The organism is Tahibacter harae, assembly GCF_024437735.1.
Taxonomy (GTDB): Bacteria; Pseudomonadota; Gammaproteobacteria; order Xanthomonadales; family Rhodanobacteraceae; genus Tahibacter; species Tahibacter harae.
On the sequence record NZ_JANFQO010000005.1, the window covers coordinates 56,077 to 170,688 of the forward strand.

Consider the following 114,612-nt stretch of genomic DNA (forward strand, 5'->3'; position numbering starts at 1 on the left):
CTGCACGGCCGCGGCGGCGAGGACGGCATGCTGCAGGGCGCGCTGCAGGCGCTGGGCGTGCCCTTCACCGGATCGGGCGTGCTCGGCTCGGCCCTGTCCATGGACAAGGTGCGCACCAAGGAAGTGTGGATCGCCAAGGGCCTGCCCACGCCGCGCTTCCGCGCCTATGCCAAGGGCGGCGACATCGCCGCGATCATTGCCGAACTGGGCTATCCGGTCATCGTCAAACCGTCGCACGAAGGTTCCAGCGTCGGCATCACCCGCGTCTACGGCGCGGCCGATCTGCCGGCGGCGCTGGAGCTGGCCTCGCGCTACGACGGCGAGCTGGTGATAGAGCAACTGATCGAAGGCGGCGAATTCACGGTCGGCATTCTCGACGGTGCGGCGCTGCCCAGCATCCATATCGTGCCCAAGGGCGAGTTCTACGATTACCACGCCAAGTACGTCGCCGAGGACACGCAATATCTCTGTCCCGGCCTGCAGGGCGCCGAGGAAGAAGCCCTGCGCGCGCTCGCGCTGCGCGCGTTCAACGCCGCCGGCGCCTCGGGCTGGGGCCGCGTCGATGTGATGCGCGACCGCGCCGGCAACAACTGGCTGCTGGAGGTCAATACCACGCCCGGCATGACCAGCCACTCGCTGGTGCCCAAGGCGGCGCGCGCGGTCGGCATCGAATTTCCGCAGCTGTGCTGGCGCATCCTGGAAACCAGCCTGGGGGACGAGACGCCGTGAGCGCGACCGCGATCCAGCGCCTGCTCGCCTGGGCCATTGCGCTGACCCTGGTCGCGCTGCCCGTGGTCGGCCTGCTCAACGGCTGGTACGCGGCCGACCGCTGGCCGGTGCGCCAGCTGGAGCTGCAGGCGGAGTTCGCCAATGTCAGCGCCGAGCAGATCCGCGCCGCGGCCGCGCCGGCCATAGGCATCGGCTTTTTCGCGGTGGATCTTGCGGGAGTGCAGAAGAGCGTGGCGCAGCTGCCCTGGGTGGAAAAGGTCGAGGCGCGCAAGCGCTGGCCCGACACCCTGGTGCTGCGCATCTACGAGCAGCGGCCGTATGCGCACTGGGGCCGCGAGCGCCTGCTCAACCGCGACGGCCAGCTGTTCCAGGTGCCCGGCGCGCCGGAGATCCAGGGCCTGCCGCGCCTGGACGGGCCGGACGAGCGCATAGCCGAAGTGATTAATTTCCACAATGAAATCCTGGCCGAGTCCGCCGGCAGCGGCCTGAAGATCGCCGGCGTCAGCCTCAGCGCGCGCGGCAGCTGGACCGTGCACCTGGACAGCGGCGCCGACATCTTCGTCGGCAACGATCATGCGCGCGAGCGCCTGCGCCGCTTCCTGCAGCTGTACCCGCGCGTGGCCGCCAGCGGCCAGGGCGCGTTTGAATACGTGGATCTGCGCTACAGCAACGGTTTCGCGATGAAGTGGCCGGGACAGGATCCCGTGCCGCTGACCCCGCCGGCGCCGCCCGCCACTCCTGAGCACGTGCCGGTGGAAGACGCATGAATCGCAAGACGGAAAAATCCCTCATCGTCGGCCTGGACATAGGCACGTCCAAGACCGTCGCCATCGTCGGCGAATTCCAGCCGGGCGACCCGGTGGAAATCATCGGCGTGGGCTCGCACGCCTCGCGCGGGCTCAAGCGCGGCGTGGTGGTGGACATCGAATCCACGGTGCAGTCGATCCAGCGCGCGGTGGAAGAGGCCGAGCTGATGGCCGGCTGCGAGATCCGCTCGGTCTATGCCTCGATCTCCGGCAGCCACATCAAGGACGAGAACTCCCACGGCACCGCGCCCATCCGCGACAAGGAGGTCACTCAGGCCGACCTCGACGCCGTACTCAACGCGGCCAGCGCCCTGGCCATCCCGGGCGACCGCTGGGTGCTCTACAAGGAGCCGCAGGAATACCTGATCGACGGCCAGGAAGGCATACGCCATCCGGTCGGCATGTCCGGCGTGCGCCTGGAAGCCAACGTGCACCTGGTCACCGGCGCGGCCAGCGCGGCGCAGAACATCATGAAGTGCATACAGCGCTGCGGCCTCAGTGTGGACGAACTGGTGCCCTCGGCGGTGGCCTCGGCCCGTGCCGTGCTGACCCAGGACGAGCGCGAGCTGGGCGTGTGCCTGGTCGACATCGGTGCCGGCACCACCGACCTGTCCATCTATACCCAGGGCGCGATCCGCCACACTGCGGCGCTGCCGATCGGCGGCGACCAGGTCACCAACGATATCGCCCAGTTCGTGCGCACGCCGACGGCGAACGCGGAGGAAATCAAGATCCGCTACGCCTGCGCCCTGGCCCAGCTGGCCACGGCCGAGGAAACCATACAGGTGCCCAGCGTCGGCGACCGCCCGCCGCGGCGCCTGGCGCGGCAGACCCTGGCCGAGGCGGTGCAGCCGCGCTACGAGGAAATCTTCGAGATGGTGCAGGCCGAACTGCGCCGTTCCGGCCTGGAGGAACTCACCCGCGCCGGCATCGTGCTGACCGGCGGCGGCGCCAAGATGGAAGGTGTGGTGGAACTGGCCGAGGAGCTGTTCCACATGCCGGTGCGCCTGGGCGTGCCGCAGCACGTCAGCGGGCTTTCCGACGTGGTCTCCAACCAGATCCATGCCAGTGGCGTGGGCCTGCTGCTGTACGGCGCCGGCCGCGAAGCCGTGCGCCGCCCGGCCGCGGCCGGCGTGGCCCGGGTCGGTGGGCTGTGGGACAAGGTCATGCACTGGTTCAAGGGGAATTTCTGAGATTTCCACGCCGGCGTCCGCGCCGGTGCGCGATACCCGCGGCAGGACGCCGCGGTGCGGGGCGAAAGGCCCCGCGAGCGGAGAACGCGCCTGTTCTCCGCGCGGCCGGCGGATCAGGCGGATGCGCGCGGTCTACACATAGCAATTCATAAAACGGAGGATGGGAGTCATGTTCGAATTCGTGGAGAAGATGGCACCGAATGCGGTGATCAAGGTCATCGGTGTGGGCGGCGGCGGCGGCAACGCGGTGGCCCACATGGTGCAACAGCATGTGGAAGGCGTGGACTTCGTCTGCGCCAATACCGACGCCCAGGCGATCAAGAACTCGGGCGCCAAGTTCAGCCTGCAGCTGGGCAGCAATGTCACCAAGGGGCTGGGCGCGGGCGCCAACCCCGAGGTCGGCCGCCAGGCCGCGCTGGAAGACCGCGAGCGCATCGTCGAGATGCTGCAGGGTGCCGACATGGTGTTCATCACCGCCGGCATGGGCGGCGGCACCGGCACCGGCGCAGCGCCGGTGGTGGCGCAGCTGGCCAAGGAGCTGGGCATCCTGACCGTCGCCGTGGTGACCAAGCCTTTCCCCTTCGAGGGCCGCCGCCGCATGCAGGTCGCGCTCAAGGGCATCGAGGACCTGGGCCAGCACGTGGATTCGCTGATCACGGTGCCGAATGAAAAGCTGCTCACCGTGCTGGGCCGCGACGTGACCCTGCTGAGCGCGTTCAAGCAGGCCAATGACGTGCTGCTGGGCGCGGTGCAGGGCATCGCCGACCTGATCACCCGTCCGGGCCTGATCAACGTCGACTTCGCCGATGTGCGCACAGTGATGTCCGAAATGGGCATGGCCATGATGGGCACGGGTTCGGCCAAGGGCGACGACCGCGCCGTGGCCGCGGCGGAAGCCGCGATCAACAATCCACTGCTGGAAGACGTCAACCTGGCCGGCGCCTGCGGCATCCTGGTCAACGTCACCGCCGGTCCCAACCTGACCATGCGCGAGTTCGACGAGATCGGACAGGTCATCCACGGCTTTGCCAGCGAGGATGCGACCGTCGTGATCGGCACGGCGCTGGATACCGAGCTGCAGGACGAGGTGCGCGTAACCGTGGTCGCCACCGGCCTCAATCGCATGGCCGCGCGCCAGCCGGGCACCTCGCGCCGCGACGAACCGCGTCCGCGCCTGGTTCTGCGCACCGGCACCGGCAACGAAGTGGTGGACTACGCCCAGCCGGCGGTGCGCGTGGCCGGCCCGGCCGCGCGCCAGGTTGCCATGAGCGAGGCGGCCAGCGCGGCGGAGCCGGCCATGGACTACCTGGACATCCCCGCGTTCCTGCGGCGCCAGGCGGACTGAGCACGCGCGGGCCCCGCGCCCGCGCCGCATTCCCATCGCCCCGCGGCGCAAGCCGCGGCCGATGGCGTGCCGCCGCGTAGGGGATTTGCGCAATCCAGCGTCAAAGACAGGTGACGACAGGCGCCGTCATCCGTCATGCTACGTCCTCCAGAAGGCGGTATGCCGACGGCATGCCGCCTTTTTTTCGCCCGATTCCAGCGTTATTGTTGTATTAACACAACAGAATGTGGGCCGGGCGCGTCGTTTTGCTTTTCTGTCATAAAGCCCTGTGCTAGCATCCGGACCGTTTTGTTGGCTCCTGCCCCAGGGGACAAAAAAAGAAATGATCAAACAACGCACGCTGAAGAACGTCATTCGGGCGACAGGCGTCGGCATCCACACCGGCGAAAAGGTCTACATGACCCTGCGTCCGGCGGCGGTGGACACCGGCATCGTCTTCCGCCGGGTGGATCTGAATCCGCCGGTGGAGATCCATGCCCGCGCGGAAAATGTCGGCGATACCAGTCTTTCCAGCACGCTTACCAAGGGAACGATCCGCGTATCGACAGTCGAACATCTGCTGTCGGCGATGGCGGGTCTGGGCATAGACAACGCCTATGTCGATCTGTCGGCCTCGGAAGTGCCGATCATGGACGGCAGCGCCGGTCCCTTCGTGTTTCTGCTGCAGTCCGCGGGCATAGAAGAACAGCCCAAGGCCAAGCGCTTCATCCGCATCAAGAAGCCCCTGACCATCCAGGAAGGCGACAAATGGGCCCGTTTCGAGCCCTTCGACGGCTTCAAGGTCGGCTTCTCCATCGATTTCAACCACCCCATCTTCACCGCGCAGACCTCGCGGGCGGAGATCGACTTCTCCACCACGTCCTTCGTGAAGGAAGTCTCGCGCGCGCGCACCTTCGGTTTCATGCGTGATATCGAAATGCTGCGCGAGCGCAATCTCGTGCTGGGTGGATCCATGGACAACGCGATCGTCCTCGACGACTATCGCGTCCTCAACGAAGATGGTCTGCGCTACGAGGACGAATTCGTCAAACACAAGATCCTCGACGCAATCGGCGACCTGTACCTGCTGGGACACAGCCTCATCGGCGCGTTCTACGGGCACAAGTCCGGCCATCAGTTGAACAATCAGCTGTTGCGCAACCTGCTGGCGGATACCAGCGCGTGGGAAGAGGTCTGCTTCGACGACCCGGCCACGGCACCGATTTCCTACGCCCACCCTGCCCAGGCGATGTAGGAAAGCTTTACTCTGCGGCCCTCAGCCAGCCGCAGTGCGGCGCGGAACAGAGTCCGCGCGTTTCAGGAATCAGCGTTTTCGGCGAGGGACGCCAACCGTAGGAAAAGGGCCCTGAGTTCGGGGTCTGCCAGTGTGACCGCGGCCTTGCTCAGATGCTCGGCGGCGGTGTTGGAAAGCGGCTTCCGCCTTGCAGGCTCCGGGGGAACGGACGGCAAGGGTGCCACTTTGACGGCGAACGACTTGAAGGGCTGGCCCAGCGCTTTTTGCGCCTCGGCCAGGATCGGGGTCTGGTGAAGCCTCAGCTTCGCCGCCCAGGTCGAGGAGTCCGCCAGAAAGACAACGCGACCCTGTCGCGCATCGGCCAGGCAGCAATGCGGCCGCAGCGCGGGAGGCAGCGTCAGGCGTAAACGAAGATCCAATGCTTCCAGCGCTCGCGCCCGCTTGATCAGGGACGCGACGGGGGAGGTCTCGCCAACCGGTTTGGGGCCGGACGTCGGGCGCCGCGTTTTCGCGGTTGGTGGGGTTTTTGTTTGCATCGCGGAAACCCAGGCAGAAAACGAATCGGGCATGAACATTATTATCGTCGCAAAGCCGCACGCCTTGCCGCAGACCATCGACCTCGGCTGCTGGCGTACCCGACTCAAATGCGGTGCCATACTCGGTTGTGCTGCCCTGGCCTGCGCCCTGCTGGGCGTCAGCGTGGCCTACAGCGTAGCCGGGCCGAAGACGCGCACCCTGGCTGAAGTGCGGGAACTGCGGGAACAGAGTGACGCGCGACTGCGCGAACTTGAGCAAGTCAAGGCCGATACCCAGCGCGACCTCGATGCGCTGGCCGTCAAGCTCGGTGCGCTGCAGGCGCACGCCACCCGCCTCAATGCGCTCGGCGAGCGCCTGACCCGGGCCGGCAAGCTGGACGACGGCGAATTCAGCTTCTCCGAGGCGCCCGCGGTCGGCGGCCCGGAAACCGTCGATTCCCCGGTTGTGCATGCGGCGGCGCCGCAGCTGACCAGCTCCATCGAAGAACTGCATGCCCGCTTCGTGCGCCAGCAGGCCCAGCTGGAAGTGCTGGAAAACCTGCTGCTGGACCGCAAGATCGAATCCGACCTGCTGCCCAGCGGCATGCCGGTCAAGACGGGCTATATCTCCTCCTATTTCGGCGGCCGCCCCGATCCGTTCAACGGCTCCTCCGATTACCACACCGGCATCGACTTCGACGCCAATACCGGCGCCGACATCCTTTCGGTCGCCGAAGGCGTCGTCACCTGGTCCGGCACGCGTCCCGGCTACGGCAACGTGGTCGAGGTCGACCACGGCAACGGCTACATGACCCGCTATGCACACAACTCCCAGAACCTCGCCACTGTCGGCCAGCGTGTCCGCGTCGGCGAAGTCATTGCCAAGGTCGGTTCCACCGGCCGCTCCACCGGCTCCCACGTGCATTTCGAAGTCTGGCTCAACGGCAAGGCCGTCAATCCCATCGCCTACGTGCGCAGCCAGCGCAAGGCCTGAGCCGCCGTACCGTCCGCGCCGCCCCTTGAATCCGGGGGCGGGCAACCCACCATCTTTGTCCCACCCGGGCTGCCGGCTTATCATCGGCGGTCCGGTCGTGCCTGCGTCCAGCGCGGGCCGGGCGCGTTTTCCCCTTTCCAGCTGAGCGACTGACCCCATGTTCAACCGTCTGATGACGAGCCTTTTCGGCAGCCGCAATGACCGCGTGCTGCGCCAGCTCAACAAGGTCGTGGCGCAGATAGCCGCGCTGGAGCCGGCGATGCAGGCCCTCTCCGACGCGGACCTGCGTGCCCGTACCGAGCAGTTCAAGCAGCGCCTGAAGGACGGCCAGAGCCTGGACCAGATCCTGCCCGAAGCCTTCGCCACCGTGCGCGAAGCCTCGGTCCGCGTGCTGGGCCTGCGCCACTACGACGTGCAGATGATCGGCGGCATGGTGCTGAACATGGGCCGCATCGCCGAAATGCGCACCGGCGAGGGTAAGACCCTGGTCGGCACGCTGGCGGTGTACCTGAACGCGCTGGAAGGCAAGGGCGTCCACGTGGTCACGGTCAACGACTACCTGGCCAAGCGCGACGCGGCCCAGATGGGCAAGCTGTACAACTTCCTGGGCCTGTCCGTGGGCGTGGTCTACCCCGGCATGAACCACGCCGACAAGGCCGACGCCTACAACGCCGATATCACCTACGGCACCAACAACGAATTCGGCTTCGACTACCTGCGCGACAACATGGCCCTGTCCAAGGAGCAGCGCTACCAGCGCGGCCTGCACTACGCCATCGTCGACGAGGTCGACTCCATCCTGATCGACGAGGCGCGCACGCCGCTGATCATCTCCGGCCCGTCGGAGGAGTCGCCGCAGCTCTACGTCAAGATCAACCGCATCGTGCCCAAGCTGGTGCGGCAGGAAAAGGAAGATTCCACCACCGGCGACTACTGGGTCGACGAAAAGCAGAAGCAGGTGCACCTGTCCGAAGAGGGCATGGAACACGCCGAGCAGCTGCTGCGCCGCGAGGGCGTGATCGGCAACGAGGAAGGCCTGTACGACGCCAAGCACCTGGTCGTCGTGCACCACCTCAACGCCGCCCTGCGCGCCAACGCGCTGTACCAGCGCGACGTCGACTACATCGTGCGCGACGGCGAAGTCATCATCGTGGACGAGTTCACCGGCCGCACCCTGGCCGGCCGGCGCTGGTCCGACGGCCTGCACCAGGCAGTCGAGGCCAAGGAAGGCGTGCCGATCCAGCGCGAGAACCAGACGCTGGCCACGATCACCTTCCAGAACTACTTCCGCATGTACAAGAAGCTGGCCGGCATGACCGGCACGGCCGACACGGAAGCCTACGAATTCCAGCAGGTCTACGGCCTGGAAGTGGTGGTCATCCCGACCCATCGCCCGATGATCCGCAAGGATGCGCCGGACCTGGTCTTCCTCAAGCACACGCCGAAGTGGAACGCCATCGTCGAGGACATCCGCGACTGCCAGAAGCGCAAGCAGCCGGTACTGGTCGGCACGGCCTCCATCGACGCCTCCGAGTTCCTCTCCAAGATGCTGCAGAAGCAGGGCGTGGCGCACGAAGTGCTCAACGCCAAGCAGCACGAGCGCGAAGCCCATATCGTGGCCCAGGCCGGCCGTCCCGGCGCGGTCACCATCGCCACCAACATGGCCGGCCGCGGCACCGACATCGTGCTCGGCGGCAGCCTGGAGGCGGAACTGGCCCAGCTGCCGGAAGACGCGACCGACGCCGAGCGCAACCGCATCAAGGCCGAGTGGAAGAAGCGCCACAACGAAGTGATCGCCGCCGGCGGCCTGCACATCGTGGGCACCGAGCGCCATGAATCCCGCCGCATCGACAACCAGCTGCGCGGCCGCTCCGGCCGTCAGGGCGACCCGGGCTCCAGCCGCTTCTACCTGTCGCTGGAAGACAACCTCATGCGCATCTTCTCGCCCGACTGGGTGACCAAGTGGATGCAGATTTTCGGCATGAAGGAAGACGACGCGCTGGAAGACCGCATGGTCAGCCGCCAGATCGAGAAGGTGCAGCGCAAGGTCGAGCAGCATAACTTCGACATCCGCAAGAACCTGCTGGAGTTCGACGACGTCGCCAACGACCAGCGCAAGGTCATCTACGAACAGCGCAACGAACTGCTGGAGCAGGACGATTTCGCCGAGACCGCCGCGGCCATCCGCAGCGACGTCTTCACCGACCTGGTGCGCAGCCATGTGCCGCAGCACTCCATCGACGAGCAGTGGGATATCCCCGGCCTGCAGAAGAAGCTGGACGACGATTTCGGCATCCAGATCGACATCAAGCGCTGGCTGGAAACCCAGGGCGAGGCGGATTCGGAGCACGTGCTGGAGTTCGTCCAGTCCGGCGTGGACCGCTACTTCCGCGAGCGCGAGGCCATGCTCGGCTCGGAAGTCATGCGCGCGCTGGAACGCCACGTCATGCTCAACACGCTGGACAATTGCTGGAAGGAACACCTGGCCAGCATGGACTACCTGCGCCAGGGCATCTATCTGCGCTCCTATGCACAGAAGCAGCCCAAGCAGGAGTTCAAGCGCGAATCCTTCGAGCTGTTCCAGTCCATGCTGGAGCGGATCAAGCTGGAAACCACGACCCTGCTGGCGCGCGTGCGCATCCGCAGCGAGAACGAGGTGGCCGAGCTGGAGGAACAGCAGCGCCGCCAGCAGTCGCAGGCGCCGCTGAACTTCGCCCATGCCGAAGCCAGCGGCTTCGCCAGCGAAGGCGAAGTGCTCGCGGCGACCGCGGCCTCGGCCGCGCCGGCCGTGGCCCAGTTCAACGAAGGGCCCAAGGTCGGCCGCAACGATCCCTGCCCCTGCGGCTCGGGCAAGAAGTACAAGCAGTGCCACGGCCGCCTGGCCTGACCGCCCTAGTGCGAAGACCGGGAGCCGTAAACCCATGAGCACCGCCGCGGCCGAAGCCGCAGCGGCGCCCATACACGTAGTGGCCGCCGCACTGATCGATGCGGACGGCCGCGTGCTGCTGGCGCAGCGGCCGGAAGGCAAGCACCTGGCGGGCTACTGGGAGTTTCCCGGCGGCAAGGTCGAATCCGGCGAAAGCGCGGAACAGGCCCTGCGCCGCGAGATCCTCGAGGAGATCGGCGTGCGCGTGGGCGCGGTCGAATCGCTGATCCGCATCCCGTGGAACTACGCCAGCAAGCGCATCCTGCTCGACGTCTACCGCGTCGACAGCTTCGACGGCGTGCCGCATTCCTGCGAGGGCCAGCCGCTGAAGTGGGTGCCGGCCGCGGCGCTGGACCCGGCCGAGATGCCCGAGGCCGATCATCCGGTGATCCACGCCCTGGCCCTGCCGCGCGAATACCTGATTACGCCTGAACCCGGCGCCGATACGGACGAGTTCCTGGCCCGGCTCGATGCCGCGCTGGCCCGCGGCGTGCGCCTGGTACAGCTGCGCGCGCACCGGCTGGACGACGCCGCGCTGCGCAGTCTGGCCACGGCCTGCCTGGCGCGGGTGCGCACGGCCGGCGGCCAGCTGCTGATCAGCCGGCGTTTCGATCTGGTGGAAGAGCTGGACCTGGACGGCGTCCACGTCAGCGCGGCCCAGCTGGCCGAGCTGGGCGAACGTCCGGTCACGGCCCGGCGCTGGTTCGCCGCGTCCTGCCACACGGCGGCGGAACTGCATATGGCGCACCGCCTGCGCGCCGATTTCGCCGTGCTCGGCACGGTGGCGGCGACGGCCAGCCATCCCGGCCAGCCGCCGCTGGGTTGGCAGGCGTTCGGCGCGCTGTGCGAACAGTCCTCGCTGCCGGTATTTGCCCTGGGCGGGCTCGCCCCCGGCGACCTGGGCCGGGCGCTGCAATGCGGCGCGCAGGGTGTGGCCGGGATTTCCGCGTTCTGGTGAACCGAGGGCGCAAGGCTTCGTCCCTGCCGGCGTGTGTTGAAAATTCCCGGGTGGTTTCAGGCTTGCGCGTCGTGTACAGCGCGGACGTCCGCAGCGCGGAATCGCCTTCCGCCGGGCGAGCACTGGACTTTCCTTGCGGACGCGGAACCGGCTTTGCCTGCGTATCGCCACTCAGCCCGAAAGGCGTGCCGGCGCCACCTCATCCGTTTCCGCACACAGCGCCGCGCGACGCACGCCGCGCTCGTCAGCGCCGCGCCGACTGCTGCGCCAATTCCAGAAAGCGCCGGTGCAATACCTCCACCGCCGCATCGAGCTGCTGCAAGGTGCCGGAGTTGTCGATCACGTCGCTAGCTATGGCCAGGCGCTGCTCACGGCTGGCCTGGGCGGCGATCATCTTCAGCGCCAGCTCGCGTTCTATCGCATCGCGCTGCTGCAGCCGCGCCAGCTGCACGGCCGGATCCACGTCGACGATGAGCACCCGGTCCACCCAGGCATAGGCCGGCCAGGTTTCCGCCAGCAGCGGAATTGCCAGCAGGCAGTAGCTGCCGCGGTCGGCGGCGACACGTTCGCGCAGCCAGCGGCGCACGCGAGGGTGCACGATGGCTTCCAGCGCCGCGCGCGCCGCGGGTTCGGCGAAAATGTGCCGGCGCATCGCGGCGCGGTCCAGGCTGCCGTCGGCTTGCAGCATGTCGCGGCCGAAGCGCGCGACGATCTCGGCCAGGCCGTCCTCGCCGGGTGCGACCACGGCGCGGGCCGCAACATCGGCGTCGTAGCAGGCGACGCCGCGACGGCCGAAGGCGTCGGTGACCGCGGTCTTGCCCGAGGCAACGCCGCCGCTGACCGCGACCACGAAGCGATCCGCGACGCGGACTGCGTCCATCAGCCCAGCAGCAGCCGTTCGTACAGCCGCAGCAGCTCGGCCCCCCAGACGTACTGGATCCAGCCGGCTGCGGCAATGAACGGGCCGAACGGGATGGGCGTGGAGCTGTCCTTGTCGCGCAGGAACAGTACCAGGCTGCCGATCACGGCGCCGACCAGGGACGAGAGCAGGATGATGGGCAGCAGCGACATAGGCCCCATCCAGGCGCCCAGCGCGGCCAGCAGCTTGAAGTCGCCGTAGCCCATGCCTTCCTTGCCGGTGGCGAGCTTGAACACCCAGTACACCGACCACAGGCTCAGATAGCCGATCGCCGCGCCGAGAATGGCCTGCGCCGGCGTCACCGACACCGGCAGCAGCGCCAGCAGCAATCCGGCCCAGAGCAGGGGCAGGGTGATCTGATCGGGCAGCAGCTGGGTGCGGAAATCGATGCCGGCCAGCGCGATCAGGCTGAAACTCAGCGCCAGCCCGGCGGCGGACTGCAGGCTGAAGCCGTACTGCCATACCACCGCCAGGGCGGCCAGTGCGGCCAGTGCCTCGATCAGCGGGTACTGCACCGAGATCGGCGTGCGGCAGTAGCGGCAGCGGCCGCCCAGGGCGAGCCAGCTCAGCAGCGGAATATTATCCAGCGGCGCCAGCGCATGCTTGCAATGCATGCAGTGCGAAGGCTTGAACACCAGATCGGGCGGCGCTTCCGGTTCCGCGGCCGGAGGCAGGTCCTCGTCGAACGGGATTGCGCCGGGCTCGGCCACGTTCTGCATCAGGGCCGGCTCCGGACCCAGGCCCAGCAGCTCGCGGCTCTGCCCGCGCCAGTCGTGCAGCAGCCGCTGCGGCAGACGCAGGATCACGACGTTGAGAAAGCTGCCGACCAGCAGCCCAAACAAACTGGCCACTGCGAGCAGTGGCCAGCCTTCCCCCAGGGTTTCGATCATCGCCGGCGTATCGATCAGCCCACCACGGCCGCGAGTTTGAAGATGGGCAGGTACATGCCGATCACCATGCCGCCGACCATGGTGCCGATGATCACCATGATGAACGGCTCCAGCAGGCTGGCCAGGGCGTCGACGGCGTTGTTGACCTCTTCCTCGTAGAACTCGGCGATCTTGAACAGCATCTTGTCCAGTGCGCCGGATTCCTCGCCGATGGCGACCATCTGCACCACCATGTTCGGGAACAGCTGCGCCTGGCGCATGGCCAGCTGCAGCTGATGGCCGATGGCGACGTCTTCGCGGATGCGCTTGACCGCGGCGTTGTAGATCGGGCTGCCGGTGGCGCCGGCGACCGAGTCCAGTGCCTCGACCAGCGGCACGCCGGCGCGGAAGGTCACACCCAGGGTGCGGGCGAAGCGGGCGATGGCCGACTGGTGCAGGATCTGGCCGATCACGGGCAGCTTGAGCACGGCTCGTGCGCAGAAATGAGCGAAGGCCGGCGAGCGTTTGTAGGCGAATATGAAGGCGGCGAAGAAAGCTATCGTGCCGAGCAGCACGATGTACCAGTACGCGGTGGTGAAGCGCGAGGCGGACACGATCATCTGCGTGAACGCCGGCAGGTCGGCGCCGAAGTTCTTGAACACGCTCTCGAACTGCGGCACCACGAAGATCAGCAGGATGGCCGAGACCAGCAGGGCGACCGCGAACACGATGGCCGGATAGAACATGGCCTTGCGGATCTTGCCCTTGAGGGATTCGATGTTTTCCTTGTAGGTGGCGACGGTGTCGAGCACGGTATCGAGCACACCGGCCGCCTCGCCGGCCTTCACCAGATTGACGAACAGTTCGTCGAACTGCACCGGGAACTTGCCCAGGGCCTCGTACAAGGTGGAGCCGCCCTCGATGTCGGTCTTGATCGCGGTGAGCATGTTCTTCATGCGCACGTTGGCCTGGCCGCCGGCGATGATGTCCAGGCCCTGCACCAGCGGCACGCCGGCCTGCATCATGACCGAGATCTGGCGGCTGAACACGGCGATTTCGCGCGGCGTGATCTTCTTGCCGGCGGCGCCGAACAGAGGCTTGGGCTTGGCCTTGACCGAGGTCGGGCTGATGCCCTGCCGGCGCAGCTCGGCCTTGACCAGGCTGATGTTCTTGGCGGCGTATTCGCCCTTCATCGACTGGCCGCGCTTGTCCTTGCCGGACCAGACGAAGGTTTCCATCTGGCTGACTTCGGCGCGGGCCTGGCCGCGCCGGGTATTGGCGGCCTGTGCCTTTCTGACGGGAACCGTGGCAGTGGTGGCCATGACTAGTCCTTGGTGACGCGGTTGATTTCGGTGAGGCTGGTGACGCCCTGCTTGACCTTGAGCACGGCCGAGGCGCGCAGGTCGCGGATGCCGGCGCTACGCGCGGCATCGGCGATCTGCAGCGCATTTCCGCCGGCGAGGATGATCTTGGCGATCTCCTCGGCCAGCGGCATCACCTGATAGACACCTACGCGGCCTTTATACCCTTCGTTGCAGCCGGAACAGCCGACTCCGTCAAACATCTGCAGGTCGGCGATCTCGTCCTCGCGGAAGCCCTCGGCCAGCAGCGCCGCCGGCGGCAGCAGCAGCGGTTTCTTGCAGTCGTGCAGGCGGCGCGCCAGGCGCTGGGCGATGACCAGGGTCACCGACGAGGTGATATTGAACGGCGCGATGCCCATGTTCATCAGGCGCGAGATGGTCTGCGGCGCATCGTTGGTATGCAGGGTGGACAGCACCATGTGGCCGGTCTGGGCGGCCTTGACCGCGATCTCCGCGGTTTCCAGGTCGCGGATCTCGCCCACCATGATGACGTCCGGGTCCTGGCGCAGGAACGAGCGCAGCGCGGCGGCGAAGGTCATGCCGCGCTTCTGGTTCTGCTGCACCTGATTGATGCCGGGAACGCGGATTTCGACCGGGTCTTCCACGGTGGAAATGTTGCGTCCCTCGGTATTGAGAATATTGAGTGCCGTATACAAAGATACGGTCTTGCCCGAGCCGGTGGGGCCGGTCACCAGCACCATGCCGTAGGGTTTTTCGATCGCATCGAGGAACAGCTTCTTCTGGTCGTCCTCGTAGCCCAGCTTCTCGATGCCGAGCTTGGCGGCCGAGCCGTCCAGTACGCGCAGCACCACCTTCTCGCCGAACAGGGTGGGGCAGGTGCTGACGCGGAAGTCGATGGACTTGCCCTTGGACAGGTTGAGCTTGATGCGGCCGTCCTGCGGTACGCGGCGCTCGGCGATGTCCAGGCCGGACATCACCTTCAGGCGCGAGGAGATGCGCGGCGCCAGCTTGGTCGGCGGCGCGGCGACCTTGCGCAGCATGCCGTCCATGCGCAGGCGCACGCGGTATTCGGTCTCGAACGGTTCAAAATGGATGTCGGAGGCGCCGCGCTTGATGGCGTCGACCAGCACCTTGTTGACGAAGCGCACGATGGGCGTGTCGTCGTTGCCGGCTTCGGCGGAATTGCCGCCGGCTTCCTCGTCGCCGCCGCCGGCGTCCATGTCCAGGCTTTCAAGGCCTTCGTCGCCTTCCAGCTCCGTCGTCGTGCCGCTCTGACTCAGGGCCTGCTCGATGGTGCGGATCAGCGATTGCTCGTCGATCAGAATGGGTTCGACGATGTGGTTGGACTGGAACTTGATCTCGTCCAGGCCGCGCAGGTTGGTCGGGTCGGAGACGCCGACGAACAGGCGGTTGCCGCGCTTGAACAGCGGCAGGGCGCGGTGCTTGGAGATCAGTTCCTCGCTGACCAGCTTGAGCGGCAGCTGGCCGAAGTCGATCGCCGCCACGTCATAGATCGGCACGCCGAATTCCAGCGACGCAGCCAGGGCGACGGCACGGCTTTCCACAATGCCGTGGTCGATGAGGTACGTGCCCAGCGGGATCTTCTGCTTGGTCGACGCTTCCACTGCCTTGCGTGCGTCGACGTCGGACAGGGCGCCTTCCATGACCAGACGCCGGGCTACCCCGGTCAGCCCTGCCAGCATTGCCGGATTTATCTGTGTCGCCATAGGAATGCCGTGTAAGCCCCTGCAACTACGGCAGAATGTACCGCAATTCCCGGGCCGAGAGTACCGTTGCCGGCGGCCCGGGCGGGGGCGCCGGCCCGCACTGCGGAACGGGTCACGGAAAACGAATGCGATCAACCATCTGGCGCCGCCCCGGCCGGGGCGGCCGGCGGCACGGATGCGCCGCCGCCGCCGCCGCGGGGCTGACGGTGCGCGGACGGATTGCTTAAGATGCGGCGCGACGCCGGGGAGCCCACGTGATCAGCATAGTCCTGCCAGCCAAGAACGAAGCCGCGGCGCTGCAGGGCGTGCTGCCGCGCCTGCGCGCCGCCCGGCCGGACGACGAGATCATCGTCGTCGACGACGGTTCCAGCGACGACACCGCGGCGGTGGCCCGCGCCGCCGGCGCCCGGGTCGTGTCCTCGCCGTATTCCATGGGCAATGGCGCGGCGATCAAGCGCGGCGCCCGCGCCGCCCGCGGCGAGGTCATCGTTTTCATGGACGCCGACGGCCAGCACGACCCGGCCCACATCGAGCGCCTGCTGGCGCGCCTGGACCAGGGCTACGACATGGTCGTGGGTGCGCGCGACTGGTCCGGCCAGGCCGGCGTCGGCCGCGGCCTGGCCAATGCGCTGTACAACCGCCTGGCCAGCTGGATGACGGGCCTGCGCATCCAGGACCTTACCTCGGGCTTCCGCGCCGTGCGCGCCGAGCGCTTCCGCGAATTCCTGCACCTGCTGCCGAACGGGTTCTCCTATCCGACCACCAGCACCATGGCCTTCTGCCGCAGCGCCTATCCGATCGCGTTCGAGCCCATCGCCGTGGCAAAGCGCATAGGCAAGAGCCATCTGCGGCCGCTGCGCGACGGCGTGCGCTTCCTGCTGATCATCTTCAAGATCGCCACGCTGTACTCGCCGCTGAAGCTGTTCCTGCCGGCCAGCCTGGGCTTCTTCCTGCTCGGCGTGGGCTATTACGGCTATACCTTCGCCACCCAGCACCGTTTCACGAACATGAGCGCGCTGCTGTTCAGCGCCAGCGTCATCATCTTCCTGATCGGGCTGGTGTCCGAGCAGATCACTGCGCTGACCTACCGGCGCGACGGCTGAGCGGCGCGCATGAAGGCAGTGATACTCGCAGGCGGACTGGGCACGCGCATCGCCGAAGAGACGCATCTGCGGCCCAAGCCCATGATCGAGATTGGCGGCAAGCCGATTCTCTGGCACATACTCAAGATCTACTCCAGCCACGGCATCAACGACTTCATCGTCTGCCTGGGCTACAAGGGCTACCTGATCAAGGAGTATTTCGCCAACTACTTCCTGCACATGTCGGACGTGACCATAGACCTGCGCAGCAACAGCATGGACGTGCACCACAAGCACGCCGAGCCCTGGCGCATCACCCTGGTCGATACCGGCGAGCACACCCAGACCGGCGGCCGCCTGCGCCGCGTCGCCGAATACCTCGACGGCGGCACCTTCTGCTTTACCTACGGCGACGGCGTGTCCGACGTGGACATCGGCGCGGAACTCGCCTTCCACCGCAGCCAGGGCGGCCTGGCCACGGTCTGCGCGGTGCAGCCGCCGGGCCGCTTCGGCGCGCTGGACATCGACGGCACCCGCATCACCCGCTTCGCCGAGAAACCCCAGGGCGACGGCACCTGGATCAACGGCGGCTATTTCGTGCTCGAACCCGGCGTGCTGGACTACATCGCCGGCGACGACACGGTATGGGAACGCGGCCCGCTGGAGGCGCTGGCCCGCGATGGCCAGCTTTCCGCCTATACCCACGGCGGCTTCTGGCAGCCCATGGACACAGTGCGCGACAAGGCACGGCTGGAAGAGCTGTGGCAGAGCGGCGCGGCGCCGTGGAAGCGCTGGACGTGAAATCCCTGTTCGGCGGCGTCTACGCCGGCCGCCGCGTGCTGGTGACCGGGCATACCGGCTTCAAGGGCTCCTGGCTGTGTCTGTGGCTGCGCCGGCTCGGCGCGCAGGTGGCCGGCTTCGCGCTGGATCCGGATACGGCGCCGTCGCATTGGAATCTGCTGCAATTGGCCGATGTGGACGACGGCCGCGCCGATCTGCGCGACGCCGCCGCGGTCGCCCGCGCCGTGGCCGGGTTCCGGCCCGAAGTGGTGTTCCATCTCGCGGCGCAGCCGCTGGTGCGGCGCAGCTACGCCGCGCCGGTGGAGACCTACGCCACCAACGTGCTCGGTCTGGTGCATCTGCTGGAAGCCGTGCGCGGCTGCGCCGACGTGCGGGCCGTGGTGAATGCGACGACCGACAAGGTCTATGAGGAGCGCGCTGACGGCCGCGCTTGCCGCGAGGACGATGCGCTGGGCGGGCATGATCCGTACAGCACGTCCAAGGCCTGCGCCGAGCTGGTCACGGCCAGCTACCGCAAGAGCTATTTCAGCGGCACTGGCCGCCAATGGCCGCGCCTGGCCACGGCGCGGGCCGGCAACGTGATCGGCGGCGGCGACTGGTCGCAGGACCGCCTGGTGCCCGATCTGGTGCGCGCGCTGGAATCCGGCCAGGCCCTGCAGCTGCGCAATCCGCAGGCGGTGCGGCCCTGGCAGCACGTGCTGGAACCGCTGGCGGGCTATCTGTGCCTGGGCCAGGCGCTGCTCGCCGGCGAGGGCGAAGGGGAATGGAATTTCGGCCCGGACGCCGCGGCGACCTTGCCCGTCGCCGCGCTGGTGGCGCAGATGGCGCAGCACTGGCCCGGCTTGCAACTGGCCCCGGCGCCGCCGGACCAGCCGCACGAGGCCGCGCTGCTGCGCCTGGATTGCGCCAAGGCGCAGCAGGGCCTGGGCTGGCGCCCGGTCTGGGATGCGGCCGCGACCATCGCGCGTACCATGCACTGGTATCGCGGCTTCCACGCGGAGGGCGCGCTGCGCAGCAGTGCCGATCTGGAGGCCTACGTCGCCGACGCGCGCGCGGCCGGGCTGTCCTGGGCGCAGGCCGCATGAATCCCGTGCGCCTGCATGCCACGCCGCTGGCCGGCCTGACCCTGATCGAAGCCGGCAGCGTCAGCGACGCGCGCGGACGCTTCACCCGCGTGTTCTGCGAGGACGAACTGCACGCGCTGCAACCCGGCCTGCATTTCCCGCAAATCAACCTCTCCGCCACGCGCACGCGCGGCAGCGTGCGCGGCCTGCATTTCCAGCATCCGCCCGCCAGCGAGGCCAAGCTGATCCGCTGCCTGCGCGGGCGCGTGTTCGATGTGGCGGTGGATCTGCGCGCCGGTTCGCCCACCTTCCTGCGCTGGCATGCGGTGGAACTGGACGCCGAAGGGCCGCTGCAGGTGTTCATCCCGGCCGGCTTCGCCCATGGCTTCCAGGCCCTCAGCGACGAGGTGGAGCTGCTTTACCTGCACACCGCGCGCTGGAGCCGCGCCCACGAAGGCGGGCTGCATCCGGCCGATCCGCGCCTGGGCATAGCCTGGCCGCTGCCGCTGTCGAACCTTTCCGCCAGGGACGCGGGCGCCGCGCCGCTGGGCGCCGATTTCGCCGGAATCACGCCATGAACTGCCGCTTCTGCGCCGCCCGTCTGGAACACGTCTTCCTGGACCTGGGCAGTGCGCCGCCGTCCAATGCCTTCCTCAATGCAGCGGCGCTGGAGGCGCCGGAGCGCTGGTTTCCGCTCAAGCTGCATACCTGCACGCAGTGCTGGCTGGTCCAGGTCGACGAGGTGCAGTCCCACTCGGACCTGTTCGCGCCGGACTATGTGTACTTTTCCTCGTATTCCCGCTCCTGGCTGGAACACGCGCACCGCTATGTGGATGAGGCGGTGGCGCGGCTGGCGCTGGATGCGCGCAGCCTGGTGCTGGAGATCGCCTCCAACGACGGCTACCTGCTGCAATACGTGGCCGCCCGCGGCATTCCCTGCGTCGGCGTGGAGCCCACCCGCGGCACCGCCGAGGCGGCGCGCGCCCGCGGCATCGAAACGATAGAGGCATTCTTCGGCCGCGATTTCGCCGCCGGCTTCGCCGCCGCGCGCGGCCGCGCCGACCTGATCGTGGCCAACAACGTGCTCGCCCATGTGCCCGACCTCAACGATTTCGTTGCCGGGCTGGCGGCGGCGCTGGCGCCGGACGGCAGCGTCACGCTGGAATTCCCGCACTTGGTGCAGCTGGTGGCGCAGCGCCAGTTCGATACGGTCTATCACGAGCATTTTTCCTATTTCTCGCTGTATACCGTCGAGCGTGTGTTCGCCGCGCACGGCCTGCGCATCTGGGATGTGCAGCGGCTGCCTACCCATGGCGGCTCGCTGCGCATCTGGGCGGCGCCGCAGGCGAGCCGGCGCGCCGAGCAGCCGGCCGTGGCCGGCCTGCGCGCGGCCGAGGCAGCGCTGGGCATCGCCCAGCTGGATTTCTACCGCGGTTTTCAACAGCAGGCCGATGCGGTCAAGCACGGCCTGCTGGAATTCCTGCTGCAGCAACGCCGCGCCGGCCTGCGCGTGGCCGCCTACGGTGCCGCCGCCAAGGGCAATACCCTGCTCAACTACGCCGGCGTGCGCCCCGACCTGCTGCCCTACGTGGTGGACGCCTCGCCGCACAAGCAGGGCCGCTTCCTGCCGGGTTCGCGCATACCGGTAGTGGACGAGGCGCGCCTGCGCGCGGACCGTCCCGACTGCATCCTGATCCTGCCCTGGAATCTGCGCGAGGAAATCACCGCGCAGCTGGCCTATGCCCGCGACTGGGGCGCCCGCTTCGCCACCGCCGTACCGGAAATGACGTTCTCATGAGCGCCACGCCTTCGCGCATCCACTACACCCGGCCGTCCATCACGCAGCGGGAAACCGACTATGCCGCCGATGCCGCGGCCAACGGCTGGGGCGAGCGCTGTTACGACTACATCCACCGCTTCGAGAAGCTGTTCTGCGAACACCTGGGCTCGCGCCACGCGATCGCGACTGCCAGCGGCACCGGGGCGCTGCACCTGGGCATGGCGGCGCTGGGCATAGGCGCCGGGGACGAGGTGATCCTGGCCGACATCAACTGGATCGCCTCGGCCGCGCCCATCGTCCACCTCGGCGCCACGCCGGTGCTGGTCGATGTGGACGCGAACAGCTGGTGCCTGGACCCGGCCGCGGTCGAGGCCGCGATCACGCCGCGCACGCGCGCCATCCTCGCCGTGCACCTGTACGGCAACCTGTGCGAACTCGATGCGCTGCGCGCGATCGCGGCGCGCTACGGCCTGCATCTGATCGAGGACGCGGCCGAGGCGCTGGGCTCGGTCTGGCACGGCCGCCGCGCCGGTACGCTGGGCGTGTTCGGCGCCTTCTCCTTCCACGGCACCAAGACCTTCACCACCGGCGAGGGCGGCATCTTCGTCACCGACGACGACGCGCTGTACGAGCGCGTGCTGACCCTGTCCAACCACGGCCGCGCCCGCGGCGAGACGCGCCAGTTCTGGCCCGAGCGCATTGGCTACAAGTACAAGATGTCCAACCTGCAGGCGGCGATAGGCTGCGCCCAGGTGGAACGCGCCGAGGAGCTGATCGCGGGCAAGCGGCGCATCTTTGAAGCCTACGCGCGGCATCTGGCCGGCCTGCCGCTGCAGTTGAACCCGGAGCCGCCGGGCACGCGCAACGGCTACTGGATGCCGACCCTCGTCGTTGACGAAGGCGTGCCCTTCGAGCGCGAGGCGCTGCTGGCGCGGTTCAAGGCGGACAATATCGACGGCCGCGTGTTTTTCTGGCCGCTGTCCAGCCTGTCCATGTTCGAGCCGCGGCCGCAGCACCGGATCAGCCATTCGCTGGCGCGGCGCGCGCTGAACCTGCCCAGCTACCACGACATGAGCAGTGCCGACATCGCCCGCGTCGCCGCCCATGTGACGGCGCAGCTCGCCGCATGAAGATCGTCTTCTGGGGCGGTACCGGCCAGGCGAAGGTGCTGCGCGAGGCGCTGGCCGGCCGGGCCGAGCTGCTGGCGGTGTTCGACCGGCGCGCGCTGGCCTCGCCTTTCGCCGACGTGCCGCTGTACGTGGGCGAGGCCGGACTGGAGCAGTGGCTGCGGGAACGCGGCGGCAGCCGCGGCCTGCACGCCGCCGTGGCCATAGGCGGCGCGCGCGGCCGCGACCGGCTGGCGCGCATGGACCAACTGGGCGCACGCGGCTTTGCCCTGCCGGAAATCGTCCACCCGCGCGCTTTCGTCGCCGCCGATGTGCGCCGCGGCGAAGGCTGCCAGATCCTTGCCCTGGCCGCGGTCTGCACCTGCGCCGTGCTGGGGCGCGGCGTGATCGTCAACACGCGCGCCTCGGTCGATCACGACTGTGTGATTGGCGACGGCGCGCACATAGGCCCCGGTGCCGTGCTCGCCGGCGAGGTGCAGGTCGAGGCCGGCGCGTTCATCGGCTCAGGCGCGGTGGTGCTGCCCGGCCGCCGCATAGGCGCCGATGCCGTGGTCGGCGCCGGCGCCGTGGTCACCCGCGATGTCGCGGCCGCCGGCGTGGTCGCCGGCAATCCCGCCCGTCCGCATTCCAAGGCATGATGGCTCCATGACTACCGACAAAGATCCCGCCGCCGCCTTCGAGCAGGAAGTGGCGCAGAACATCCGCAGCCTGCGCGAAGACCGCGAACTCAAGGCGCGTTCCGGCGAATGGCTGCGCAGCACGCTGCCGCACCGCTATTCCTACAATTTCCGCTGGATGGGCCGGCCCATCATCCAGTACCCGCAGGACATGATCGCGATGCAGGAGATCCTGTGGCAGGTGCGGCCGGACCTGATCGTGGAGACCGGCATCGCCCACGGCGGCTCGCTGATCTACTACGCCTCGCTGTGCGAACTGATCGGCCACGGCGAAGTGCTGGGCATAGACATCGACATACGCGCGCACAACCGCGCCGCGATCGAAGCCCATCCGATGTTCCGCCGCATCGCGCTGCTGCAGGGCTCCAGTACCGACCCGCGCATCGTGGAACAGGTGCGCGAACGCGCGCGCGGCAAGACCGTGCTGGTGGTGCTGGATTCCAACCATACCCACGAACACGTATTGGCCGAGCTGGAGGCCTATGCGCCGCTGGTGACTCCGGGCAGTTATTGCGTGGTGTTCGACACCGTCATCGAGGATCTGCCGGCCGGGCTCTATCCGGAGCGGCCCTGGGACGTGGGCAACAACCCCAAGACGGCCGTGGCCGAATTCCTCGCCGCACATCCGGAGTTCGAAGTGGACGCGGACACGGAGGCCAAGATTTCCATTACCGTCGCCCCCGGCGGCTACCTGCGCCGGCGCTAGCGGCCTGCCGCGGAGGCGGCGGGCGAAAAATCGCGTGCAATCCGCCGCAAGCCGCGCCTACCGGCGACGGAGGCGGAGCAGTGCGTACAGCGCGTAGCTGAGCAGGTCGGCGGCCAGGCCCAGGGCGCGGAAGCCGGCGGCGAGCACCAGCAGTCCGGCGAACGGCGTGGCATCGTCCAGCAGCAGGGCGATCGCGGTCTCGAATACGCCCAGGCCCTGCGGTGCGAAAAGCGCGGCAAAACCCAGCGCCCAGGCGAGCAGATAGGCGCCGGCCAGTTGCAGCGGCGGGTGCGCGGGTGTGTCGAAGGCCTGCCAGTAGATTGCGAACGCCGCTGCGGCCAGGCACCAGAACAGGCTGCTGACCGCGAGCAGGCGCGCATACACGCCCAGGCCCAGGCGCTGGCTGCGCAGCGCGGGCAGCCGGCGCAGGGCCAGCGGCGGCAACAGCACGAGGGCCAGCCCCAGCGCGAGGCCGATCTGCACCGGCAGCGCGGTGCCCGCGGCCAGCAGCGCAGCCGAGCCCAGGGTCAGCGCCAGTGCAAACGGGACGGCGTTCTCCAGAAATACCAACAGCGGCAATTGCGCCTTGTCCACGCCCAGCGCGTGGAAGTCCGCCGCCTTGGTCACGGTATGCCAGATGCCGCCGGGCAGGTAGCGCGCCGGCAGCCGCGCGACGTGAATGCGCAGCGCGTCGGCGTAGGCGAGCGGCGCGCCGCCGCGGCGCAGGATCAGGTGCGCGTACAGCGGCGTCAGCAGATGCAGGCTGGCCCACAGCGGCAGCGCCAGCAGCAGCGGCGCCAGCTGCGCCTGCCGCAGCGCTGCGGCCACCGCGTCGCGCGCGCTCCAGGCGGCGGCGGCGAGGAACAGCAGGGCCAGCGGCGTCGCCGCTGCGCGCAGCCAGTGCAGCAGTCGCCGGGCGGCGGGCGCCGGCATCAGGCTTCCGGCTTGCGCTGGCGGCCGACGCGGTAGCGGGCGAGGAAGGCGCCGGGCAGGGCGAACAGGGCGACGGCCTTGTCCAGCGCGGAAAGCTCGGCGCCGAGAATCGTCCGGGTCAGCGCCAGCGGCAGCGCCAGCAGCGGAAAGCGCCGCGCCAGCGGCGTGCCTGCGATGCGCGTTTCGGCCGAGGCGTAGCGGCGCAGCTTGTCGGCATGATCCTGTTCGACGCGGAATTCGCGCCGGTACCAGGTGGCGCCTTCCGCATGCAGGAACTCGCTGCGCAGGGCCATGCGCGCGAGCAGCACCAGATCGCCGCCGACCATGTTGGGCAGGCTGCCGCAGGCGTGGATGGCCTGGCGCCGCATCAGGCCCATGACCGGATGCATGTTGCCCCAGAAGATGGTGAAGAAGCGCGCCAGCGGCGCCAGGCCGCGCGTATCGGCATAGCCGGATTCGCGCGCCAGCGGCTGGCCCTCGCCGTCTATCCAGCGCGAACCGGCGTAGGCCAGATCCGCCTGCGGATGCGCCTGCAGCCGCGCGGCGCAGGCCGAGACCAGGTTGGGTGTCCACAGGTCATGGCCGCCGGCCCACATGAAATAGTCGCCCTGCGCCAACTGCAGCACGTGCAGGAAATTCTCGGTCGCGCCGCGGTTGCTCCCGGCGCGCTCCAGGCGGATGCGCGCATCTTCGCGCGCGTGGCGTTCGCAGATCGCCAGCGTGCCGTCGCTGGAGGCGTTGTCGGAGACGATGATCTCCAGCCGCGGATAGTCCTGCGCGCGCAGGGAGGCCAGTGTCGCGTCGATGTAGCGCGCCTCGTTGTAGACGGGCAGGCCTATGCTGACCAGCGGCAGGGTTTCGGCGTGGGACAAGCGCAAGGTTTCCGTTGGACGGCCAGTTTCAAGCTTACGTGCTGGGCGCTGCCGGCGCGACGGGCAGATGCTGTTCCAGCAGTGCGCGCAGCTCCGCCAGCTCGCGGTCCAGGCTGCCGCGTACGTTGAGGCGCGCGAGTTCGGCGATGCCGGCTTCGGCCTGCGCGCGCCGGCCGTAGGAAATCTGTATGCGTATCAGGGTGACGCGATAGCTCGGTTCGCCCGGCGCGGCGGCAACCGCCGCGGCGGCGCTGCGTTCGGCCAGATCCCATTCCTGGCTGACGTTCCAGGCAAAGTCGGCATGGATCATCAGCAGATCGCCCGAATGCGTGGGATGGGCCAGGGCTGCGTCGAACACGGCCTTGAGCCGGTCGAACGGCAGCACGCAGGCGCCGCCGCGCACGCAGCGTTCCAGCGCGCCGAGCGCGGCGATGTCCTGTACGTCGGGCGGGTAGGCGCGCAGCTTGGCTTCCATGCTTTGCCACCAGGCGTCGGCGACGGGTTCGTGATTGACCGCGCTGGTCACGATCAGACTCTGCTCGGGCAGTACCGAGGCGCGCGGCAGCGCGGCAGCCTGTTGCAGCACCGCGTAGGCCTCGCGGGTCAGCGGATGGCCGGGCGCGTAGTTGGCGCGGAGCAGCAGCTGGCGGCCCAGTTCAAACCGGGCCCGGGCCGAGTCCTGCGCGCGGGCGTCGATCTCACGCGCCTGGCGCAGCGGATCTCCCCAGGCGTGGGCCGTCAGCGCGGTCAGTGCAGTCCACCAGGCCGCAAGCAGTCCCAGCGCGATCCAGCGCGCGCCGTGGGCGGGCAGCCGCTGCGGCGCGGCGGCCAGCGGCGGTATCACGGCCAGCAGCAGGCCGAAGCTGGGGAAGTAGTTGCGGTGCTCGTAGATCAGCTCCAGCGGCAGCACCGTGCCGGTAAGGAGGTGGCCGGCGAAGTACAGCGCGATGCCCAGCGCTGCCAGCGCGGCGCGGCGCCGCAGCCACACCGCGAGCGCCAGCAGGGCCGCGATGGCGCAGAGGCTGGCGAACGTCGTCCAGGGGCTGAAAAGACCGGCGGAAATCTGGAAATTGTCGTGATAGAACGACAGCGCCCGCGGCGTCGGCAGCAGGGTCCAGCCGATGTAGTCGAGCAGGATGCGCGCTTCGCTGAGCAGCCGCGTGGCGAGGGTGAAATCGCGGGCGGCCCAGGTCGCGGGACGCAGCACCCAGGGCAGCAGCCACAGGCTGGCCGCGATCAGTGCCGGAATCAGCAGCAGGGCGAATAGTGCGACCAGGCGCCGGTCGCGTGCCGCCGCGCCGGCGCGGCGGAAGCGGAACACGCACAGTTCCAGCAGGAAGGCGAACAGCGGCAGCGGCGCGGCAGATTCCTTGGCCAGCACGCCCAGCAGCGGAAACACAGTCAGCGCGATCAGGCAGTACAGCAGGCCGCGGCGGTCGCTTCCCTGCAGCTGCGATTGGCGGCCCAGCGTGTACAGCAGCAGCCCGCCCAGCACGAACAGGTTGGCCAGGCTCTCCATGCGCTGGACCACGTACAGCACCGCGGTCAGGTTGATCGGCAGCAGCAGCCAGGCGCCGGCGATCAGCGCCGCGGTGCGGCGCGTGGATTCCTCATCGGCTGCGCTGTCCGTTGCGGCCAGCAGGCGCCGCGCCAGCAGCCAGACCAGCCAGCCGTTGAGCAGATGGACGAGCAGGTTGACCGCCTTCCAGCCGAACGGCGCCAGCCCGCCGGCGAGATAATTGGCAACGAAACTCAGCGAGGCGAGCGGGCGCTTGAGCTGGCTCGCCGGCGACGACAGCGCGGCGCGGGCGATGGATTCGGCGTCAAGCCGCGCGGGCTGCACATCGGTGTTGTCGACGATGTTGGCGTAGTCGTCGAAGAACCAGCCGCCCTGCAGGCCCGGAAGATATACGGCGATGCAGAGCAGCAACGCTCCGAGAAGCCACAAGGTCGAGGGCCGCGGCCACTGGATGTCGGAACGCATGCGGACAGCCTAGGGGCAGGGCGCGCAAACCGCAATGCGCGCCCCTGCGCAGGGCGCCGGGTCAGTGCGGATCCGATGCGTGAAAAAGGACCTGTCGCCTCAGCGGCATTCCGTCGGCACGAAGCGTGACGGCATATCGCCGCCGCCCACGGTGAGCATGTTGCGGCCGGTCGCGGTAACGCTGGTTTCCGAGGTGCAGGCCCAGTCCACCGAGCCGTACTGATTCGACGACAGCAGGGCATAGCCGCCGGAAGTGAGCACCTGCGGCGTGTAGACGATGGTCTTGAGATTCAGCGGGGGCGGAATGCCGTTGGTCGCATCAGCCGCATAGGCGATGCGCACCGCACCGGTGGCCGGGTCGATGGAGACGTTGTCGACGTACTTGGACTTGGTCAGTCCGGAGTTGAAGGACGCTGCGGCAGAGCTCATGCTCAGCACGCCGCCGCTCAGATAGCCTACTGTCACGGTTTCGCGTGCCGTGGCGGCGGCAATGGTGCCTTCGGCCAGCTTGGCGCGAATCGCGTAAAGCTGGTATTGCGGCAATGCAATGGCGGCGAGTATCGCAACAATAGCGACCACCACCATCAATTCGATGAGGGTGAAGCCTTGCGTGGTCTTCATAGCTGCTCCGAGAGTTCGGAGAGTTGGCTTGCACGTGCCATCGCTGGCTTCGTCAAAAACGGGTCCTGCGTTGCGCAGGACCCGTAGAATCTACCTAGACAGCGAGGCGATTAACGGCACTCGGCCGGAGCGTACTTCGGCGGCAGGTCGCCGGCGGTGATCGCACCGAACAGACGGCCCGAAGCGGTCACGGTGGTGGCCGAACCGCAAGCCCAGTCGATCGGACCGACCGAGGTGGCAGCCAGACCGACCTTGTTGATGTTCGGGGTCAGGATGATGGTCTTGTCGTTCAGCGGGGGCGGGATACCGTTGTCGGCGTTGCCGCGGACCTTGTAAGTCACCGCGCCGGTGACCTTGTTCACGTTGATTTCGTTGACGTACTTGGACTTGGTGGAAGCATTGCCCGGAGCGTATTCAGCAGCAGCGCTCTCGACGCCCAGCATGCCGCCGGACTGGAAGCCTTCCGACACGGAGGTCTTGGCGGCGGTGGCGCCGACCATGCCTTCCGAGATCTTCGAGCGGATCGCGTAGTCCTGATAGGCCGGCAGCGCGATGGCGGCCAGGATGGCGATGATCGCGACGACGATCATCAGCTCGATCAGGGTGAAGCCCTTCATCTTATTGATTTTCATGTGAATCCTCATTTGGTCAGCTAACCAGTGTTGCCCCTGAAGCTTCGGTGGGTCCCCGATGGGACTGTCCGTTCCCCAGACGGGGGCCGAAACCTCAGAGCGTTCAGAGCATATTCCATGCCATGGCCATTTGCGGCCGCCGAGTCCCGGCAGGCCGTTCAGGTTGCGACATAGATCTCGTTTCGGGAGGCAGAGCTGGCGAGGCGCGTCAGAATCTGACATTCCTGCGCCGTTCCTGGCCGAAAACTTGTCCGCTACCTGTTCGATCCGGCCATCGCAAGTTCAATGCCAGGCCAGCGGAGCGCCAGCTGAAACAAATCGGCACAGGGACAAAGAAAAAGCCCCGCTCGGGGCGGGGCCTGAATGCAGATGGCAGAGTGCCCGGCTTCTACCCTTTGCGGGCGTTTTCCAGGGTTGCGTGGACGCGCAGGTAGCGCAGGTAGTTCAAGGTGTCCGGGAAAGTGGGTACATCCTTGCCGATCTTGTCGTCGATTTCGATGGCGCCGCTGAAATCCTTGTTTCCGATGGCCGCGAGCATCGCCGTGCGCAGCAGCCAATCCTGCACCCGCGGCAGCAACTGCTTGCGATCGCCGGAAAGCAGGGCCGATGCCTGCTGCTGCAGTTGCGGCCAGTCGTCGCGGGCCAGGGCGGCGGCCAGGTCCAGCGCCGCTTTCACGTCCGGAGCCTGGTTGTCGCAGGTGATCCAGGCCGGCTTGTCCCACAACCTGCGCCGGTGTTCGGCCTCAAGATAGGGAATGGTGGCGATGGCGGTGGAAAAGATCTGCAGATAAGCGCTCTGGAGATCGCCCGGCGTCGCGCAGCGGCCCGCGATTTCCCGCACGTAGACCAGCAGTGCGGTATCGCCCGCGTCGACCTTGCCGCTGAGGAGCTGGTCGTTGATCAGCGCGTCGGCCATGGCCGACGCGCGGTGCACGCGGGCGGTGTAATGGTAGGTTGGGTTGAGTTCGATCTGGTCCGCGCGCGGGGCCGGCAGGCCGCCTATGACTTCGCGGTAAGGCAGGTCCGCTCCCGGGAGGTTGTAGATCGTCGACGCCATCTGGTTGATGAAGCGCGCCCGCGGTGCGTCCAGCGACAGCACCGGATAGAAGTCCGAATTGACCCTTCGCGAGAGCGAGTCGAACAGCGCGCCCAGGGATTTGCGGTCGCCCAGCTGGTGCGCCTGCAGGTCGGCCAGGGTGCCTACGCCTACGCGCTTCATGATGGCCTGCAGCTCCGGATACTTGAGCGCTTCCTCGTTCACATTGCCGAAGCTGCCTTCGACGCGAGCCAGAATCAGCATGTCCGAGGCATTGGCGAGGTAGACGCGATAGTCGCTGAAGCTGCCCGACAGGCTGCGCATGATGGTGCCGACGAGTTCGTCGTTGGTCTCGTAGATCTGCACCCACTGTACGAACAGGCCGTCCTTGTTGAGATGGCGCGGGACGAACTTGTAGAACTCCTCGCTGAACAGGCTGGATACGCCGGAGATCCACGGGTTCGACGGCTCCGACAGGATGATGTCGTAATGCAGCTGGTTGGCGGCGAAGTAGGTCTTGGCGTCCTCGATGTGGATGTGCGAGCGCGGATCCTCGTAGGCGCGCCTGACGTGCGAGCCGAACAGTTTCGCGCCTTCGACCATGGCCGGTTCGATCTCGATGGTGTCCACCCGTTCCAGGCGCGGATCACCGAGCAGGGCGTGAGTGGACAGGCCCGAGCCGAAGCCGATCACGGCCGCCGTCTTGGGCTGCGGGTGATACAGCAGCGGCAGGGCGCCGGCCAGCACCATGGTGATCTCGTCAGCCGAAGGCTTGCCGCTGTCGTCCATGCGGATGCCCGCGTCCACCTTGCCGTTGGTGGCGATGGAGCGCGTGCTCATTGCCTTGGAGGAGAACACCGCGATGCTGGCGGTCTTGCCATCGCGGTAATAGTCGATGTTCTGGTCCGCCTTGACGATGCTGGCATTGCCGTGGCGGTAGACGCCCGATGCCATGGACGCGGGATCGAAGCGCGCCGCGACCAGGGTGATGACGACGGCGACGAGGCTGATTGCCGCCGAGGCGGCATAGGAGCGGCTGCTGTACGGCGTGCCGCGCGGACGCAGCAGTACGACGCCCAGCACCAAGTCGCCTGCGGCGGCAATGATCATCGCCAACTTGAGGCCGAGCAGCGGAATCAGCAGATGCACGGCGCAGAACACACCGACGATGGCGCCGATGGTGTTGGTGGCGTAGATGCGGCCCACGCTGGCCTCGCCGCCGCCGGCGCGCAGCAGTGCCAGGGTGAACAGCGGCAGGGTCATGCCGGCGAAGAAGGCCGCCGGCGCCATGATCAGCATGGCGATTACGGCGGTCACGGTGTTGTACATGTCGTAGGACGCCGAGGAGCGTCCCAGCGCGTTGAGGAACCACGCGACCCACTCGAAGGAATGGTCGTAGAGGATCAGGCTGGCCAGCGCGGCCAGGCCCATCAGCACCTGCACCCAGCCGCCGGCGCGCGCCGCGTCGGCGTAGCCATCGGCGCGCTTGCGGATGTACAGGCCGCCGAAGGCCAGGCCGCCGATGAAGGCGGTGAGCATCAGCTCGAACGCATGCACCGTGGCGCCGAAGGCCATGCTGAGCATGCGGATCCAGCCGATCTCGTAGACGAAGGAGGTGGCGCCGGTGATGAAGGCGGCGAGCAGCAGCAGGCGCTCGACCGGCGGGCGGCGCGTGCTGGCGCCGGATGCCGCGGTGGCGGGGACGGTCTCGGCCTCGCGCGACATCAGGAACGCGATCAGCGCGACGACGACGTTGAGGATGGCGCCGAAGCGCATCGCGCCGGGCATGCCGATGGCGGGCAGCAGCACGAAGGTGGCGAACAGCGCACCGAAGGCCGCGCCTATGCTGTTGGTGAAATACAGGCCGCCGAGGACCGAACCGTTGCCCACGTCCAGGCGCCGCATCAGGCCGTTGCTCATCAGCGGGAAGGTGGTGCCCAGCAGGATGGCCTGGGGCAGGATCAGCAGCGCGCCGCTGGTCCACTTGAAGCTTTGCACGGCCCAGCCGCCGGGCATGGCGGGGAAGGCCGAGTCATAGGCGAAGGCGGTGACGCCGAGGAATATCGGATGGAACAGGGCGCCGGCGATGCCGATGACCAGTTCGACCAGGGCGTAGGCGCGCAGCAGGTTGCCCCATTTCAGGCTGTAGCGGCTGGCCCACCAGGCGCCGATGGCCATGCCGCCCATGAAGATCGCCAGCACCAGACTCTGGGCATAGGCCGCATGGCCGAGATAGAGCCCGAGGTACTGCGACCATATCGACTGGTAGATCAGGCCGGAGCAGCCCGACAGCGCAAAGATGATGAGCAAACCCGTGCCGAACCAGCGCCGCGTACCGCCTGCGTCCCCTTCCGCCATGTCGAATCCTCCGTTAAGTCCGGTGAGGATACGCGAAGCCGCTTGCACCCGTCAGGCGAACAGGCCCGCAGTTGCGCAATGCAGGCGACGCTTGTCCGGCGGCCGATACCGTACGGCGGAAGCCGTCGCGGCTTACCAGGGATCGATGTCGAGGGCGCCCAGCGGCTGGCCGCTGCGTTTGTCCATCAGCATGGTCAGGCTGGCGTTACGCGCCATGACGGGCAGCCAGACGACGTCGTCCCTGCTGCGGCCGTTGCGCGCCAGCCAGGCGTTCACTTCGGCATCGACGTCGGCATCCTTGGGGCGCAGCTTGTCCAACGGCTGCGCGCGTTCCAGCAGCGACTGGACCCCCTCTTCGTAAGGAACGTAGTATTTGGGCAGGCGTTCCAGATCCTTGCCCTCCAGGCCGGAGAACAGCAGCTTGGTGCGTTCGGCCGGATCGTCGGGACGTTTGGTTGCGACCAGCAGCGCGCCGGTCCAGGAGAGGCGGCGGAACTGCGCATGGCGCGCCTCGGCCAGATCGGCCGCTTCGATGTCCTTGGCGCTGACCAGGTTGAAACGGTCGATGGCGCCGACCAGGAACACCGGCCGGGTACCGGTGATCACATGCAGGCCATAGACCAGGGCCGCGGCCTGCAGAACGGCGATCACGGTGAGATCGAATTTCAGCCCGCGCTTGCCGGACTTGAAGATGATGAGCGTGAGCAGCGGCCCCAGGGTCAGGTCTATGCCGAACAGCAGTAGCACCAGCTTGTCCGCGCCGGCGGCGTGGAAATACGGCGGCGGAAACCACAGGCCGAACAACAGGCCGAATACGAGCCCGCCGGCCAGCAGGCTGAGAAGGGAGTGAATGGCGGCGGCTTTCCAGCGCGACATCGGGGCATTCCGGTCAAGAATTCAGTGCGCAGCGCAGAGCAAACAACGCGCCAACACCCGCGTCCCTATTCGATGCCCAGACGCTCCAGCCGGTAGCGCAGCTGGCGCAGGGTCAGGCCCAGCTGCTTGGCCGCGGCGGTGCGGTTCCAGCGCGTGGATTCCAGCGCCTTCATGATCGCGGCGCGCTCGGTCTCGGCCACGGCGGCGGCCAGGTCGGCCGGTATCGCCATCTCGCCGGTGGCGTTGAATGCCGCGGGCGCGGTGTTGCCGGGCGGGGCATGGGCAGGGAATTCGGCGGCGCCGGCGGTGCGTTCGGCCATGGCGCTGCGGTCGTAGGTTTCCGCCGGCGCGGCCGGCAGCAGGCGCAGGTCGTCGATGTCGATGCTGCGGTTCTCGCACAGGGCCACGGCGCGCTCCAGCACATTTTCCAGTTCGCGCACATTGCCGGGGAAGTTGTAGCTGAGCAGGGCCTTGAGCGCCTCCGGGCGCAGCTTGGCCGGCGGCTCGCCGCTGTCGCGGGCCAGCCGTTCCAGCACGCGGCCGACCAGCTTGGGTATGTCTTCCTTGCGTTCGCGCAGCGGCGGCACGCGCAGCTCGATGACGTTGACGCGGTAGAACAGGTCCTGGCGGAACTGGCCCAGCTCGACCAGACGGGCGAGATTCTTGTGCGTGGCCGAGAGGATGCGCACGTCCACCGCGATCTCGCCGCGGCCGCCGATCGGACGCACGGATTTTTCCTGGATCACGCGCAGCAGCTTGACCTGCATGTGCAGCGGCAGCTCGGCCACTTCGTCCAGGAACAGGGTGCCGCCCTGGGCTACCTGGAACAGGCCGTCCTTGTCCGCATGGGCGCCGGTGAAGCTGCCTTTCTTGTGGCCGAAGAACTCGCTTTCCATCAGCTCCGACGGAATCGCGCCGCAGTTGACCGGCACGAAGGCGCCGCCGGCGCGCGGGCCCAGTTCGTGGATCTGGCGCGCGACCAGTTCCTTGCCCACGCCGGATTCGCCGCTGATGTAGACCGGCGCCTGACTGCGCGCGAGCTTGGCGATGGTGGCGCGCACCTGTTCCATGGCCGGCGAATCGCCGATGAGCTTGCTTTCGACCAGGCTGGTGCCGCTGCGGCGTTCCTCGCCCAGTTTCAGCGCGGTCTGCACCAGGCGGCGCAGCATCGCCAGATCGACCGGCTTGGACACGAAATCGAAGGCGCCGGCCTTGAGCGCGACCACGGCGGCGTCGACATTGCCGTAGGCGGTGATCATGGCGATCGGGGTTTCGGGATACTGGCGCGAGACCAGCTCGATGATTTCCTGGCCGGAGCCGTCGGGCAGGCGCATGTCGGTGAAGCACAGGTCGAACTTGCGCTCGGCCAGCCGCAGGCGCGCCTCGGCCACGCTGCCGGCGGTGGTCACATCCAGGTTCATGCGACCCAGGGTGATGGTCAACAACTCGCGGATATCGCGTTCGTCGTCGATCACCAGAGCGGTCTGTCTACTCATCGCCTATGCAATCCTGCCTGCCGTCCGCCCCCGAGGCGGCAGGGTAATGCGCAGGGCCTAGCGGGTAAAGACATGGCCCTCAAGCGCGCCCCGCCGGAGCTGCGATCTGCGTCACAAGCGTGATGCGGAAACAGCTGCCGCCGCCGGCCACCGGCACGTATTCCAGCGCGGCCTGGTTGGCCTCGCACAGCTGGCGCGCCAGGTAAAGGCCGAGCCCGGTGCCGTATTCGTGCGTGGTGAAGAAGGGTTCGAAGATCTGCGCGGCGACCTTGGGCGGTATGCCCGGGCCGCGGTCCACCACTTCGACCACCGGCGGCCCCTTTTCGCCGATCATGCGCGCCACCACCGCGACCCGGGCCGGTTCGCCGGGCAGGCGGCCGTAGCGGATCGCGTTCTGCACCAGGTTCCAGACCACCTGCTGCAGCTGCTGTGGATCGAACAGGCCGTCGATCAGGCGCGGCTGGGTCACCGCGCGCAGCAGGTCCATGCCGAGGTCGTTGCTGGCCTTGTATTCCTCGACGAAATTGTTGACCCAGGCGTTCACGTCCACGAGTTCGGGCCGCGAACGCTCGCGCCGCGACAGCTGCAGGATGTTCTCGACCACGTCGTTGGCGCGGGCACAGTGGTTGTTGATGATCTCGACCATGCGCTTGTCGGCGTCGACCAGGTCTTCGGATTCGGCCAGCAGCTGGGCCGAATAGCTGATCGCCGCCAGCGGGTTGCGGATCTCGTGCGCAATCGAGGCCGATAGCCGGCCCAGCGAACTCAAGGTCAGTTCCTCGGCCCGGCGCGACACCAGCGAGGTGTCGTCCAGGAAGATGAGCACATTGGTGGTTTCGTTCGGGCTCAGGCGGGTGAAGCGCGGCAGCACTTCGGGCACATCCTCGGCCAGGGCTACGGCGCGGTTCTCGGTCTTGCCCGTGGTGCGCCAGTGGTACAGGCGGCGCGAGAGTTCGGGCGCGACGGTGCCCAGGTCGCGCAGGTCGGGCTTGGGGCTGCCTATCAGCATCCAGGCCGATTCGTTGATCTGGTGGATGCGGTTGGCGTCGTCGACCACGAGCACGCCGGTCTTCATGCGCCGGATGATCATGTCATTGACCTGGGACAGGTTGGCCAGGTCGGTGCCGCGCTGCTCGGCCAGGGCCTCGGTGGCGCGCATCTGGCGGCCCAGCACGGTGAACATGCCGTAGGAGGCGAGATAGGCGGTGCCGAACAGCAGCGATTCCAGCGGACCTATCTCATAGTGCGCATCGTAATAACGCACGATGTTCACACCCAGCACCAGCGCCGCGGCGCCGAACACGGCCAGCATGCCGGCAATGCGCGGCGGCAGCAGCAGCGCGCCGGCGCCGATGTTGAACATCAGCAGGATGGCGATGCCCGACTGCGGCTCGTTGATGCTGGCGATGGCCAGCACCGTGGCGACGATGTCGCAGACCAGGGCCAGCGAGACCATGCCGGTCACGTGCCGCAGCATCTGGCTGGTGCGCAGGAACAGGATGGTGGCGAAGGCCAGGAACAGCAGGGCGTTGACCTGGCCCAGCAGCGGGAAGCGCAGGTCTATCCAGGTCACCGCCAGCGGGCTGAAGGCCAGGCCGGTGTAGATGCAGGCCTGCAGCACCCGGAACAGGTTGAAGAAATAGAGTTCGCGCCGGGTCGCCTCCCCGGTCTTGGCCGAACCCACCGAAATGATGCTGCGCGGCCTTGCGACGGTTGCCATGGGGCGGCAGGGTCGCCAGTTTTGCCCGGATTGGCAAGGGCGCGCGGCCCGCGCGGGCGCCCGTCCGGCGCCGGCCTAGCCCAAGGTCGGGTACGCCAGACTTTCCTTTGACCCGCCCTTTGCCCAGAATACGCGCCCATTCTGCCGGGGCGCGGTCGCGCCCTGGTCGCGCAGCAACCGGGAAGCCAGCTCGCGTCGGCGCGCCGCGCCGGCATCGGCTTCCTCGCCCAGCAATCCGTTTCATTTCCCGCAAGGTGTTCGCATGAACTTCCACGAGTACCAGGCCAAAGAACTGTTTGCCGAGTACGGCATCGCCGTGCCCGCCGGCAAGGTCGCCGCCACGCCGGAGGCCGCCGTCGAGGCAGCCAAGGCGCTGGGTGGCGAACAGTGGATGGTCAAGGCCCAGATCCACGCCGGTGGCCGCGGCAAGGCCGGCGGCGTCAAGTTCTGCAAGTCGCTGGACGAGGTCAAGGCCGCCGCCGCCGGCATGCTCGGCCGCAACATGGAAACCTACCAGTCCGCCGGCCGCGCCCTGCCGGTGAACCTGGTGCTGGTCTCCGAGGCCAACGACATCGTCAAGGAGCTGTACCTGTCGGTGCTGGTGGACCGCTCGACCAAGGCCGTCACCTTCATCGCCTCCTCCGAAGGCGGCGTGGAGATCGAGAAGGTCGCCGAGGAAACCCCGGACGCGATCCAGACCCTCGACGTGAACTACGTGCAGGGCCTGCAGCCCTACCAGTGCCGCAAGCTGGGCTTCGCCCTGGGCCTGTCGGCCAAGCACGTCAACCAGCTGACCAAGATGATGCTGGGCCTGTACAAGCTGTTCAACGATCAGGACCTGGCCCTGGTCGAACTCAACCCGCTCGCCATCGTCGGCAGCGGCGACCTGATGGCGCTGGACGGCAAGGTCAATTCCGACGACAACGCCGAATTCCGCCATCCCAGGCTCGCCGCCATGCGCGACGAGTCGCAGGAAGACGCGGCCGAGGCCATCGCGGTCAAGCACAACCTCAACTACGTCACCATGGACGGCAACATCGGCTGCATGGTGAACGGCGCCGGCCTGGCCATGGCGACCATGGACGTGATCAAGCTCGCCGGCGGCGAGCCCGCCAACTTCCTCGACGTGGGCGGCGGCGCCACCAAGGAGCGCGTGTCCGAAGCGTTCAAGCTGATCCTCTCCTCCGACAAGGTGCAGGCCATCCTGGTCAACATCTTCGGCGGCATCGTGCGTTGCGACATGATCGCCGAGGGCATCATCGCCGCGGTCAAGGAAGTCGGCGTCAAGATCCCGGTGGTGGTGCGCCTGGAAGGCACCAATGTGGAAAAAGGCCGGGAGCTGCTGGCCAACAGCGGCCTGAAGATCACCCCGGCGACCGATCTCAACGATGCGGCCCAGAAAGCCGTCGCGGCCGTAGCGTAAGGAAATCGACCCATGAGCGTTTTGATCAACAAGAACACCAAGGTCATCTGCCAGGGCTTCACCGGCCAGCAGGGCACCTTCCACTCCGAACAGGCCGTGGACTATGGCACCCGCCTGGTCGGCGGCGTGACACCGGGCAAGGGCGGCACCCAGCACATCGGCCTGCCGGTGTTCAACACCGTGCAGGACGCGGTCGATGAAACCGGCGCCGATGCGTCGATGATCTTCGTGCCGCCGCCGTTCGCGGCCGACGCCATCCTCGAAGCGGCCGATGCCGGCATCAAGGTCATCGTGGCCATCACCGAAGGCATTCCGGTGCTGGACATGCTGCGCGTCAAGAACGCGCTCAAGGGCTATCCGGACGCCGTGCTGATCGGCCCGAACTGCCCTGGCGTCATCACCCCGGGCGAATGCAAGATCGGCATCATGCCGGGCCACATCCACAAGCCGGGCAAGGTCGGCATCGTGTCGCGCTCGGGCACGCTGACCTATGAAGCCGTGTTCCAGACCACCAACGCCGGCCTGGGCCAGTCCACCTGCATCGGCATCGGCGGCGATCCGATCAACGGCCTGAACTTCATCGACTGCCTCAAGCTGTTCCAGGACGACGCGCAGACCGAAGGCATCATCATGGTCGGCGAGATCGGCGGCAGCGCCGAGGAAGAAGCGGCCGATTTCATCGCCGAATACGTGACCAAGCCCGTCGTCGCCTTCATCGCCGGCGCTTCCGCTCCGGCGGGCAAGCGCATGGGCCATGCGGGCGCCATCATCTCCGGCGGCAAGGGTACGGCGGCGGCCAAGTTCGCCGCGCTGGAAAAGGCCGGCGTGACCACGGTCAAGTCGCCGGCCGACCTGGGCAAGGCGATAACCGCGCGTCTGGGCGGCTGATTCCAACGCAATTGCTGTAAACGGAAAGGCCGCGGAGCGATCCGCGGCCTTTCTGCGTTTTGCGTCTGCGGCGTTGCGCGCCGGGGTTCAGCCCGCGGCCGGATCGTCGGCGAAATCGTCGGCAAACAGCTGGTCGTTCTCGAACGCGCCGGCGTCGCAGGTGCCGAACCGGTTGGGCTTGGCCTCGTCGCGGCAGCGCGGGCGCAGGTCGCGATCGCGGTAGCGGGCGGCATAGGCCGAGCTGTCGCAGAAGTCGGTCAGCGGCGAGTTGAAGCGCGGGCGCCAGCCGTTGGCCGCGCCCGGGCGCAGGAACAGGTTGTTGTTCACGATTTCGGGCACGGTGTAGCTGCGCGTATGCGTGCCGGTGCCGGGCAGGCCGCCGCCGTCGCGCACCACGGCGCAGTCGCTGGTGTGGGCGCTGTACATGGTCCAGCCGTAGGGCGAATCGAGAAAGGCCGAGCTGTACACCGCCAGGGTGGTGCCGCTCTGGCCGATCAGGTCGATGGCGGCGCGTTCGATGCTGTCGGTGCCGCGGCGCAGGTTGTCGACAAAAGTGGTGTAGGCCAGGCTCAGGTCCGGCGGCGCCGACGGCAGCTGATAGCTGGCACGGATCAGCGCGCCGGCCTGGCCGCTGATGTCGACGGCGCGGTTGCCGGTGAACAGCACGCCCTCGGTGCGCAGCACCGAGGCACCGTCGACCAGTACGGCCGCGGCGTCCTGGGCCCGGTTGTCGCGCACGATGGCCTGCGACAGCTCAGCCACGGCGCCGCTATACAAGGCCAGCGCGCCGCCGCGCGTGCCCGTGCTGACGCCGTCGCCGGCGCGGTTGTTGCTGAGGCGGGTACATTCCTTCGCCGGCGGGCAATACCAGGCGCGGTCGGCCGGCGCGTCGCGCAGCAGGGACAGGCGCGCCCCGTTGGTGGCGGCGATGCCGCCGCCGGCCGGTGCGTTGTTGCCGTCGACGATGAGTTCGCGCGCCTCCATCAGCGCAGAACTGCCGATCAGCAGGATGCCCCCGCCCAGCGTACCGGCGCTGTTGCCTTCGACCCACGCGCCGTTCACGTCGTTGCGCGGCGGGATGGCGACGGGATTGCCCACCAGCAGTGTGCCGTTGCTGAGGTAGATGCCGCCGCCGGCGCCGCCGGCGGTGTTGTTGGCTATGCGCACGTTGTCGGACTCGATATGCAGCGCGCTGTCGTTGATGTTCAGCCCGCCGCCGCTGCCGGCCGCGGTATTGCCGAGGATGCGCGTGCCGTTGCGCAGCAGCACCCGGTAGTCGCCGTCGGGCGCCGGACCGCGCCGCGCGTAAATGCCGCCGCCGCGGTTGGCGCGGTTGCCGCTCAGCTCGGTCTGAATCAGTTCCAGCGTCACGTAGGTCAGCGTGCCCGGGCTGAGCTGGATCGCGCCGCCGTCCACGGAAGGGCTGCCGCCGCCGCTCAGGCGCAGATCAATCAGGGTTACTTCGTATTCGCCGGCCGTGGCCGGTTCGATGCGCAGCAGCGGATCGGTGCCATTGCCGTTGATGAGCGCATACGGCTGGAATTCGTCCGCGCCCAGGCCGCAGGTGGAGAAACCGCCGCGGATCTCCACCGACTGGCTGGCAATGCGCAAGGCCTGGCCGGTATAGGCGGCGCCGTTGGTGACGATGATGATGTCCAGCCCCGGGCCGTTGAGCTGGGCCGACTGCAGCGCGGCGGCGATGCTGGTATGGGTGCAGCCGTACTGATCGTCGGCTGCGCCGACGGTGAACAGTTCGGCGTGGCCGGCACCCGCGGCGAGCAGGCCGGCCAGTGCGCAGAGCCGCGCGATCGGGTTGGCGAAAGACATCAGGAACACCTGCGGATGGCTGCGCAAGATTGCGTCGGCCTTCTGTTACGCAGTGGCGCGGCGCGGACCCGAACGTGGCGGCGGGGCGGCTGGGCTATGATGCGGCCCTCCTGTCCGTACGCCGCGATGCCATGGCCGCCCTACGTCTTGCTCTCGCCCAGTTCGATTTTCCGGTAGGCGCGGTACTGCAGAACGAAAAACGCATACTCGAACTGATCGCCGAGGCGCGCGACGTACACGGCGCCGGGCTGGTGCTGTTTCCCGAACTGGCCCTCAGCGGCTATCCGCCGGAGGACTTGCTCTACCGTCCCGGTTTCCTGGCCGAATGCCAGGCGGCGATACAGCGCATCGCCGCCCAGGTCAGCGGCATCGTCGCCGTGGTCGGCTGGCCCGAATCGGCCGGTGCGGTGGTCTACAACGCGGCCAGCGTGCTGCGCGACGGCGCGGTGGAACGCACCTACCGCAAGCGCGAGCTGCCCAACTACGCGGTGTTCGACGAGCGCCGCTATTTCGAGACCGATCCCGACGGCGAGCCCTGCGTGGTCGCGGTCGACGGCGTGCAGGTCGGCCTCATCATCTGCGAGGACCTGTGGTTCAGCGAGCCGCTGGCGGCCAGCGTACAGGCCGGCGCCGAGCTGGTGCTGGTGCCCAATGCCTCGCCGTTCGAGCGCGACAAGCACGCCCAGCGCGACGCCCTGCTGGCCGCGCGCGTCGCCGAGGCGCGCGTAGGCCTGGCCTATCTCAACGTGGTCGGCGGCCAGGACGCGCTGGTGTTCGACGGCGCCTCGGTGCTGGCCGACGGCGACGGCCATATCCATGCCGCCGCGGTCGCGTTCGAGGATCACTGGCTGCTGGCCGACTACGACAGCGCCACGCGCCGCTTCGCCCCGCGCCGCTGGCCGGCCGAGGCCGACGAAAGCCGCGATTCGCTGGCCTGGCGCGCGATCGTGCGCGGCACCCGCGACTACTGCCGCAAGAACGGTTTCAGCAGGGTCTGGCTGGGCCTGTCCGGCGGCATCGACTCGGCCCTGGTGCTGTGCATCGCGGTGGATGCGCTGGGCGCGCAGAACGTCACCGGCGTGCGCATGCCCTCGCGCTACACATCCGGCCTGAGCAACGACCTGGCCGACGAACAGGCGCGCGTGCTGGGCGTGAAGATCATCGAAGTGCCGATAGAGGCCCCGTTCCGCGGCTTCCTCGACGCGCTGGCGCCGCATTTCGCCGGCTCGGCCGTGGACACGACCGAGGAAAACCTGCAATCGCGCAGCCGCGGCGCCATCCTGATGGCGCTGGCGAACAAGTTCGGCGGCCTGGTGCTGACCACCGGCAACAAGAGCGAATACGCCGTCGGCTACGCCACCATCTACGGCGACATGTGCGGCGGCTACGCGCCGATCAAGGATCTGTACAAGACCGAAGTTTTTGCGCTGGCGCGCTGGCGCAACGCTATCGCCGGTGCGCCGGTGATTCCCAACGAGGTGATTACGCGGCCGCCTTCGGCGGAGCTGCGCGAGAACCAGACCGACCAGGATTCGCTGCCGCCCTACGACGTGCTCGACGCCATCCTGCTGCGCCACGTCGACCAGGAGCAGTCGCGCGACGAGATCGTCCGCGCCGGCTTCGACGCGGCCACGGTGGACCGCGTACTGCGCCTGGTGCGCATCAGCGAGTGGAAGCGGCACCAGTCCGCGCCGGGGCCGAAGGTGTCGCGCCGGGCGTTCGGGCGCGAGCGGCGCTATCCGATCACGTCGGGCTGGCGCTGAGGCGCGGTCTCAACCGCCGTCGCGCTGGTCCAGGGCGATGCCGGCGGCGCCGAGCAGGCCCGGATTGGGATGGCGCACGGCGACGGTGGGAATCTGTTTCATGGTCGGCGTGAAGCGGCCCTTGGCGTCAAAGCGCGGGCGGAAGCCGCCGCGGCGCAGGGTGGGCAGCAGCGGATCGAGCAGGCCGCCGGCGAGGAATACGCCGTCCCAGGCGCCGTAGGCCAGCACCAGGTCGCCGGCGATGGCGCCGAGGATTTCGCCGAACAGGTCCACCGCGCGCACGGCCTGGGCGTCGCTGGCATCGGTCGCGGCCTGCATCACCCGCTCGGGCGTATCCGCGCGCCGCGGGGCGCCGGCCAGGGCGCAGATCGCGCCGTAGAGATTGACCAGGCCGCTGCCGCAGATCACGCGCTCATTGGAGACGCGGCCGTAGTCGCGGCGCAGCTCGTTGAAGATGGCGATTTCCTCGTCCGTGCCCGGGGCGAAGCTGAGATGGCCGCCTTCGGTCTCCAGCACGATGGCGCGGCCGCCGCGCAGCAGCAGCGCGCCCACGCCCAGGCCGGTGCCGGGCCCGACCACAGCGACGCAGCGGTCGCGGCGGCCGTCGAGTTCCGGCGCAGGCGGCGTGCCCAGGATTTCCAGATCCTCGCCGCGCAGCAGCGGCAGGCTGCGGCTCTGCGCGGCGAAATCGTTGACCACGCGCACCGAGTCCATGCCCAGCTGTGAGGCCACCGTCGCGGCCGAAACGCTCCAGGGCAGGTTGGTCAGCCGCACCTCGCCTGCATCGACCCGGCCGGCAATCGCAAACACCGCCTGCGGCGGGCGGGCGCCGACCTCATCCAGATACTTCGCCGCGGCTTCCCCCAGCGACGAGTGCTCGGCCGCGCGATAGCGGCGGACGCTGCCGGCACGCAGCGGCACCTCGGCCGATTCGCACAGGGCGAAGCGCAGGTTGGTGCCGCCTATGTCGGCGAGCAGGATGAGGTTGGCATCGGACATTGCCGGTTTCCTACAGGCGGACCCGCAAGCATAGCTGCGCCCGCGACCCCGCGCAGCCGCCGTTCCTGCATCCCATCCCCAATCCCCCGTCCCCACTCCCGGCCCTTTGGCGGGATTCGCCGCGAAACCGTGTTCTTAGCGACTGGGGAGTGCCATCCGGGGAGCGGGGGCGTCCTGCGTGCGGCAGCTGCCGGGCTTCGGCCCGCGGCCGGCCGCGTCCATCCAGTGCAACGTAGGAGTGAACATGAAAAGCAGATTTCTGATTCCGGCAGGGCTGGCCCTGCTGGCCGGCATGGCCTGCACCGCCCAGGCGGCGGTACCGCTGGCCGAGGCGGATTTCGCCGCCCCCGCGGCGCGCGTGGAAACCCCGGCGCGCAGCAGCGCGGCCGCCGCGCTGCGCCAGTTCGCGGCGCAGTTCCGCGGCGAGGCCGGCAGCCTGCCGCCGGGCTTCCCGCTGCAGGTCGGCGATGTGGCCGAGCTGGCCGATGCCAGCCTGGGCTACGGTTTTCAGGTCTACGACGTGGACGCCAACAGCCTGGCCGCCGGCAGCGGCCTCAGCGCCGCGGCGCGGGCCACCGGCACCTGGCGCTTCGCGGTGCTGCGCGGGGGCCGTCCCATCGGCCTGGTCACCCTGGTGCAGGAGGGTGACCAGTGGCAGGCGGTGTCCTTCGGCGGCGCCGGGCTGGTGCAGGAAATGGATGCGATCGTGCAATCCCAGGCGCGCGGGACCCAGCTGCGCTATCTGCGCCTGCCCCAGGCCACGGCGGATTTCATCGAAGTGCGCAGCGGCGACAAGGCCGCGCGCTTCGCACCGCTGCGGGCGGCGCGCGAAGCGCTGCTGCTCAAGGCACGGGTGGGCGATGGCCTGATGGCCGAAGCCGAACTGCTGCCTGAACTGCGCGATGCCGTCGCGCGCAACGTCGAACGCTGAAGCCGGGAGCCTCCATGAAAGCCATTCTCCGTCATGCCGTGCTCGCCGCCCTGCTCGCCGCCAGCGCCAGCAGCTCCGCCGGGTACCGTTATCTCAACGTGAACCTTGTCACCCAGGAACACAGCAACTGGTGCTGGGCCGCAGTCGCGGTCGACGTGCTGCGCTGGTACGGCTCCAATCCCAGCCAGTGCGGGGTGGTCAACTGGGCCTACGGCCGCAACGACGCCTGCGGCAACAGCGTATTCAACTGGAACTCCGGCGCGAACACGCCCAACGGAATGTACGGCCAGCGCGGCAGCATCCAGGCCATCCTGTCGAACTGGGGACTGTCCAGTTCCGGCTACGGCTACGCGCTGAGCTGGAACGCCGTGGTCAACGACGTCAACGCCAACCGGCCTTTCGTGATGCGCTTCGGCTGGTACAGCGGCGGCGGCCACTTCATCGTCGGCTACGGCTACGACGACCGCAGCGGCACCCAGCGCGTGGCCTATATGAACCCCTGGCCGGGCGAGGGCTATACCTGGTCCAACTACAACTGGACCGTGTCGGCCGCCTACGACCACAGCTGGACCCACACCTTGCGCATGAACCGCTGAGGCCGGGCAACGGGTGCGCCGGCCGGATAGAGGGAGGGGTCCCTTGGGAATCCGGCCGGCGTCATCCTGGATTTGTCGCTTTTGTGATTTGTCCGGAAATTGCCGTCACGGCGCGCCGGCCAGCAGCCGGCGCGCCTGCTCGATCTGGTTGGCGCGGCAGTCCGGGCTGTCGCCGAGGCGGTCCAGGGCGGCGGCGAGCAGGGCCTGTCCCTGGGTACGGCCGGCCAGGCTCAGGGCCAGGCCGCGGCCCAGCTGCAATATGGTCAGGCGCTGGTGCTGCGGCGCGTACAGCGGCTCGGCCGCGGCGATCGCGGCGTCGAACAGCTCGATCGCGGCGGCGTAGCGCTGCTGCGCCAGGGCCAGGTCGGCGCGGTTTTCCAGCACGATGGCCTGTACGAACGGCGTCGCCGCGCCGGGCGCCTGCAGGATGGCGTCGGCCCGGTCCAGCGCCTGCGCGGCGCCAGCCGTATCGCCCTGGCGCAGCAGGGCCATGCCGAGCACGGCCAGGCTCATCGCATGCCAGGGATGTTCCTCGCCCATTATCTGCGCCCGGCTCGCCGCGGCCAGGCGCAGCCATTCCACGCCTTCGGCGCGGCCGGCGCAGCTCAGCGCAAAGCCCAGATCGTGAGTCACCGTCAGCGTGGTCGGATGATGGGCGCCGTAGCGCAGGCTGAGCTGCTGCTGCAATTCGCGCAGCAGGGTCACGGCCTCGTCGTAGCGGCCCAGGCCGACCAGGGCGGTCTCGATGGCGATATGCGTTTCCAGCGTGAACGGATGATCCGCGCCGCGCCCGGCGATGTAGATGTCGCGCGCCTGCTGCGCGTGCTCCAGCGCCGGCGCGAAATGGCCCAGGCGCGATTCGCACAGGCTTAGGCCCATGTAGGTGTCGGCGCGGGAATCCGGCGGCATCTGCGCGGTGCGCGGCAGCAGGGCGAGGAAGCGCTGCTCGCACAGGATGAATTCCTCGCGCAGGAAGGCAGCGCGGGCGATCTGGTTGTCGATATCGGCGACCAGCACGGCCGTCTCGCCCAGCGAGGCGGCGGCGTCGGCGCGCAGCGCGCGCAGGTCGTTCTCGTTGTGCGCCAGGTTCTGCGCGCCTATGCGCACCTGGCTCTGGATCAGGCGCGCCTGCAGCACGCTGGCATGGCCGCTGCCGCGCGCTTCGCCCAGGCGCGCGATGGCGCGGCCCAGGGCGATCTCGGCCAGTTCGTAGCGGCCCAGGCCGGCCAGGGAGCGGCCCAGGCTGAGGTCGATCTCGCCGGCGACCTCGGGCATGCCGGACAGGCGCTGCTCGACCTTTTCCAGCGCGCCGGCCATCAGCTCGGCCACGCGGATGTCGCCGCTGCCGTGCTGCAGCGGGTCGGCGCCGGGCAGGAAATCCTCGTTGATGAAGCGGTTCACCGCCTGGGCCACTTCGCGCGCCTGCTCGGCCGCGTCGCGCTGGCGCGCGAGCTTGAGCATGAAGCCGGCGATCACGGCGAAGAACGCCGTCAGCGCCAGGCCGGCGGCGAGCGATCCCAGCGGATAGGCCTGCAGCAGCAGATGCGCGCGATGCAGCAGGCTGGGCGGCCGCGCGCCCACCGGCTGGTAGGCCAGCAGCCGGCGCAGGTCGGCCTGCAATGCCGAGGCGGTGGCGTAGCGCCGGGCCGGGTCGTCGGCCATGGCCTTGGCCACGATCGCGCCCAGATCGCGCGGCGCCGGCCCGCGTCCCGCCGCCAGAACTTCGTGCAGCAGCCGGCCCAGCTGCCAGACGTCGGACGCCACCTGGGGCACGGCGCCGGCCAGTTGTTCCGGGCTGGCATAGCCCGGCGTGAAGGCGCGCCGGGCGTCGGTATCCGACAGCAGCGTGGCGATGCCGAAATCCAGCAGCTTGGCGCGGCCGTCGGCGTCCACGCGCACATTGTCCGGCTTGATGTCCCGGTGCAGCAGCAGGCGGCCGTGGGCGAACTGCACCGCATCGACCACCGGCAGCAGCAGCTGCACGCATTCGCGCCAGCCCAGGCCGTGCGCGGCCGCGTGGCGATCCACGGCTTCGCCTTCCACATGCTCCATCGCGAACCAGAGATGGCCGTCCTCGCCGTGGCCGCCGTCGAGCAGGCGCGCGATATGCGGATGGCGCAGGCCGGCGAGGATCTGGCGCTCGTGCCGGAACAGCTGCAGCGCGGCCGTGTCCAGACGGCCCTGGGGCAGCCATTTGATGGCGACGTCCTGCTCGTACTCGCCGTCGGCGCGGCAGGCCAGATAGACGATGCCCATGCCGCCGCGGGCGATCTCGCGCACGATGCGGAACGGCCCCAGCGTGGCGCCGGGCTGCAGTTCGGCCAGGCCGGCCGAATGCAGCAGGCTGCGCACCAGCGCACCCTGCAGCAGCCGGCCTGGTTCGAACATGCGCTCGATCAGGCCGGACATGGCGGCGTCACGCCACCAGCAGGTTCTGCAGACGCTCCCGCGCCTGGGCCCACAGCCGCTGTACCGAGCGCAGCGGGATGCGCAGGGCTTCGGCGGTCTCCACTTCGGTCAGGCCGCCGAAGATGCGGCAGTCGACCACGCGCACCAGGCGCTCGTCCTCCTTGCCCAATTGTTCCAGCACGGATTCCACGCCCAGCAGTTCCTCGGCCTCGCGGTCGGCGGCGAGGTCGTGCTGGTCCAGCGTGGTGTGTTCGGCGCCGCCGCCGCGCTTGGCCGCCATGCGGTCGCGGGCGTGGTTGACCAGGATCTGGCGCATGGCGCGCCCGGCCAGGGCGAGGAAGTGCGAGCGGTTGCCGATGCCGTTCTCGCCGCCGCTGCCGGCGATGCGCAGGTAGCACTCGTGCACCAGCGCGGTGGCGTTGAGGGTATTGGCCTTGCCCGAGGTATTGGCGCAGCGCGCCAGGCGCAGCAGGTCGTCGTAGAGCAGGGCGACGACCTGTTGCCAGGCGGCTTCGTCGCCGCCGTGAGCCTGCTCCAGCAACAGCGTGATCTGACTCATGCCTATTCCCCGTCAGCGGCGGCCAGGCGGGGAAGCCTGCATCCCCGGAACACTACGCAGGCGGAGTTTATCGCCTGCGCCGGGCTTCCGGGGCGCTTCGCGTGCGGATCAGCCGCGGTCGGTGAACGGCACCAGGCGCTTCCAGGTGCTGCGCTTGGGCGGGTACTCGCCCTTGAGATAGGGGTGTTCGGGGTAGTTCAGTTCCAGCACGCGGCGCGCGTCGCTGCTGAGCTTTTCCTGGCCCAGGCGGGCATAGGCTTCGGTCATCACCGCCAGGGCGTCGCCGGCCTGGGGCGTGCGCTGGTAGTTCTCGACCACTTTCTCGGCGCGGTTGGCCGCGGCCACGTAGGCCTTGTGGCGCAGGTAGAACAGGGCAACGCCGATCTCGGCCTGGGCCATGTTGTTGCGCAGGTAGATCATGCGCTGGCGCGCGTCGTTGACGTAGCGGCTTTCCGGGTAGCGCTTGACCAGCTCGCCGAAGTCCTCGAACGACTGCAGGGCGTAGGCCTGGTCGCGCTTGGTCTCGTCGCGGCTCAAATAGCGTTCGAGCAGGCCGTCGGAGCGGCCGAAGTTGATCAGGCCGCGCAGGTAGAAGGCGTAGTCGATGTGCTTGTGGGTGGGGTAGGTCTTGATGAAGCGGTTGACCGAGGAATAGGCCTCTTCCTGCTTGTGGTCCTTGTACTGGGCATAGGCCAGTTCCAGCTGGGCCTGCTCGGTATAGGGGCCGAACGGGAAGCGCGCGATCAGGCGCTCGTAGGTCTTGGTGGCGCGGGCCAGGTTGTTGCGCTGCAGGGCCTCCTTGCCGATGGCATAGACCTGATCCACCGGAAGGGTCTCGACCGGATTGTTCTTCTTGCCCCCGCGGGTACAGGCGCCCAGGGCCAGCAGGGCGGCAAGGAAAATCAGGCGGATCAGCAGGGAAACTCGCATGGTACGGCCACGCTCTGCGAAAATGCGGGCCGCGATCATAGCCCAAAGAATCCAGCCTCGCCCCGGCCAGGCCAAATCCCGCATGAATGAAGCCAGCTCAACCCTGACCGTGGAAATCCCCTTCCAGTATGCCGGCCGACGTTTCGACCAGGTGCTGGCCGAACTGTTTCCGGACTATTCCCGCTCCCGCCTGACCGGCTGGATCAAGTCCGGCGACGCCCTGCTCGACGGCGCCCAGGTCGCGCCGCGGCAGCTGGTCAAGGGCGGCGAACAGGTCAGCCTGGTCGCCGTGGCGGCGCAGGAAGTGCCCATGGCGCCCGAGGCCATCGCCCTGGACATCCGCTACGAGGACGCCGACGTCCTGGTCATCAACAAGCCGGTGGGCCTGGTCGTCCACCCCGGCGCCGGCAACCCGGCCGGCACCTTGCAGAACGCCCTGCTGCACTACGATCCGGGCCTGGTGGAGATCCCCCGCGCCGGCATCGTGCATCGCCTGGACAAGGACACCTCCGGCCTGATGGTGGTCGCGCGCAGCCTGCGCGCGCATACCTCGCTGGTGGAACAGCTGTCCGAGCGCGCCATGCACCGCCAGTACGAGGCCCTGGTGATGGGGCCGATGATCTCCGGCGGCTCGGTGGACGCGCCCATAGGCCGCCATCCCAAGGACCGGGTCAAGCAGGCCATCGTCGACGAACCCGCCGGCCGCCCGGCGGTGACTCACTACCGGGTGCGCGAACGCTTCCGCGCCCATACCCTGGTGCAGTGCAACCTGGAAACCGGCCGCACCCACCAGATTCGCGTGCATATGGCGCATATCCGCCACCCGCTGGTCGGCGACACCCTGTACGGCGGCGGCCTGCGCCTGCCCAAGGCGGCGACGCCGGAACTCACCGAGGTGCTGCGCGCCTTCAAGCGCCAGGCCCTGCACGCGGAGCGGCTGGAATTCGCCCATCCGGTCGGCGGCAAGACCGTCGCCGTCGAAGCCGAGCGGCCGGCCGACCTGGCCGGCCTTGTGCTGGCGCTGCGCGCCGATACCAAGGTCAATGGCGAAGCCGACAACGCGAGGCGGCGCTAGGCCATGCCGGCGGGCCGGGACAGCAGCACGGCGGTGCCCGGCGTCGTGATCCCGGACTGGGAACTGCCGCCCGGCGTGCGCGCCGCGGTCAGCACGCGCTGGCTGCCCGGGGTATCGCCTTCGCCCTTCGAGGCCGGCAATCTGGGCGCCCGCTGCGGCGATGAACTGGAAAACGTCGCCGCCAACCGCGCCGTGCTGCGGCGCGGGCTGGATCTCCCGTCCGAGCCCGTCTGGCTGCGCCAGGTCCATGGCGTGGACGTGTTCGACGCCGCCGCGCCCGGCGTGGCCGGCCGCGACCCGCATGCCGACCCGGTCGCCGATGCGTCCTACAGCCGCGACTCCGGCATCGTCTGCGCGGTGCAGACCGCCGACTGCCTGCCGCTGCTGATCTGCAGCGGCGACGGCACTGAGATCGCCGCCGTGCATGCGGGCTGGCGCGGCCTGGCGGCCGGCGTGATCGAGGCCACCCTGGCGCGCTTCAGCGCGCCGCCGGCACAGCTGCGGGTCTGGCTGGGCCCGGCCATCGCCGCGGCCAGCTACGAGGTCGGCGAGGACGTGCGCGCGGCCTTCCTCAGCGCGCATCCGCATGCGGCGGCCGCCTTCACCGAAACCCGTCCCGGCCATTGGCTGTGCGACCTGTACGAGCTGGCGCGGCAGCGTCTGCGGGCGGCCGGCGTGCATTCGGTCAGCGGCGGCGGTTTCGATACCTTTACCGATGAGCGCTTCTACTCGCACCGGCGTGCGCGGCCGACCGGGCGTTTCGTCAGCCTGATCTGGCGCGAATCGCGCGACATTGATTACGCCGGCAACGGCACCGCGGACCGCGCACTGGCGGCACGGGTGCGCGCGTCGCGGCTGACGTTCCCGCGGCTGCTGGGCCGGGAGTTCTCCCGCCTGCCGCTGACCGTGCAGACCCTGCACCTGGCCGGCGGCACGCACCGCTACCAGGGCGAAGTGGATATCCGGCGCAACCGCAATCCGCTGGCGCGCCTGTGCGGCTTCGCCACCAACCTGCCGCCGGCCATGAGCGCGGCGCCGCTGGCGGTGGAAATCGCCGCCGCACCCGAGGGCGAGCGCTGGCGCCGCGATTTCGGCGGCTATCCCATGCAGTCGCGCCTGTGGCGCAAGGCCGGCCGCCTGTGCGAGCGGCTGGGCCTGGTCACCTTCGCCTTTGCCCTGAGCGTGGAGGAGGGCGCCCTGTGCTGGCGCGTGCAGAAGGTCAGCGCGCTGGGCCTGCCGCTGCCGGCGCGCTGGTTCCGCGGCGTCTATGCGCGCGAGTACGAAAACGCCGGCCGCTACTGCTTCGAGGTGGCTGCCGCGCTGCCGCTGGCGGGCGAACTGGTGCACTACCGCGGCTGGCTGGCGGTGGATACGTCGTCGGGCGCCGGCGATGCCTTGCCCCGGGTGGACCAGCGCCATGAGCCCGACCTCGAAGGCGCCGATTCCGGCCGCCGCGACGGCGATTACGACACTGACGGCGGCAGTGACGGCGACTGAGGCGCCGGTGGCGTCGCCGCGTCAGCCGTAGCGCGTGCGGATCGCAAAGCCGCCCAGCGATGCCAGGCATTCCTCCAGGGTGAACAGATCCACGCAGGCCCGCGCGCCGCGCCGGGCGATTTCGCCGCGCGCCAGCTTGCCGGCGATCACCACCGCCGGGGTGGCCGGAATCTGCGGCCCGTCGCCGTCCGCGGCGGCGATCTCCCAACAGCGCTGCAGCGGCCGGCCCTGCGCATCCAGGCCGTGCAGTTCCACATGCATGGCGCCGCAGTCGCTGCCGGCGCGCAGGAACCATTCGCTCGCGCGCTTGAGCGTGCCGGCGTGGGCGGCCAGGTCGCGCACCAGCCCGGCGCGCACCAGCCAGGACAGCAGCCACAGGCCGAAATGCAGGCGCCGCAATTCCAGCCCGGCACGGAAGCTGAGTTCGGCCAGGCCGTAGCGGACCGGGAAAAGGTCCAGGTCGGGCACGTCGCAGGCGGCCAGCCAGCGCAGGCCGGCGCCGGCGTAGCGCCGCCGCTGCAACTGCTGCCAGCCATGGACGGCGTACTCTGCGCCGCCGCGGCGCCAGGGCAGCGGCCGGCCGACATAGCTCAGGATCGCCGCGACCGTGGCCAGCCCGCGCTCGGTGCGGTTGCCGGGGCTGATGCCCATGTGCACGCCGTGCAGTGCGGCGAAATCCCCGCGGTAGCGGTCGACCACGGCGGCGCTGAGTCCCGGCACGCTGCTCGCGCCGCAGACCGCCAGGAGATGGTGCTCGTGCGCCAGCGCGTCCAGCGCCGGGCCGAAGTCGCGCACATAGTCGCGGCCGTCGGCCAGATCGACGTAGTGCGCACCGGCAAGCAGGCATTCGCGCGGCACGGCGTGATCGCGGCCCTGGAACGGGCCGGCGCAATTGATGACGAGGTCGGGTCGCTCCGCGCGCAGCAGGGCGGCCAGTCCGGCGGATTGCGCATCGACTGCGACGGCCGTCAGTTCGGCGCGGCAGTCCGCCGCTGCACGCAGCGTATCGGCCAGCCGCTGCGCCTGCCGCGCGTCGCGTCCGGCCAGCAGCACGCGCCAGCCGGCCTCGCGCGCCAGGCGGGCGGCGATGCGCGCGCCGAACAGGCCGTAGGCGCCCAGCAGCAGTACGCTCCAGCGCATAAGCGCTCCCGTTGTGGAAAGCGCCGATGCTAGTGCGGCGGCGCGCGCTTGGCAGCGGGCGCACGCCAGGACGCACCAGGCGGATGACCGCGTTGCGGCCGCCGTTCGCGCCGAAAACAGCGCCGCGCCCGGGTTGAATCGCCGCGGCCGCGGCCACATTGATCCGCCATCGCCGGCTGCGCCGGCCCTCTCTTTTTCCCGGGTGATCCATGCGTCTGGACAAGTTCACTTCCCGTTTGCAGCAAGCACTGGCCGATGCGCAAAGCCTGGCCGTCGGGCGCGACCACAACATGCTGGAACCGCTGCACCTGATGGCCGCGCTGCTGGACCAGCAAGGCGGTTCCACCGTGCCGCTGCTGGCCCAGGCGCAGATCAACGCGCCGCTGCTGCGCCAGCGCGTGGCCGAGGCGCTGCAGCGCCTGCCGCAGATCAAGGGCCAGGAAGGCCATGTGAATGTGTCGGGCGATCTCAACCGCCTGCTCAACCTCAGCGACAAGCTGGCCCAGCAGCGCGGCGACCAGTTCATCGCCAGCGAGCTGTTCGTGCTCGCGGCACTGGAAGACAAGGGTGAACTCGGCAGCGCGCTCAAGGCCGCCGGCGCGAACAAGGCGGCGCTGGAAGCCGCCATCGACAAGATGCGCGGCGGCGAGAAAGTGCAGTCCGAAGGCGCCGAGGAACAGCGCCAGGCGCTGGAGAAATACTGCGTAGACCTCACCGCCCGCGCCGAGAGCGGCAAACTCGATCCGGTGGTCGGCCGCGACGAGGAAATCCGCCGCACCATCCAGGTGCTGCAGCGGCGCACCAAGAACAACCCGGTGCTGATCGGCGAACCCGGCGTGGGCAAGACCGCCATCGTCGAGGGGCTGGCCCAGCGCATCGTCAACAACGAAGTGCCGGAAAACCTGCGCGACCGCCGCGTGCTCAGCCTCGACATGGGCGCGCTGATCGCCGGCGCCAAGTTCCGCGGCGAATTCGAGGAACGCCTCAAGGCCGTGCTCAACGACCTGGCCAAGCAGGAAGGGCGGGTGATCCTGTTCATCGACGAGCTGCACACCATGGTCGGCGCCGGCAAGGCCGAGGGCGCCATGGATGCCGGCAACATGCTCAAGCCCGCGCTGGCCCGCGGCGAGCTGCATTGCATAGGCGCGACCACGCTGGATGAATACCGCAAATACGTGGAAAAGGATGCCGCGCTGGAGCGCCGCTTCCAGAAAGTGTTCGTGGGCGAGCCCTCGGTGGAGGACACCATCGCCATCCTGCGCGGCCTGAAGGAGCGCTACGCCGTGCACCACGGCGTGGAGATCACCGATCCGGCCGTGGTCGCCGCGGCCACCCTGTCGCACCGCTACATCGCCGACCGCCAGCTGCCGGACAAGGCCATAGACCTCATGGACGAGGCGGCCTCGCGCATCCGCATGGAGATCGATTCCAAGCCCGAGGAAATGGACCGGCGCGAGCGCCGCCTGATCCAGCTCAAGATCCAGCGCGAGGCGCTGAAGAAAGAGAAGGATCCGGAATCCATCCAGCGCCTGGCCGATCTGGAAAAAGACATCGCCGTGCTGGAGCGCGAGTTCTCCGACCTGGAAGAAGTGTGGAAATCGGAAAAGGCGACTTTGCAGGGCGCAACCAGGATCAAGGAGCAGATCGAGCAGGCGCGCCTGGAACTGGAAGCCGCCCAGCGCCACCAGGATTTCGCGCGCATGAGCGAGATCCAGTACGGCCGCCTGCCGGAACTGGAAAAACAGCTCAAGGCGGCGCAGGAAGCCGAGAAGGTTGGCTTCACTCTGCTGCAGGACAAGGTCACCGCGGAGGAGATCGCCGAGGTGGTCGCGCGCTGGACCGGCATCCCGGTCAGCAAGATGCTCGAAGGCGAGCGCGAGAAACTGCTGCGCATGGAGGACGAACTGCACAAGCGCGTGATCGGCCAGGGCGAGGCCGTGCGCGCGGTCAGCGATGCGATACGCCGCGCGCGCGCCGGGCTGTCGGATCCTAACCGGCCTTCCGGCTCGTTCCTGTTCCTCGGTCCCACCGGCGTGGGCAAGACCGAACTGTGCAAGGCGCTGGCGGATTTCCTGTTCGATTCCACCGACGCGCTGGTGCGCGTGGACATGTCCGAGTTCATGGAAAAGCACTCGGTTGCGCGTCTGATCGGCGCGCCGCCGGGTTATGTCGGCTATGAGGAAGGCGGCTATCTCACCGAGGCCGTGCGCCGCCGGCCCTACAGCGTGATCCTGCTGGACGAGGTGGAGAAAGCCCATCCGGACGTGTTCAACGTGCTGCTGCAGGTGCTCGACGATGGCCGCCTGACCGACGGCCAGGGCCGCACGGTGGATTTTCGCAACTGCGTGATCGTGCTGACCTCGAACCTGGGCTCGCAGCTGATCCAGGAAGCGGCCGGCATCGGCGGCGAGGAAGGCTATACCCAGATCAAGGCTGCGGTGATGGGCGTGGTGCAGGCGCAGTTCCGGCCGGAGTTCATCAACCGTCTGGACGAGATTGTCGTGTTCCGCCCGCTGGAAGCGGCGCAGATCCGCGCCATCGCGCGCATCCAGACCGCCAGCCTGGCCAAGCGCCTGGCCGAGCGCCAGCTGCGCCTGGAGATCAGCGACGCGGCGCTGGACCTGCTCGGCCAGGCCGGCTTCGACCCGGTCTACGGCGCGCGGCCGCTGAAGCGGGCGATCCAGCAGCAGCTGGAAAACCCGCTGGCGCGGCAGATCCTCGAAGGCCGCTTCGCGGCCGGGGAGACGGTCACGGTCGATGCCCAGGGCGGCCATCTGGTGTTCGGCAGCGCTGCGCCGGCGGCGCTGGCCTGAGCTGTTCCCGCCGCGGCGGCATGAAAAGCCGGCCGCCGCGGTGAGGCCGGGACCGGCGGCGCGGCCTCCGCACCGCCGCCGGTTCGCCGGGGTTGCGGCCGTGCGGCCTGGAAAGGCGCGTATTGCGGCGGTCGCAAGCGGTTCCGACGCCCGCAACGCTTGAAAACCCGCCGCTGGCACGCACAATGCGGGCCGCTTTCCCGCGGCTGGCGGGAGAATTCCGTCATCCAGGTGCTGCAATGCCCATCTACGAATTCGAATGTACCGACTGCGGCAAGCGTTTCGACCGCCTGCAGAAACTGTCCGACCCCGATCCCACCGACTGCCCGGCCTGCAGCCGCGCCAGCGTGCGCCGGCGCGTTACCGCCCCGGCCTTCCGCCTGGCCGGCTCGGGCTGGTACGAGACCGACTTCAAGAAGGACGGCGACAAGAAGCGCAATCTGGCCGAAGGCGGCGAGTCCAAGGCCGAGCCAGCCAAAAGCGAACCCGCCAAGAGCGACGCCGGCGCCAGCGCCGCGCCGGCATCCAGCGATAAGCCGGCAGGCTGAGAGCCGGCTGGCGCCAGGCTGAATACCGACCGGGACCGGGCACCGTCGTTCACGTTCAGGTTGACGTCGCACGCCGTACACTAGCGCCGCGTTCAGCCATAAGGAGAAGGTGATGATTACGCGAGTGCTTGGTTTTGCAGCCGTGGTACTGGGCGCGCTGTCCGCGCCTTCGGTCGTGCAGGCGCAGCCCGGCTACGGCGGCGGCCGCGACACGGTCGAATGCCGCAGCCAGGACTATCGCTACAACCGCTGCGACGTGGGCTGGCGCGATGCCCGTCTGGTGCGCCAGCTGTCCGGAGCCCACTGCGTGCGCGGCCAGACCTGGGGCATAGACCGCAACGGCAGTATCTGGGTCGACCGCGGCTGCGGCGCCGTTTTCGCCGAAGCCGGCCGCGGTGGCGGCGGTGGCTGGGGCGGTGGCGGTGGCGGTGGTGGCGGCGGCTGGCGTCCCGGTCCGGACTGGGACCGCGACATCCGCTTCGTCTGCCAGAGCCGCGACTTCCGCTACAACATGTGCCAGGTCGACGTCGGCCGCGGCGGCGATGTACGCATCGTGCGGCAGATCTCCGACACGCGCTGCGTCCTGGGTCGCACCTGGGGCTACAACCGCGCCGGCGTGTGGGTGGACGGCGGCTGTGCTGCGGAGTTCGAGGTCGAGCGCCGCTGGCGCTGAGCCTGCGGTTTCGAGTCTTTGCTCCATTTCCGGCCGTCTTCCCGCTGCGGGGAAGGCGGCCGGCTTAGTTCCTGCGCTTGTTTGCAGCGCACCAAATTCCTCCGTAGGATTCCGGCCTTTCCGCCTGTATCGGGCGGGCACCCCATTCCGGAGCCCTGAAGCGTATGCGCAGCCATTACTGCGGTCTCGTCGACGAGACCCTGATCGGTCAGACCGTCACCCTGTGCGGATGGGCCGATACCCGGCGTGACCATGGCGGCGTGATCTTCATTGATCTGCGCGATCACGAAGGCATTGTCCAGGCGGTGATCGAGCCGGACAACGCCGCAGCGTTCAAGCAGGCCGAAGGCGTGCGCTACGAATTCTGCCTGCGCATCGTCGGCACGGTGCGCGCGCGTCCGGCCAGCCAGGTCAACGACCGCCTGCGCACCGGCAAGATCGAAGTCGTCGCCGACAGCGTCGAAGTGCTCAACAGCGCCGCGCCGCTGCCGTTCATGCTGGATGACAACGTCGGCGAAGATGCACGCCTGCGCTACCGCTACCTCGATATCCGCCGCCCGGACATGCAGCGCAAGCTGCGCATGCGCACGCGCCTGGTCTCGGCGCTGCGGCACCACCTGGACGCCAAGGGTTTCCAGGACATCGAAACCCCGATCCTGACCAAGGCCACGCCGGAAGGCGCGCGCGACTACCTCGTGCCCAGCCGCGTGCATCCGGGCGAATTCTTCGCCCTGCCGCAGTCGCCCCAGCTGTTCAAGCAACTGCTGATGATGGCCGGCATGGACCGCTACTACCAGATCGCGCGCTGCTTCCGCGACGAGGACCTGCGCGCCGACCGCCAGCCCGAATTCACCCAGCTCGACATGGAGTTCGCCTTCGTCGGCGAGCGCGACGTGCAGGATTTCGTCGAGAACATGATCCGCAGCATCTTCAAGCAGGTGGTCGATGTCGATCTCGACGCCGAATTCCCGCGCATGACCTATGCCGAGGCCATGCGCCGCTACGGCTCGGACAAGCCCGACCTGCGCATCGACCTGGAACTGGTCGATGTCGCCGACGCGGTCAAGGATTGCGACTTCAAGGTGTTCTCCGGCCCGGCGAATGATGCCGGCGGCCGCGTCGCCGCGCTGCGCGTGCCCGGCGGTGCCGAACTCACCCGCAAGCAGCTCGACGACTACGGCGTCTATGTGCAGAAGTACGGCGCCAAGGGCCTGGCCTGGATCCGCATTGACGATCTGGACAAGGGCCGCGAAGGCCTGACCTCGCCCATCGTCAAGTTCCTCGGCGACGACGCGGTCAAGGCCATCTTCGCCGCGGTCGGCGCACGCACCGGCGACGTGATCTTCTTCGGCGCCGGCCCGTACAAGACCGTCAGCGATTTCCTCGGCGCGCTGCGTCTGAAGGTCGGCCGCGATCTGGGGCTGGTCGCCGAAGGCTGGCGTCCGCTGTGGGTGGTCGACTTCCCCATGTTCGAATACGACTTCGACGCCAAGCGCTACGTCGCCCTGCATCATCCGTTCACCGCACCCAAGGTCGACGATGTGGCCGACCTGCGCGCCAATGCGGAGAACGCGGTCGCCCGCGCCTACGACATGGTGCTCAACGGCAACGAGATCGGCGGCGGCTCCATCCGTATCCACCGCCCGGACATGCAGAGCACGGTGTTCGACCTGCTCGGCATCGGTGCGGAAGAGGCCGAGGCCAAGTTCGGCTTCCTGCTCGACGCGCTCAAGTACGGCGCGCCGCCGCACGGCGGCATCGCCTTCGGCATCGACCGCATCGCCGCGCTGATGGCCGGCACCGAGTCCATCCGCGATGTGATCGCCTTCCCCAAGACCGCCAGCGCGCAGTGCCTGCTCACCTCGGCGCCTTCGGCCGTGGCCGAGGCGCAGTTGCAGGAATTGCACGTGCGCGTGGTCAAGCCGGTGAAGGGCTGAGACTGACCGGCGGCGGCTTGCCTGGCAGGCCGCTGCACGCGCAGGATGCAGGCATGAATGACGAGGCGGTCATCCTGGTACACGGTGTCTGGATGCGCGCATTCAGCCTGTTGCTGTTGCGCCGGCGCCTGCGCGAAGCCGGCTTCCACACCGAATTGTTCGACTATGCCAGCGTGCTGGGCGGCGGCGAACGCAGCCGCGCGCGGCTGGAGCGGCGCATCCGCGCGCAGAACGCGGCCAAGGTGCACCTGGTCGGCCACAGCATGGGCGGGCTGCTCGCGCTGCAGACGGTGCAGCACCTGCCCGGCGGTCTCAGCGGCCGCATCGTCTGTCTCGGTTCGCCGCTCAACGGCAGCGCGGTCGCGCGCCGCATCGCCGGACTGGGCGGCGGCCGCCTGCTTGGCGGCAGCCGCCAGCCTTTGTGCGAAGGTCTGCCGGCGCGGGCGCCGGCCGGTGGCGTCGGCGTGCTTGCCGGCACGCGCGCACTGGGCCTGGGCCAGCTGGCCGGCATTTTCGACGAACCCAACGACGGTACCGTGGCCGTGGCCGAGACGCGCTGGGCCGGCGCCGACGCGCACCGCGAAGTCGCCACCTCGCATACCGGCCTCACGGTGTCGCGCGAAGCGGCGCAGCTGACGGTGAATTTCCTGCGTTCGGGCCGCTTCGACGCGGGAGCGGCCGCGGCATGATCGGCCTGCGCCAGTTGAACGCCGCCGCCGCGGCGCTGCCGCCCGCGCGCATACTCGGCATCGATCCGGGTTCCCAGCGCACTGGCATAGGCATCATCGAGGTCGATGCCGCAGGCGCGGCCCGGCACATCTTCCACGGCGCGATCAAGCTCACCGACAACGAAAGCTTCGCCCTGCGCCTGAAGCAGATCTTCGAGGACATCGGCGCGATCATCGAGGCGCACCAGCCGACCGAGGTCGCGATCGAGCGCGTTTTCATGGCCAAGAACGCCGATTCGGCGCTCAAGCTGGGCCAGGCCCGTGGCGCGGCGATCTGCGCCGTGGTCAGCCGCGATCTCAGCGTGGCCGAATACGCGCCCAAGGAGATCAAGCAGGCCGTGGTCGGCGGCGGCGGCGCGGACAAGACCCAGATCCAGCACATGGTCGGCGTGCTGCTGCAATTGCCGGGTAAACTCCAGGCCGACGCGGCCGACGCGCTGGCCATCGCCCTGACCCACGCCCATACCCGGGCCACGATGCAGCGCATAGGCATACCGCGTACCGCATGGAGGCGCAGGCGATGATCGGACGTTTGAAAGGCATCCTCGTTTCCAAGCAGCCGCCGTGGCTGATGGTCGACGTCAACGGCGTCGGCTACGAACTGGAAGCGCCCATGTCCACCTTCTACGACCTGCCCGAGGCCGGGCGCGAAGTCGTGCTGTGCACGCACTACGCCGTCAAGGAGGATTCCGTCGCCCTGTACGGCTTTCTGCGCGAGGCCGAGCGCAGCCTGTTCCGCAGCGTGCAGAAGGTCAGCGGCATAGGCGCCAAGATCGCGCTGGCAATTCTTTCCGGCGCGTCGGTCGAGGAATTCTCGCGCCTGGTGCAGGCCGGCGACATCGCTGCGCTGACGCGCATCCCGGGTATAGGCAAGAAGACCGCCGAGCGCATCATCGTGGAGCTGCGCGACCGCGTGGACGGGCTGGGCGGCGGCGTCGCCGGCATCGTTCCCGGCGGCGCGGTGCCGCATGACCCGGTGGCCGAAGCCGGCATCGCCCTGCAGCAGCTGGGCTACAAGCCGGCCGAGGTCACCCGCCTGGTCAAGGATGCCGCTGCGCCTGGCGACACCGCCGAAGCCATCATCCGCAAAGCCCTGCGCGCCGCCCTGCGCTGATGCGCGTTTCCCTCACTTCCTGATTCTCCGACCATGAGCAGCCACGATCACGGCAACAAGAACCTGTATGCCCTGGCCCTCGGCGCCATCGGCGTGGTGTACGGCGACATCGGCACCAGCCCGCTGTACACGCTGAAGGAAGCCTTCGGCCCACACGGTGTGGCCGTATCGCCGGACAACGTGCTCGGCGTGCTCTCGCTGGTGTTCTGGTCGCTGATCGTGGTGGTGTCGATCAAGTACGCCACCTTCATCATGTCGGCCGACAACAAGGGCGAGGGCGGCATCATGGCCCTGACCACGCTGGCGCATCGCGGCGTGCGTTCCAGCGCCCGGGCACGCTGGGTCATCATGGTGCTGGGCCTGTTCGGTGCGGCGCTGTTCTTCGGCGACAGTGTGATTACGCCGGCCATGTCGGTGCTCTCGGCGGTGGAAGGCATAGAAGTGGCCGCGCCGGCGCTGCACCGCTACGTCGTGCCCATCGCGGTGATCGTGCTGTTCGTGCTGTTCGCGATCCAGCGCAGCGGCACGGCCAAGGTGGCGCGGCTGTTCGCGCCGGTAATGGTGATCTGGTTCCTCTCGCTGGCGGTGCTGGGCGTCATCAAGATCATCGACGCGCCGCAGGTGCTGCGCGCGCTGCATCCCTACTACGCAGTCGAATTTTTCCTGGAGAACGGACGGGTCGGCTTCTTCGCCCTGGCTTCGGTCATCCTTGCCCTGACCGGCGCCGAGGCGCTGTACGCCGACATGGGCCATTTCGGCAAGCGGCCGATACGCCGCGCCTGGTTCGCCTTCGTGCTGCCGGCGCTGATGCTCAATTACCTGGGGCAGGGCGCGCTGCTGCTGGAGAATCCCGCCGCGGCGCAGAACCCGTTCTACCTGCTGGTGCCGCCGGTGCTGCTGTATCCGATGATCGGCCTGGCCACGCTGGCGGCGGTGATCGCTTCGCAGGCGGTGATCTCCGGCGCGTTCTCGGTCACGCGCCAAGCAATACAGCTGGGCTATCTGCCGCGCATGGAAGTGATCCACACTTCGCGCGAGACCATAGGCCAGATCTACCTGCCCTGGCTCAACCGCGCGCTGCTGGTGCTGACCGTGGCCGTGGTGATCGGCTTCCGCAGTTCGACCAACCTGGCCGCGGCCTACGGCATCGCGGTGATCGGCACCATGACCATCGATTCCATCCTGGTCATGATCGTGGCGCGGCGCATCTGGCACTGGAAGCGCTGGCATGTGGCGGCGCTGGGCGGCTTGTTCCTGGTGGTGGATCTGGCCTTCCTCGGCGCCAATCTGGAGAAGGTCGAGCACGGCGGCTGGTTCCCGCTGGTGCTGGGCCTGGTGGTGTTCTCGGTGATGACGACCTGGCGCCGCGGCCGCGAGCTGGTCATACGCGAACTCAAGAACGCCGGCCTCGCATTGCGGCCCTTCATCGAATCCATCGCCGAGCATCCGCCGCTGCGCGTGCCCGGCCAGGCCGTGTTCCTGACCGCCCAGCCCGACGCCGTGCCGCATGCGCTGCTGCACAACCTCAAGCACAACAAGGTGCTGCACGAGCAGAACGTGGTGCTCACGGTGGAATGGCTGGAGACGCCGACGGCCGAGCCCGAGGAGCGCATCGAACTGGTCGCGCTGGGGCATGACTTCCACCAGCTCACCCTGCGCTACGGCTTCGCCGAAGATCCCGACGTGCCCGATATGCTGGCCAAGTGCGAAAAGGTCGGCCTGGTGTTCGACATGATGGACACCACCTTCTTCCTCAGCCGCGAGAGCATCGTCGCCACCGACAACCGCGGCATGCCCAAGTGGCGCGACAAGCTGTTCGCCTTCATGCAGCGCAACGCGCTGCCGGCCACGGCGTTCTTCCAGATACCCGGCAACCGCCTGATCGAGCTGGGTACACAGGTGGAGATATGAACGACCGGATCACTTCCAGCGCGTCCACGCGCGAGGACGAGCTGCTCGAAGCCTCGATCCGGCCGCAGCGCCTGGCCGAATACCTGGGCCAGCAGGCGGCGCGCGAGCAGCTGGGCATCTATATCGAAGCCGCGCGCCGGCGCAACGAGGCGCTGGACCATGTGCTGATCTTCGGTCCGCCCGGCCTGGGCAAGACCACGCTGTCGCATGTGATCGCCAATGAGCTGGGCGTGAACCTGCGCACTACCTCGGGCCCGGTGATCGAGCGCGCCGGCGATCTGGCCGCGCTGCTGACCAACCTGCAGCCGCGCGATGTCCTGTTTGTCGACGAGATCCACCGCCTCTCGCCCGTGGTCGAGGAAGTACTGTACCCGGCGATGGAAGATTTCCAGATCGACATCATGATCGGCGAAGGCCCGGCCGCGCGCTCGATCAAGCTGGACCTGCCGCCCTTCACCCTGATCGGCGCGACCACCCGCGCGGGGCTGCTCACCAGTCCGCTGCGCGACCGCTTCGGCATCGTGCAGCGGCTGGAGTTCTACACGCCGGAAGAACTCGGCGCGATCGTGCGCCGCTCCGCCCGCATTCTCGGTATCGCCTGCGACCCGCTGGGCGCGGCCGAGATCGCGCGCCGTTCGCGCGGCACGCCGCGCATCGCCAACCGCCTGCTGCGCCGCGCGCGCGACTATGCCGAGGTGCGCGCCGGCGGCGTCATCACGCTGGAAGCGGCCCAGGCGGCGATGGACATGCTGAAAGTGGACCCGGAAGGCTTCGACGCGCTGGACCGGCGCCTGCTCAAGACCATCATGGAAAGTTTCGACGGCGGTCCGGTCGGGGCCGAGTCCCTGGCTGCAGCCCTGTCCGAGGAACGCGGCACTATCGAGGACGTGCTGGAGCCCTATCTGATCCAGCAGGGCTATCTGGTACGCACCGCCCGCGGCCGTATGGTGACCTCGCGCGCCTACCAGCATTTCGGCCTGCGCCCGCCGCGGCGGGCCGATCAGCCGCCCGACCTGTTCGACCCCGGCTGAGGCCGGGTGCGCGCCTGTTCAGGCGGCAGCGGCTATGCTGCCGCATCGTTTTGCTTGCAGCAGCCCCTTGCTGCAGCTCCCCACCCGCACCCAAGGAGCGACATGGCGACCGATCCATTCCGCTGGCCTGCCCGGGTCTACTGGGAAGATACCGATGCGGGCGGAGTGGTCTACCACGCCAGCTACCTGCGCTTCCTGGAACGCGCCCGCACCGAGTACCTGCGTCATCTCGGTATTGAGCAGGAGGCGCTGCGCAAGGACAATAACGCCGTCTTCGTCGTGCGCGACATCGCGATCGGCTTTCTCAAGCCGGCGCGGCTCGATGATTTGCTGGACGTCACCGTGGCCTTGGTCGGGCGGCGCCCGGCCAGCCTCATGTTCCAGCAACAGATCCTGCGCAAGTCCGACGGCTTGCTGCTGGTCGAGGCAAGCGTGCGGGCGGCCTGCGTCGATGCCGCCGGTTTCCGTCCACGTCCCATTCCCGACGGCCTGTTTGTGGAGATTTCCAAGGCATGAACGCTGGTGACCTGAATCTGTGGCAGCTGATCGTGCACGCGAGCCTGTTCGTCAAGTTCGTGATGTTCGTGCTGCTGGTGTTCTCCTTCCTCTCCTGGGGCATCATCTTCCGCAAGCACAGCATGCTGAAGACGGCGCTGGGCAGTGCCAACGAATTCGAGGAACGTTTCTGGTCCGGCGCCGACCTGGCCGCGCTGTTCCGCGAAGTCACCGGCCGCGGCGGCCAGATCAGCGGCATCGAAAGCATCTTTGAAGCCGGCTTCCGCGAATTCGCGCGCCAGCGCCAGCGCCGCGGCGTGGATCCGCGCACCCTGCTCGAAGGCGCCCAGCGCGCCATGCGCGTGGCGCAGACGCGCGAAATCGACCGCCTCGAAGGCAATCTGGAATTCCTCGCCAACGTCGGCTCCATCAGCCCCTACGTCGGCCTGCTCGGCACGGTCTACGGCATCATGATCTCGTTCCAGGGCCTGGCCAACGTCAAGGAAGCCACCATCGCCAGCGTCGCGCCGGGCATTTCCGAGGCCCTGGTCGCCACCGCCATGGGTCTGATCGCGGCGATCCCGGCCTCCTGGGCCTACAACCGCTATTCCAACAAGGTCGACCGCGTCGCCACGCGCTACGACACCTTCACCGAGGAGTTCTCCTCCATCCTGCAGCGCCAGGCACATATCGAGGATTGAGCGCCACCCCGCGCCCATTCCCCGTCCGTTGGAGCCGCCGATGCAAAGCCACCGCCGCAAGCGCAAGAAACTCAAGTCCGACATCAACGTCGTGCCGTACATCGACGTGATGCTGGTGCTGCTCATCATCTTCATGGTGACGGCGCCGCTGTTGAACCTGGGCGTGGACATCGACCTGCCCGAGTCGTCCATCGCGCGCAGCCTCAACGTGGACAAGAACCCGGTCGTGGTCAGCGTGGATCAGGCCGGCAAGATCTACCTGACCCTGCCCGACGCCCAGCGCGAGGAAGTCGACACGGCCAAGCTGACCGCGCTGGTCTCGGCCTACGTCAAGACCAATCCCAAATCCCCGGTCTACGTCGCCGGCGACAGCAAGACCGAATACGGCAAGGTCTACGACGCCATGGCGCTGCTGCAGAGTGCCGGCGTGGCCAAGGTCGGCCTGATGGGCCAGCCGCCGCAGGAAAAGGCGAACTGAGCGCCCGCTGATGGCTAGCAATGAAGACAGCCTGCGGCCGTGGATCTACTCGCTGCTGGTACATCTCACCATCGTCGCCCTGATCGCCGGCAGCCTGTTCTGGACCAGCGACAGGGTGGCCGTGAGCATTGCCGGGCCCATCATCGAGGCGACCCTGGTCGGCCCCGCGCAGGCGCCCCAGCCCAAGGCGGTCAAGCCCAAACCCAAGCCCAAGCCGGTGGAGCCCAAGCCTGAGCCGGCCCAGCCCAAGGTCGAGGAACCCGCGCCCGAGCCGCCCAAGAAAGATCTGAAGGACCAGGAAAAGGTCACCGACCAGATCACCCAGCTCAAGGCCGAGCAGGACAAGGTCCAGGAAGAGCTGCGCAAGAAGGAACAGATCGAGTTGGCCGAGAAGCAGGCCGAGGCCGAGCGCCAGGAAAAGCTCAAGGAAGAAAAGCTCAAGCAGCAGCGCGACAAGGCCGCGCGCGAACAGGCGGAAAAGGACAAAAAGGCCGAGGCCGCGCGCCTGGCAGCGATGATCGCCGAGGAGGCCAAGACCGGCCAGGACGGCATCGACACCAGCCTGGAAGCGCAGTACTACGCCGCGATCCAGAGCGTGGTCACCGCCGCCTGGCTGCGGCCGGAGACCACGCCGCCCGGCGTGCGCTGCACGCTGGAGATCACCCAGATCGTCGGCGGCGAAGTGATCAATGCGGTGGTGGTCAATCCATGCAATGCCGACGAGGTCACGCGCGACTCGCTGCAGCAGGCGCCGCTGCGCGCCTCGCCGCTGCCGTATACCGGTTACGAAAGCGTGTTCAAGCGCAAGATCCGTTTCGAGTTCAAGTATGACGGCTAGCCTGCGCCGCGCCCTGCCGCTGCTGGCCGCTGTCTTGCCGCTGGGCGCGCCCGCCGCCGGCGACATCACCGAACAGAAGCTGGCTTATATGCGTGCCCTGCAGCAGGCCGTGACCGCCAACTGGCTGCGGCCGGAATCGGCCACCGATCTCAGCTGTGTGGTGGAGATCGTCCTGCGTCCCGGCGGCGAGGTCGTTCAGGTCAGCTTAGGCCAGCCCTGCAATGCTGATGCGCAGGCGCGCGCGTCGATCAACCGCGCCGTGCTCGGTGCTTCACCCTTACCTTATGCCGGCTTTGAGAAAGTCTTTCAGAGCCGGGTCAACCTGATTTTCCAGACAGACGGCCATTGAGGCGGAACCGATATGCGAGCAAACCCCATCATCCGATTCGCCACCTTGCTGTTGTGCCTGTGCGGCGCCGCAGCCCACGCCCAGGGCACCAGCCCGCCGGCGGGAGGGCAGGGGCTGAGCAGTGACGTGCCCACCATCGTGATCAACACCGGCACGGCCAGCGCCGTGAACATCACCGTGGTGCCGTTCGCGTTCGAAGCCGCCGGCGCGCCGGCCGAGACCGACGTTTCCGACATCGTGCGCATGGACCTGGCCCGTTCGGGCCTGTTCAACGCCCTGGACAAGAAGGACGTGGTCGAATTCCCGTCCCGCGGCAGCGACATCAAGTTCCCGACCTGGAACCTGCTCAAGCAGCAGTTCATCACCGTCGGCCGCGTACTGGACGCCGACGGCGGCGCGATGCGGGTGGAGTTCGAGCTGTTCAACGTCGCCAAACAGGAAAAGCTGCTGGCCCTGGCCATCACCGGCCAGCGCAGCGACCTGCGTGGCGTCGGCCACCAGATTGCCGACCTGGTCTATGAAAAGATCATCGGCGAGCGCGGCGCATTCTGGACCCGCATCGCCTACGTCACCGCGGCCGGCGTCAGCCCCAACATCAACTACGCCCTGATGGTGGCCGATTCGGACGGCTACAACCCGCAGGTGCTGGTGCGCTCGCGCGAGCCGCTGCTGTCGCCGTCCTGGTCGCCGGACGGCAAGAAGCTGGCCTATGTCTCCTTCGAGCGCGGCGACTCGGCCATCTATATCCAGGAAATCGCCACCGGCGCGCGCCAGGTCATCTCCAACCGCAAGGGCATCAACGGCGCCCCGGCGTTCTCCCCGGACGGTAGCCGCCTGGCCCTGACCCTGTCCTACCTCGGCAACCCGGACATTTTCATCATGGACCTGGCCAGCCGCGAGACCAAGCGCATCACCAACCACTTCTCCATCGACACCGAGGCCCAGTGGATGCCGGACGGCCAGAGCCTGGTGTTCACCTCCGACCGCTCGGGCAAGCCCCAGCTGTACCAGGTCTCGACCGCGGGCGGAGACGCCACCCGTCTGACGTTCCAGGGCGAATACAACGCCAAGCCGTCGATTTCCCACGACGGCAAGAAGTTCGCTATGGCGCAAGGCACTGGAAATGTGTATCGTATTGCGGTTTTGGACCGGAGCAAGGGCGCGGGGACGATGAATGTCCTTTCGCCCGGCAGCGTGGACGAGTCGCCTAGCTTCGCACCGAATGGAAGCATGCTGCTTTATGCCGCTACCGACGGACCGCGCGGCGTACTGTACGCAGTGTCGGCCAACGGCCGCGTTCGCCAGAGGCTGGTTCTGGCCGATGGCGACGTGCGCGAGCCGGCATGGGGACCTTTCCGACAGCGATAATTTAAAGACGCCGGGTAACCGGCGCTGGCTACTGACCTTTGTACTGTGTACTGACCTGACCTCCTAAGGACTACAACAATGAACACTTCGCTTCGCCTCGCCATTGCCGCCCTGTTGTGCGTGACCGCGGTCGGTTGCGCCAAGAAGACCAAGCCCGGTGGCGGTGACACCTCCGGCGGTAGCAATGTCCAGACCCCGGACACCGGCCGCCCGGACAACGGCGGTGAATACACCCGCGAATCCCTCAACACCGACTCCTGCCTGCGCCAGCGCGTGATCTACTTCGATCTGGACAAGACCGAGATCAAGGGCGAGTTCCAGGCCCAGATCGCCTGCCACGCCAAGTTCATCCGCCAGTTCCCGGACTACAACGTGACCCTCGAAGGCAATGCCGACGAGCGCGGTTCGCGCGAATACAACCTGGGCCTGGGTGAGCGCCGCGGCAACGCCGTGCAGAGCGCCCTGTCCTCGGCCGGCGCCCCGTCGAACCAGCTGAACGTGGTCTCCTACGGTGAAGAGCGTCCGACCTGCAAGGACCACAGCGAATCGTGCTGGGCCAAGAACCGCCGCGTCGAACTGGTCTACACCACGAAGTAAGCAGTAAATAAAGGAATCCGATGCGAGTGTTCACGAACACCCTCGGTGCCCGCATCACGGTCGCGGCGGCTTTGGCCGCCGCGACTGTTTCCATGCCGGCCGCCGCTGAACGCCTCAGTCTCGCCGAGCGCGTCGCCGCTCTCGAAGCCCAGGCACAGGCCGGCCAGGGCACGGTCGATCTGGTCAACCAGATCCAGGCGCTGCAGACCGAAGTCCAGCAGCTCAACGGCCTGGTCGAGCAGCTGCGCCATCAGCTCGACGAGCAGAAAGAGCGCAACAAGCAGCAGTACATAGACCTCGACTCCCGCGTCGGCCGCCTCGAAGGCGGTGGCGGTGCAGCCGCGCCGGCCAGCAGCCCGGCCAACAATGGTCAACTCCAGGATATCCAGCTGGGCGCGCCCAACGGCGCGACCGGCAATGTCCCGCCGCCGTCCACCGACCCGGCGCTGGACCTGGGCAGCGCGGCCCCTGCGGCCCCTGCGGCCGCCGCGCCCGCCGCTGCGGCGGCTGCCGCGGCAACCCCGCCTGCTGCTGCGGCGGCGCCGTCCGCCACGCGTTTCGACCCGGCGGCGGAAAAAGCCAGCTACGACGAAGCCTTCGCTGCGCTGCGCGACGGCCGCTATGCCGAATCCGCGCGCCGCTTCCAGGCCTTCATCGACGCCTATCCGTCCAGCGAACTGGCCGGCAACGCCTACTACTGGCTGGGCGAGTCCTACTACGTGACGCAGAACTACCGCGTCTCGCTGGAAACCTTCCAGACCCTGCTGAAGAACTATCCGGACAGCACCAAGGCCCCGGACGCCATGCTCAAGACCGGTTACTGCCAGTACGAACTGAAGCAGTGGGAACCGGCCAAGGCCACCCTGACCCGGGTGGTGCAGAAGTATCCGGATACCGTGGTCGCGCGCCTGGCCCAGGGCCGGCTGCGCGCACTGCAGTCCGAAGGCGCGCACTGAGCGCCAGGACCCGGACCGGCGGCTGCGGCCATGTCGGCTGAAGCTGCCCCTCCCGCCACCGTCAGCAACGCGCCCGTTCCGGCTCCGGAGCGGGCGACTGCGCCGGCCGCCGTGCCCGAGCGTCTGCGCATCACCGAGATCTTCCACTCCATCCAGGGCGAAGCCGACGCGGTGGGCTGGCCTACCGTATTCGTGCGCCTGACCGGCTGCCCGCTGCGCTGCACCTGGTGCGACACGACGTATTCCTTCCACGGCGGCGAGTGGCGCTCCATCGATGCCATCCTGGCCGAGGTCGCCAGCCACGGTGCACGACATGTCTGCGTCACCGGCGGCGAGCCGCTGTCGCAGAAACGCTGCCTGATCCTGCTGCGCCGGCTCTGCGATGCCGGCTACGAAGTGTCGCTGGAAACCTCCGGCGCATTGGACGTGGCCGCGGTCGATCCGCGCGTGCGCAAGGTGATGGACCTCAAGGCGCCCGATTCGGGCGAGGCCGGACGCAACCGCTGGTCCAACCTTGAACATCTGCGCGCCCACGACCAGATCAAATTCGTCCTGGCCGGCCGCGCCGACTACGACTGGGCCTGCGGCGTGCTGCGCGAACACGCGCTGGCGGCGCGCTGCCAAGTGCTGTTCTCGCCGGTGCACGCCAGCCTCAAGCCGCGCGAACTGGCCGAATGGATACTTGCCGACCGCCTGCCGGTGCGCATGCAATTGCAGCTGCACAAGCTGCTGTGGGGCGATGAGCCCGGACATTAGTTTCCTGCCGGGCCGGCCCGTGGGAAATCCGCAGAGTCCCCCATCGCGCCGCGCGACCCCGTAGCAACCAAGGCACTACCGAATGAGCAAACCCGCAGTCGTACTCGTCTCCGGCGGCATGGACTCCGCCGTCGTCCTCGCCATCGCCCGCGAACAGGGCTTCGCCTGCCACGCGCTCAGCGTTGCCTACGGCCAGCGCCATGTGTCGGAACTCGATGCCTCCGACCGCGTCTGCGCCATGCTCGGCGCCGCCGCGCACAAGACTGTCACGGTGGACCTGCGCAGCATCGGCGGCTCGGCCCTCACCGACGAGATCGACGTCCCCGAACAGGGCGGCGCCGGCATCCCCGTCACCTACGTGCCCGCGCGCAACACCATCATGCTGTCCATCGCCCTGGGCTGGGCCGAAGTGCTGGGTGCCGCCGACATCTTCTGCGGCGTCAACGCCGTGGATTACTCCGGCTACCCCGACTGCCGTCCCGCCTTCATCGACAGCTTCCAGCAACTTGCCAACGTCGCCACCAAGGCCGGCGTCGAAGGTGCCGGCATCCGCATCCATGCCCCGCTGATGCGCCTGAGCAAGGCCGACATCGCCCGCGAGGGCCAGCGCCTCGGCGTCGACTTCGCCGCCACCGTCTCCTGCTACCAGGCCGACGAAAAAGGCCGCGCCTGCGCCCACTGCGACGCCTGCCGCCTGCGCGCGGAAGGGTTTCGCGAGGCGGGGCTGGTGGATCCGACGCGGTATCGGTGAGAGGTGGGCCGTATCGGGGAGGCGGCCCGTATCAGTGAGAGGCAGGCAGGCCGTATCTGTGAGAGGCTGCTTGCATCAATGAGAGCCAGACCCGGTCGATGAGCGGCGACATGTATCAATGGGAGACAGGCCGCATCGGTGAGAGACAGGCCTTTACTCAGCGTCCGCCGCCCGCAAGCAGAAGCTCCCGCGCGAGCAGGCCCGCCTGAATCCGGCATTTCCATCCGGCGCAGCGACATTGGACGCACGGTACTCCTTGCTTGTCGTCCTGCTGCCGCCCGCTCCACCGGCCATCGTCTTCGGAGGGGGATCCCGCTCCCTCGACCTTCCTCGCATTTGCCTCGAGGCCGCGCGCCGCCAGCACTCCACCCCGCCAGAATCGACATACGGCCCGTACAGGCCAGCAGCGCCTCGGCCGTCGGCGCAAGTGGTTGTCCATCCAGGCTTGTTTAGCCCACGCCCAGGCCCTAAACTTCGCCTCCCTCGCGCGCCGGCCCCAAGCCGACGCCACGCAGCACCTCCTGTGGGCCGTTAGCTCAGTTGGTAGAGCAGCGGACTTTTAATCCGTTGGTCGATGGTTCGAGTCCATCACGGCCCACCACATACTAGTCCGGCAACGTCCGCCGAAATCCAGAAACTTCAGTTAAAACCGGCTCGTAGCGCCAAAGTTACTCCGGCAATGTCCAATCTTGTCCATTGACATCCGGGGGCAACTGGGGGCAGCTTTGGGGGCAACTCCACTTGTCGCCAAAGCAGTTGCCCCCAATGGCGCTTACCGACTCCGCAATCCGCGCTGCCAAACCGGCTGGCAAGCCGATCCGCTTGTTCGACGAAGGCGGCCTGTACCTTGAAGTTGCCCCCAGCGGGGGTAAGTGGTGGCGCCTGAAGTATCGGCTTCTGGGAAAGGAAAAACGGCTTTCCCTTGGGGTCTACCCGGAGGTAGGGCTAAAGGATGCGCGAGCGCGGCGCGATGAGGCGCGCAAGTTGGTCGCAGCTGGCACCGACCCAAGCGACGCGCGCAAAGCTGCTCGGTTGGCTGGGGCTGATGAGGCGGCAAACACGTTTGAAGCGTTGGCGCGCGAATGGCTTACGCTGAAGGCCAAAGAATGGGTGCCGTCCCACCTAGAAAAGATGACCTCGCGCCTGGAGCTGTACGCATTTCCCGCCATTGGCAAGCGACCGATTGCCACCATCACCGCGTCCGAGGTCTTGGCCGTTTCGCAGAAGCTTCAGGGCAGGGGCGTAATCTCGACTGCCCATCGGGTGCAGCAGGCCTGCGGACAAGTTTTCCGATACGCCGTGGCTACGGCGCGGGCGAATCGAGATCCGGTGAGCGACCTTCGCGGCGCGCTGCCCTCCGTGCGCCAAAAGCACTTCGCTGCTGTCACCGACCCTAACGCGCTACCGGCGCTGCTGACGGCTCTACACGGCTACGCTGGCGGCCCGGTCGTTCGGGCCGCCCTCAAGCTTGCACCTTTGCTATTCGTGCGTCCTGGCGAGTTACGAACCATGGAGTGGGCGCACGTGGACCTATGCGCGGCTGAATGGCGCTTTACGACTAGCAAGACCAATTCCGCCCATATCGTGCCTCTAGCAACCCAGGCTGTAGAGGTGCTTCGCGAGCTACAAGGCCTGACGGGGCGAGGCAAGTATGTCTTCGCGACTGCGCGCGGCGGCAGCCGGCCAATGTCCGAGAATGGCGTGTTGATGGCAATGCGCAGTCTGGGAATAGGATCCGACGAAATGACGGGTCACGGCTTCCGTGCGACGGCGCGCACAATCCTTGATGAAGTCTTGGGGTTCCGGGTTGATTGGATTGAGCACCAGCTCGCTCATGCTGTGAAAGACGCAAACGGCAGAGCTTACAACCGTACCGCGCATCTATCGGGGCGACGGAAGATGATGCAAGCCTGGGCAGACTATCTCGACGGGCTGCGAAACCGCACCGCGCGCTAGGCCGAAGAACTATGTCCGAGGATCAGAAGCGGCCTCCGAAATACCCCCTCGGTACCACAGCGCCGTCGTTAGTCGATCAAGTCCGAAGGCTTGTGGACTGGCATGAATTCCTCATCGCGCCTGAATCCGGCAATTATCCGGTGCCAGCTTCACTAGCATGCGCATGGGAAAAGCTGGAAGAATGCTATCAGTATGACGGTCGAACCAGTATTCAGCGCGGTTCAGAGCTACAGCGGCTATCAGAAACCCCATTGTCCACGCTCTTCTACTTCATTGAGGGTGGGTTCTATCCGCCACCGGAACTGTTGATTGTGCTTAGCGACTGCTGGCATGCCTATGTAGCGGCAGCCGGGAGCTTGACGCTGGAGGAAGCCTTTCTAGGAAAGCCGAAAAAGCGTGCCGGAAATTTCGCCAGCCGAAAGAAGTCCGCATTTCGTCTATTCCGCATTCAGATCACCTATGACCAGCTAGTCCGTGCAGGGCAAACGCCAATTGGGGCCGCGGAGGCTGTGAGCGCGCAACTGGGCGGCAAGCCGGACGCTGACAGCATCCTGAGAATGATGCGCAAGGCTCGTCGGCGACCGCCAAGCGCGGACGAATAACCCGCATATCAATCCTCGCGGAAACGCGGGCACCTCGTTAGGGTGGCGTCGTTCAACGAGGAGCTACGCAATGCACAGCAGTCCGACTTTGCCCGAAACCGGGTTTCTTCGTCTTTCTCAGATCATTGGCCGGCGAGCATCCCCGTCCAGCCCGGCAATTCCGCCAATCATTCCCGTCAGCAAATCGACTTGGTGGCTGGGAGTGCGCTCCGGAAAATTTCCGAAACCGACTCACGCACTCGGTCCCCGCATAACCGCGTGGCGGGTGGAGGACATTCGGGCACTAGTTTCAGCTGCTCAGCCAGGAGCATACCCGTGACTTCCGCAGCAGTCCGGCCCGCCCAACGGGCGACCAAGTTGCGGAATGCAGCGCCAATGTCCGGAATAGTCAGCGACAGTGCGACCGCTGAAGTTGCTGAGACGCTTTTGGGGCTAATCACTCCCACATTGGCCCTCATCGATATCATGGCAAACGATTGCGGGAACCCCTCGCCGGAATTGATCGCCGCTTGCGATTGCTTGGCGGATGCCGAAACTTTGCTGCTGCGCGCCGCCACGCGGGGCTTAGATTGAAATCCCGAAGTTTTCAAAGGTCGCGCGGGCGCCGAGAGGGATTCACTTTTACGCGCTTGCTTCACGTCGTCCAAGATTCTGAAAACTGGCGGAATTGCAGCGGTACTGCAATTAAGCTGCTGATGGATATTGCTCGACAGTATAACGGTCGGAACAACGGCGACTTGACTGCTGCGCTGGGGGTACTACGACATCGGGGTTGGAACTCGCCCGAGACCGTTACTTGGGCTGTGCGGGAGCTGCGTCACTACGGCTTGTTGCTGCTCACTCGCCAAGGATATTTCCCAGCGCCAAACCTGTACGCGCTCAGCTGGCTTCCAATCGACGAGAGTAGCAAGAGCCTGGATTTACCGCCGTCCAGTGTAGCTAGCCACGACTGGAAGGTGGCAGTGCCCGAATTCAAAAGGCCGCGACGAAAACAATCGTCCACTACGTATTCCGTCTAGCGCCAGTACGTATCTCGTACTGCTGGCGGATGTCGAAGCCTCAAATCAGTACGGATGTCGAATGGACAGGGACGCTAATTGCCGCTATCTCCAGTACGCATTCCGTAGCCCTTCTTACAATCTACCAAGCCGCTATCAGGGAGATGCAATTGAGCATTGGGTCTACAAACGCTCAAACCACCACCACCCCCAGCGCGCGGATGCGCGAATGACTTCGGAGGGCGAGTGATGCAGAGAAGATCCAGCCGGCCGCCTTGTGGCGCACATACGCGACGGGGCACTCCTTGCCAAGGAGGGAAGATTCCAGGGCGCAAGCGGTGCAAGTGGCATGGCGGCCTCAGTACGGGACCGCGGACCGAAGCGGGCAAGCGGAAGTCGTTGCAAAACTTGGTTCAATTTCGGACGGCGAATCCAGGCGCTGCTGCGCGTGGTGACCAGCCTGAAGAAGGATGTTGTTAGTCTGACCGAGGTCCTCAGGCTCGTGGCCGACGTCGAGGACATAGCGGTGCTGGAAAACCTACCGCTTGCCGGCGCCCGCGTTGCGCGCCTACGCCGCGCCGCGGAGCTTGTCCAGGAACAGCTAGTCGCCGCGGGCTGCGGTTCTTCGCCCGCACTTGCGCAGCTTGCGCATGAGTATGCACCGGCACAGCCGGCTGGCCCGAAGCTCAGCGTGGTGGGTGGCACCGACAGTGCGCTCAGCCGCGATGGCGCTGCGCTGTGAGCGCTTGGCCGCAATCGGTGCGTTCAGCCTCAGCTCGCGCTGCTGATGCGCAGGGGGGGGGGCAGCTGATGAGTCACAGGTGGGCGCCGGAACATCTGGGCAGCTCTGCTCCGATGTTCCGCCAGTACGAAACACCCAAATTCTGTGTGCTTCCGTTGCGAATCAGCGGGCGCGAAATTGAGCCGGCCGCTGACTGCGCGTCAGGTCGAGTGCAGCGTTACCTGGTCGCCGAGACTGACCATATCCTCGGCGAGGCTGCGGGCGAACTGCAGGGCCGCTTCGTGGTCGGCTAGGTCGCACACGCGCTCAAGCACAGCCGCAGCAGCGTCCAGCACCGACACGCGCCAGCGGCCGGCAACCGGGGTCACGAACACGTCATAGCGCCAGGGCATGCGGCCTCCGAAGGGTGCAGCTACAGCCTAGCGCAGGGCGCGGGAATCCGTCTGTACGCTGGCGTGCGTTGGTCCTTCTTAGGCGCTGAGCGAGTGAAGTCAAGGCTTGAGTTTGGACAAGACATCGGAAACCGTGGCGGTTGGCGAGTCGTCTGCTGCTGTGATCGCTGACGGCCGAAATAGCGCAGTTAGCACAAGCAGGCGGTCAGCGTCTGTCACAAGCTTGTCGCCATGCTCACTCCCAGAAAAAGCCAAGAAAGTCGTAACCATGGTTACCCGTTCCTCTGCATCTTCCATCAGAGCCAGATGCGTGCCGAGCAGTCGGCCGAGGATGCGAAGCAGCCATATGAAAATGAACGTTGGCGCTAGAATCGCCGACAATTTCAGATAAGCGAAAGGCGCAGACTTGTCACTTGTAGTTGCAGTCGACGCTGCAGCAGCAATAGTTGTGTGATCAGAGCCGGCGCCCAATTTCATAAGTTCTGGGATTCCAAAGAAGAGCAGCAAATACAGTCCCACGCCGGCCAGAATCAAGAACCCTAACGCAGATAGGGACGCGATGCGCAGATGCCTGGTTTTCTTCTTTTTCCAGTAGGAAGCTGGCGCACTTAAAGCCAAACTATTTGAATAGTGCCTTCGGAATCCATCCAAATCATTCTTGCAACGTAGTTGTTCGGCAGCGAATTCTTCCTTTAGTTTTTCGAGAGAGCCGATATTGCCGTCGAAAACAGCTCTTTGTTGATCGTGAAGCAGCTCGTTTCTAACTTCAGTGATCCGGAGTTGCTCATCCGCTTCAATTCGCGCGCTCCGGAGCAGGGCTTTCAAATTCTCGACATCTACGTCAGCACTGGCTGGGACTGCACAAATAATTGCGTCGAGAAGGACGTCAGGAAATACGTTGCCAAGCGAGGCAGGGTTTAGGTCATTTCTAGCCCCCCGCATGTTCAGTGCTGCGAACAGCATTGCTGCAGATGGGTCGGTGCGAGCAATCTGAAGGACGCGACTGGACTGCGGACTCTGTAGACAGAGTTGGTCGCCGTTCTCGATATCTCGAAACATCTTAGTGATTCGAGCAATTCCCGCGTTAAGTGTCGGCTCGTCGTTGTTCCATTTTTTGTTCTCTTCAACGACAAGCTTCATGCGTTCAAGGAACTCACTAGCATTCAAGGGCTGGGCTAGCATTCGACGAGCTTCAGAGTAGTGGCGCCTGGTATCCTTCGTGTTCTCAAGGATTGGTGACCATGCATCTACTTCCTTCTTTAGCCAACGACTAAGCTCGCTATAGCGAAAGAACTCTAGTCTATGTTCCGAGTCGGGAACATCGGCTCTAATTGCTTGCGGAAACATGAAGTCGTCCATACCGCCCCCCGCGGTAGCTTTGGTGGTGCAATGTATACCACGCGGCCGTCCAGGCTGCGCGCCGTCCAGTAGCACTGTTTCCTGCGTGATCTTCCCCTGATCCCTTCCCCCGCCACTCTGGCGGAGGGGTTCGGCCGTGCCGCGGCAGAGCTTGTGCACCCTCCCCCGAGGAATGCATGGTCATCACCTGCCCGCATTGCGGCGTCATTTTCACCAGGGCGGCCATTCAGCAGCTGCTGCAGCGTCAGGCGGAAACCGTCCGTTAGGTCAATGTCCGTTTGGCGGACCAACCAATGCGCCCCTCACGCGCAAATGACTTCGGGAGGCGCATATGCGAAGACCAGCCAGCCGAGTTCCTTGCGGAGCGCGTACGCAGCTAGGAACGCCCTGCCAGGGGGAAAGATCCCGGGCCGGAAACGCTGTAAATGGCATGAGGGTTTAAGTACCGGCCCAAAAACCGCCCGGGGGGGGCGATCGGCCCTGCTCAACTTGATCCAGTTTAGGGAAGCGTAACCGGATGCGCTCGGAAGTCCTCGAATGGTTGCGGCCGGCTAGTCGCACTTGCCGCGGAGCTATTGTTGCTAATTTGGAAACAAATGCCCTCTTGTGGCGGCATTGTTTTCGTTCTCTGATCATGCTACGCAAGCGCGTGCTGAGTACAGAGTCCCTACGGTTAAGGGCACTTGCACGGATTCTCGGCCGCTGTAGGCGGCGCGGTGTCCGCAAACTTATCCAGTTTTGGGATACGCTATATCAATGAGCTCATTCCCTAGCCATTATCCCAACACTTGCCCACCATCGACTGCAGCTGACGGTGGAGGGACGGTTTTCAGGATCTTACACACCGAGAATGTTGCCGCGACGGATTTCGTGAGCCACTTTGATTTGGGAACTGCGAAGACCGCAAATGAATGCAACCGGCGTGGATTGTCAGTTTACAGCTCAATTGAAGGAGCTCGGCATCGAATGGCTTTGAGCCCTCATTTGGGAAAGTTTGTTGCGCGGGCCACGCTAGATGTGAGTTCGGGCAAGATAACCGCACCCAACAACGCGGGGCACCAGACTTGGTGGGTGTATAGCGGTTTCGATCCGGTTCCACTGTTTTCGGTCGTGTCGTGAACCTCGATATTTTCAAACGTCCGCGCATTCCCGCAGGTATTCTGCCGGATCGGTTGACTATACGACATGTCCTATACGAAGCAGAGGCGCCTATCATTTTCTCCACCGAGACGGAGCAAGGTCAGCTTCTGCTCGCGCTTGTGGTTTTTGAGGATCGAGATTCGACGCTCACGCTCTTATCTCCCACAACTCACGGGATCCTCAGTTCGCTAGAGCTCGGCAATGTGTACGTACGCGACGCTTTGACCGCATCGTGGCTGATGTTGCATCGAGAATCTTCAGATGGCGGAGCCTGGCCGGTTTCGGTCAGCGATGTGGAGCAATACCTACCGATCTCGGGCACACCACTTCGCCATGACATGGTTCCTGTTCTGAGTACAAGAGCCGTTGGGACGAACGTGATACCCGGGCAAATGCCTGCTAGCGTCGTCGCATTCGTTGCTGACGCTACGCGCCGCGCGGTAAAGGCCGTACTCGATTACCAGCTGGCAATGCCAACCGGCGGACGTCCGACCGAAGGTCACAGGTCGCGATACGATTTGCCGGTCCGATCATTTCAATTCGCTAGTTTTGAAGTCAGCTTCGGCGCTCCCGTCGGCGATGGGTTAAGCGACGGGGATGTGAGGCTTGCGATAGCAAAGCTTGAGAGTGGGTTGCTTTGGGCGAGCGAGGGCGACGGAGACTTTAAGTCAGGCGACAATTCAGAGCGAGAGGCCGTATTGCGAGCCGTCTTGCTGTTGACCCCCCCGGCCGGCGGTGCAATCGACGAGGTGCAGGTTTCGGGTGCTTGGATGTCGAACCGTCGCTTTGTCCTTGATCGAAACTCGGGGCGCCGGGTTCGTCGAGAACTCAAGTCTGTGGATTCAGAACAAGTTGTGAGATACGTCGGTCGCGTAGGCGAAGTCGATAGAGACAATCTGACCTTCATACTTCGCGAAACGGAGAATGCTACTGACTTGAAAGCTACGTTCGACGAAGAGTTGCTAGATGAAATGCTGGAACTGTTAACTGAAGGCGTTCGCATCGCGGTGACCGGCACTGAACGCAACGGCCGTGTGCTTATATCTGCTGTTTCGCGATTGCAAAGCGCTGTCGCTCAAGAATCGGATGGCTCAACGCGGTGATGTTCAGTATAGCGCTGGCATTGAAGACTCTCTCGTCAAAGAATGTACTTGCTTAGCCAAGGCAAGCCGGAGCTTGTATGGACGGCTTGCGAGTTGAAAACGAAGCGGGAGTGTCATTGTAGCTGTGCGGATTTTCTGTACATGCCGTCAGCTACGCCAGCCGTGCAAGCAGGAAATGGAATTCGACCCGTAGGGAATGGAGGACGTGATTGCTGCCCGCATCTGGTCGCACTGGAGGGGTGGGATGGCGAGGTGTTGGATTCGTTCGCACTCTTCACTGACGAGCCTCCGCTGGAGGTGGCCGCGGCAGGTCACAACAGGCGCATTGTTCCGATCCGATGTGCGAACCTAGACACGTGGCTGAATCCGCAGCCCGACAACTACGCAGCGACGCAAGCCGTCCTTGAGGATTGCGAGTGGTCGTACTACCAGCTTCGGCTCGCTGCGTGATTGAGTGACAGTCGGCGATTACTCAGTCGATTTGGCGCTGTCGACGTGGGGGCGCTGGCTCGTGGATGACGCTGGGAAGAATCCGCGCCAAACCCAGGTCGCGAGGAAGCGGACGACAAAGATTAGCCAAAGGATGGTCCCGAACACGGCGGCTACGTCAGACGAGTCCCTTTCGTCTACCAAGACGGCGCCAATAGCGAAAACTACGAGAGCCCCGAGTAGTATCGCGTACAGGCGCGCGTACCCGCTGGGAGGCGCTTTGATTGCACGGCGGTAGCTGCATTGCAGGACTATGCAAACGAGCGCGGTTGCGAATACGGAGCGATACAACACGCTCATGTCGTTGTAAGACGACATGCCGGCGAGGGCAAGCGCGCCAACCATGCCTATCGCATGTGGAATGAGTGGGGTGCGGCTGTTTCTTCCGACAAGCACCGCCAGAAGCGCGCCGGCCAAGCAAACGGCGAAACAGCCGAGAATCTCGCCAACGATCACCGGGCCCATAAGTCTCCCTTTTGAACTCGCGGCAAGACTCTAGCTTCGGACGATGTGATTGTCACTCATAGAGCGTCGAACGATAGTGGCCCCCTTCCTAGCATCGGCCGATGCAGGAAGACCCTCGAAAACTGTTCGGGCGAAGGCTGGCTTCGCTTCGAAAAGAGCGAGGCTGGTCTCAAGAGCGCCTTGCGCTGGAAAGCGGTATCGCGCGAAGCTATCTCGGCGGCATTGAGCGCGGGCAGCGCAACGTTGCCTTGCTGAACATCTGCAAGATTGCGGACACCCTAGAAGTTGACCCCGCAGAGCTGTTCCGCTTCTAGCGGCCGGTCTTCCGCTACCCAGGCGAGTCGTTTTGGGGGCAGCTTTGGGGGCAACTTTACTGGGGCATGTCAGAAATATTCTTATAGAACAGATAGTTGGTGCGTTGATTCGGTAGCATCACGGCCACGAAGTAGTCCGGCGAAGTTCGCCAGCATCCGCCAAGCCCCTTGGAAACCGCGCCACAACAGCGTTTTGCGTTCGTTGGTGTCCGATCCTGTCCGTTGACAGTCGCAAAACTGGGGGCATCTCAGCTTCCCCGAAGGCCGATGCTCCCAATGGCACTGACCGATACTGCGATCGAGCCACGAAGCCCGGCGATAAGCTCTTCCGCCTCTTCGACGGTGGTGGCCTGTACCTCGAAGTCGCCCCGAGTGGCGGCAAGCTCTGGCGCCTCAAGTATCGCCGCTTAGGCCGGTAGAAGCTTCTCGCCATCGGGGTCAACACTGCGCCTGGATCTGAGCAAACCGGCAACGTTGCCGGTCTGCTACCTGGCTTGCGCAGCGATACAACCTGCGACCCGAACGAAGGGCCTGCTGCGTCAGACGGCTCCGAAGACATTCGGAAGATTCGCAGCAGCAACGCAAAGCGCCACCACCAGCCAGCTCGGCGCATTTCCCGCAAGCAGCAGCGCGAGTCCCAGTGTGGCGATCAGGGCGTCCACCGGAGTGTGAATGGCACTGGTCATCACCGGATCGTAGAAGGCCGCAGCCAGCAGACCGACTACAGCAGCGTTGATGCCGCACAGAGCTGCGCGCGCGCCGACGGATCGGCGCAGACGGTCCCAAAACGGCAAGGCACCTATCAGCAGCAGAAAGGACGGCAGGAACAGGCCCAGCAACGCAATGAGCGCTCCCGTCCAGCCATTCGGCGCCGGTGTCATCGAGTAGCCGAGGAACGCGGCAAAAGTGAACAACGGCCCCGGGATCGCCTGGGCAATGCCGTAGCCGGCCAGAAACGTATCGGCATCCAGCCAGCCGCGGCCGACCGTTTGGGCGTCAAGCAGCGGCAGCACCACATGTCCGCCCCCGAAAACCAGCGCGCCGCTGCGATAGAACCCGTCGAAAACGGCGACGCCGTGGCTGCCGCTCCAGGCGGCGAGGGGCGACAAACCTGCCAGGCCCAGCATAAAGAGACCCAGCGCACCTAGCGCCCAGCGTCGTCGATACGGAGCCCGCTCATGCATGGCTTCGCCCGCCGTTGTTCCATCCAGCAGGCGCCAGCCGAGCAAGCCTCCGGCCGCGATCGCGCCGAGCTGCGCCCAGGCGGACGGATAAACAATGCAGATACACGCTGCGCCTGCGGCAATCGCGAAGCGCAACCCGTCGATGCAGAGTTGCCGGCCCATCGACCACACGGCATGGGCGACGATGGCCACCGCAGCCAGCTTGAGGCCATGCAGCCACGGCGCATGCGCCAGACCGCTCAGACGGGCTACGCCATAGGCGGCCGCGATCATCAGAAGCGCGGAAGGAAGGGTGAAACCCAACCACGCGGCCAGCGCGCCGGGAATACCGGCACGGCGTAGGCCCAAGGCCATTCCGACCTGACTGCTCGATGGGCCAGGCAGGAACTGACACAGCGCGACCAGTTCGGCATACGCCTGCTCGCTCAGCCAACGCCGCCGTTCCACGAACTCGCGCCTGAAGTAGGCCAGGTGGGCAATCGGTCCGCCGAAAGACGTCAGGCCTAGCATCAGGAAAGCTGGAAATACCTCCTTTGCAGCGAGTGCCCAGCGCCGTTGCATGCTTACCTTTACTTTGGCCGTGTCAGGCGGCTACCGGGCTGTAGCCGGCCGCAGCCTCGAGAATGCAAGAAATGAATGGCGGCTGCACGAGATTTTCCTGGATGAGGCGGGCAGATTCCAGGGCGAACCGGCGCGGACGCCAGGGTTTCCGGGATCGTTATTTCCATAGGGTTCGAGGATTTGCGCCCGAGTCTGTGGTTCCGTTTCCGCGTCGGCGGCGCCAGGCGCCGGCAGCCTTCGCTCCGCCAGTCTGGCGCGGCTATTGCGGGAACAAACCGGCGCTCAGCGAGGCCGGCGCAGAGCTGATGGCAGTCTGACGTCATTGGCCCTTGGCCCGCACGCCTCTGAAGCAGTTCCTCGTATGAACCCCAGCAACTGGTTGCGGAGTTGCGGATGCGGGTGCAAAACGCGGCGCTCAGGCAGGAATACCCCGATCATGTATTCCGCCCGGAACCACGGAACATTGCGGCGATCCCGCGGCCGCAAGCTAGAATCCGCCCGCGAAGCAGGCCGCGTTCCATTGCGCCGGAGCTTAGCTGGCATGCCGCATGCCGGACCTAATGCTCGCGCAGGGCCGTTTTCGCGGGAGCCGGACGGCAGTGTGTGGAAGCTTTTGCGGGACTCGCCGGCCGGCGGCTGCAGCCATTGTGCGCGGCGGCGTGGAACTGGGGCGCCTGTGCTGTCCATCCGGCGAGTTCCTCGGCTGGTTTCGCCGCTGCGGCGACACCAGCGCGTATGCTCGCGCCTGCCGCACTGGGCCAACTTGCCGGAGATCCCGCGTGACCGCTTGTGATGTATGGATGCTGGGCGACGTGGTGGTCGATCTGGCCACGCAGCGCGTGCGGCATGCCGGCGGCGGCGAGGTGCGGCTGACGCCGCGGGCGGTGGCGGTGCTGCGCGCGCTGATCGGCATGGGCGACAGGCCGCTGTCGCGCGATGTGCTGCTGTCCACGATATGGGCGCAGGCGGAAACCGGCGACGAAGTTGTCAGCAAGGCGATCAACGAGCTGCGCCTGGCGCTGGGCGATCACGATACGCGGCGGCGGCGCTTTATCGAGACGATTCCCAAATTGGGCTACCGGCTGATCTGTACATGCCGGCCGCTGGAGCCGGCCGCGACGGCGGATGCGGCTGCCGGCGAAACGGATGCGGCGGCTGCGGAAGGCGTTTCCGGCGCGGACGGGCGTTGCGCGGCGCAGTCCGATCATGTTCTGCCGCCCGGCACAGGCGACGCTGCCGCAACAGGGCAGCCGTCCGTTTCTGCATCTTTATCCAATCCTGATAATGTTAACGATTCCGTAATTCCAGTATCGGAAAAATCGGCGTCGAGGCCGCGCAGGTCCTGGCGCTACGCCGCCGTCTTGCTGCTGGCCGCGGGCGCGATCCTGGCTTGGCTGCTGATTCCTTCGAGGCCGGCTTCCGGTCTTTATTCCGCCCCCGCCCTGCGCGCGAGTCTGGCGCAGCCGCCGCGGGTGGTCGCGACGGGTCGCGAATACCTGGGCTATGTCGACATCCTGCCGGATGCCAGTGCCGCGCTGTACGCCTCGCCGCTGGAGGCGACGGTGCGCGTGGTCACGCGGCCTTTCGGCAGCGGCACGCCGCGGCGCGTCAGCGCGCTAGCCGGCGGTGCCGAGTTCGCGCCGGCGGTGTCGCACGACGGCCGCATCATCGCCTACCAGCATTTCGCCGATGGTGCCTGCCGCATCCGCCTGCACGAGGTGGCCAGCGGCAGCGAACGCGAACTGGCCGGATGCAGCTCGCGTTTCGCCGAATGGCTGGAGTTCTCGCCGGACGGGCGCTTCCTGCTGACGCCGCGCATGCGTCCGGGCGAGAACGTGATGAGCCTGCACCGCATCGACCTGGCCGACGGCAGCGCGCGCGCCTACGACTACCCGCGCGTGGCCGGCATGAACGACGTGCAGGCGCGCTACGCGCCGGACGGCCGCCGCCTCGCGATACGCCGCGGCGCGCAGCCGCACAGCGGGCTTTCCGTGGTCGATCTGCGCAGCGGCGAGCGGCGCGAACTGGTCGATGATGCCTTCGGCCTGGACGGCTATACCTGGCTGCCGGATGGCAGCGCGCTGCTGATCGGCGTGCACGACGGCGAACGCGCCGGGCTGTGGCGCGTCGATGCGGAGACGGGCGAGAAGACCTACCTCGGCCTGCGCGGCGCAACCTGTCCGGTCGCCGCGCGCGATGCGCTGTTGTACACCCACAGTCTGCGCCGCTATGCGCTGGTCAGCGTCGCGATCGGCGCGGCGCCGGCGGCTGCGCCGGTGCAGGCTTTCGCTGCGCCGCGCGGCGCAGAATGGTTTCCGCGCCTGTCCGAGGATGGCCTGGCGCTGGCCTTTCTGTCCGACCGCGACGGACCTACGGCGGTACATGTCGGCCGCGAGGACGGCCGCCTGCTGCGCCTGCCGGACTTGCCGGGCGCCGAACCCTCGGCGACGCCGGCACTGAGCGCCGACGCGCGGCGCGTATTCGTGCCCATGCGCCAGGCCGATGGCCACAGCGGCCTGTACGAAAGCGCGACCGACGCGCCGGCCTGGCGCCGCGTCGACAGCGCCAACGGCGATGTGGAGCAGGTTGCGCTGTCGCCGGATGAGCACTGGATCTATTACGTCGTGCGCGGCGGTGCCGAGATGCGCGTGCTGTGGCGGCGGTCGCGCGAGACCGGCGCGGAGCAGCGCATCGCCGAAGGCCTGGCCGCCGGCCCCATTGCCTGCGACCGCCGCGGCGGCGTGTTCTATATCGACGCGGCGCGGCAGGCGCTGGTGCGCCGCACGCCCGACGACGGCCGCAGCGAGACCTGGCTGGACGACATGGGCTATTGGACCACCTACGCCTGGACGCTCGGCAACGACGCTGTCTACGCCTTGCGCGAGCCCGGCGGGCGCGACTTCGGCCTGTACCGCGTCGGCGTCGCAGGCGCCACGCCTGTGCTGGTGCAGCCCACCGACGGCATCGCCGCACTGGGTATCGCAGTCACGCCCGGTGAAAAACGCTTGCTGATTTCGCAGCCGCCGCCGGGCGCGCAGGAGCTGCGGCGGGCGAGCCTGCCGCGGCTGTCCTCCACGCGCTGAGGGCGGCTCGCGCGGGTTGCGATTTCGAAAGGCGAGGCGTGCGGTGCTGCCGGCAGCCCGGCAGCCCGGCTGTCGCCTTTTTGCGGCAGTGCGGAGTGTGAGGCAGGCGGCTTCGATGCCGCCTTGTCCGCAGTCAGCTGCGCCGCAGGCAATGAACCGATCCGCGGCCGGGCGTGGCACGCGCTGAATGATGTCCTTATCGCTGCGACGGGCGCGCTCCACAGCGTCCGCGCCGGTATCCGTCGACGATCCAGGCAATTGATCGGAAACGGTATTTTTTCGTTCGCTTTCGGTCAGGACCAGCCCCGTCCAGATCCCGATAGTGCGGCCCCGCTGCATTCCGGCAGCGTGCTCACGAGCTGTCATGTCTTATCGCCTGGGACGGCGCCTGCTGCCGTGCATACTGCTGTTGCTGACCGCGGCGCCGGTGTCGGCCGCGGCGCCGTTTGAACTGATCGGTGTCCACCAGCTGCCCACACCGCCGGATGACGATGCCGGTCCGGTCAGCCTGCTGGCGGGCGATTTCACCCGCGATGGGCGCGCCGACATCGTCGTGTCCTTCGGCGGTGTGCCGGTGGTCGTGTTCGCCGCCGCCGCGCCCGGCTACGGCGGCTTCCAGCCGAAACCGCAGTCGGCGCTGTCGCGCTACGACTCGGGCTATATCGACCGCCTGCTGCTCGCCTCGGCGGCGGCGCCGGCTGGTGCCCCGCGCGAGATCGTCTATGCCGACACCACGCACAGCGCGCGGCGCCTGCAGTGGCTGGGCGGTACGGCAAATTACGCGCCGACGGCGGACCGCTTCGAACTGCTGCCCTACCAGGGCGCGGTCGGCGTCCTCGCCGCGCTGGCGGCCGGCGATTTCAACGGCGACGGGCGCAACGACATCGCCCTGGTCGATGTGCCCGCGCAGGGGGGCGCGGACGGCCGCAGCAACGGTGTGATCGCCTGGGGCCGTGTCGGTACCGCCCAGAGCGAACGCAGTCTGCCTGCCGTGGCCAACCCCTATTTCGTCGCCAGCGCCGATTTCACCGGCGATGCGGCCCATCTGCCCGACCTGCTTATCGCCAGCCGCCAGCGCGATGTGGGCCTGACCAGCTGGGACGCGGCAGCGCAACAGCTGGTACTGAAGCAGACCTTGAGCCTGGACGCGACCGCCATCGACGGCATCGCCGCCGGCGATCTGAACGGCGACGGCCGTCCCGATGCGCTGGTCCAGTTGCGCAAGGCCGGCCAGACGAGCTGGGTGGTGATCGAGAACCGCGGCGGGCAGGGACTGGCCCTGGGCGCCACGGCGCCGCTGGCGGCCGCACTGACGCAGTGCATAGGCGACTTCGACGCCGACGGTGTCGCCGATGTACTGCTGGACGGTGACCTCCTGTATTTCGGCGAAAGCGGCTACCGCTACACGGCCTCGCCGCGCGTCATCAACGCCCTGACCTACGGCCTGGCCTGCGCGGATTTCGACGGCGACGGCCGCCTGGATTTCGCGACCGCGACCTATGCCGCCGCGGACAGCACGCTGGAGCTGCGCATCTACCGCTACCGCGACGGCTGGGACCGGATCTTCGCGAACGGCTTCAACTGACAGGGACGGCCGCATCATGAAAAAAGCTGCAATATCCATCGCTGCCGTCGCCGCCGTGCTGCTGCAGAGTGCCGCCGCGGCGCCGGTCTTCTCCGCGCAGAGCTATCCGCTGGCCCCGCGCGAACATCCGGCGCGCCTGCTCGGCGGCGCCGATCTCACCAGCGACGGCCTGGCCGATCTGGTCGTGCTGACCGACAGCGGCGGCGTGTTCGTGTTCGCGCGCACGGCCGGCGGCACGTTCTCCGGCGGCAGCAGCGTCGCCCACGACGCCGTGTTCCCGTACACGATGGCACTGGCCGATTTCAACGGCGACGGCCGCACCGACCTGGTCTACGCGGTCGCGACCGGGCTGCGCGTACTGCTGCAGGGCAGCGGTGGCTTCGAGCCGGGCGTGCGCATCGATCTGGGCACGGCAGCGGTGCCGCGCTTGGTCGAAGCCCTGCTCGCCGGCGATTTCAACAACGATGGCAAGCCCGATATCGCTGCGGCCGACAACGACGAAGCCAACAGCGGCACGCCCGCCAACAGCGTGTTCTTCGCCGCGGGCCTGGGCGGCGGCGCTTTCGACACGGCGCGGCCGCGCCTGCCGGCGCCGCTGTGGCCGCGGCGTCTGCTCGGCCTGGATGCGAACGGCGACGGCCGCGGCGATATCCTGATCGGCGCGGCCTCGGGGGCGCCGGCCATCACGCGCTATGACACGGCGAGCGCGGTCTTCGTCCAGCATGCCTTCCCGTCGATCGGGCTGGAATCGCTTGCGGAGGCCGCGCCCGGCGATATCGACGGCGACGGCAAGCTCGATCTGGCCCTGCTGATCGACGGCCGCAACGGCTCCTACCTGCGGCTGGACCGCGGCAACGGCAGCTATGCCTTCACCACCCAGACCACACGGCTGCCGCCGTCGGCGGTCAGCGGGCTGCGCCTGGGCGATTTCGACAACGATGGCAAGGCCGACCTGCTGCTGGCGCTCCAGGGCGGCAATGCCGCCGCGGCGATACTGCGCGGGCGCGGCGATTTCACCTTCGATGCGCCGCAGAACCTGGGCGCGGGCTTCGATGCCGCCGGTCTCGCGCGCGGCGACTACAACAGTGACGGCAGGCTCGATTTCGCGCTGATCGACGCGGCAGCGGGAAGGCTGGTGGTGTTTCTCCAGCAGTAGCGGAGTTGGTCCGCGGGCGCGGCGGTGGATTGCCGGGGCTGCCTGCGCGGCGACGAGCCGGCGGTGGAACCTGCGAATCCGACCACCCATTTTCCGAGCTGCCTGTGCGGCGGTGGATCTTCCTGGTGCAGCGCCGCGCCATCATCAGCTATTACGAACTGCCCATGCGGCAGCCACATCGTGTCTCAGGCTCCGTGCCGTCCGCAGGCGGGTGTGAATTGTCGTCGCCGGCATCCATGACCCGATCGCGAACGCATCGCGCTGGTTGCCGCCGGCCCCGCGCCGCAGGCTAGAATCCGCCGGCGGAGCAAGCCGCACCCAGGTCCGCGGGCAGGGTCGAACCCACTTGCTGCACACTCAATCCGAAAACCTTTATGCAGCCGGAAATGCGGACCGTCGGCGATCATTGCATGGAGGTTTTGCATGAATCCGCTACCTGGGCGGCCGAATCTCGAACACCTGCGCCGGCAGGCCAAGGATCTGCTGCGGCAGTTCCGCGCCGGCGAGGCGGCGGCCCTTGAACGTCTGCGCCAGTCGCTGCCGCTGGCACGCGGCAAGAGCGATGCGGAAATCGCGGCCCTGCCGCTGCGCCTGCACGATGCGCAGTCCTGCATCGCGCGCGAGTACGGCTTCGCCGCCTGGCATCAGCTTAAGCATCAGGTCGAATTGCAGCGTCTACGCAGCGGGGATATGGCCGCGCAGCGCAGGCAGCTGGCCCAGCTGATCTATGCGGGCGATCTGTCCGGCGACTATTTCGGCGCGCGGCCGCGGCTGGCGGCGCGTCTGCTGGCCGAACAGCCGGAATTGCTGCAGGGCGATGCCTGGTTCGCCTGTGCGGTGGGCGATGTGGACGCCGTGCGTGCCGCAATCGCCGCCGATCCGGCCTGGGTGCAGCGCAGCGGCGGACCGCTGGACCTGCCGCCGCTGGTCGCGGCGACGCATTCCTCGCTGCTGCGCCTGGAATCGTTCGCCGCGGGCATACGGGGCTGCGTCGAATTGCTGCTGCGCTCCGGCGCCAGCCCGGATCAGTCCGTAGGCAACCGCTGGCCGCCGCACTCGCTGGAGCAGCCCGGCGCAGAACAGCTCAGCGCCCTGTACGGCGCCGCAGGCCAGGCCCACGACGACATCCTGACCGGGCTGCTGCTGCAGGCCGGCGCGAATCCGGACGACGGCGAATCGCTGTATCACGCCGCCGGTCACCCCGCCTGCCTGCGCCTGCTGCTGCAGCACGGGGCACATACCGAAGGCACCAACGCGCTGGCGCATGCGATTGCGCTGTCCAATGCGGATTCGGTAAGACTGCTGCTGCAACACGGCGCCGACGTCAACGCGGCCACAGCGCAGGAACTGTCGCCGCTGCTCGCGGCGATACGCGCGCGCTGCCCGCTAGCGCTGGTGCGGCTTCTGCTCGATGCCGGTGCCGATGTACAGGCGCGCACGCCCGAAGGCGAAAGCGCTTACCGCTATGCCCTGGGGCAGGGCCTGACCGATGTGGCGCAGACATTGGAAGCGCTGGGGGCCGGCGAAGCACTGGCGGACGAGGATGTGTTCGCCGCCGCCTGCGCGCGCGGCGATGAAGCTGCGGCACGCAAGCTGCTCGCGCACCAGCCGGACGTGCTGCAACGCCTGGGCGAAGCGCGCCTGGCACGGCTGCCGGAGCTGGCCATGAACGGCTGCGCCGATGCGGTGCGCCTGATGGTGAGCCTGGGCTGGCCCATTGCCGTGCGCGGCGGCGACGCGCCGTTCCGCGGCTCGGCGCTGAACTGGAGCGTATTCCGCGGCGACGCGGCACTGGCCGAATTTCTGCTCGCCCACGGCGCCAGCTGGCGCGAAACTCACGGTTACGGCAGCGATGTGCTGGGCACGCTGTCCTGGGCTTCCTGCAACGAACCGGCGGGACCGGGCGACTGGGCCGGCTGCGCCCGTGCCCTGCGTGCACACGGCTTGCCGCAGGCGGTGCGCCTGCCGGGAAGCGAGGCGGAAGAACTGCCGGCCCGCGTCCTGCTGCGCGGCGAGGAGATGGAGTTTTCGGAAGCCGTGATGGCGGTGCTGCTGGCGGATGCGGCTGGCGGCTCCGGGGTCCGCGGGAGCGGAGAAGAACGTGGTTCCGAATGATCTTTCGGTTTTGAATTTGTCAGAACATTTTCATCGCGTTGCAAAGGACTGCAATCAAGCCCTCGATTGAACGTCCTCTCCTTCAAGCGTGTTCACGCGCTTGAAGGAGAGGGAGTGCTACGGCGTCGAGGCGGGTTCCAGCGGCACACCCTATACGCACAGCGGACCCGCTTGCGGCAGCCACAACGGATTGGCCTGCGCCGCAATGCGCTCCAGCGGCAGTTTCTCTGCGCTCCGGCGCGCCGGTACCGTGGTTGCCGCGGCGCGAGGTCGGCGGGATATAGCCGCAATGCAGCGGCGTCAGGCAGAACCAGGCGGCCTTGCGGTCCGGCCAGTCCAGCTGGCGCGAGGCGGCCGGGTTCAGCGCGGTGCCGATCAGCGGAAAGAGTGGACGGGTACTTTGTGGCGTTCGTCTGCGGCGATGTCGCCCAGCCTGATGTCGTCGCGCGGATCGAAATTGGTGATCGTCTCGGCCTGGCGCAGGCTGTTGCTGGTGCCGAGATAGCAGCGCATCAGGCGGTTGCGGTAGAACTCGTTCACGTTGACGAAGACGCTGAACAGCAGCCAGACGAACAGCGCCAGCGCGACGACCAGGCCGACCGTGCCGTTGAGCGTCGCGGCGTTGTCGCCGAGGTAAGCCAGGCAGGGATCGAACGAGCGCTGGCAGCGCGTGGCGAAAGCTGGCCGCGGCGGCCAGTGGCTGCCGTCCGGCAGCGAGTCCGCATGCAGCAGCAGGTGCTGCGCGCCCAGGCTGGCCGCGACCAGCAGGCCCAGTACGAATACCGCCGGCGCCAGGCGCACCAGCCGCTCCAGTGTGCCGGACTTGCTGCGCCCGCCGCTGCGCGCGCTGTAGGCCGCGAACGGCTGTGGACAGGCCGACCGTGGGATGGGCCTGGGCCGGCGTGGCGCGACAGGCGGCAGTCGTCGTTGACGCGCAGCGGTTCCATGATTAACCTCTGAAAACGCTTTTAAAGGTTAATTCCATGCAAACGGAGCCGCATGCTTTCCGCGCCGCCGACCTGGTCGCCGGCGAATTCGCCCTGGATCTGGTCAACACCGTGACCGCACGCGACAGCCGGCCGCGCGACTGGCTGGCCGACTATGCGGCGCTGCTGGACTGGGCAGGTCACAGCGGCGTGTTCGCAGCCGCGGAGCTGCGCCAGCTGGATGCACTGGCCCGGCGCCAGCCGCTCAAGGCGCGCGCGGCGCTGGTGCGGATCAAGCGGCTGCGCGAGGCGCTATGCGTGCTGGCGTATGCGCTGGGCGGACAGCCCGCCGGCGCCGCGGCCGAACGCGCGGCGCTGGCCCAGCTGGATGCTGCCCGCCGCGCCGCGGCCCAGGCGGCGCGCCTGGTGCGCCAGCCGCAGGGGCTGGCACAGGAATGGACGGCGCAGCGCAGCGGACTGGACCTGATTGCCCACGTCGCCGCTGCGCGGGCCGTGGTCAGCCTGCAGCAGCTGGAGCTGGCGCGTTTGCGCATCTGCGCCGGTCACGACTGCGGCTGGGTATTCCTGGATACCTCCAAGAGCGGCCGGCGCCGCTGGTGCGACATGGCGACCTGCGGCAACAGCGCCAAGGCGCAGCGTTTCCAGCAGGCGCAGCGGGCGCGGCGCGGGAAGGCGGCATGAAGAGCGTTCTGCGGCAGCACCGCCAGGATGCGGCGTTTTCCACAGGTGCAGTGGGCGTGGCGTGGAACGGGCGCGAAGAACGTTCTGCGGCATCGCTGCGGTTCGGCATTTTCAGCGCGGGCGGTGCGGGAATGAGGCGTAAAGCCCGTTTCGCGGCAGCAGCGGCAGGGCGCAGCGTTTGCGGCAGCGCAGCGGACGCAGCATGGGGTGGGATATGAAGATCGTTGCTTGGTCCGTGGCCGCGATTGTGACGGGATGTTTGCTGCCAGCGTCGCAGACAGCGGCGCAGGTGAAGCCGTCTTTGCGGACAGCGCAGCCCGTGCAAACGGAGTCATCTGCACGGCTATCGCGAGCGGAGCCGCCATCGCAGCCGGAGCGCGCAGCGCAGCCGCCGCGAGCGGAACAGCCGCTGCCGATTGCGCGGCCGCCGCAACGCTGGGCGCCGCCCGGTCTGGCCAGCGATCAGTACGAATCCTCGCCAGCCTTCTCGCCGGATGGGCGCGAGCTGTACTTCATGCGCAGCGATACGCAATTCCGCAACTGGCGCATCCTGTTCTCGCGCTGCGCCGACGGCGCCTGGAGCGCACCGCAACCGGCGGCCTTCGCCGCGGCGCCGCCGGCGCTGGACGCGGATCCCTACGTCTCGGCCGACGGCAGGCGCGTCTATTTCGTCTCCACCCGGCAGAACCGCGACGGCGGCGATCAGCTCGATATCTGGCGCGCCCGGCGCGGCGAGGACGGCCGCTGGCAGCCGCCGCAGCGGCTGCCCGAGCCGGTGAACTCGCCAGGCTCGGAACTGCTGCCGCGGGAAACCGCAGACGGCCGCCTGTATTTCGGCTCGGACCGGCCCGGCGGCCACGGCCAGGGCGATATCTACGTCGCCACGCCGCAAGCCGACGGCGGCTGGCAGGTCGCCAACCTGGGTGCGCCCGTCAACAGCGCGGCCAATGAATACGAGGCGGATATTTCAATGGACGGCCAAAGCCTGGTCACGGTCGCCGACCGCGGCTCGCGCTCGCATCTGTATCACTACCGGCGCGTCGGCGGCGCATGGCGCGAGCAGGGACGCATCGCCGCCTCCGATACGGAGTTCCAGGTGGGGCCGCTGCATTCGCCGCGCGGCGACAGGCTGCTGTTTGCGCAGCGCGATGGGGGGCGGTCGGGCGAGTTTTTTCTGGCGGAGCTGGAGGTCGAGGTGGATCGGTCCTGGCCGCCGGGGTGTGGTTGGTGAGAGGTGAGGGGGCGGCGCTTCAGTCGCGAGGAATTCCAGTTTTCGCCGGCTCTTCGCGTGTTGAAGATTTTTGCGAAAACCCAACGGCGAGGCGCGTTGATCGTCGCCCCCTCACCCCAGCCCTCTCCCCCAAGCAAGCTTGGGGGAGAGGGAGCCTTCCGCTTTTTCTCGAAGAAATCGGGCAATTGTCACTTGCCAAAAACCTCGGATTCCGCCGCGCACTCCCTGCGAATCCCGAATCCCGAATCCCGAATCCCGAATCCCGAATCCCGAATCCCGAATCCCGCCCCTCACACGTCCTCGTCGTACTCGATCGCCGCACCGCGCTCGCGGGCAAGCGCCTCGGCGACGCCGCGTACCCGTTCCAGGGCCAGGGCGTTGGGGACGCGCACTTCGATCTGGTGGAAGCCGGGTGCGGCGTCGTCGGGCAGGCCGGCGGAGCTGGAGTCGACGTCGTCCATGTGCGGCATCAGGTCGCCGACTTCCTCGACGTGCTCAATGCCTTCGATCGCCGAGAGCAGGTTGATCAGCTCGTTCGCGGCGTCGTCGCTGCCGGTGATCTGCAGGCGGATCATGGGCATGGCTCAGGCTCCGCAGGAAAGGCGCAGGAAGCCGGCGAACACGTCGGCGGCGCGGGCGCGGACCGGCGGTGGTTCGGCCGGAGGCAGGGGCTGCGGCGATGGTGTGGGCTGCGGTGTCGGCTGGCCCGGCGGCTGTGGCGTGGGGTCGCCCGGGGTGACGGGGCGGTGATAGTGCACGGTGGGATCGAAGATCAGGACCATGGGGCTGAACTCCTTGCGGACTGCAAGATGGGGCGCAAGGGGCGTGCCAGGGGCGGGACGGTGTGGTTGTGCGGTTTCCGGCCGCGTCGGCTTGCAGCTCGCGCGGAATGCCCGAGGCCGGCTTGCGAAACGCACGGCGCGGGGGCGTTTGCCGGGCGCCGGAGGGCAGTGGCCGGCAGGGCTGATCCGGATTCAGGCGTGAGGAACGTGGACGGCGCCTGTCGGCGATGGCCAGGGACTAGGCGCGGGATGCAGGCGGGCAAGGCGGGATTGCGGCCGGCAACCCACTGTCCGCGAACAACTCCAGTTCGAGCCCGGTTCAACCGCTGCCGGAACTGCCAGATCCCAGATCCCCGATTCCGGATTGCCGCCTCGCCTCAGCGCTCGCAGGCGAAGACCGTGATTTCCTCGCGGTCGTGATACAGCTGCTTGGCGCGGATCTCGATTTCGCGGCCGCGGCGCGCGACTACGGCCTGCATCAGCTCGAAGGCCTGCTGCACTTCGGCGTAGCGCTTTTTCATCGGCAGCTTGAGATTGAACACGGCATGCTTGCACCAGCCCTCGGCCAGCCATTCGGCCATGCGCTCGGCCACGCGGCGCGGCTGCTCGACCATGTCGCAGACCATCCAGTCCACGCGCTGGCGCGGCTGGAAGCGGAAGCCGTCCTCGCGCTTGTGCGTGACCAGGCCCGAGGCCATGAGGTTTTCATCCATGGGGCCGTTGTCGACCGCGGTCACGTGCAGGCCGCGGCGCACCAGCTGCCAGGTCCAGCCACCGGGGGCGGCGCCCAGGTCGACCGCGCTCATGCCGGGCTTGAACCAGCGCTCGCGCTCCTGCGGGCTGAGCAGGATCTGCAGCGCCTCGTCCAGCTTCAGGGTGGAACGGCTCGGCGCCTCGCGCGGGAATTTCAGGCGCGGAATGCCCTGCGGCCAGGGCGCGGCGTGGTCGATCAGGGCCAGGCCGAGCAGGCAGCGTTCGCCGCTGGGAAACAGCGCGTGCAGACGCCAGGGGCTGGCCGGATCCAGGCCGCCGCGCCGGCGCAGCGCCTGCACGAAGGCATTGTTGAAACTGCGGCAAAATGCAGAAAGCGGTTTTGCCGCATCGCTGTCGGGCGCCTCCACCCATACGTCGCGCACGCCGAAGCCTTCGGGCAAGGCGGCCAGCAGCGGCGTGAGGCGGTCTTCCTTGGGCAGGCTCTTGAACTGGCCTATCACCGCCAGCGACTGGCGCGCGAAGATCAGGCGCGACCAGCCCAGCAGGCGCAGCAGCGCATCGGGCGCGCCCTGCTGGGTCAGCACGAATTCGGCGAAGCCGGCGCTGCGCTCGGTGCGGGCGAAACCGGCGACACCGGCGTGGGCGGCGGTCGCATCCAGTTCCTGCGCGGCTTCGGATTCGAAACCGGCGCGGCAGTACACCACCACGCCGCTGGCGAACGGGGCGCTGGTGATGGCCGTGGCCATCAGTACATCAGCCCGCCGCGGGCGCTGTAGGCGGCCAGCACGGAACGCGCTTCCTCGCGCAGGATGTCGCGCCGCACCTGTACGCCGCGGCGCTGCAGCTCGCCCACCCAGTCGGCCGGCAGCGGGCCTTCATCGAATTCGGTGAGTTCTTCCACGTCCTCGCTGCGCGCGCCGATCAGCAGTTCGTCGATGCCGGCCCAGACGCTGGCGCCGTAGCACTGGCAGCAGGGCTGGGCGCTGGTGGCGAGGCTGTAGCGCTGGCCGTCGTCGTTGAGGCGGAAGCGCTGGGTGCGGGCCTGGGCGGTCATGAACGCCATCATCTCCGCATGCGCCACCGAGCAATTGTGCTGTACCACACGATTGACGCCCGCGGCGATCAGGCGTCCGGCGCCGTCGAACACGGCGGCGCCGAAGGGGCCGCCGGTGTCCAGCTCCACATTGCGCCGGGCCAGCTGTATCGCCAGGGCCATGCGCTGTTCGTCGGTTTCGTAGCGCGCGGCCGTGTCGACTTCGTCGTGGACCCAGGCGGGCAGGGTGAGGTGGACCTGGACGTAGAGCATGCATAGTCCTCTTGCACCGCAGGCAGCGGTGGTGCGTGAACGGGCCGCGGCGCAGGCTCGCGCGCCGCGGCAGGATACAGGCGATGGCCGTGCGGCGCGGGAAAAGCGCCGCCGCGGCGTTTCTCCCGCTGTAATGGAGCGCGCCGGGCCGGAGCCCGGCGCGCCGCAATCAGCCCTTGCCCGCCTTGGCCCAGGAATCGCGCAGGGTCACGGCGCGGTTGAACACGGGCTTGCCGGCGCTGTGGTCGTAGCGGTCGGCGACGAAGAAGCCCAGGCGCTCGAACTGGAACGCGGTTTCGGCGGCGGCGCCGGCGGCGGCCGGCTCCACCCAGCCCTGCACCACGCGCTTGGAATCCGGGTTGAGATGGTCGCGGTAGGTCTTGCCGTCGCTGTCGTCGTCCGGGTCGGCCACGTTGAACAGGCGGTCGTAGAGGCGGATTTCCGCCGCGACAGCGTGTGCCGCACTGACCCAGTGGATGGTGCCCTTGACCTTGCGGTCGGCGCCGGCCAGGCCCGGGCGGGTTTCCGCATCCAGGCTGCAGTGCACCGCGGTCACCGTGCCGTCGGCGTCTTTCTCCAGCCGCTCGCATTTGACGATGCCCACGCCGCGCAGGCGCACTTCGCCGCCGGGAACCAGGCGGTGGAAGCCCTTGGGCGGCACTTCCATGAAGTCTTCGCGCTCTATCCACAGCTCGCGCGAGAACGGCACGGCGCGGGTGCCGAAGGCTTCGTTCTTGGGATGGTTGGAGAAGGTCAGCGTTTCGCCGTGGCCTTCGGGCAGGTTGTCGATGACGAGCTTGAGCGGGTCGATCACGGCCAGGCGGCGCGCCGCGTTTGCGTCCAGTTCCTCGCGCACGCAGCCTTCCAGCACGGAGAATTCGATCACGCTGTTCTGCTTGGTCACGCCTATGCGCTCACACAGCAGGCGTATCGCGCGCGGCGGGAAGCCGCGCCGGCGCACGCCGGACAGCGTGGGCATGCGCGGATCGTCCCAGCCGTCGACCAGCTTTTCCTCGACCAGTGTCATGAGCTTGCGCTTGCTCATCACGGTGAAATCGAGATTGAGGCGGGAGAATTCGATCTGCTGCGGCGTGCTCGGCTGCGCGCCCAGGCCGCGCTCGGCCAGGCCGGCGACCAGTTCCGGATGATTGGGCAGGTCGATCTCGCGCAGGCACCATTCGTACAGCGGCCGGTGATCCTCGAATTCCAGCGTGCACAGCGAATGGGTGATGCCTTCCACCGCGTCGGAAATGCAATGGGCGTAGTCGTACATCGGGTAGATGCACCAGGCGTTGCCGGTGTTCTGGTGCTCGACGTGGCGGATGCGGTAGATGGCCGGGTCGCGCAGGTTGATGTTGCCCGAACTCATGTCGATCTTGACGCGCACCGTACGCGCGCCGTCGGGGAACTCGCCGGCGCGCATGCGCTGCAGCAGGTCCAGGTTTTCTTCCACGCTGCGGTCGCGGAACGGCGAGTTGCGGCCCGCTTCGGTCAGGGTGCCGCGGTAGGCGCGCACTTCCTCGGCGGAGAGATCGCAGACGAAGGCCTTGCCGTCCCGGATCAGCTTCTCGGCGCAGCGGTAGAACACCTCGAAATAATCCGAGGCGTGGCGCAGCTCGTTCCATTCAAAGCCCAGCCAGCGCACGTCCTGCTGGATGGACTCGACGTATTCGATGTCTTCCTTAGTCGGGTTGGTGTCGTCGAAGCGCAGGTTGCAGCGGCCGCCGAATTCCTCGGCAATGCCGAAGTTCAGGCAGATCGACTTGGCATGGCCTATGTGCAGGTAGCCGTTGGGCTCGGGCGGGAAGCGTGTCGCCACCGCGCCGCCGTGTTTGCCGCTGGCGCGGTCCTCGGCCACGATCTGGCGGATGAAGTGATTGTGCAGCGGGGCTTCGTTGGTCATGTTCGGGTGGGCCGCGGACGGCCGGGACGTGAGTCGGACCCTCAAGTCTACCCGTTCGCGGGGCCCCAGCGGTTGCGCCGGTGCAGGCGCAACGGGCCGCGGGCATCGAGGATATTGACCCGCTGGCCGTTCTGGCGGATCTCCAGCACGCCTTCGCGCGCCAGCTCGGCCGCGATCAGGCGCACCGGCCGCATCAGGTCGCGCCATTCCGTGCCCAGCCGGCCGGCCAGCACGCGCGCCACCTCGGTGGGGCACAGACCGGCGGCCGGTACGCAGTCATCCAGCAGCTGCAGCAGGCATTCGCGCGTGCGCAGGGCCAGCGAATCGTCGAAGCGATAGCGCGGCGGGAACGGCGAGTGGACGGAATCAATGACCATCGCAGGGCTTATCGCAATTCCGCGCCGGGGCGTGACAGGCGGCGCGGCGGCGTGGGCTCAGGCCGCATGGAGCGTGTGCGCCGGCAGTTCGTTGAGGAAGAACGGCAGGTCCATGACCGGCGCCTGGCGGCCCAGCTGCAGCAGGCCGATCGAGGCCTGGCCGCGGTGGTGGGTGGCGTGGTTGAACACGTGCAGCACGAGGCTGGCATAGGGCAGGCGATAGTCCTGGCCCTGCAGGCTGCGGTAGCTCAGGTCGCCGGCCAGGGTGGCCGGGTCCAGCGCATCGACGAAGGGGCGCCAGCCGCGGGCGAAGCCGCACAGGCGCTGTTTCAGCCGGGCGCGGTCGGATTCGATTTCCTGATCCAGCCCGCTGGCCGGATACACCGTGTGCTGCAGGCGTGCCTGCCACAGGTGCTCCACCAGCAGCAGGTGATTCAGGGTGCCGTGGATGCTGCCGAAGAACTGGCCGCAGTCGCGGCGGTAGTCGGCCTCGTCCAGCGCATCGACTTCCGCGTACAGCCGGTCCAGCGCCCAGGCATGGTAATCGGCCATCAGTCGCAGGTGCTGGTGCAGGTCCATGGCGGGTCCGGCGGCGGCAAAGGCCGCAGGATACGCGCTTTGACCGGGGCCGGAGCAATCGCTAGCGTTACGTCGTGCAACGGGAGGCGCCATGCGCATCGTCTATCGGGCCGAGAACATCATCGACGCGCACCTGGTGCGCCATGTGCTGGAACAGCACGGTATTGCCGCCCATGTCAGCGGCGAATACCTGATCGGCGCCATGGGCGAACTGCCATTGCAGGGGCTGGTGAACGTGCTGGTGGCCGAGCGGGATTTCGAGGAGGCCGCGCGGCTCGCGGCCGAAGTCGATGCGGAGCTGTCCCTGCCGCCGGAACCCGCCGCTTTCGACGACGACCTGCTGCCGGATCCGGCCTGAGCCCCGCGCCGCTTCCCGGCGCGCCGCGGCGGCGGAACCGGCGCCGCCGCATAAGCTAATTCCTGCGCGTACAGCCGCCTGCGCCTGGCGACGGTTGACGCGACTTATGCTCATCCCTAGCATAAGCGGCTTACATATGCTCATCGTGAGCATAAGAGGTCGGTCCATGGCAACGCTTTCCCTGCTTCCCGGCGTCGTGCCGGAACTCACCCCCGCCCTGCTTGAGCGCTACGCCCCGATGTACGAGCGCGTACGCGAAGTGATCCCCGAGCTGGAGTGGCAGACCCATCTGCCCTGGATCGACGCCATCCAGGGCCTGAAGAAGCAGCGCAACGCCGTCATCCTGGCCCACAATTACCAGCCGCCCGAGATCTACCACACCATCGCCGACATCACCGGCGACTCGCTCGCCCTGGCGCAGCAGGCGGCGCGGGCCGAGGCCAAGGTCATCGTCCAGTGCGGCGTGCACTTCATGGCCGAGACATCCAAGATCCTCTGCCCCGAAAAGACCGTACTGATTCCCGACACCGCCGCCGGCTGCTCGCTGGCCGAATCCATTACCGCCGAGGACGTGCGCCTGCTCAAGGCGAAATATCCCGGCGTGCCGGTGGTCACCTATGTCAACACCTCGGCCGATGTGAAGGCCGAATCCGATGTCTGCTGCACTTCGGCCAACGCGGTGCATATCGTCGAATCGCTGGGCGTGGACCGGGTCATCTTCCTGCCGGACAAGTACCTGGGCCAGTACGTGGCCTCCAAGACCCAGGTCAAGGTCATCCTGTGGGAAGGCTCCTGCGAGGTGCACGAGCGTTTCACCGGCGAGGAACTGCGTTCCTACCGCCGCGCCCACGGCAATGTGCGCATCCTGGCGCATCCGGAGTGCCCGCCCGACGTGCTGCTGGAAGCGGATTTCGTCGGCTCCACCGCGGCCATGATCACCCACCTCAACGAACGCCGGCCGCGCCGCGTGGTGATGATCACGGAGTGCTCGATGAGCGACAACGTCGCGGTCGAATTTCCCGACATCCAGTTCACCCGTCCCTGCAATCTGTGCCCGCACATGCGCCGCATCACCTTGCCGCGCATCCACGACGCGCTGCTGCATATGCGTCACGAAGTGCAGGTCGATCCCGCCGTTGCCGGCCGCGCGCGCCAGGCGGTGGAGCGCATGCTGGCGTACGGGCGCAAGGAAGCGGCATGAGCGCGCAGCGCCCGGTCGTCGTACTGTACCGGCCCACCGGTCCGCGCGAGCTGGAACTGGTACGCGCCAGCGGCTTCCGCCGCTGGCCGCCGCGTCTGCCGGACCAGCCCATCTTCTATCCCGTCACCAACGAGGACTACGCCATCCAGATCGCGCGCGACTGGAACGTGCCGGCCAGCGGCAGCGGCTATGTCACGCGCTTTGATGTGGACGCGGAATTCATGCAGCGCTACCCGCTGCAGACCGTCGGCGGCCGCCAGCATACGGAGTGGTGGGTGCCGGCCGGGGAACTGGAGCAGCTCAACGACCACATCGTCGGGCTGATCGAAGTCATCCACGAATTCAACGCCTGAAATCGCGCCCGCGCCGCGCGCCGCCGAGCCGGCGGACGACGTGGCCGGCGCCCTGCGAATGTTCTGCGGAGCAGCCATGCAGTTCGACCTCATCGTGATCGGTTCCGGCATCGCCGGCCTGTGCACTGCGCTGGCGGCGGCGCCGCGGCGCGTGGCCGTGCTCACACGGCAGGAACTGGCCGCCGACGGCGCCAGCCGCTGGGCCCAGGGCGGCATCGCCGCGGCGCTGGGCGCGGGCGACAGCGCTGCGGCGCATGCGCGCGACACGATGGTCGCGGGCAATCACCTCAACGATGCCGCCGCGGTGCAGGCGCTGACGGCCGCGGCCGCTGCTGCGGTGCGCTGGCTGGCCGCGCAGGGCGTGGGCTTCGACAGCGACGAACACGGTTTCCGCCTGGGCCGCGAGGCGGCGCATTCGCAGTCGCGCATCGTCCACGCGCACGGCGACGCCACCGGCGCCGTGGTGATGCGCGCGCTCGGCGCCGTGGCGCGCGCGGCGGGACATATCCAGATTTTCGAGCAGCACCGCGCCACGCGCCTGCTCAGCCGCGACGGCCGTGTCTACGGCGTCGCCGCGCAGGGGCCGCAGGGGCCGGCCGCGTTCACGGCCCAGGCGACCGTGCTGGCCAGCGGCGGCATCGGTGCGCTGTACCGCTACACCACCAATCCGGACACCGCCGATGCGTCCGGCCTGGCCCTGGCGCTGCAGGCCGGTGCGGCCGTGTCCGACATGGAATTCGTGCAATTCCATCCGACCGCGCTGCGCACCCGCGACGGCCGCAGCGGCCAGCTGCCGCTGCTGACCGAAGCCCTGCGCGGCGCGGGCGCAGTGCTGGTCAACAGTGCCGGCCGGCGTTTCCTCTGCGCCGTCGCGCGCGAGGCCGAGCTGGCGCCGCGCGACGTAGTGGCGCGCGCGGTGTGGCAGGAACTGGAACGCGGCGAAAGCGTGTATCTGGATGCGACCCGCGCCGTCGGCGAGGATTTCCCGCAGCGCTTTCCCACTGTATTCGCAGCCTGTGCCGCCGAAGGGATAGACCCGCGCCGCCAGCCGATACCGGTGGTTCCCGCGCAGCACTACCACATGGGCGGCGTGCGCGTGGATGCCGGGGCCGCGACCAGCCTGCCCGGCCTGTACGCCGTCGGCGAAGCGGCCTGCAGCGGCGTGCACGGCGCCAATCGCCTGGCCAGCAATTCCCTGCTGGAAGGCTTGGTGTTCGGCCGCGCGCTCGGTGCGCGGCTGGCGCAGCTGCCGCGTACGGTATTGCCGGCCGCGGCGGCGATACCCGATGCGGGCGGCGAAGTCGGCAGCGGAATTGCCGGCGCCGTGCGCGACCTGCTCTGGCGCCATGCCGGCCTGGTGCGCGACGCGGCCGGGCTGGCGGCGGCGCAGCGCGAATTGCAGGCGCTGGCGCAGAGCGCCGCGAACCAGGCCGAGCGCGACCGCCTGTGCGTCGCCGCGGAAATCGTCGCTGCCGCCACGCGCCGCGGCGCCAGCATAGGCGCGCACTATCGCTGCGACGCGGTGCAGGTGCGCGCCGGCTGAACCGCGCGCAAACCGTCCGCGGCGGCGGTCAACTGCCGCGCCGCGGCGGCGTTGTGGATCGGGGCCAGCATGGGCTGGCGCAAGGAGCCACGACGATGAAGACGCCCCTGATCCTCACCACCCTGATCGCCGGCCTGCTGCTGGCCGGCGCCGCCGGCGCCGCGACACCGAATATCGACGCGCGCCAGGCCAACCAGCGCGCCCGCATCAACGAAGGTGTCGCCAGCGGCGCGCTGACCCGGCGCGAAGCCGCCGGCCTGCGCGCGCAGCAGGCGCATATCCGCCGGGACGAGCGCCGCGCCAAGGCCGACGGCGTGGTCACTCGCGCCGAGCGGCGCCAGCTGCAGCGGGAGCTGGATCATTCCAGCCGCAGCATCCGCCACCAGAAGCACGACTTGCAGCAACGCTGACGCCCGCAAAACGCCCGCGCGCAGGCCGCGCCCGGTCACCGCCGGATGCTAGTCTTGCCGGATTCCCGCGGCGCGCCGCCCATACCGGCGCGCCGCGTCCGTCTGCGCCGCCGCCGGCGCCGATCCTCCTGCCGCGAGCCTTCCGATGACGACTGCATCCCGTCCCACCCTGGTCATAGGCAACAAGAACTACTCGTCCTGGTCGCTGCGTCCCTGGCTGCTGCTGCGCCAGCACGGGGTCGAATTCGACGAAGTGCGCCTGCCGCTGGATACGCCGGAGTTCTACGCCACCATCGGCAAGTATTCGCCCACCGGCCGCGTGCCGGTGCTGATCGACGGCGAACTGGTGGTATGGGATTCGCTGGCCATACTCGAATACAGCAGCGAGCGCTGGCTGGACGGCGCCGGCTGGCCGCAGCAGCGCGCCGCGCGCGCGCTGGCGCGGGCGGTCAGTGCGGAAATGCATTCGGGCTTCCAGAACCTGCGTACGCAATGCCCCATGGACTGCGTGCGGCGCAGCACCGATCCGGTCAGCGCCGAAGTGCAGCGCGACATCGAGCGCATCGGCGTGCTCTGGCGCGACTGCCGCGCACGCCACGGCGCCGGCGGCCCCTTCCTGTTCGGCGGCTTCAGCATCGCCGATGCGATGTACGCGCCGGTCGCCCTGCGCATCATCAGCTACGGCATCGAGGTCGGCCCGGTGGAGCGCGGCTACATCGACGCGCTGCTGGCGCTGCCGGCCCTGCGCGAATGGCTGTCCGACGCCGACGCCGAGCAGCGCGCGGCCAAGCGCGACAGCCGGTGACGCCGCCGCCGCGGACGGCGGTCTGGGCCATGGCCGCCGGCGCCCTGGTGATCTCCACCACCAGCATCTTCGTCAAATGGGCCCATGTGGCACCGACCGTGTCGGCCTTTTACCGCATGGGCTTCGGCGGTGCGCTGCTGTTTCTGCTGCTGCTGGTGCAACGGCGCTGGCAGGGCGTGAACCGGCGCGACCTGCTGTGGATGCTGTTCCCGGCCGCGGCCTTCGCCGTCGACCTGGTGCTGTGGCATCGCAGTATCCGCGACGTGGGGCCGGGGCTGGCCACGCTGCTGGGTAATTTCCAGGTCTTCGTGATGGCCCTGGCCGGGGTCTGGTTCTATCGCGAACGTCTGGGCTGGCGTTTCGCTGCGGGCCTGGTCCTGGCCTTCGCCGGCCTGTGGCTGCTGGTCGGGCGCAACTGGACCGGCGTGGACGCGCAATACCGTGCCGGCGTGTGGTTCGGCATCCTCACCGGCGTGGCCTATGCGGCCTACATGCTGAGCTTCCGCCACGCGCAGAAGGAAAAGCTGCAGCGCTCGCCGGCGCAGCTGCTGTGCCTGAATTCGCTGCTCTGCGCCGGCCTGCTGGCCCTGGTGGTGCTGGCCGAAGGCGACAGTTTCCGCATCCCGGATACCCAGTCCCTGGCCGCCCTGCTGGGCCTGGCCCTGTTCGGGCAGGTGCTGGGCTGGCTGTTGATCGCCTACGCCATGCCGCAGCTGCCGGCCTCGCTGGTCGGCCTGTTGCTGCTGCTGCAGCCCGGGCTTTCCTTCGTGCTGGATGTGATCCTGTTCGGCCGGCCCACGGTCGCGGCGGACTGGATAGGGTTGCTGGTGTCCCTGGCCGGCATCTTCCTGGCCGGTGCCCTGCCGTCGCGCAAGCCGGCGGCGCAAGAGGCTGTCAGCTGAAGCGCGCTGCGCCGGTCTGCTGCGGCGGCCGGCGGCTTGCGCGTTGCCGGCGCCATCCCCATCTGCTGCTGCACCGAACTCCAGGAGAACCGCAATGCTAGGCATAGGCGCCTTCAAACAACGCATGGTGGAGCCCGCTGCGGCGCTGCCCGGCCGCAGCCTGCCCATGCCGGTGCCGGAAAAGCACTACGTCAACGGCCGGCTGCTGCAGGGCGAGTTCCCCGGTGCGCGGCGCATCCTGTTCGGCATGGGCTGCTTCTGGGGTGCAGAAAGGAAATTCTGGACAATTCCCGGCGTGCTGGTCACGGCCGTGGGCTATGCCGGCGGCTACACGCCCAATCCCACCTACGAGGAAGTCTGTTCCGGCCAGACCGGCCATACCGAAGCCGTGCTGGTGGTCTATGACCCGGACCAGGTCCCGCTGCAGGCCCTGCTCAAGGTGTTCTGGGAAAACCACGATCCGACCCAGGGCATGCGTCAGGGCAACGACCGCGGTACCCAGTACCGTTCCGCCATCTATGCCGAGGACGCCGGCCAGCTGGCCGCGGCACAGCAGTCGCGCGACGCCTTCCAGCAGGCCCTGGCCGCGGCCGGCCATGCGGGGCAGATCACCACCGAGATCGCGCAGGGCCCGACGTTCTATTACGCCGAGGGCTACCATCAGCAATACCTGGCCAAGAATCCCAACGGCTACTGCGGCCTGGGCGGCACCGGCGTGAGCTGTCCGCTGGGCACCGGAGCTACGGCCTGAAAACGGGCGTGCTGAAAACTGGCCTGACTACTTCAGGCTGAGCGGACGCGCGCAGGCGGCGCCCGCGTGCCCTGCGCGAAAGCCCGCTGCCGCGCGGCGGGTCTCCGCGCCATCCGTCCCCGGGCCTGGCCGGCCGGCTTTTGCCGTGACCTGCAGCAGCAGACATCGCCGCTCCGCCCGCGCCTTGCCTCGATTCGGACACAAAACGACGCGCTAATAGCGGATCAGGCGCGGTTGCGGCTTGCCTGATTCGACGGAAGCGGGAACCATTGCGCGACTCGGGCGCATCAGAAGATGCCGTGCCGGGCGTGTTTGGACCGCACCGCGGCCGTTGCCGCCGTGTCTCATGACTGGGGAATCACATGGATCTGCTTCGCGCTCTGGCGCGCCTGCCGCTGCTGCTGATCGGCGGGCTGTGGCGGCTGCTGGCATTTGTGTTGCGCATGGTCGGACTGCTGCTGGCCGTCATATTCGGCCGCCTGTCCTGGCAGGCGCCGGGCTGGATGCTCGCAGGTGAACGCGCCGGCCTGGCCGGCTGGAACGTGGTCCGGCGCAATCCCGGCCGCAGCGCCACCGTCCTGGGCAGCCTGGCCGTACTCATCGGCGCCGGCTGGTTCGGCTACGCGGCCTGGCGCGACCGCCCGCGGCCGCCCGAACCTGTCGCGGCGACCCTGCAGCTCAGCGCGCCGGCGCTGACCGACTATGAATCCGACCCGGTCACCATCCATACCCTGGATCTGAATTTCAGCCAGTCGGTCGCGCCGCTGGCCCTGGTCGGCAAGGAAGTCACCGCCGGCATCGAACTCAAGCCGGCCGTCGCCGGCAGCTGGAGCTGGGTCAGCGACCGCCTGCTGCGCTTCACGCCCAAGGAAGACTGGCCGGTGGGGCAGGACTACGCCGGCCGTTTCGACAAGGCCGTGCTGTTCGCGCCGCAGGTGCGCATCAAGGACGAAGGCTTTGAGTTCGCCACCGCGCCGTTCACAGTGACCCTGGTCAGCAGCGAGTTCTACCAGGACCCGCAGGATCCGGCCCTGAAAAAGAGCATCGCCAACCTGCGCTTCAGCCATCCGGTGGACAGCGCCGCGTTCGAGAAGCGCATCGCCCTGGCCCTGCTCGATCCCAAGGGCCGCAAGGAAACGCAGAAGTTCGTCGTCAACTACGACAAGCTCAAGCTCAACGCCTGGGTGCATTCGGCGCCGCTGGCCGGCCTGCCCAAGGATTCGACCACGCTGGAATACGCCATCGGCAAGGGCGTGACCGCCGCCCGCGGCGGCAGCGGCAGCGCCGACGAAGTGACCGCCAGCGTGAACGTGCCCGGCATGTACAGCCTGGCCGTCAGCGGCGTGGAGCCGACCCTGGTCGACAACAGCCAGTTCGAGCCGGAACAGGTGATGCTGCTGAACCTGTCCCACGCCGTCGGCGAGAAAGACATCAACGGCGCGACCAAGGCCTGGCTGCTGCCGCTGCACAATCCCTTCGCTGCGGCCGAGCAGCGCGACGAAGTGTGGAACTGGGCGGCCAGCGAGATCGACGAGCGCGTGCTCAAGGCGGCCGAGCCGCTGAACCTGCAGCCGGTGGCGGCGGAGCTGGATTATTCCGAACTGCAGAGCTTCAAGTACCGCGCCGATCCCGGCCGCTACATCTACGTGCGCGTCAACAAGGGCCTGCGTTCCTTCGGCGGCTACGCCCTGCGCGAGAACAGCAACAATGTGGTGCAGGTGCCGGACTATCCGCGCATCCTGCGCTTCATGGCCGACGGCGCGCTGCTGTCGCTGTCGGGCGAGAAGCGCATCGCCGTGGTCTCGCGCAACGTGCCCGGCATGAAGCTGGAGATCGCGCGCGTGCTGCCCGACCAGCTGCAGCACCTGGTCACCTTCAACAACGGTACCTTCGCCGCGCCGGAACTGGGCGCGATGTCAGCGGACAAGATCACCGAACGCTTCGAGCAGAAGATCGCCTTCCAGGCGGACGACCCGACCAAGGCACATTACGAGGGCGTGGACCTGGCCCAGTACCTGGACAGCGGCAAGCGCGGTGTATTCCTGCTCAAGCTGCGCGACTACGACCCGTCCAGCGAACCCGCGCCCAAGGCCGAAGGCGAGGAAGAACTCAGTGCGCCGGAGGAATCCTCCGGCGGCGAAGGCGAATATTCCGAGTACGAAGGGGAAGGCGAGGGCGAAGGCGAGAGCGGGGAATACTCCGAACTCAGCGACGCGCGCTTCATCGTCGTCACCGACCTGGGCCTGGTGGTGAAGAAATCGCTGGACGGCAGCCTGAACGTCTATGTCCAGTCCATCGCCGCCGGCACGCCGGTGGACGGCGCCAGCATCGAGATCCTGGGACGCAACGGCCAGAGCCTGATGCGCGAATCCAGCGACGCCGACGGCCACGCCCGCTTCGCCTCGGTCGATGCCTTCACCCGCGAGAAGACGCCGGCCCTGTTCGTGGTACGCAAGGGCGAGGACCTTTCCTTCCTGCCCGTGGGCACCTACGACCGCCGCCTGGATCTGTCGCGCTTCGACGTGGGCGGCATCAAGAATGCGCGCAGCGCCGGCCAGCTCAGCGCCTATCTGTTCTCCGACCGCGGCCTGTACCGGCCCGGCGACACCTTCCACGTGGGCATGATCGTGCGCGCGGCGGACTGGACGCGGGATCTCTCCGGCGTGCCGCTGGAAGCGGAAATCCTCGATGCGCGCGGCCTCAGCGTGGAGCGGCGCAAGCTGCGCCTGGGCGAGGTCGGCTTCGAGGAACTGGCTTTCACCACCCAGGAAACCTCGCCCACCGGCACCTGGACGGTGAACCTGTCCCTGGTCAAGGACAAGGACCAGACCCAGCTGATCGGTTCCACTACCGTACAAGTGAAGGAATTCCTGCCCGATCGCATGAAGGCGACGGTGCATCTGTCGCAGGAAGTGGTCGAAGGCTGGATCAAGCCGGAAAACCTCAGTGCCCGGGTCAGCCTGCAGAACCTGTTCGGCACGCCGGCGCAGAACCGCCGCGTCGAGGCCACGCTGACCCTGTCGCCGTCGCTGCCGGTATTCCGCAGCTGGCCCGAGCATGTGTTCCACGATCCGCAGAAGGCGAAGGAAGGCTATAGCGAGCCGCTGGGCGAGCTGAGCACCGACGAGAACGGCATCGCCGAATTCCCGCTGGACCTGGCCAAGTACGGCACGGCCAGCTACCGCCTGCACCTGCTGGCCAAGGGCTACGAGGCCGAAGGCGGCCGCAGTGTATCGGCCGAGACGGTGAGCCTGGTCTCGTCGCTGGACTACCTGGTCGGCGTCAAGGTGATCGACAACCTCGACTACGTCACCCGCGGCGCCGAGCGCCGCATCAACCTGGTCGCCATCGACAACCAGGCCAGGCGCCGCGCGGCCGAAGGCCTCAAGGCGGTGCTGGTGGAGCGGCGCTATGTCTCCGTGCTGACCAAGCAGGATTCCGGCGTCTACAAATACCAGTCGCGCATGAAGGAAATCCCGATCAAGGAAGAGGCGCTGAACCTGCCGGCCGCCGGCATGGATTTCCGCCTCGCCACCGAGCAGCCGGGCGACTATGCCCTGCTGATCCGCAACGAAAAGGGCGAGACCTTGAACCAAGTCAGCTACTCCGTCGCCGGCGAAGCCAACCTGGCGCGTTCGCTGGAGCGCAATGCGGAGCTGCAGCTGACCCTGTCGAAGAAGGACTATGCGCCGGGCGAGGAAGTGGAGATCGCCGTGCGCGCGCCGTACGCCGGTTCGGGCCTGATAACGATTGAACGCGACAAGGTCTACGCCCATGCCTGGTTCAAGGCGGCGACCACGGGTTCCGTGCAGCACATCCGCGTGCCGGCGGATTTCGAAGGCAATGGCTACGTCAACGTGCAGTACGTGCGCGATCCGTCCTCGGCGGAAATCTTCATGAGTCCGCTGAGCTACGGCGTGGTGCCGTTCTCGGTCAACCGCGCCGCGCGGCGCAATGCGCTGGCGGTGAACACGCCGGCGCTGATCAAGCCCGGCGACAAGCTGAGCATGAAGGTCAGCAGCGGCGGCCGTGCGCGCGTGGCCGTGTTCGCGGTGGACGAAGGCATCCTGCAGGTCGCGCGCTACAAGCTGGGCGATCCGCTGGATCATTTCTTCCAGAAGCGCATGCTGGAAGTTTCCACCAGCCAGATCCTGGACCTGATCCTGCCCGAGTTCGCCCGCCTCACCGGCATGGCCGCGCCCGGCGGCGACGCCGACGGCCTGCTCGGCAAGCACCTCAATCCGTTCAAGAAGAAACGCAAGCCGCCGGTGGCCTGGTGGTCGGGCATCGTCGATGTGGACGGCGAACGCGAGCTGAGCTGGACCGTGCCGGACGATTTCAACGGCAAGCTGCGCGTCATGGCGATTTCGGTCTCGTCCGACCGCATCGGCCGCTTCGAGGGTTCCACCACGGTGCGCGGCGATTTCGTGCTGTCGCCGAATGTGCCGGCCATGGTTGCGCCGGGCGACGAATTTGAAGTCAGCGTCGGCGTGGCCAACAACCTGACCGGCCTCAATGGCAAGGAATCGACCATCGCGCTGAAGCTGGAACCCAGCGCCCAGGTCGAAGCCGTTGACGGCGCAGTGCAGGAACTCAAGCTCGGCGAAATGCGCGAAGGCGTGGCCCTGTTCCGCCTGCGCGCCAAGGGCGAGCCCGGCGCCGCCACGCTGAAATTCAGCGCCAGCAGCGGCGACAAGTCGGCGCGCCAGTCGGTGGATCTGTCGGTGCGTCCGGCGGCGCCGTATCGCACCGAGGTCGCCGTGGGCAGCCTGGGTGCCGGCGCCAACGCGGAAGTGAAACCGCTGCGCGGCATGTTCGAGGCGCATGCGGAGCGCGAGGCGAATGCGTCCTACGTGCCGCTGGTGCTGGGCCGCGGCCTGTCGGCCTATCTGTCCAGCTTCCAGCACCGCTGCACCGAGCAGCTGCTGAGCCAGGCCGTGCCGGCGCTGGTGTTCGACAGCCGGCCGGAATTCGGCAAGCTGATGCGCGGCAACGAACACACCACCACCGCCGAGGCCTTCCGCCAGCTGCTGGCGGTGCTGCGCTCGCGCCAGAACGACCAGGGCGGCTTCGGTCTGTGGGTCGCGACGGCGGAATCGCAGCGCTTCGTTTCGGCCTACGCCGTGCTGTACCTGCTCGAAGCGCGCGAGCATGGCTGGGATGTGCCGCGCGATCTGCTGGACAAGGCCAACGGCTATCTCAACCAGCTGGCCGCCGATGAAAGCGACGGCAGCCTGTACGGCCTGCGCGAGCGTGCGTTCGCGATCTACCTGCTGACCCGCCAGGGCGTGGTCACGACCAATGCCCTGGCCTCGCTGCGCCAGCGTCTGCAGGACCGCCACGCCGATGTGTGGGAGAAGGACATCGCCGCGGCCTATGTCGCCGCCAGCCTGCAGCTGCTCAAGGAAGAACGCGAGGCGCTGAAGCTGATCGTCGGTCCGGAACGCCTGCTCACGCGCACCGCCGAGGAAACCGGCTGGCAGTACGCGCGCTACCACGATCCGCTGATCCGCGACGCGGTCACGCTGTACCTGCTGGCCAAACACTTCCCGGAACGCGCCAAGGCCTTGCCGCCGAGCGGCCTGCAGAACATCGTCAAGTCGCTGCAGAACGGCCGCTACAACACCTTGTCCTCGGCCATGACCATCCTCGGCCTGGATGCCTATGCGCGCCAGATCGGCGAGCTGGCCAAAGGCAAGCTCGGCCTGGCCGAAGTGGACAGGGCCGGTGCGGCCAAGCCCATAGGCAAGGACGACGGCCTGGTGCTGCATGCCGAATTCAGCGCCGCGGCCAGCGCGCTGCGCGTGTCCAACCAGGCCGAACTCAACGCCTGGTACAGCGTCAACCAGACCGGCTTCGACCGCGAGCCGCCGGCGCAGGAACGCAAGGAAGGCCTGGAGGTGATCCGCGAGTTCACCAATGCCGACGGCAAGGCTGTCAGCGAAGTCGAGCTGGGCGAGGAAATCCTGGTGCGCCTGAAGATCCGCTCCACCCGCGCCGACGGCGTGGGCGATGCGGCCATCGTCGACCTGCTGCCCGGCGGATTCGAGGTGGTACAGGAGATTCCGGCCGCGCCGGCGCCGGAAGACGGCGAAAGCGGCGAATCCACCGACACCGCCGCGGCGCGCCCGACCGTAGGCCTGGCCAGCTCGACCTGGATGCCGGACTACGCCGACGTGCGCGACGACCGCGTCGTGATCTACGGCCAGGCCACCACGGATGTGCGGGAGTTCGTCTACCGCATCAAGGCGACCAACGTGGGCAGCTTCGTGGTGCCGCCGGCTTACGGCGAATCCATGTACGACCGCACCGTGCAGGCGCAGTCGCTGGGCGGCCGCATCACGGTGGTCAAGCCCAAGTGAGGCGGAAGGCGCATACGCAAGGGAGCAGGCGGCGGGTCTGAACGGCCCGCCGTCCTGATCGGGAAATGCCGCTACGTCTGTTGCACGCGCTGGGGCGCGGGATCTGGACGCTGATCCTGCGCTGGCAGAACTGGCTGGTCGGCGCGGCGCTGCTGGCCGCGGTGCTGGTCGGCATACGCTGCTATCCGCATGCGCCGCTGGCGGCGCAGGCGTCCACGTCCACCGGCGTCTACGATGCCAGCGGCCAGCTGCTGCGCCTGACCCTGAGCCGCGACGACAAATACCGTCAGTGGCTGCCGCTGGCGCAGATGCCGCCGGCCCTGGTCGAGGCAGTGATGCTGCACGAGGACGCCTGGTTCCGCTGGCATCCGGGCTTCAATCCGGTCAGCCTGGTGCGCGGCGCCTGGGTCAGTTACGTGCGCGGCGGCAACCGCCAGGGCGGCTCCACCCTGACCATGCAGCTGGCGCGGCTGCTGTACCGGCTCAATACGCGCAGCCCGGCCGGCAAGGCCGAGCAGGTGCTGCGCGCGGTCTGGCTGGAGCTGCGCTATTCCAAAAATGAAATTCTGGAAGCGTATCTGAACTACGCGCCCTACGGTGGCAACGTCGAAGGCGTGGCCGCGGCCAGCCTGGTGTATTTCGGCAAGCGGCCGCAGGATCTGTCCCTGCCCGAGGCGCTGACCCTGGCGGTGGTGCCGCAGGATCCGACCCGGCGCCTGCGCGGCGCCGCCGACGCTGCGACCGGCGCCGTGCCGGCCTTGCAGCAGGCCGATCTCAACCGCGGCCTGCGCGCCGCACGCGACCGTCTCTATGCGCGCTGGCGCGAACGCCACGGCGCCGACGCCGGCGACGATGCGCTGATGCGCCTGCCGCTGAACCTGGGCGCGACCGCGCAGCTGCCCTTTATCGCGCCGCACGCGGTGGAACAGGTGCTGCGCGAAGCGCGCCTGGCCGGCCATGGCGACGCGCCGCGCATCGACACCACGCTGGATGCCGGCCTGCAGCGCGTACTGGAACGCCAGCTGCGCGAAACCCTGCAGCGCGAAGGCGCGCGCGGCCTGGACAATGCCGCGGCGCTGCTGGTGGACACGCGCGACATGGGCATCAAGGCCCTGGTCGGCTCGGCCGACTATGCCAACGCGGCCATCGCCGGCCAGGTCAACGGCACCGCGGCCAAGCGTTCGCCCGGTTCCACGCTGAAACCGTTCATCTACGCGCTGGGCATGGACCAGGGCGTGCTGCATCCGCGCACGGTGCTGCGCGACGTGCCCAGTTCGTTCGGGCCGTTCACGCCGGAGAACTACGACGGCCGTTTCCTGGGACCGGTGACCGCGACCGAGGCGCTGATCCGCAGCCGCAATATCCCGGCGGTCTGGGTCGCCTCGCAGCTGGCCTCGCCCAATCTGTACGAATTCCTCAAGCGCGCCGGCATCAGCCGCATGCTGGGCGAGCGTCACTACGGCCTGGCGCTGGTACTGGGCGGCGGCGAAGTGACCATGCAGGAACTGGCCGGGCTGTACGCGATGCTGGCCAACCAGGGCGAACTCAGACCGCTGCGCCTGCGTCAGGACGAACCCGTAGCGCCCGGCGTGCGCCTGCTCAGCGCCGAGGCCAGCTTCATGACCCTGGACATGCTCAAGCAGAACCCGCGCCCGGACGAAGCCACCACGGCCACGCCGGCGCGGCTGCCGATCTACTGGAAGACCGGCACCTCCTGGGGCTTCCGCGACGCCTGGACCGCCGGCGGCTTCGGCCCCTACGTGCTGGTGGTGTGGATGGGCAACTTCGACGGCGCCGGCAACCCGGCCCTGATCGGCGTGGAAACCGCCGCGCCGCTGTTCTTCCGCATGGCCGACGCCATCCTCGCCCACGATCGCAGGCTGGCCGAGCCGGCCTGGACGATTCCGCCACAGCTGCGCAAAGTGGAAATCTGCCTGGCCAGCGGCGACCTGCCCAATGCCTGGTGTCCGCAGCGCGGCACCACCTGGTTCATCCCGGGCAAGTCGCCGATCCGCGTGAGCACGGTGCACCGGCCGGTGGTGGTGGACACGCGCACCGGCCGCGTCGCCTGTCCGCCCTACGACCCGGCCACCACGCGCACCGAGATCTACGAGTTCTGGCCCTCGGACCTGGCCCGCGTTTTCGCCCAGGCCGGCATCCCGCGGCGCAAGCCGCCCGACGACGCCGACTGCGCCGCTGGCGACGGCGATGCACCGCGCATCACCTCGCCCCTGCGCGGTGCCGCGTACACGCTGCGCGCGCGCGGCGGCGAGGAATCGCGGGTGGCCTTCAGCGCAACGGTCGATGCGGGCGTGCGCCAGGTCTACTGGTTCGTCGATGACGAATACATCGGCGCGGCCGGCAGCGGCGAGACCTTGTTCTGGCAGGCTGCCGCGGCCGGCACGCATACCGCACGCGCAGTGGACGACCACGGCCGCAGCGATACGCGCGAGTTGCGCGTGATTGCGGTGAATTGAGCGGCAACGTCCTCGCGTGGAGCGCAGGCCGCAGAAGCGGGCAGGGGAGTGACGCGGCGCGGCTCAACCGCTGCACGCAGCTCGGACTGGCGGACTGCTGTCAGGGTGGCGTCGGCATCATCCGCCGCGCGCGCCTGCGCCTCAGCGCGGCAGCACCTGTCCCGCCAGGCGCTTCAGCTCCGCTGCCACCGCGCCGAGGAAATTCTTCATCGCCGAGGATTTGCGCCAGACCAGCGCGATGCGCCGGCTGGGTGCGCTGCCGCGGAAGGAGAGCAGCTGTATCGCCTCGGACTGCACCACCGGCGGACGCACCGCCAGCAGCGGCAGCAGGGTGATGCCGACATTCGCGGCGACCATCTGGCGCAAGGTTTCCAGGCTGGTGGCGCGGAAGCCGTCGCGCTCGCTGGCGCCGGCCAGCTGGCACACATCCAGCGCCTGGTCGCGCAGGCAGTGGCCGTCTTCCAGCAGCAGCAGGCTCTCGCTTTCCAGGTCGTCCATGCTCAAGGTCTTGCGCCGGGCCAGGCGATGCTGGGTGGGCACAGCGAGCAGGAAGGGCTCGTCGAACAGCACTTCCGCGTGCAGTTGGTCGTCGTGCAGCGGCAGCGCGAGCAGGGCGGCGTCGAGGCGGCCTTCGCGCAGGCGCTGCAGCAGCACTTCGGTCTTTTCTTCGGTCAGCAGCAGTTCCAGGCGCGGGAAGCGCTCGCGCAGGCCGGGCACCACATGCGGCAGCAGATACGGGCCCAGCGTGGGAAATATGCCAAGACGCAGGCTGCCGGATTCCGGATCCTTGGTGCGCCGCGCGATGGCCTTGATCTGCTCGACCTCGTCAAGCACATGGCGTGCGCGCGTGGCAATCTCGCGTCCGACCTCGGTCAGCAGTATCTTGCGCGGCGTGCGCTCGACCAGGGCCACGTCCAGCTCGTCTTCCAGTTTCTTGATCTGGGTGGACAGTGTGGGCTGGCTCACGAAGCTGGCATCGGCCGCGCGGCCGAAATGCTTGTGCTCGGCCAGAGCGACGAGGTAGCGCAGGTCACGCAGGTTCATGGCGGTGTCATAGCCTGGGTCTATCGTGCTGATGCTATCAATTGATTGGATCCATGCCTACGCGGACGGTACATTACGCCCCGTCTTCAGTCCTCCCTTCCCCGAAGGGAATCATCTCAACCTCAGGAGAGAAGCATGCTCAGCGTTGGTGACAAGTTCCCGCAGTTCAATGTCAAGGCGACCGTTTCCACCGATCTCAAGAACGCCTTCGTCGACATCAACAACGACACCTACAAGGGCAAGTGGCTGGTCGTGTTCTTCTACCCGAAGGATTTCACCTTCGTCTGCCCGACCGAGATCACCGGTTTCGCCAAGCACAACCAGGCTTTCCTCGACCGCGACGCGCAGCTGCTGACCGGCTCCACCGACAGCGAGTTCGTGCACCACGCCTGGCGCACCCACCACAAGGACCTCAACGGTCTGCCGTTCCCGATGCTGGCCGACATCAAGCGCGAGCTGACCTCGGCCCTGGGCATCCTGGACAAGGACGCCGGCGTGGCCCAGCGCGCGACCTTCATCGTCGACCCGCAGGGCATCATCCGCTTCGTCTACGTGACCGACCTGTCGGTCGGCCGCAATCCGGAAGAAGTGCTGCGCGTGCTCGACGCGCTGCAGACCGACGAACTGTGCCCGTGCAACTGGCACCAGGGCGAGGAAGTCATCAAGGTCGGCTGATCGGCCTGATGCGCGGCGCCGGACGGCTGCGAAGCCGGCCGCCGGCGCGGCGATACCGATGCAGGGAGGCGGGCTTGTCCCGCCTCCGCACCGGGCAGATTTTTCAACCCGATCCGCCCCCAGCAGGACGCGCCGCGCGCGCTGCCGCTGGAAGCGTTTCCACATTTAACAATTGAAACAAAGTGCGATCGGACGCGCGATCGACAGAACAAGGAGCGCCCCCATGAGTGTTGCCGAACTGAAATCGCAGATCCCCGACTACGCCAAGGACCTGCGCCTGAACCTGGATTCCGTGCTCAGCGAAGGCGGCGCGCCGGGCCTGAGCCGCAAGCAGATCGCGCTGGTCGCGCTGGCTTCGGCCATCGCCTCGCGCTACGAGCCGCTGGTCGCCGCGCTGGCCGCCGAAGGCGCCGCGCATGCCAGCGAGGCCGAACTCAACGGCGCGCGCACCGCTGCAGCGATCATGGCCATGAACAACGTCTACTACCGCTTCACCCACCTGGTCAGCGATACCGAATACGCCTCGCTGCGCGCCGGCCTGCGCATGAACGCCATGGCCAACCCGGGCTGCGACAAGGTCGATT

At 67.6% G+C, this 114,612-nt stretch carries 99 protein-coding genes and 1 tRNA gene (2 of these 100 cut by a window edge); 68 read left to right on the forward strand and 32 right to left on the reverse strand.

Features of this window, described 5'->3' with window-relative positions; all coding sequences use genetic code 11:
• The 5 genes from NM961_RS06670 to lpxC all read left to right on the forward strand — a co-directional run.
• On the forward strand, window positions 1-729 hold the 3' portion of the coding sequence (locus NM961_RS06670) for a D-alanine--D-alanine ligase (RefSeq protein WP_305119066.1). 204 nt of this gene lie to the left of the window's left edge; 729 of the gene's 933 nt are visible here — the last part of the coding sequence; its start codon lies off the left edge, out of view; it ends in the stop codon at window positions 727-729.
• Entirely contained in the window at window positions 726-1,496 is a 771-nt protein-coding gene (locus NM961_RS06675) for a cell division protein FtsQ/DivIB (protein ID WP_255913144.1), read from the forward strand. Before NM961_RS06670 ends, NM961_RS06675 begins: the two co-directional genes overlap by 4 nt.
• Window positions 1,493-2,728 (forward strand): cell division protein FtsA, encoded by a 1,236-nt coding sequence (ftsA, locus tag NM961_RS06680; RefSeq protein ID WP_255913145.1) that lies wholly within the window; start codon window positions 1,493-1,495, stop codon window positions 2,726-2,728. Before NM961_RS06675 ends, ftsA begins: the two co-directional genes overlap by 4 nt.
• Window positions 2,729-2,897: 169 nt before the next feature.
• Window positions 2,898-4,073, forward strand: coding sequence for a cell division protein FtsZ (ftsZ, locus tag NM961_RS06685; protein ID WP_255913146.1), 1,176 nt, complete (start codon window positions 2,898-2,900; stop codon window positions 4,071-4,073).
• 322 nt (window positions 4,074-4,395) lie between these two features.
• Window positions 4,396-5,307, forward strand: coding sequence for a UDP-3-O-acyl-N-acetylglucosamine deacetylase (lpxC, locus tag NM961_RS06690; protein ID WP_255913147.1), 912 nt, complete (start codon window positions 4,396-4,398; stop codon window positions 5,305-5,307).
• 62 nt (window positions 5,308-5,369) lie between these two features.
• Here the strand turns inward: lpxC and NM961_RS06695 are convergent, their stop codons facing one another.
• A complete protein-coding gene (locus NM961_RS06695) occupies window positions 5,370-5,882 on the reverse strand; it encodes a DciA family protein (RefSeq protein ID WP_255913148.1) in 513 nt (170 codons plus the stop codon).
• Between NM961_RS06695 and NM961_RS06700 the strand changes: the two genes are divergently transcribed.
• From NM961_RS06700 to NM961_RS06710, 3 genes are all read left to right on the forward strand, one after another.
• The gene (locus NM961_RS06700) at window positions 5,875-6,816 is read left to right on the forward strand and encodes a M23 family metallopeptidase (RefSeq protein ID WP_255913149.1); all 942 of its coding nucleotides are present in this window, start codon (window positions 5,875-5,877) and stop codon (window positions 6,814-6,816) included. The two genes, NM961_RS06695 and NM961_RS06700, sit on opposite strands and share 8 nt — an antisense overlap.
• A gap of 157 nt (window positions 6,817-6,973) precedes the next feature.
• Complete coding sequence (secA, locus tag NM961_RS06705) at window positions 6,974-9,703, forward strand: preprotein translocase subunit SecA (protein ID WP_255913150.1); 2,730 nt, start codon at window positions 6,974-6,976, stop codon at window positions 9,701-9,703.
• Window positions 9,704-9,737: 34 nt separating this feature from the next.
• On the forward strand, window positions 9,738-10,700 hold the full coding sequence (locus NM961_RS06710; RefSeq protein WP_255913151.1) for a Nudix family hydrolase: 963 nt from the start codon (window positions 9,738-9,740) through the stop codon (window positions 10,698-10,700).
• Between the two features lie 244 nt (window positions 10,701-10,944).
• Here the strand turns inward: NM961_RS06710 and coaE are convergent, their stop codons facing one another.
• From coaE to pilB, 4 genes are read right to left on the reverse strand one after another with little or no spacing between them, the layout of a single operon-like run.
• Window positions 10,945-11,580: a dephospho-CoA kinase gene (coaE, locus tag NM961_RS06715; protein ID WP_255913152.1), complete on the reverse strand. Its 636-nt coding sequence runs from the start codon at window positions 11,578-11,580 to the stop codon at window positions 10,945-10,947.
• A complete protein-coding gene (locus NM961_RS06720; RefSeq protein WP_255913153.1) occupies window positions 11,580-12,509 on the reverse strand; it encodes a prepilin peptidase in 930 nt (309 codons plus the stop codon). The genes coaE and NM961_RS06720 overlap by 1 nt, the downstream gene beginning before the upstream one ends.
• A gap of 14 nt (window positions 12,510-12,523) precedes the next feature.
• Window positions 12,524-13,810, reverse strand: a complete 1,287-nt coding sequence (locus tag NM961_RS06725; RefSeq protein ID WP_439334200.1) for a type II secretion system F family protein — start codon at window positions 13,808-13,810, stop codon at window positions 12,524-12,526.
• 2 nt (window positions 13,811-13,812) lie between these two features.
• Window positions 13,813-15,537, reverse strand: coding sequence for a type IV-A pilus assembly ATPase PilB (gene pilB / locus NM961_RS06730; RefSeq protein WP_255913154.1), 1,725 nt, complete (start codon window positions 15,535-15,537; stop codon window positions 13,813-13,815).
• A gap of 254 nt (window positions 15,538-15,791) precedes the next feature.
• Here pilB and NM961_RS06735 point away from each other — a divergent pair, with 254 nt between their 5' ends.
• From NM961_RS06735 to NM961_RS06770, 8 genes are read left to right on the forward strand one after another with little or no spacing between them, the layout of a single operon-like run.
• Window positions 15,792-16,640: a glycosyltransferase family 2 protein gene (locus NM961_RS06735; RefSeq protein ID WP_255913155.1), complete on the forward strand. Its 849-nt coding sequence runs from the start codon at window positions 15,792-15,794 to the stop codon at window positions 16,638-16,640.
• Window positions 16,641-16,649: 9 nt separating this feature from the next.
• Window positions 16,650-17,420: a glucose-1-phosphate cytidylyltransferase gene (rfbF, locus tag NM961_RS06740; protein WP_255913156.1), complete on the forward strand. Its 771-nt coding sequence runs from the start codon at window positions 16,650-16,652 to the stop codon at window positions 17,418-17,420.
• Window positions 17,381-18,505 (forward strand): CDP-glucose 4,6-dehydratase, encoded by a 1,125-nt coding sequence (gene rfbG, locus NM961_RS06745; protein ID WP_255913157.1) that lies wholly within the window; start codon window positions 17,381-17,383, stop codon window positions 18,503-18,505. The genes rfbF and rfbG overlap by 40 nt, the downstream gene beginning before the upstream one ends.
• Entirely contained in the window at window positions 18,502-19,062 is a 561-nt protein-coding gene (locus NM961_RS06750) for a dTDP-4-dehydrorhamnose 3,5-epimerase family protein (RefSeq protein ID WP_255913158.1), read from the forward strand. Before rfbG ends, NM961_RS06750 begins: the two co-directional genes overlap by 4 nt.
• Complete coding sequence (locus NM961_RS06755; protein ID WP_255913159.1) at window positions 19,059-20,282, forward strand: class I SAM-dependent methyltransferase; 1,224 nt, start codon at window positions 19,059-19,061, stop codon at window positions 20,280-20,282. The genes NM961_RS06750 and NM961_RS06755 overlap by 4 nt, the downstream gene beginning before the upstream one ends.
• Entirely contained in the window at window positions 20,279-21,394 is a 1,116-nt protein-coding gene (locus NM961_RS06760) for a DegT/DnrJ/EryC1/StrS family aminotransferase (protein WP_255913160.1), read from the forward strand. Before NM961_RS06755 ends, NM961_RS06760 begins: the two co-directional genes overlap by 4 nt.
• Complete coding sequence (locus tag NM961_RS06765; RefSeq protein WP_255913161.1) at window positions 21,391-22,029, forward strand: acetyltransferase; 639 nt, start codon at window positions 21,391-21,393, stop codon at window positions 22,027-22,029. The genes NM961_RS06760 and NM961_RS06765 overlap by 4 nt, the downstream gene beginning before the upstream one ends.
• 7 nt (window positions 22,030-22,036) lie before the next feature.
• Window positions 22,037-22,774 carry a cephalosporin hydroxylase family protein gene (locus tag NM961_RS06770; protein ID WP_255913162.1) on the forward strand — a complete coding sequence of 246 codons (738 nt, stop codon included), beginning with the start codon at window positions 22,037-22,039 and terminating at the stop codon, window positions 22,772-22,774.
• A 57-nt stretch (window positions 22,775-22,831) separates the two neighbouring features.
• Here the strand turns inward: NM961_RS06770 and NM961_RS06775 are convergent, their stop codons facing one another.
• The 9 genes from NM961_RS06775 to NM961_RS06825 form a co-directional block, all read right to left on the reverse strand.
• Window positions 22,832-23,707 carry a hypothetical protein gene (locus tag NM961_RS06775; protein ID WP_255913163.1) on the reverse strand — a complete coding sequence of 292 codons (876 nt, stop codon included), beginning with the start codon at window positions 23,705-23,707 and terminating at the stop codon, window positions 22,832-22,834.
• The gene (locus tag NM961_RS06780; protein ID WP_255913164.1) at window positions 23,707-24,579 is read right to left on the reverse strand and encodes a glycosyltransferase family 2 protein; all 873 of its coding nucleotides are present in this window, start codon (window positions 24,577-24,579) and stop codon (window positions 23,707-23,709) included. The genes NM961_RS06775 and NM961_RS06780 overlap by 1 nt, the downstream gene beginning before the upstream one ends.
• 34 nt (window positions 24,580-24,613) lie before the next feature.
• Window positions 24,614-26,563 (reverse strand): hypothetical protein, encoded by a 1,950-nt coding sequence (locus NM961_RS06785; RefSeq protein WP_255913165.1) that lies wholly within the window; start codon window positions 26,561-26,563, stop codon window positions 24,614-24,616.
• Window positions 26,564-26,662: 99 nt separating this feature from the next.
• Window positions 26,663-27,184: a pilin gene (locus NM961_RS06790; RefSeq protein ID WP_305119067.1), complete on the reverse strand. Its 522-nt coding sequence runs from the start codon at window positions 27,182-27,184 to the stop codon at window positions 26,663-26,665.
• A 110-nt stretch (window positions 27,185-27,294) separates the two neighbouring features.
• Window positions 27,295-27,816, reverse strand: a complete 522-nt coding sequence (locus tag NM961_RS06800) for a pilin (protein ID WP_305119068.1) — start codon at window positions 27,814-27,816, stop codon at window positions 27,295-27,297.
• Between the two features lie 388 nt (window positions 27,817-28,204).
• Window positions 28,205-31,210, reverse strand: coding sequence for a spermine/spermidine synthase domain-containing protein (locus NM961_RS06810; protein WP_255913166.1), 3,006 nt, complete (start codon window positions 31,208-31,210; stop codon window positions 28,205-28,207).
• 132 nt (window positions 31,211-31,342) lie between these two features.
• Window positions 31,343-32,086, reverse strand: a complete 744-nt coding sequence (gene tfpZ, locus NM961_RS06815; protein ID WP_255913167.1) for a TfpX/TfpZ family type IV pilin accessory protein — start codon at window positions 32,084-32,086, stop codon at window positions 31,343-31,345.
• A 65-nt stretch (window positions 32,087-32,151) separates the two neighbouring features.
• Window positions 32,152-33,582 (reverse strand): sigma-54-dependent transcriptional regulator, encoded by a 1,431-nt coding sequence (locus tag NM961_RS06820; RefSeq protein WP_255913168.1) that lies wholly within the window; start codon window positions 33,580-33,582, stop codon window positions 32,152-32,154.
• A 79-nt stretch (window positions 33,583-33,661) separates the two neighbouring features.
• Window positions 33,662-35,302: a sensor histidine kinase gene (locus tag NM961_RS06825; protein ID WP_255913169.1), complete on the reverse strand. Its 1,641-nt coding sequence runs from the start codon at window positions 35,300-35,302 to the stop codon at window positions 33,662-33,664.
• A 262-nt stretch (window positions 35,303-35,564) separates the two neighbouring features.
• On the opposite strand from NM961_RS06825, the gene sucC reads away from it, so the two are divergent.
• Together sucC and sucD are read left to right on the forward strand one after the other, a co-directional pair.
• On the forward strand, window positions 35,565-36,725 hold the full coding sequence (gene sucC, locus NM961_RS06830) for an ADP-forming succinate--CoA ligase subunit beta (protein ID WP_255913170.1): 1,161 nt from the start codon (window positions 35,565-35,567) through the stop codon (window positions 36,723-36,725).
• A gap of 12 nt (window positions 36,726-36,737) precedes the next feature.
• Window positions 36,738-37,613 (forward strand): succinate--CoA ligase subunit alpha, encoded by an 876-nt coding sequence (sucD, locus tag NM961_RS06835; protein WP_255913171.1) that lies wholly within the window; start codon window positions 36,738-36,740, stop codon window positions 37,611-37,613.
• An 87-nt stretch (window positions 37,614-37,700) separates the two neighbouring features.
• Here sucD and NM961_RS06840 read toward each other — a convergent pair whose 3' ends face one another.
• A complete protein-coding gene (locus tag NM961_RS06840) occupies window positions 37,701-39,440 on the reverse strand; it encodes a right-handed parallel beta-helix repeat-containing protein (RefSeq protein WP_255913172.1) in 1,740 nt (579 codons plus the stop codon).
• Window positions 39,441-39,571: 131 nt separating this feature from the next.
• Here NM961_RS06840 and NM961_RS06845 point away from each other — a divergent pair, with 131 nt between their 5' ends.
• Window positions 39,572-41,203 (forward strand): NAD+ synthase, encoded by a 1,632-nt coding sequence (locus NM961_RS06845; RefSeq protein WP_255913173.1) that lies wholly within the window; start codon window positions 39,572-39,574, stop codon window positions 41,201-41,203.
• A gap of 9 nt (window positions 41,204-41,212) precedes the next feature.
• Here NM961_RS06845 and glk read toward each other — a convergent pair whose 3' ends face one another.
• Entirely contained in the window at window positions 41,213-42,202 is a 990-nt protein-coding gene (gene glk / locus NM961_RS06850) for a glucokinase (protein ID WP_255913174.1), read from the reverse strand.
• Between the two features lie 244 nt (window positions 42,203-42,446).
• Here glk and NM961_RS06855 point away from each other — a divergent pair, with 244 nt between their 5' ends.
• Together NM961_RS06855 and NM961_RS06860 are read left to right on the forward strand one after the other, a co-directional pair.
• Window positions 42,447-43,133: a hypothetical protein gene (locus NM961_RS06855; protein WP_255913175.1), complete on the forward strand. Its 687-nt coding sequence runs from the start codon at window positions 42,447-42,449 to the stop codon at window positions 43,131-43,133.
• Window positions 43,134-43,147: 14 nt separating this feature from the next.
• Complete coding sequence (locus NM961_RS06860; RefSeq protein ID WP_255913176.1) at window positions 43,148-43,729, forward strand: C39 family peptidase; 582 nt, start codon at window positions 43,148-43,150, stop codon at window positions 43,727-43,729.
• A 105-nt stretch (window positions 43,730-43,834) separates the two neighbouring features.
• On the opposite strand, the gene NM961_RS06865 is transcribed toward NM961_RS06860, so the two are convergent.
• The 3 genes from NM961_RS06865 to NM961_RS06875 form a co-directional block, all read right to left on the reverse strand.
• Entirely contained in the window at window positions 43,835-46,138 is a 2,304-nt protein-coding gene (locus NM961_RS06865; protein WP_255913177.1) for a serine/threonine-protein kinase, read from the reverse strand.
• Window positions 46,139-46,145: 7 nt separating this feature from the next.
• Complete coding sequence (locus tag NM961_RS06870; protein ID WP_255913178.1) at window positions 46,146-46,697, reverse strand: ECF-type sigma factor; 552 nt, start codon at window positions 46,695-46,697, stop codon at window positions 46,146-46,148.
• Between the two features lie 108 nt (window positions 46,698-46,805).
• Window positions 46,806-47,627 carry an outer membrane protein assembly factor BamD gene (locus NM961_RS06875; RefSeq protein ID WP_255913179.1) on the reverse strand — a complete coding sequence of 274 codons (822 nt, stop codon included), beginning with the start codon at window positions 47,625-47,627 and terminating at the stop codon, window positions 46,806-46,808.
• An 82-nt stretch (window positions 47,628-47,709) separates the two neighbouring features.
• Between NM961_RS06875 and rluD the strand changes: the two genes are divergently transcribed.
• Window positions 47,710-48,702: a 23S rRNA pseudouridine(1911/1915/1917) synthase RluD gene (gene rluD / locus NM961_RS06880; protein WP_255913180.1), complete on the forward strand. Its 993-nt coding sequence runs from the start codon at window positions 47,710-47,712 to the stop codon at window positions 48,700-48,702.
• Between the two features lie 3 nt (window positions 48,703-48,705).
• Window positions 48,706-50,199, forward strand: coding sequence for a peptidoglycan editing factor PgeF (gene pgeF, locus NM961_RS24135; RefSeq protein ID WP_343231904.1), 1,494 nt, complete (start codon window positions 48,706-48,708; stop codon window positions 50,197-50,199).
• Window positions 50,200-50,220: 21 nt separating this feature from the next.
• Here the strand turns inward: pgeF and NM961_RS06895 are convergent, their stop codons facing one another.
• Window positions 50,221-51,339, reverse strand: coding sequence for a saccharopine dehydrogenase family protein (locus NM961_RS06895; protein ID WP_255913181.1), 1,119 nt, complete (start codon window positions 51,337-51,339; stop codon window positions 50,221-50,223).
• Window positions 51,340-51,548: 209 nt separating this feature from the next.
• Here NM961_RS06895 and clpB point away from each other — a divergent pair, with 209 nt between their 5' ends.
• The 24 genes from clpB to NM961_RS07010 all read left to right on the forward strand — a co-directional run bounded on the left by clpB (window position 51,549) and on the right by NM961_RS07010 (window position 73,681).
• On the forward strand, window positions 51,549-54,152 hold the full coding sequence (gene clpB / locus NM961_RS06900; protein WP_255913182.1) for an ATP-dependent chaperone ClpB: 2,604 nt from the start codon (window positions 51,549-51,551) through the stop codon (window positions 54,150-54,152).
• Window positions 54,153-54,391: 239 nt separating this feature from the next.
• Entirely contained in the window at window positions 54,392-54,700 is a 309-nt protein-coding gene (locus NM961_RS06905) for an FmdB family zinc ribbon protein (RefSeq protein WP_255913183.1), read from the forward strand.
• 112 nt (window positions 54,701-54,812) lie between these two features.
• Entirely contained in the window at window positions 54,813-55,373 is a 561-nt protein-coding gene (locus NM961_RS06910; protein ID WP_255913184.1) for a DUF3011 domain-containing protein, read from the forward strand.
• 164 nt (window positions 55,374-55,537) lie between these two features.
• Window positions 55,538-57,310: an aspartate--tRNA ligase gene (gene aspS / locus NM961_RS06915; protein ID WP_255913185.1), complete on the forward strand. Its 1,773-nt coding sequence runs from the start codon at window positions 55,538-55,540 to the stop codon at window positions 57,308-57,310.
• A gap of 53 nt (window positions 57,311-57,363) precedes the next feature.
• The gene (locus NM961_RS06920; RefSeq protein ID WP_255913186.1) at window positions 57,364-57,999 is read left to right on the forward strand and encodes an esterase/lipase family protein; all 636 of its coding nucleotides are present in this window, start codon (window positions 57,364-57,366) and stop codon (window positions 57,997-57,999) included.
• Window positions 57,996-58,562, forward strand: a complete 567-nt coding sequence (gene ruvC, locus NM961_RS06925) for a crossover junction endodeoxyribonuclease RuvC (RefSeq protein WP_255913187.1) — start codon at window positions 57,996-57,998, stop codon at window positions 58,560-58,562. The genes NM961_RS06920 and ruvC overlap by 4 nt, the downstream gene beginning before the upstream one ends.
• Entirely contained in the window at window positions 58,559-59,152 is a 594-nt protein-coding gene (gene ruvA / locus NM961_RS06930; protein ID WP_255913188.1) for a Holliday junction branch migration protein RuvA, read from the forward strand. The genes ruvC and ruvA overlap by 4 nt, the downstream gene beginning before the upstream one ends.
• Before the next feature lie 33 nt (window positions 59,153-59,185).
• Window positions 59,186-61,063 (forward strand): potassium transporter Kup, encoded by a 1,878-nt coding sequence (locus NM961_RS06935; protein WP_255913189.1) that lies wholly within the window; start codon window positions 59,186-59,188, stop codon window positions 61,061-61,063.
• Window positions 61,060-62,094 carry a Holliday junction branch migration DNA helicase RuvB gene (ruvB, locus tag NM961_RS06940; protein WP_255913190.1) on the forward strand — a complete coding sequence of 345 codons (1,035 nt, stop codon included), beginning with the start codon at window positions 61,060-61,062 and terminating at the stop codon, window positions 62,092-62,094. Before NM961_RS06935 ends, ruvB begins: the two co-directional genes overlap by 4 nt.
• A gap of 102 nt (window positions 62,095-62,196) precedes the next feature.
• Window positions 62,197-62,610 (forward strand): tol-pal system-associated acyl-CoA thioesterase, encoded by a 414-nt coding sequence (gene ybgC, locus NM961_RS06945; protein ID WP_255913191.1) that lies wholly within the window; start codon window positions 62,197-62,199, stop codon window positions 62,608-62,610.
• Window positions 62,607-63,290, forward strand: coding sequence for a protein TolQ (tolQ, locus tag NM961_RS06950; protein WP_255913192.1), 684 nt, complete (start codon window positions 62,607-62,609; stop codon window positions 63,288-63,290). Before ybgC ends, tolQ begins: the two co-directional genes overlap by 4 nt.
• A gap of 40 nt (window positions 63,291-63,330) precedes the next feature.
• The gene (gene tolR / locus NM961_RS06955) at window positions 63,331-63,768 is read left to right on the forward strand and encodes a protein TolR (RefSeq protein WP_255913193.1); all 438 of its coding nucleotides are present in this window, start codon (window positions 63,331-63,333) and stop codon (window positions 63,766-63,768) included.
• A gap of 10 nt (window positions 63,769-63,778) precedes the next feature.
• Window positions 63,779-64,606 (forward strand): cell envelope integrity protein TolA, encoded by an 828-nt coding sequence (gene tolA, locus NM961_RS06960; RefSeq protein WP_255913194.1) that lies wholly within the window; start codon window positions 63,779-63,781, stop codon window positions 64,604-64,606.
• Complete coding sequence (locus NM961_RS06965; protein WP_255913195.1) at window positions 64,596-64,955, forward strand: TonB C-terminal domain-containing protein; 360 nt, start codon at window positions 64,596-64,598, stop codon at window positions 64,953-64,955. The genes tolA and NM961_RS06965 overlap by 11 nt, the downstream gene beginning before the upstream one ends.
• Before the next feature lie 12 nt (window positions 64,956-64,967).
• Window positions 64,968-66,323, forward strand: coding sequence for a Tol-Pal system beta propeller repeat protein TolB (gene tolB, locus NM961_RS06970; RefSeq protein ID WP_255913196.1), 1,356 nt, complete (start codon window positions 64,968-64,970; stop codon window positions 66,321-66,323).
• A 78-nt stretch (window positions 66,324-66,401) separates the two neighbouring features.
• Entirely contained in the window at window positions 66,402-66,920 is a 519-nt protein-coding gene (gene pal, locus NM961_RS06975) for a peptidoglycan-associated lipoprotein Pal (RefSeq protein ID WP_255913197.1), read from the forward strand.
• Between the two features lie 26 nt (window positions 66,921-66,946).
• Complete coding sequence (ybgF, locus tag NM961_RS06980; protein WP_439334201.1) at window positions 66,947-67,876, forward strand: tol-pal system protein YbgF; 930 nt, start codon at window positions 66,947-66,949, stop codon at window positions 67,874-67,876.
• Between the two features lie 30 nt (window positions 67,877-67,906).
• Entirely contained in the window at window positions 67,907-68,632 is a 726-nt protein-coding gene (gene queE / locus NM961_RS06985) for a 7-carboxy-7-deazaguanine synthase QueE (protein WP_255913199.1), read from the forward strand.
• 82 nt (window positions 68,633-68,714) lie between these two features.
• A complete protein-coding gene (gene queC, locus NM961_RS06990) occupies window positions 68,715-69,383 on the forward strand; it encodes a 7-cyano-7-deazaguanine synthase QueC (protein WP_255913200.1) in 669 nt (222 codons plus the stop codon).
• Window positions 69,384-69,908: 525 nt separating this feature from the next.
• Window positions 69,909-69,984 (forward strand) — tRNA-Lys (locus tag NM961_RS06995).
• A 164-nt stretch (window positions 69,985-70,148) separates the two neighbouring features.
• Complete coding sequence (locus NM961_RS07000; protein WP_255913201.1) at window positions 70,149-71,339, forward strand: tyrosine-type recombinase/integrase; 1,191 nt, start codon at window positions 70,149-70,151, stop codon at window positions 71,337-71,339.
• A 92-nt stretch (window positions 71,340-71,431) separates the two neighbouring features.
• The gene (locus tag NM961_RS07005) at window positions 71,432-71,941 is read left to right on the forward strand and encodes a hypothetical protein (protein WP_255913202.1); all 510 of its coding nucleotides are present in this window, start codon (window positions 71,432-71,434) and stop codon (window positions 71,939-71,941) included.
• Between the two features lie 1,247 nt (window positions 71,942-73,188).
• Entirely contained in the window at window positions 73,189-73,419 is a 231-nt protein-coding gene (locus NM961_RS24285; RefSeq protein WP_369334892.1) for an HGGxSTG domain-containing protein, read from the forward strand.
• Entirely contained in the window at window positions 73,388-73,681 is a 294-nt protein-coding gene (locus tag NM961_RS07010) for a hypothetical protein (protein WP_255913203.1), read from the forward strand. Before NM961_RS24285 ends, NM961_RS07010 begins: the two co-directional genes overlap by 32 nt.
• Window positions 73,682-73,881: 200 nt before the next feature.
• Here NM961_RS07010 and NM961_RS07015 read toward each other — a convergent pair whose 3' ends face one another.
• Both NM961_RS07015 and NM961_RS07020 read right to left on the reverse strand, forming a co-directional pair.
• Complete coding sequence (locus NM961_RS07015; RefSeq protein ID WP_255913204.1) at window positions 73,882-74,073, reverse strand: hypothetical protein; 192 nt, start codon at window positions 74,071-74,073, stop codon at window positions 73,882-73,884.
• Between the two features lie 99 nt (window positions 74,074-74,172).
• Window positions 74,173-75,432, reverse strand: a complete 1,260-nt coding sequence (locus NM961_RS07020) for a DUF6161 domain-containing protein (protein ID WP_255913205.1) — start codon at window positions 75,430-75,432, stop codon at window positions 74,173-74,175.
• Window positions 75,433-76,547: 1,115 nt separating this feature from the next.
• On the opposite strand from NM961_RS07020, the gene NM961_RS07025 reads away from it, so the two are divergent.
• The 3 genes from NM961_RS07025 to NM961_RS24140 all read left to right on the forward strand — a co-directional run bounded on the left by NM961_RS07025 (window position 76,548) and on the right by NM961_RS24140 (window position 79,362).
• Window positions 76,548-77,675: a hypothetical protein gene (locus NM961_RS07025; protein WP_255913206.1), complete on the forward strand. Its 1,128-nt coding sequence runs from the start codon at window positions 76,548-76,550 to the stop codon at window positions 77,673-77,675.
• A gap of 1,055 nt (window positions 77,676-78,730) precedes the next feature.
• Window positions 78,731-78,943 (forward strand): helix-turn-helix domain-containing protein, encoded by a 213-nt coding sequence (locus tag NM961_RS07030; protein WP_255913207.1) that lies wholly within the window; start codon window positions 78,731-78,733, stop codon window positions 78,941-78,943.
• Window positions 78,944-79,188: 245 nt separating this feature from the next.
• Window positions 79,189-79,362: an Arm DNA-binding domain-containing protein gene (locus NM961_RS24140; RefSeq protein WP_343231907.1), complete on the forward strand. Its 174-nt coding sequence runs from the start codon at window positions 79,189-79,191 to the stop codon at window positions 79,360-79,362.
• A 120-nt stretch (window positions 79,363-79,482) separates the two neighbouring features.
• On the opposite strand, the gene chrA is transcribed toward NM961_RS24140, so the two are convergent.
• Entirely contained in the window at window positions 79,483-80,688 is a 1,206-nt protein-coding gene (gene chrA, locus NM961_RS07035) for a chromate efflux transporter (protein WP_255913208.1), read from the reverse strand.
• 779 nt (window positions 80,689-81,467) lie between these two features.
• Between chrA and NM961_RS07040 the strand changes: the two genes are divergently transcribed.
• The 4 genes from NM961_RS07040 (at window position 81,468) to NM961_RS07055 (ending at window position 88,627) form a co-directional block, all read left to right on the forward strand.
• Window positions 81,468-83,771 carry a winged helix-turn-helix domain-containing protein gene (locus tag NM961_RS07040; RefSeq protein ID WP_255913209.1) on the forward strand — a complete coding sequence of 768 codons (2,304 nt, stop codon included), beginning with the start codon at window positions 81,468-81,470 and terminating at the stop codon, window positions 83,769-83,771.
• Window positions 83,772-84,135: 364 nt separating this feature from the next.
• Window positions 84,136-85,356 carry an FG-GAP repeat domain-containing protein gene (locus NM961_RS07045; RefSeq protein WP_255913210.1) on the forward strand — a complete coding sequence of 407 codons (1,221 nt, stop codon included), beginning with the start codon at window positions 84,136-84,138 and terminating at the stop codon, window positions 85,354-85,356.
• A gap of 16 nt (window positions 85,357-85,372) precedes the next feature.
• Window positions 85,373-86,512: an FG-GAP repeat domain-containing protein gene (locus NM961_RS07050; protein WP_255913211.1), complete on the forward strand. Its 1,140-nt coding sequence runs from the start codon at window positions 85,373-85,375 to the stop codon at window positions 86,510-86,512.
• Between the two features lie 423 nt (window positions 86,513-86,935).
• Window positions 86,936-88,627: an ankyrin repeat domain-containing protein gene (locus NM961_RS07055; protein WP_255913212.1), complete on the forward strand. Its 1,692-nt coding sequence runs from the start codon at window positions 86,936-86,938 to the stop codon at window positions 88,625-88,627.
• A gap of 375 nt (window positions 88,628-89,002) precedes the next feature.
• Here the strand turns inward: NM961_RS07055 and NM961_RS07060 are convergent, their stop codons facing one another.
• Window positions 89,003-89,428: a hypothetical protein gene (locus NM961_RS07060; RefSeq protein ID WP_255913213.1), complete on the reverse strand. Its 426-nt coding sequence runs from the start codon at window positions 89,426-89,428 to the stop codon at window positions 89,003-89,005.
• Window positions 89,429-89,610: 182 nt separating this feature from the next.
• On the opposite strand from NM961_RS07060, the gene NM961_RS07065 reads away from it, so the two are divergent.
• Window positions 89,611-90,255: a CGNR zinc finger domain-containing protein gene (locus NM961_RS07065; RefSeq protein WP_255913214.1), complete on the forward strand. Its 645-nt coding sequence runs from the start codon at window positions 89,611-89,613 to the stop codon at window positions 90,253-90,255.
• 514 nt (window positions 90,256-90,769) lie between these two features.
• Entirely contained in the window at window positions 90,770-91,486 is a 717-nt protein-coding gene (locus tag NM961_RS07070; RefSeq protein ID WP_255913215.1) for a TolB family protein, read from the forward strand.
• Between the two features lie 290 nt (window positions 91,487-91,776).
• On the opposite strand, the gene NM961_RS07075 is transcribed toward NM961_RS07070, so the two are convergent.
• The 7 genes from NM961_RS07075 to NM961_RS07105 all read right to left on the reverse strand — a co-directional run bounded on the left by NM961_RS07075 (window position 91,777) and on the right by NM961_RS07105 (window position 97,147).
• On the reverse strand, window positions 91,777-92,067 hold the full coding sequence (locus NM961_RS07075) for a hypothetical protein (protein WP_255913216.1): 291 nt from the start codon (window positions 92,065-92,067) through the stop codon (window positions 91,777-91,779).
• Between the two features lie 3 nt (window positions 92,068-92,070).
• Window positions 92,071-92,268 carry a hypothetical protein gene (locus NM961_RS07080; RefSeq protein ID WP_255913217.1) on the reverse strand — a complete coding sequence of 66 codons (198 nt, stop codon included), beginning with the start codon at window positions 92,266-92,268 and terminating at the stop codon, window positions 92,071-92,073.
• A gap of 377 nt (window positions 92,269-92,645) precedes the next feature.
• The gene (gene rlmM / locus NM961_RS07085) at window positions 92,646-93,728 is read right to left on the reverse strand and encodes a 23S rRNA (cytidine(2498)-2'-O)-methyltransferase RlmM (RefSeq protein ID WP_255913218.1); all 1,083 of its coding nucleotides are present in this window, start codon (window positions 93,726-93,728) and stop codon (window positions 92,646-92,648) included.
• Window positions 93,728-94,288, reverse strand: coding sequence for a nucleoside deaminase (locus tag NM961_RS07090; RefSeq protein WP_255913219.1), 561 nt, complete (start codon window positions 94,286-94,288; stop codon window positions 93,728-93,730). The genes rlmM and NM961_RS07090 overlap by 1 nt, the downstream gene beginning before the upstream one ends.
• A 169-nt stretch (window positions 94,289-94,457) precedes the next feature.
• Entirely contained in the window at window positions 94,458-96,191 is a 1,734-nt protein-coding gene (locus NM961_RS07095; RefSeq protein ID WP_255913220.1) for a glutamine--tRNA ligase/YqeY domain fusion protein, read from the reverse strand.
• A gap of 47 nt (window positions 96,192-96,238) precedes the next feature.
• Entirely contained in the window at window positions 96,239-96,568 is a 330-nt protein-coding gene (locus NM961_RS07100) for a DUF3253 domain-containing protein (protein WP_255913221.1), read from the reverse strand.
• Window positions 96,569-96,625: 57 nt separating this feature from the next.
• Window positions 96,626-97,147, reverse strand: a complete 522-nt coding sequence (locus NM961_RS07105) for a DinB family protein (RefSeq protein ID WP_255913222.1) — start codon at window positions 97,145-97,147, stop codon at window positions 96,626-96,628.
• A gap of 91 nt (window positions 97,148-97,238) precedes the next feature.
• Here NM961_RS07105 and NM961_RS07110 point away from each other — a divergent pair, with 91 nt between their 5' ends.
• From NM961_RS07110 to pbpC, 10 genes are all read left to right on the forward strand, one after another.
• Window positions 97,239-97,505 carry a putative signal transducing protein gene (locus NM961_RS07110; RefSeq protein WP_255913223.1) on the forward strand — a complete coding sequence of 89 codons (267 nt, stop codon included), beginning with the start codon at window positions 97,239-97,241 and terminating at the stop codon, window positions 97,503-97,505.
• Window positions 97,506-97,671: 166 nt separating this feature from the next.
• Window positions 97,672-98,706 (forward strand): quinolinate synthase NadA, encoded by a 1,035-nt coding sequence (nadA, locus tag NM961_RS07115; protein WP_500691677.1) that lies wholly within the window; start codon window positions 97,672-97,674, stop codon window positions 98,704-98,706.
• Window positions 98,703-99,059 (forward strand): hypothetical protein, encoded by a 357-nt coding sequence (locus NM961_RS07120; protein WP_255913224.1) that lies wholly within the window; start codon window positions 98,703-98,705, stop codon window positions 99,057-99,059. Before nadA ends, NM961_RS07120 begins: the two co-directional genes overlap by 4 nt.
• A 76-nt stretch (window positions 99,060-99,135) precedes the next feature.
• Window positions 99,136-100,602 carry an L-aspartate oxidase gene (locus NM961_RS07125; protein WP_255913225.1) on the forward strand — a complete coding sequence of 489 codons (1,467 nt, stop codon included), beginning with the start codon at window positions 99,136-99,138 and terminating at the stop codon, window positions 100,600-100,602.
• 95 nt (window positions 100,603-100,697) lie between these two features.
• Entirely contained in the window at window positions 100,698-101,012 is a 315-nt protein-coding gene (locus NM961_RS07130) for a hypothetical protein (protein ID WP_255913226.1), read from the forward strand.
• Between the two features lie 145 nt (window positions 101,013-101,157).
• Complete coding sequence (locus tag NM961_RS07135; protein WP_255913227.1) at window positions 101,158-101,817, forward strand: glutathione S-transferase family protein; 660 nt, start codon at window positions 101,158-101,160, stop codon at window positions 101,815-101,817.
• Window positions 101,818-101,846: 29 nt separating this feature from the next.
• Window positions 101,847-102,719, forward strand: coding sequence for a DMT family transporter (locus NM961_RS07140; RefSeq protein ID WP_255913228.1), 873 nt, complete (start codon window positions 101,847-101,849; stop codon window positions 102,717-102,719).
• Between the two features lie 94 nt (window positions 102,720-102,813).
• Window positions 102,814-103,470, forward strand: coding sequence for a peptide-methionine (S)-S-oxide reductase MsrA (gene msrA / locus NM961_RS07145; protein ID WP_255913229.1), 657 nt, complete (start codon window positions 102,814-102,816; stop codon window positions 103,468-103,470).
• A gap of 362 nt (window positions 103,471-103,832) precedes the next feature.
• Window positions 103,833-109,832: an alpha-2-macroglobulin gene (locus tag NM961_RS07150; protein WP_255913230.1), complete on the forward strand. Its 6,000-nt coding sequence runs from the start codon at window positions 103,833-103,835 to the stop codon at window positions 109,830-109,832.
• 65 nt (window positions 109,833-109,897) lie between these two features.
• On the forward strand, window positions 109,898-112,309 hold the full coding sequence (pbpC, locus tag NM961_RS07155; protein WP_255913231.1) for a penicillin-binding protein 1C: 2,412 nt from the start codon (window positions 109,898-109,900) through the stop codon (window positions 112,307-112,309).
• Between the two features lie 141 nt (window positions 112,310-112,450).
• On the opposite strand, the gene oxyR is transcribed toward pbpC, so the two are convergent.
• On the reverse strand, window positions 112,451-113,353 hold the full coding sequence (oxyR, locus tag NM961_RS07160) for a DNA-binding transcriptional regulator OxyR (protein WP_255913232.1): 903 nt from the start codon (window positions 113,351-113,353) through the stop codon (window positions 112,451-112,453).
• A gap of 135 nt (window positions 113,354-113,488) precedes the next feature.
• On the opposite strand from oxyR, the gene NM961_RS07165 reads away from it, so the two are divergent.
• On the forward strand, window positions 113,489-114,028 hold the full coding sequence (locus tag NM961_RS07165) for a peroxiredoxin (RefSeq protein WP_255913233.1): 540 nt from the start codon (window positions 113,489-113,491) through the stop codon (window positions 114,026-114,028).
• 223 nt (window positions 114,029-114,251) lie between these two features.
• Window positions 114,252-114,612 carry the 5' portion of an alkylhydroperoxidase, AhpD family gene (gene ahpD / locus NM961_RS07170; protein WP_255913235.1) on the forward strand. It continues 170 nt past the right edge of the window, so only the first 361 of its 531 coding nucleotides appear in the window; its start codon is at window positions 114,252-114,254; the stop codon falls past the right edge of the window.

Bases quoted from the DNA above. Each gene is read 5' to 3' on its own strand.
- ftsA (WP_255913145.1), top strand. From the start codon at position 1,493: ATGAATCGCAAGACGGAAAAATCCCTCATCGTCGGCCTGGACATAGGC.
- ftsZ (WP_255913146.1), top strand. From the start codon at position 2,898: ATGTTCGAATTCGTGGAGAAGATGGCACCGAATGCGGTGATCAAGGTC.
- lpxC (WP_255913147.1), top strand. From the start codon at position 4,396: ATGATCAAACAACGCACGCTGAAGAACGTCATTCGGGCGACAGGCGTC.
- NM961_RS06700 (WP_255913149.1), top strand. From the start codon at position 5,875: ATGAACATTATTATCGTCGCAAAGCCGCACGCCTTGCCGCAGACCATC.
- NM961_RS06695 (WP_255913148.1), bottom strand. From the start codon at position 5,882: ATGTTCATGCCCGATTCGTTTTCTGCCTGGGTTTCCGCGATGCAAACA.
- secA (WP_255913150.1), top strand. From the start codon at position 6,974: ATGTTCAACCGTCTGATGACGAGCCTTTTCGGCAGCCGCAATGACCGC.
- NM961_RS06710 (WP_255913151.1), top strand. From the start codon at position 9,738: ATGAGCACCGCCGCGGCCGAAGCCGCAGCGGCGCCCATACACGTAGTG.
- coaE (WP_255913152.1), bottom strand. From the start codon at position 11,580: ATGGACGCAGTCCGCGTCGCGGATCGCTTCGTGGTCGCGGTCAGCGGC.
- NM961_RS06720 (WP_255913153.1), bottom strand. From the start codon at position 12,509: ATGATCGAAACCCTGGGGGAAGGCTGGCCACTGCTCGCAGTGGCCAGT.
- NM961_RS06725 (WP_439334200.1), bottom strand. From the start codon at position 13,810: ATGGCCACCACTGCCACGGTTCCCGTCAGAAAGGCACAGGCCGCCAAT.
- pilB (WP_255913154.1), bottom strand. From the start codon at position 15,537: ATGGCGACACAGATAAATCCGGCAATGCTGGCAGGGCTGACCGGGGTA.
- rfbF (WP_255913156.1), top strand. From the start codon at position 16,650: ATGAAGGCAGTGATACTCGCAGGCGGACTGGGCACGCGCATCGCCGAA.
- NM961_RS06750 (WP_255913158.1), top strand. From the start codon at position 18,502: ATGAATCCCGTGCGCCTGCATGCCACGCCGCTGGCCGGCCTGACCCTG.
- NM961_RS06755 (WP_255913159.1), top strand. From the start codon at position 19,059: ATGAACTGCCGCTTCTGCGCCGCCCGTCTGGAACACGTCTTCCTGGAC.
- NM961_RS06760 (WP_255913160.1), top strand. From the start codon at position 20,279: ATGAGCGCCACGCCTTCGCGCATCCACTACACCCGGCCGTCCATCACG.
- NM961_RS06765 (WP_255913161.1), top strand. From the start codon at position 21,391: ATGAAGATCGTCTTCTGGGGCGGTACCGGCCAGGCGAAGGTGCTGCGC.
- NM961_RS06770 (WP_255913162.1), top strand. From the start codon at position 22,037: ATGACTACCGACAAAGATCCCGCCGCCGCCTTCGAGCAGGAAGTGGCG.
- NM961_RS06775 (WP_255913163.1), bottom strand. From the start codon at position 23,707: ATGCCGGCGCCCGCCGCCCGGCGACTGCTGCACTGGCTGCGCGCAGCG.
- NM961_RS06785 (WP_255913165.1), bottom strand. From the start codon at position 26,563: ATGCGTTCCGACATCCAGTGGCCGCGGCCCTCGACCTTGTGGCTTCTC.
- NM961_RS06790 (WP_305119067.1), bottom strand. From the start codon at position 27,184: ATGAAGACCACGCAAGGCTTCACCCTCATCGAATTGATGGTGGTGGTC.
- NM961_RS06800 (WP_305119068.1), bottom strand. From the start codon at position 27,816: ATGAAAATCAATAAGATGAAGGGCTTCACCCTGATCGAGCTGATGATC.
- NM961_RS06810 (WP_255913166.1), bottom strand. From the start codon at position 31,210: ATGGCGGAAGGGGACGCAGGCGGTACGCGGCGCTGGTTCGGCACGGGT.
- tfpZ (WP_255913167.1), bottom strand. From the start codon at position 32,086: ATGTCGCGCTGGAAAGCCGCCGCCATTCACTCCCTTCTCAGCCTGCTG.
- NM961_RS06820 (WP_255913168.1), bottom strand. From the start codon at position 33,582: ATGAGTAGACAGACCGCTCTGGTGATCGACGACGAACGCGATATCCGC.
- NM961_RS06825 (WP_255913169.1), bottom strand. From the start codon at position 35,302: ATGGCAACCGTCGCAAGGCCGCGCAGCATCATTTCGGTGGGTTCGGCC.
- sucC (WP_255913170.1), top strand. From the start codon at position 35,565: ATGAACTTCCACGAGTACCAGGCCAAAGAACTGTTTGCCGAGTACGGC.
- sucD (WP_255913171.1), top strand. From the start codon at position 36,738: ATGAGCGTTTTGATCAACAAGAACACCAAGGTCATCTGCCAGGGCTTC.
- NM961_RS06840 (WP_255913172.1), bottom strand. From the start codon at position 39,440: ATGTCTTTCGCCAACCCGATCGCGCGGCTCTGCGCACTGGCCGGCCTG.
- NM961_RS06845 (WP_255913173.1), top strand. From the start codon at position 39,572: ATGGCCGCCCTACGTCTTGCTCTCGCCCAGTTCGATTTTCCGGTAGGC.
- glk (WP_255913174.1), bottom strand. From the start codon at position 42,202: ATGTCCGATGCCAACCTCATCCTGCTCGCCGACATAGGCGGCACCAAC.
- NM961_RS06855 (WP_255913175.1), top strand. From the start codon at position 42,447: ATGAAAAGCAGATTTCTGATTCCGGCAGGGCTGGCCCTGCTGGCCGGC.
- NM961_RS06860 (WP_255913176.1), top strand. From the start codon at position 43,148: ATGAAAGCCATTCTCCGTCATGCCGTGCTCGCCGCCCTGCTCGCCGCC.
- NM961_RS06865 (WP_255913177.1), bottom strand. From the start codon at position 46,138: ATGTCCGGCCTGATCGAGCGCATGTTCGAACCAGGCCGGCTGCTGCAG.
- NM961_RS06870 (WP_255913178.1), bottom strand. From the start codon at position 46,697: ATGAGTCAGATCACGCTGTTGCTGGAGCAGGCTCACGGCGGCGACGAA.
- NM961_RS06875 (WP_255913179.1), bottom strand. From the start codon at position 47,627: ATGCGAGTTTCCCTGCTGATCCGCCTGATTTTCCTTGCCGCCCTGCTG.
- rluD (WP_255913180.1), top strand. From the start codon at position 47,710: ATGAATGAAGCCAGCTCAACCCTGACCGTGGAAATCCCCTTCCAGTAT.
- pgeF (WP_343231904.1), top strand. From the start codon at position 48,706: ATGCCGGCGGGCCGGGACAGCAGCACGGCGGTGCCCGGCGTCGTGATC.
- NM961_RS06895 (WP_255913181.1), bottom strand. From the start codon at position 51,339: ATGCGCTGGAGCGTACTGCTGCTGGGCGCCTACGGCCTGTTCGGCGCG.
- clpB (WP_255913182.1), top strand. From the start codon at position 51,549: ATGCGTCTGGACAAGTTCACTTCCCGTTTGCAGCAAGCACTGGCCGAT.
- NM961_RS06905 (WP_255913183.1), top strand. From the start codon at position 54,392: ATGCCCATCTACGAATTCGAATGTACCGACTGCGGCAAGCGTTTCGAC.
- NM961_RS06910 (WP_255913184.1), top strand. From the start codon at position 54,813: ATGATTACGCGAGTGCTTGGTTTTGCAGCCGTGGTACTGGGCGCGCTG.
- aspS (WP_255913185.1), top strand. From the start codon at position 55,538: ATGCGCAGCCATTACTGCGGTCTCGTCGACGAGACCCTGATCGGTCAG.
- NM961_RS06920 (WP_255913186.1), top strand. From the start codon at position 57,364: ATGAATGACGAGGCGGTCATCCTGGTACACGGTGTCTGGATGCGCGCA.
- ruvC (WP_255913187.1), top strand. From the start codon at position 57,996: ATGATCGGCCTGCGCCAGTTGAACGCCGCCGCCGCGGCGCTGCCGCCC.
- ruvA (WP_255913188.1), top strand. From the start codon at position 58,559: ATGATCGGACGTTTGAAAGGCATCCTCGTTTCCAAGCAGCCGCCGTGG.
- NM961_RS06935 (WP_255913189.1), top strand. From the start codon at position 59,186: ATGAGCAGCCACGATCACGGCAACAAGAACCTGTATGCCCTGGCCCTC.
- ruvB (WP_255913190.1), top strand. From the start codon at position 61,060: ATGAACGACCGGATCACTTCCAGCGCGTCCACGCGCGAGGACGAGCTG.
- ybgC (WP_255913191.1), top strand. From the start codon at position 62,197: ATGGCGACCGATCCATTCCGCTGGCCTGCCCGGGTCTACTGGGAAGAT.
- tolQ (WP_255913192.1), top strand. From the start codon at position 62,607: ATGAACGCTGGTGACCTGAATCTGTGGCAGCTGATCGTGCACGCGAGC.
- tolR (WP_255913193.1), top strand. From the start codon at position 63,331: ATGCAAAGCCACCGCCGCAAGCGCAAGAAACTCAAGTCCGACATCAAC.
- tolA (WP_255913194.1), top strand. From the start codon at position 63,779: ATGGCTAGCAATGAAGACAGCCTGCGGCCGTGGATCTACTCGCTGCTG.
- NM961_RS06965 (WP_255913195.1), top strand. From the start codon at position 64,596: ATGACGGCTAGCCTGCGCCGCGCCCTGCCGCTGCTGGCCGCTGTCTTG.
- tolB (WP_255913196.1), top strand. From the start codon at position 64,968: ATGCGAGCAAACCCCATCATCCGATTCGCCACCTTGCTGTTGTGCCTG.
- pal (WP_255913197.1), top strand. From the start codon at position 66,402: ATGAACACTTCGCTTCGCCTCGCCATTGCCGCCCTGTTGTGCGTGACC.
- queE (WP_255913199.1), top strand. From the start codon at position 67,907: ATGTCGGCTGAAGCTGCCCCTCCCGCCACCGTCAGCAACGCGCCCGTT.
- queC (WP_255913200.1), top strand. From the start codon at position 68,715: ATGAGCAAACCCGCAGTCGTACTCGTCTCCGGCGGCATGGACTCCGCC.
- NM961_RS07000 (WP_255913201.1), top strand. From the start codon at position 70,149: ATGGCGCTTACCGACTCCGCAATCCGCGCTGCCAAACCGGCTGGCAAG.
- NM961_RS24285 (WP_369334892.1), top strand. From the start codon at position 73,189: ATGCAGAGAAGATCCAGCCGGCCGCCTTGTGGCGCACATACGCGACGG.
- NM961_RS07015 (WP_255913204.1), bottom strand. From the start codon at position 74,073: ATGCCCTGGCGCTATGACGTGTTCGTGACCCCGGTTGCCGGCCGCTGG.
- NM961_RS07020 (WP_255913205.1), bottom strand. From the start codon at position 75,432: ATGGACGACTTCATGTTTCCGCAAGCAATTAGAGCCGATGTTCCCGAC.
- NM961_RS07030 (WP_255913207.1), top strand. From the start codon at position 78,731: ATGCAGGAAGACCCTCGAAAACTGTTCGGGCGAAGGCTGGCTTCGCTT.
- chrA (WP_255913208.1), bottom strand. From the start codon at position 80,688: ATGCAACGGCGCTGGGCACTCGCTGCAAAGGAGGTATTTCCAGCTTTC.
- NM961_RS07045 (WP_255913210.1), top strand. From the start codon at position 84,136: ATGTCTTATCGCCTGGGACGGCGCCTGCTGCCGTGCATACTGCTGTTG.
- NM961_RS07050 (WP_255913211.1), top strand. From the start codon at position 85,373: ATGAAAAAAGCTGCAATATCCATCGCTGCCGTCGCCGCCGTGCTGCTG.
- NM961_RS07055 (WP_255913212.1), top strand. From the start codon at position 86,936: ATGAATCCGCTACCTGGGCGGCCGAATCTCGAACACCTGCGCCGGCAG.
- NM961_RS07065 (WP_255913214.1), top strand. From the start codon at position 89,611: ATGCAAACGGAGCCGCATGCTTTCCGCGCCGCCGACCTGGTCGCCGGC.
- NM961_RS07070 (WP_255913215.1), top strand. From the start codon at position 90,770: ATGCGCAGCGATACGCAATTCCGCAACTGGCGCATCCTGTTCTCGCGC.
- NM961_RS07075 (WP_255913216.1), bottom strand. From the start codon at position 92,067: ATGCCCATGATCCGCCTGCAGATCACCGGCAGCGACGACGCCGCGAAC.
- NM961_RS07080 (WP_255913217.1), bottom strand. From the start codon at position 92,268: ATGGTCCTGATCTTCGATCCCACCGTGCACTATCACCGCCCCGTCACC.
- rlmM (WP_255913218.1), bottom strand. From the start codon at position 93,728: ATGGCCACGGCCATCACCAGCGCCCCGTTCGCCAGCGGCGTGGTGGTG.
- NM961_RS07090 (WP_255913219.1), bottom strand. From the start codon at position 94,288: ATGCTCTACGTCCAGGTCCACCTCACCCTGCCCGCCTGGGTCCACGAC.
- NM961_RS07095 (WP_255913220.1), bottom strand. From the start codon at position 96,191: ATGACCAACGAAGCCCCGCTGCACAATCACTTCATCCGCCAGATCGTG.
- NM961_RS07100 (WP_255913221.1), bottom strand. From the start codon at position 96,568: ATGGTCATTGATTCCGTCCACTCGCCGTTCCCGCCGCGCTATCGCTTC.
- NM961_RS07105 (WP_255913222.1), bottom strand. From the start codon at position 97,147: ATGGACCTGCACCAGCACCTGCGACTGATGGCCGATTACCATGCCTGG.
- NM961_RS07110 (WP_255913223.1), top strand. From the start codon at position 97,239: ATGCGCATCGTCTATCGGGCCGAGAACATCATCGACGCGCACCTGGTG.
- nadA (WP_500691677.1), top strand. From the start codon at position 97,672: ATGGCAACGCTTTCCCTGCTTCCCGGCGTCGTGCCGGAACTCACCCCC.
- NM961_RS07120 (WP_255913224.1), top strand. From the start codon at position 98,703: ATGAGCGCGCAGCGCCCGGTCGTCGTACTGTACCGGCCCACCGGTCCG.
- NM961_RS07125 (WP_255913225.1), top strand. From the start codon at position 99,136: ATGCAGTTCGACCTCATCGTGATCGGTTCCGGCATCGCCGGCCTGTGC.
- NM961_RS07130 (WP_255913226.1), top strand. From the start codon at position 100,698: ATGAAGACGCCCCTGATCCTCACCACCCTGATCGCCGGCCTGCTGCTG.
- NM961_RS07135 (WP_255913227.1), top strand. From the start codon at position 101,158: ATGACGACTGCATCCCGTCCCACCCTGGTCATAGGCAACAAGAACTAC.
- NM961_RS07140 (WP_255913228.1), top strand. From the start codon at position 101,847: ATGGCCGCCGGCGCCCTGGTGATCTCCACCACCAGCATCTTCGTCAAA.
- msrA (WP_255913229.1), top strand. From the start codon at position 102,814: ATGCTAGGCATAGGCGCCTTCAAACAACGCATGGTGGAGCCCGCTGCG.
- NM961_RS07150 (WP_255913230.1), top strand. From the start codon at position 103,833: ATGGATCTGCTTCGCGCTCTGGCGCGCCTGCCGCTGCTGCTGATCGGC.
- pbpC (WP_255913231.1), top strand. From the start codon at position 109,898: ATGCCGCTACGTCTGTTGCACGCGCTGGGGCGCGGGATCTGGACGCTG.
- oxyR (WP_255913232.1), bottom strand. From the start codon at position 113,353: ATGAACCTGCGTGACCTGCGCTACCTCGTCGCTCTGGCCGAGCACAAG.
- NM961_RS07165 (WP_255913233.1), top strand. From the start codon at position 113,489: ATGCTCAGCGTTGGTGACAAGTTCCCGCAGTTCAATGTCAAGGCGACC.